At 60.0% G+C, this 115,343-nt stretch carries 99 protein-coding genes and 9 pseudogenes (1 of these 108 running past the window's edge); 37 read left to right on the top strand and 71 right to left on the bottom strand.

What is annotated here, in order from left to right; genetic code table 11:
• Together AU465_RS11065 and AU465_RS11060 are read right to left on the bottom strand one after the other, a co-directional pair.
• Nucleotides 1-2,459: the 5' portion of a Ulp1 family isopeptidase gene (locus AU465_RS11065; RefSeq protein WP_192246813.1), read on the bottom strand. Its footprint begins 55 nt before the window's first position; 2,459 of the gene's 2,514 nt are visible here — the first part of the coding sequence; its start codon is at nucleotides 2,457-2,459; its stop codon lies beyond the left edge, outside the window.
• 340 nt (nucleotides 2,460-2,799) lie between these two features.
• Nucleotides 2,800-3,547 (bottom strand): annotated as a pseudogene (locus tag AU465_RS11060) (transposase); the annotation flags it as partial.
• An 872-nt stretch (nucleotides 3,548-4,419) separates the two neighbouring features.
• Between AU465_RS11060 and AU465_RS11055 the strand changes: the two are divergent.
• Together AU465_RS11055 and AU465_RS11050 are read left to right on the top strand one after the other, a co-directional pair.
• Nucleotides 4,420-5,193, top strand: coding sequence for a helix-turn-helix transcriptional regulator (locus tag AU465_RS11055; RefSeq protein ID WP_192246811.1), 774 nt, complete (start codon nucleotides 4,420-4,422; stop codon nucleotides 5,191-5,193).
• Nucleotides 5,194-5,196: 3 nt separating this feature from the next.
• A complete protein-coding gene (locus tag AU465_RS11050; RefSeq protein WP_192246809.1) occupies nucleotides 5,197-6,549 on the top strand; it encodes a HipA domain-containing protein in 1,353 nt (450 codons plus the stop codon).
• 49 nt (nucleotides 6,550-6,598) lie between these two features.
• On the opposite strand, the gene AU465_RS11045 is transcribed toward AU465_RS11050, so the two are convergent.
• A complete protein-coding gene (locus tag AU465_RS11045; protein ID WP_192246807.1) occupies nucleotides 6,599-6,853 on the bottom strand; it encodes a hypothetical protein in 255 nt (84 codons plus the stop codon).
• Between the two features lie 315 nt (nucleotides 6,854-7,168).
• On the opposite strand from AU465_RS11045, the gene AU465_RS11040 reads away from it, so the two are divergent.
• Nucleotides 7,169-7,852 carry a transposase gene (locus tag AU465_RS11040; RefSeq protein WP_246505985.1) on the top strand — a complete coding sequence of 228 codons (684 nt, stop codon included), beginning with the start codon at nucleotides 7,169-7,171 and terminating at the stop codon, nucleotides 7,850-7,852.
• Nucleotides 7,853-8,064: 212 nt separating this feature from the next.
• On the opposite strand, the gene AU465_RS11035 is transcribed toward AU465_RS11040, so the two are convergent.
• The 4 genes from AU465_RS11035 to AU465_RS11020 all read right to left on the bottom strand — a co-directional run bounded on the left by AU465_RS11035 (nucleotide 8,065) and on the right by AU465_RS11020 (nucleotide 11,750).
• Entirely contained in the window at nucleotides 8,065-8,952 is an 888-nt protein-coding gene (locus AU465_RS11035; protein ID WP_312891237.1) for a PhzF family protein, read from the bottom strand.
• 196 nt (nucleotides 8,953-9,148) lie between these two features.
• The gene (locus tag AU465_RS11030) at nucleotides 9,149-9,772 is read right to left on the bottom strand and encodes an FMN-binding negative transcriptional regulator (RefSeq protein WP_192246805.1); all 624 of its coding nucleotides are present in this window, start codon (nucleotides 9,770-9,772) and stop codon (nucleotides 9,149-9,151) included.
• 24 nt (nucleotides 9,773-9,796) lie between these two features.
• Nucleotides 9,797-10,495 (bottom strand): B3/B4 domain-containing protein, encoded by a 699-nt coding sequence (locus AU465_RS11025; RefSeq protein ID WP_312891236.1) that lies wholly within the window; start codon nucleotides 10,493-10,495, stop codon nucleotides 9,797-9,799.
• A gap of 121 nt (nucleotides 10,496-10,616) precedes the next feature.
• On the bottom strand, nucleotides 10,617-11,750 hold the full coding sequence (locus AU465_RS11020; RefSeq protein ID WP_192246801.1) for a trans-sulfuration enzyme family protein: 1,134 nt from the start codon (nucleotides 11,748-11,750) through the stop codon (nucleotides 10,617-10,619).
• Nucleotides 11,751-11,895: 145 nt separating this feature from the next.
• On the opposite strand from AU465_RS11020, the gene AU465_RS11015 reads away from it, so the two are divergent.
• Nucleotides 11,896-12,513 (top strand): helix-turn-helix domain-containing protein, encoded by a 618-nt coding sequence (locus AU465_RS11015; protein ID WP_192246799.1) that lies wholly within the window; start codon nucleotides 11,896-11,898, stop codon nucleotides 12,511-12,513.
• A gap of 70 nt (nucleotides 12,514-12,583) precedes the next feature.
• Here AU465_RS11015 and AU465_RS11010 read toward each other — a convergent pair whose 3' ends face one another.
• From AU465_RS11010 to pdxR, 4 genes are all read right to left on the bottom strand, one after another.
• Nucleotides 12,584-14,980, bottom strand: a complete 2,397-nt coding sequence (locus AU465_RS11010) for a transketolase (RefSeq protein ID WP_192246797.1) — start codon at nucleotides 14,978-14,980, stop codon at nucleotides 12,584-12,586.
• 52 nt (nucleotides 14,981-15,032) lie between these two features.
• Complete coding sequence (locus tag AU465_RS11005) at nucleotides 15,033-15,983, bottom strand: PDR/VanB family oxidoreductase (protein ID WP_192246795.1); 951 nt, start codon at nucleotides 15,981-15,983, stop codon at nucleotides 15,033-15,035.
• A 5-nt stretch (nucleotides 15,984-15,988) separates the two neighbouring features.
• Nucleotides 15,989-16,480: an MOSC domain-containing protein gene (locus AU465_RS11000; RefSeq protein WP_192246901.1), complete on the bottom strand. Its 492-nt coding sequence runs from the start codon at nucleotides 16,478-16,480 to the stop codon at nucleotides 15,989-15,991.
• A 222-nt stretch (nucleotides 16,481-16,702) separates the two neighbouring features.
• Entirely contained in the window at nucleotides 16,703-18,241 is a 1,539-nt protein-coding gene (gene pdxR / locus AU465_RS10995; protein ID WP_246506015.1) for a MocR-like pyridoxine biosynthesis transcription factor PdxR, read from the bottom strand.
• Between the two features lie 72 nt (nucleotides 18,242-18,313).
• Between pdxR and AU465_RS10990 the strand changes: the two genes are divergently transcribed.
• Genes AU465_RS10990 through AU465_RS10980 form a run of 3 tightly spaced genes read left to right on the top strand, consistent with a single transcriptional unit; the run spans nucleotide 18,314 to nucleotide 21,190 of the window.
• Entirely contained in the window at nucleotides 18,314-19,549 is a 1,236-nt protein-coding gene (locus tag AU465_RS10990) for a trans-sulfuration enzyme family protein (RefSeq protein WP_192246793.1), read from the top strand.
• 60 nt (nucleotides 19,550-19,609) lie between these two features.
• Nucleotides 19,610-20,512 carry a dihydrodipicolinate synthase family protein gene (locus AU465_RS10985; protein WP_192246791.1) on the top strand — a complete coding sequence of 301 codons (903 nt, stop codon included), beginning with the start codon at nucleotides 19,610-19,612 and terminating at the stop codon, nucleotides 20,510-20,512.
• A gap of 33 nt (nucleotides 20,513-20,545) precedes the next feature.
• On the top strand, nucleotides 20,546-21,190 hold the full coding sequence (locus tag AU465_RS10980; protein ID WP_192246789.1) for an FMN-binding negative transcriptional regulator: 645 nt from the start codon (nucleotides 20,546-20,548) through the stop codon (nucleotides 21,188-21,190).
• Nucleotides 21,191-21,551: 361 nt separating this feature from the next.
• Here the strand turns inward: AU465_RS10980 and AU465_RS10975 are convergent, their stop codons facing one another.
• Nucleotides 21,552-22,445 (bottom strand): LysR family transcriptional regulator, encoded by an 894-nt coding sequence (locus AU465_RS10975; protein WP_192246786.1) that lies wholly within the window; start codon nucleotides 22,443-22,445, stop codon nucleotides 21,552-21,554.
• A 359-nt stretch (nucleotides 22,446-22,804) separates the two neighbouring features.
• On the opposite strand from AU465_RS10975, the gene AU465_RS10970 reads away from it, so the two are divergent.
• Nucleotides 22,805-23,236 carry a DoxX family protein gene (locus tag AU465_RS10970; RefSeq protein WP_192246784.1) on the top strand — a complete coding sequence of 144 codons (432 nt, stop codon included), beginning with the start codon at nucleotides 22,805-22,807 and terminating at the stop codon, nucleotides 23,234-23,236.
• A 910-nt stretch (nucleotides 23,237-24,146) separates the two neighbouring features.
• Entirely contained in the window at nucleotides 24,147-25,451 is a 1,305-nt protein-coding gene (locus AU465_RS10965; protein WP_192246782.1) for a lysine N(6)-hydroxylase/L-ornithine N(5)-oxygenase family protein, read from the top strand.
• 615 nt (nucleotides 25,452-26,066) lie between these two features.
• Here AU465_RS10965 and AU465_RS10960 read toward each other — a convergent pair.
• From AU465_RS10960 to AU465_RS10895, 14 genes are all read right to left on the bottom strand, one after another.
• Nucleotides 26,067-26,714, bottom strand: a complete 648-nt coding sequence (locus AU465_RS10960) for an FkbM family methyltransferase (protein ID WP_095492525.1) — start codon at nucleotides 26,712-26,714, stop codon at nucleotides 26,067-26,069.
• Nucleotides 26,632-26,928, bottom strand: a complete 297-nt coding sequence (locus tag AU465_RS37755; RefSeq protein WP_376774845.1) for a GNAT family protein — start codon at nucleotides 26,926-26,928, stop codon at nucleotides 26,632-26,634. The genes AU465_RS10960 and AU465_RS37755 overlap by 83 nt, the downstream gene beginning before the upstream one ends.
• A gap of 449 nt (nucleotides 26,929-27,377) precedes the next feature.
• Nucleotides 27,378-28,691, bottom strand: a complete 1,314-nt coding sequence (locus AU465_RS10950; RefSeq protein WP_192246778.1) for an HlyD family type I secretion periplasmic adaptor subunit — start codon at nucleotides 28,689-28,691, stop codon at nucleotides 27,378-27,380.
• Entirely contained in the window at nucleotides 28,666-30,438 is a 1,773-nt protein-coding gene (locus AU465_RS10945) for a type I secretion system permease/ATPase (protein ID WP_246505982.1), read from the bottom strand. The genes AU465_RS10950 and AU465_RS10945 overlap by 26 nt, the downstream gene beginning before the upstream one ends.
• Nucleotides 30,439-30,848: 410 nt before the next feature.
• Nucleotides 30,849-31,664: a calcium-binding protein gene (locus AU465_RS10940; protein WP_192246776.1), complete on the bottom strand. Its 816-nt coding sequence runs from the start codon at nucleotides 31,662-31,664 to the stop codon at nucleotides 30,849-30,851.
• Nucleotides 31,665-32,330: 666 nt separating this feature from the next.
• Nucleotides 32,331-33,284 carry a GDP-L-fucose synthase family protein gene (locus tag AU465_RS10935; protein ID WP_192246774.1) on the bottom strand — a complete coding sequence of 318 codons (954 nt, stop codon included), beginning with the start codon at nucleotides 33,282-33,284 and terminating at the stop codon, nucleotides 32,331-32,333.
• 1,129 nt (nucleotides 33,285-34,413) lie between these two features.
• Entirely contained in the window at nucleotides 34,414-36,654 is a 2,241-nt protein-coding gene (locus AU465_RS10930; RefSeq protein WP_192246772.1) for an AGE family epimerase/isomerase, read from the bottom strand.
• Between the two features lie 13 nt (nucleotides 36,655-36,667).
• A complete protein-coding gene (locus AU465_RS10925; protein ID WP_210325060.1) occupies nucleotides 36,668-38,185 on the bottom strand; it encodes a phosphomannomutase/phosphoglucomutase in 1,518 nt (505 codons plus the stop codon).
• A gap of 314 nt (nucleotides 38,186-38,499) precedes the next feature.
• The gene (locus AU465_RS10920) at nucleotides 38,500-39,501 is read right to left on the bottom strand and encodes a nodulation protein NodZ (RefSeq protein WP_192246769.1); all 1,002 of its coding nucleotides are present in this window, start codon (nucleotides 39,499-39,501) and stop codon (nucleotides 38,500-38,502) included.
• Between the two features lie 219 nt (nucleotides 39,502-39,720).
• Nucleotides 39,721-40,509: a nodulation factor ABC transporter permease subunit NodJ gene (locus tag AU465_RS10915; protein WP_192246767.1), complete on the bottom strand. Its 789-nt coding sequence runs from the start codon at nucleotides 40,507-40,509 to the stop codon at nucleotides 39,721-39,723.
• Between the two features lie 3 nt (nucleotides 40,510-40,512).
• Nucleotides 40,513-41,427, bottom strand: a complete 915-nt coding sequence (nodI, locus tag AU465_RS10910; RefSeq protein ID WP_192246765.1) for a nodulation factor ABC transporter ATP-binding protein NodI — start codon at nucleotides 41,425-41,427, stop codon at nucleotides 40,513-40,515.
• A 256-nt stretch (nucleotides 41,428-41,683) separates the two neighbouring features.
• Nucleotides 41,684-43,012, bottom strand: a complete 1,329-nt coding sequence (nodC, locus tag AU465_RS10905; protein WP_192246763.1) for a chitooligosaccharide synthase NodC — start codon at nucleotides 43,010-43,012, stop codon at nucleotides 41,684-41,686.
• Between the two features lie 15 nt (nucleotides 43,013-43,027).
• Nucleotides 43,028-43,684, bottom strand: coding sequence for a chitooligosaccharide deacetylase NodB (gene nodB / locus AU465_RS10900; RefSeq protein WP_192246761.1), 657 nt, complete (start codon nucleotides 43,682-43,684; stop codon nucleotides 43,028-43,030).
• A complete protein-coding gene (locus AU465_RS10895; protein WP_192246759.1) occupies nucleotides 43,681-44,271 on the bottom strand; it encodes a NodA family N-acyltransferase in 591 nt (196 codons plus the stop codon). Before AU465_RS10895 ends, nodB begins: the two co-directional genes overlap by 4 nt.
• A 306-nt stretch (nucleotides 44,272-44,577) precedes the next feature.
• On the opposite strand from AU465_RS10895, the gene AU465_RS10890 reads away from it, so the two are divergent.
• On the top strand, nucleotides 44,578-45,522 hold the full coding sequence (locus AU465_RS10890) for a LysR family transcriptional regulator (RefSeq protein WP_192246757.1): 945 nt from the start codon (nucleotides 44,578-44,580) through the stop codon (nucleotides 45,520-45,522).
• Nucleotides 45,523-46,093: 571 nt separating this feature from the next.
• On the opposite strand, the gene AU465_RS10885 is transcribed toward AU465_RS10890, so the two are convergent.
• From AU465_RS10885 to AU465_RS10875, 4 genes and pseudogenes are all read right to left on the bottom strand, one after another.
• The gene (locus AU465_RS10885; protein WP_192246755.1) at nucleotides 46,094-47,299 is read right to left on the bottom strand and encodes a beta-ketoacyl-[acyl-carrier-protein] synthase family protein; all 1,206 of its coding nucleotides are present in this window, start codon (nucleotides 47,297-47,299) and stop codon (nucleotides 46,094-46,096) included.
• Nucleotides 47,300-47,578, bottom strand: a complete 279-nt coding sequence (locus AU465_RS10880; protein ID WP_192246753.1) for an acyl carrier protein — start codon at nucleotides 47,576-47,578, stop codon at nucleotides 47,300-47,302.
• A gap of 115 nt (nucleotides 47,579-47,693) precedes the next feature.
• A pseudogene (locus tag AU465_RS36435) lies at nucleotides 47,694-47,806 on the bottom strand (polysaccharide deacetylase family protein); the annotation flags it as partial.
• A 15-nt stretch (nucleotides 47,807-47,821) separates the two neighbouring features.
• A pseudogene (locus AU465_RS10875) lies at nucleotides 47,822-48,060 on the bottom strand (GNAT family protein); the annotation flags it as partial.
• A 161-nt stretch (nucleotides 48,061-48,221) separates the two neighbouring features.
• On the opposite strand from AU465_RS10875, the gene AU465_RS10870 reads away from it, so the two are divergent.
• Nucleotides 48,222-49,166: a LysR family transcriptional regulator gene (locus AU465_RS10870; protein ID WP_192246751.1), complete on the top strand. Its 945-nt coding sequence runs from the start codon at nucleotides 48,222-48,224 to the stop codon at nucleotides 49,164-49,166.
• 14 nt (nucleotides 49,167-49,180) lie between these two features.
• Here AU465_RS10870 and AU465_RS10865 read toward each other — a convergent pair whose 3' ends face one another.
• The 3 genes from AU465_RS10865 to AU465_RS10855 form a co-directional block, all read right to left on the bottom strand.
• Entirely contained in the window at nucleotides 49,181-49,975 is a 795-nt protein-coding gene (locus AU465_RS10865; RefSeq protein WP_192246749.1) for a TIM barrel protein, read from the bottom strand.
• A gap of 158 nt (nucleotides 49,976-50,133) precedes the next feature.
• The gene (locus AU465_RS10860; protein ID WP_192246895.1) at nucleotides 50,134-51,165 is read right to left on the bottom strand and encodes a LacI family DNA-binding transcriptional regulator; all 1,032 of its coding nucleotides are present in this window, start codon (nucleotides 51,163-51,165) and stop codon (nucleotides 50,134-50,136) included.
• Nucleotides 51,166-51,509: 344 nt separating this feature from the next.
• Entirely contained in the window at nucleotides 51,510-52,808 is a 1,299-nt protein-coding gene (locus tag AU465_RS10855; protein WP_192246747.1) for a dicarboxylate/amino acid:cation symporter, read from the bottom strand.
• Between the two features lie 1,373 nt (nucleotides 52,809-54,181).
• Here AU465_RS10855 and nifA (AU465_RS10850) point away from each other — a divergent pair.
• The 3 genes from nifA (AU465_RS10850) to AU465_RS10840 all read left to right on the top strand — a co-directional run bounded on the left by nifA (AU465_RS10850) (nucleotide 54,182) and on the right by AU465_RS10840 (nucleotide 58,491).
• Nucleotides 54,182-55,993, top strand: a complete 1,812-nt coding sequence (nifA, locus tag AU465_RS10850) for a nif-specific transcriptional activator NifA (protein WP_192246893.1) — start codon at nucleotides 54,182-54,184, stop codon at nucleotides 55,991-55,993.
• Nucleotides 55,994-56,227: 234 nt separating this feature from the next.
• Entirely contained in the window at nucleotides 56,228-57,382 is a 1,155-nt protein-coding gene (gene hisC / locus AU465_RS10845; RefSeq protein WP_192246745.1) for a histidinol-phosphate transaminase, read from the top strand.
• 80 nt (nucleotides 57,383-57,462) lie between these two features.
• Nucleotides 57,463-58,491, top strand: coding sequence for an LLM class flavin-dependent oxidoreductase (locus AU465_RS10840; protein WP_192246743.1), 1,029 nt, complete (start codon nucleotides 57,463-57,465; stop codon nucleotides 58,489-58,491).
• A gap of 115 nt (nucleotides 58,492-58,606) precedes the next feature.
• Here AU465_RS10840 and AU465_RS10835 read toward each other — a convergent pair.
• The 3 genes and pseudogenes from AU465_RS10835 to AU465_RS36430 all read right to left on the bottom strand — a co-directional run.
• Nucleotides 58,607-58,823, bottom strand: a pseudogene (locus AU465_RS10835) (hypothetical protein); the annotation flags it as partial.
• Nucleotides 58,824-58,992: 169 nt separating this feature from the next.
• On the bottom strand, nucleotides 58,993-59,202 hold the full coding sequence (locus AU465_RS10830; protein WP_192178675.1) for a hypothetical protein: 210 nt from the start codon (nucleotides 59,200-59,202) through the stop codon (nucleotides 58,993-58,995).
• A 232-nt stretch (nucleotides 59,203-59,434) separates the two neighbouring features.
• A pseudogene (locus tag AU465_RS36430) lies at nucleotides 59,435-59,634 on the bottom strand (integrase); the annotation flags it as partial.
• 155 nt (nucleotides 59,635-59,789) lie between these two features.
• On the opposite strand from AU465_RS36430, the pseudogene AU465_RS36425 reads away from it, so the two are divergent.
• Together AU465_RS36425 and AU465_RS10825 are read left to right on the top strand one after the other, a co-directional pair.
• A pseudogene (locus AU465_RS36425) lies at nucleotides 59,790-60,063 on the top strand (hypothetical protein); the annotation flags it as partial.
• Nucleotides 60,064-60,367: 304 nt separating this feature from the next.
• Nucleotides 60,368-60,931, top strand: coding sequence for a sugar O-acetyltransferase (locus AU465_RS10825; RefSeq protein WP_192246741.1), 564 nt, complete (start codon nucleotides 60,368-60,370; stop codon nucleotides 60,929-60,931).
• Nucleotides 60,932-61,318: 387 nt separating this feature from the next.
• Here AU465_RS10825 and AU465_RS10820 read toward each other — a convergent pair whose 3' ends face one another.
• The 17 genes and pseudogenes from AU465_RS10820 to AU465_RS10740 form a co-directional block, all read right to left on the bottom strand.
• Nucleotides 61,319-63,232 (bottom strand): ABC transporter ATP-binding protein, encoded by a 1,914-nt coding sequence (locus AU465_RS10820; RefSeq protein ID WP_192246739.1) that lies wholly within the window; start codon nucleotides 63,230-63,232, stop codon nucleotides 61,319-61,321.
• 33 nt (nucleotides 63,233-63,265) lie between these two features.
• The gene (locus AU465_RS10815; RefSeq protein WP_312891235.1) at nucleotides 63,266-65,095 is read right to left on the bottom strand and encodes an ABC transporter ATP-binding protein; all 1,830 of its coding nucleotides are present in this window, start codon (nucleotides 65,093-65,095) and stop codon (nucleotides 63,266-63,268) included.
• A 72-nt stretch (nucleotides 65,096-65,167) separates the two neighbouring features.
• A complete protein-coding gene (locus tag AU465_RS10810) occupies nucleotides 65,168-66,070 on the bottom strand; it encodes an SIR2 family NAD-dependent protein deacylase (protein WP_192246735.1) in 903 nt (300 codons plus the stop codon).
• A 40-nt stretch (nucleotides 66,071-66,110) separates the two neighbouring features.
• A complete protein-coding gene (gene nifT / locus AU465_RS10805) occupies nucleotides 66,111-66,323 on the bottom strand; it encodes a putative nitrogen fixation protein NifT (RefSeq protein ID WP_192246733.1) in 213 nt (70 codons plus the stop codon).
• Entirely contained in the window at nucleotides 66,320-66,640 is a 321-nt protein-coding gene (locus AU465_RS10800) for a nitrogen fixation protein NifZ (RefSeq protein ID WP_192246731.1), read from the bottom strand. Before AU465_RS10800 ends, nifT begins: the two co-directional genes overlap by 4 nt.
• Before the next feature lie 91 nt (nucleotides 66,641-66,731).
• Nucleotides 66,732-66,926, bottom strand: a complete 195-nt coding sequence (locus AU465_RS10795; RefSeq protein WP_095492468.1) for a 4Fe-4S binding protein — start codon at nucleotides 66,924-66,926, stop codon at nucleotides 66,732-66,734.
• Between the two features lie 32 nt (nucleotides 66,927-66,958).
• Nucleotides 66,959-68,440: a nitrogenase cofactor biosynthesis protein NifB gene (nifB, locus tag AU465_RS10790; protein WP_192246729.1), complete on the bottom strand. Its 1,482-nt coding sequence runs from the start codon at nucleotides 68,438-68,440 to the stop codon at nucleotides 66,959-66,961.
• Between the two features lie 239 nt (nucleotides 68,441-68,679).
• A complete protein-coding gene (nifA, locus tag AU465_RS10785) occupies nucleotides 68,680-70,431 on the bottom strand; it encodes a nif-specific transcriptional activator NifA (protein ID WP_192246727.1) in 1,752 nt (583 codons plus the stop codon).
• A 183-nt stretch (nucleotides 70,432-70,614) separates the two neighbouring features.
• On the bottom strand, nucleotides 70,615-70,914 hold the full coding sequence (locus AU465_RS10780) for a ferredoxin family protein (protein ID WP_192246725.1): 300 nt from the start codon (nucleotides 70,912-70,914) through the stop codon (nucleotides 70,615-70,617).
• Between the two features lie 12 nt (nucleotides 70,915-70,926).
• Nucleotides 70,927-72,234, bottom strand: coding sequence for an FAD-dependent oxidoreductase (locus AU465_RS10775; RefSeq protein WP_192246723.1), 1,308 nt, complete (start codon nucleotides 72,232-72,234; stop codon nucleotides 70,927-70,929).
• 11 nt (nucleotides 72,235-72,245) lie between these two features.
• Entirely contained in the window at nucleotides 72,246-73,355 is a 1,110-nt protein-coding gene (locus tag AU465_RS10770) for an electron transfer flavoprotein subunit alpha/FixB family protein (RefSeq protein WP_192246721.1), read from the bottom strand.
• A 16-nt stretch (nucleotides 73,356-73,371) separates the two neighbouring features.
• Nucleotides 73,372-74,223, bottom strand: a complete 852-nt coding sequence (locus AU465_RS10765; RefSeq protein ID WP_192246719.1) for an electron transfer flavoprotein subunit beta/FixA family protein — start codon at nucleotides 74,221-74,223, stop codon at nucleotides 73,372-73,374.
• 185 nt (nucleotides 74,224-74,408) lie between these two features.
• Entirely contained in the window at nucleotides 74,409-74,789 is a 381-nt protein-coding gene (nifW, locus tag AU465_RS10760) for a nitrogenase stabilizing/protective protein NifW (RefSeq protein WP_192246717.1), read from the bottom strand.
• The gene (nifV, locus tag AU465_RS10755) at nucleotides 74,773-76,020 is read right to left on the bottom strand and encodes a homocitrate synthase (protein WP_192246715.1); all 1,248 of its coding nucleotides are present in this window, start codon (nucleotides 76,018-76,020) and stop codon (nucleotides 74,773-74,775) included. The genes nifW and nifV overlap by 17 nt, the downstream gene beginning before the upstream one ends.
• The gene (nifS, locus tag AU465_RS10750) at nucleotides 76,017-77,234 is read right to left on the bottom strand and encodes a cysteine desulfurase NifS (RefSeq protein ID WP_192246891.1); all 1,218 of its coding nucleotides are present in this window, start codon (nucleotides 77,232-77,234) and stop codon (nucleotides 76,017-76,019) included. The genes nifV and nifS overlap by 4 nt, the downstream gene beginning before the upstream one ends.
• A gap of 11 nt (nucleotides 77,235-77,245) precedes the next feature.
• Nucleotides 77,246-77,581, bottom strand: a pseudogene (locus AU465_RS10745) (iron-sulfur cluster assembly scaffold protein); the annotation flags it as partial.
• A 52-nt stretch (nucleotides 77,582-77,633) separates the two neighbouring features.
• Nucleotides 77,634-77,954 (bottom strand): HesB/IscA family protein, encoded by a 321-nt coding sequence (locus AU465_RS10740; protein ID WP_192246713.1) that lies wholly within the window; start codon nucleotides 77,952-77,954, stop codon nucleotides 77,634-77,636.
• 488 nt (nucleotides 77,955-78,442) lie between these two features.
• On the opposite strand from AU465_RS10740, the gene AU465_RS36420 reads away from it, so the two are divergent.
• The 7 genes and pseudogenes from AU465_RS36420 (at nucleotide 78,443) to AU465_RS10715 (ending at nucleotide 83,376) form a co-directional block, all read left to right on the top strand.
• Nucleotides 78,443-78,655, top strand: coding sequence for a hypothetical protein (locus AU465_RS36420; protein WP_246505980.1), 213 nt, complete (start codon nucleotides 78,443-78,445; stop codon nucleotides 78,653-78,655).
• A gap of 63 nt (nucleotides 78,656-78,718) precedes the next feature.
• Nucleotides 78,719-79,780: a hemin-degrading factor gene (locus tag AU465_RS10730; RefSeq protein ID WP_192246711.1), complete on the top strand. Its 1,062-nt coding sequence runs from the start codon at nucleotides 78,719-78,721 to the stop codon at nucleotides 79,778-79,780.
• A 10-nt stretch (nucleotides 79,781-79,790) separates the two neighbouring features.
• A complete protein-coding gene (locus AU465_RS10725; protein WP_192246710.1) occupies nucleotides 79,791-80,291 on the top strand; it encodes a TroA family protein in 501 nt (166 codons plus the stop codon).
• Between the two features lie 113 nt (nucleotides 80,292-80,404).
• A complete protein-coding gene (locus tag AU465_RS38135) occupies nucleotides 80,405-81,076 on the top strand; it encodes a glycine-rich domain-containing protein (protein ID WP_512699437.1) in 672 nt (223 codons plus the stop codon).
• A gap of 96 nt (nucleotides 81,077-81,172) precedes the next feature.
• On the top strand, nucleotides 81,173-82,462 hold the full coding sequence (locus tag AU465_RS10720) for a glycosyltransferase family protein (protein WP_192246708.1): 1,290 nt from the start codon (nucleotides 81,173-81,175) through the stop codon (nucleotides 82,460-82,462).
• A 275-nt stretch (nucleotides 82,463-82,737) separates the two neighbouring features.
• Nucleotides 82,738-82,859, top strand: a pseudogene (locus tag AU465_RS37745) (6-carboxytetrahydropterin synthase); the annotation flags it as partial.
• A gap of 214 nt (nucleotides 82,860-83,073) precedes the next feature.
• The gene (locus AU465_RS10715; RefSeq protein ID WP_192246706.1) at nucleotides 83,074-83,376 is read left to right on the top strand and encodes a DUF982 domain-containing protein; all 303 of its coding nucleotides are present in this window, start codon (nucleotides 83,074-83,076) and stop codon (nucleotides 83,374-83,376) included.
• Nucleotides 83,377-84,138: 762 nt separating this feature from the next.
• Here AU465_RS10715 and AU465_RS10710 read toward each other — a convergent pair.
• The 7 genes from AU465_RS10710 to AU465_RS10680 all read right to left on the bottom strand — a co-directional run bounded on the left by AU465_RS10710 (nucleotide 84,139) and on the right by AU465_RS10680 (nucleotide 90,490).
• Nucleotides 84,139-84,363: a hypothetical protein gene (locus AU465_RS10710; RefSeq protein ID WP_192246704.1), complete on the bottom strand. Its 225-nt coding sequence runs from the start codon at nucleotides 84,361-84,363 to the stop codon at nucleotides 84,139-84,141.
• Between the two features lie 147 nt (nucleotides 84,364-84,510).
• Nucleotides 84,511-84,690, bottom strand: a complete 180-nt coding sequence (locus AU465_RS10705) for a hypothetical protein (protein ID WP_192246702.1) — start codon at nucleotides 84,688-84,690, stop codon at nucleotides 84,511-84,513.
• A gap of 479 nt (nucleotides 84,691-85,169) precedes the next feature.
• Complete coding sequence (locus AU465_RS10700) at nucleotides 85,170-86,093, bottom strand: DMT family transporter (RefSeq protein WP_192246700.1); 924 nt, start codon at nucleotides 86,091-86,093, stop codon at nucleotides 85,170-85,172.
• Nucleotides 86,090-86,875, bottom strand: a complete 786-nt coding sequence (locus AU465_RS10695) for a gamma-glutamyl-gamma-aminobutyrate hydrolase family protein (RefSeq protein WP_192246698.1) — start codon at nucleotides 86,873-86,875, stop codon at nucleotides 86,090-86,092. The genes AU465_RS10700 and AU465_RS10695 overlap by 4 nt, the downstream gene beginning before the upstream one ends.
• 1 nt (nucleotide 86,876) lies before the next feature.
• Nucleotides 86,877-88,220, bottom strand: a complete 1,344-nt coding sequence (locus AU465_RS10690) for an O-acetylhomoserine aminocarboxypropyltransferase/cysteine synthase family protein (protein WP_246505978.1) — start codon at nucleotides 88,218-88,220, stop codon at nucleotides 86,877-86,879.
• 42 nt (nucleotides 88,221-88,262) lie between these two features.
• Nucleotides 88,263-89,348 carry a fatty acid desaturase family protein gene (locus AU465_RS10685; protein ID WP_192246696.1) on the bottom strand — a complete coding sequence of 362 codons (1,086 nt, stop codon included), beginning with the start codon at nucleotides 89,346-89,348 and terminating at the stop codon, nucleotides 88,263-88,265.
• The gene (locus tag AU465_RS10680) at nucleotides 89,345-90,490 is read right to left on the bottom strand and encodes a histidine decarboxylase (RefSeq protein WP_312891234.1); all 1,146 of its coding nucleotides are present in this window, start codon (nucleotides 90,488-90,490) and stop codon (nucleotides 89,345-89,347) included. The genes AU465_RS10685 and AU465_RS10680 overlap by 4 nt, the downstream gene beginning before the upstream one ends.
• Before the next feature lie 1,044 nt (nucleotides 90,491-91,534).
• Between AU465_RS10680 and AU465_RS10675 the strand changes: the two genes are divergently transcribed.
• A complete protein-coding gene (locus AU465_RS10675; protein ID WP_192246692.1) occupies nucleotides 91,535-92,011 on the top strand; it encodes an NAD(P)-binding domain-containing protein in 477 nt (158 codons plus the stop codon).
• A gap of 138 nt (nucleotides 92,012-92,149) precedes the next feature.
• On the opposite strand, the gene AU465_RS10670 is transcribed toward AU465_RS10675, so the two are convergent.
• Nucleotides 92,150-93,367: an MFS transporter gene (locus AU465_RS10670; RefSeq protein WP_192246690.1), complete on the bottom strand. Its 1,218-nt coding sequence runs from the start codon at nucleotides 93,365-93,367 to the stop codon at nucleotides 92,150-92,152.
• Nucleotides 93,368-93,866: 499 nt separating this feature from the next.
• Between AU465_RS10670 and AU465_RS10665 the strand changes: the two genes are divergently transcribed.
• The 5 genes from AU465_RS10665 to AU465_RS10645 all read left to right on the top strand — a co-directional run bounded on the left by AU465_RS10665 (nucleotide 93,867) and on the right by AU465_RS10645 (nucleotide 99,395).
• A complete protein-coding gene (locus tag AU465_RS10665; protein ID WP_192246688.1) occupies nucleotides 93,867-95,084 on the top strand; it encodes a cytochrome P450 in 1,218 nt (405 codons plus the stop codon).
• Between the two features lie 44 nt (nucleotides 95,085-95,128).
• Nucleotides 95,129-95,374, top strand: a complete 246-nt coding sequence (locus tag AU465_RS36415) for a ferredoxin (RefSeq protein WP_192246686.1) — start codon at nucleotides 95,129-95,131, stop codon at nucleotides 95,372-95,374.
• Nucleotides 95,375-95,467: 93 nt separating this feature from the next.
• Nucleotides 95,468-96,007, top strand: a complete 540-nt coding sequence (locus AU465_RS36410) for a nuclear transport factor 2 family protein (RefSeq protein WP_192246684.1) — start codon at nucleotides 95,468-95,470, stop codon at nucleotides 96,005-96,007.
• A 418-nt stretch (nucleotides 96,008-96,425) separates the two neighbouring features.
• The gene (locus tag AU465_RS10650) at nucleotides 96,426-98,027 is read left to right on the top strand and encodes an SDR family oxidoreductase (RefSeq protein ID WP_192246682.1); all 1,602 of its coding nucleotides are present in this window, start codon (nucleotides 96,426-96,428) and stop codon (nucleotides 98,025-98,027) included.
• Nucleotides 98,028-98,342: 315 nt separating this feature from the next.
• Nucleotides 98,343-99,395, top strand: a complete 1,053-nt coding sequence (locus AU465_RS10645; protein ID WP_192246680.1) for an LLM class flavin-dependent oxidoreductase — start codon at nucleotides 98,343-98,345, stop codon at nucleotides 99,393-99,395.
• A 131-nt stretch (nucleotides 99,396-99,526) separates the two neighbouring features.
• Here AU465_RS10645 and AU465_RS10640 read toward each other — a convergent pair whose 3' ends face one another.
• Entirely contained in the window at nucleotides 99,527-99,697 is a 171-nt protein-coding gene (locus tag AU465_RS10640; protein ID WP_192246678.1) for a hypothetical protein, read from the bottom strand.
• A 117-nt stretch (nucleotides 99,698-99,814) separates the two neighbouring features.
• On the opposite strand from AU465_RS10640, the gene AU465_RS10635 reads away from it, so the two are divergent.
• Nucleotides 99,815-100,417, top strand: a complete 603-nt coding sequence (locus tag AU465_RS10635; protein ID WP_192246676.1) for a nitrogen fixation protein NifQ — start codon at nucleotides 99,815-99,817, stop codon at nucleotides 100,415-100,417.
• 12 nt (nucleotides 100,418-100,429) lie between these two features.
• Here the strand turns inward: AU465_RS10635 and rpoN are convergent, their stop codons facing one another.
• Both rpoN and AU465_RS10625 read right to left on the bottom strand, forming a co-directional pair.
• A complete protein-coding gene (rpoN, locus tag AU465_RS10630) occupies nucleotides 100,430-101,893 on the bottom strand; it encodes an RNA polymerase factor sigma-54 (RefSeq protein WP_192246674.1) in 1,464 nt (487 codons plus the stop codon).
• 70 nt (nucleotides 101,894-101,963) lie between these two features.
• A complete protein-coding gene (locus tag AU465_RS10625) occupies nucleotides 101,964-102,497 on the bottom strand; it encodes a peroxiredoxin (RefSeq protein WP_192246672.1) in 534 nt (177 codons plus the stop codon).
• 1,113 nt (nucleotides 102,498-103,610) lie between these two features.
• On the opposite strand from AU465_RS10625, the gene AU465_RS35940 reads away from it, so the two are divergent.
• The 3 genes and pseudogenes from AU465_RS35940 to AU465_RS37740 form a co-directional block, all read left to right on the top strand.
• The gene (locus AU465_RS35940; protein WP_210325059.1) at nucleotides 103,611-104,255 is read left to right on the top strand and encodes a hypothetical protein; all 645 of its coding nucleotides are present in this window, start codon (nucleotides 103,611-103,613) and stop codon (nucleotides 104,253-104,255) included.
• Nucleotides 104,230-104,991, top strand: a complete 762-nt coding sequence (locus AU465_RS10620) for an AAA family ATPase (protein WP_210325058.1) — start codon at nucleotides 104,230-104,232, stop codon at nucleotides 104,989-104,991. The genes AU465_RS35940 and AU465_RS10620 overlap by 26 nt, the downstream gene beginning before the upstream one ends.
• Nucleotides 104,992-105,381: 390 nt before the next feature.
• A pseudogene (locus tag AU465_RS37740) lies at nucleotides 105,382-105,768 on the top strand (nucleotidyl transferase AbiEii/AbiGii toxin family protein); the annotation flags it as partial.
• Between the two features lie 5 nt (nucleotides 105,769-105,773).
• On the opposite strand, the gene AU465_RS10610 reads toward AU465_RS37740, so the two are convergent.
• From AU465_RS10610 to AU465_RS10600, 3 genes are read right to left on the bottom strand one after another with little or no spacing between them, the layout of a single operon-like run.
• Nucleotides 105,774-106,199 carry a type II toxin-antitoxin system VapC family toxin gene (locus AU465_RS10610; protein ID WP_192246669.1) on the bottom strand — a complete coding sequence of 142 codons (426 nt, stop codon included), beginning with the start codon at nucleotides 106,197-106,199 and terminating at the stop codon, nucleotides 105,774-105,776.
• Nucleotides 106,199-106,441, bottom strand: coding sequence for a type II toxin-antitoxin system Phd/YefM family antitoxin (locus AU465_RS10605; protein ID WP_192246667.1), 243 nt, complete (start codon nucleotides 106,439-106,441; stop codon nucleotides 106,199-106,201). Before AU465_RS10605 ends, AU465_RS10610 begins: the two co-directional genes overlap by 1 nt.
• Before the next feature lies 1 nt (nucleotide 106,442).
• The gene (locus AU465_RS10600; RefSeq protein WP_312891239.1) at nucleotides 106,443-106,688 is read right to left on the bottom strand and encodes an RNA-binding protein; all 246 of its coding nucleotides are present in this window, start codon (nucleotides 106,686-106,688) and stop codon (nucleotides 106,443-106,445) included.
• 234 nt (nucleotides 106,689-106,922) lie between these two features.
• Between AU465_RS10600 and AU465_RS10595 the strand changes: the two genes are divergently transcribed.
• Nucleotides 106,923-107,231 carry a reverse transcriptase domain-containing protein gene (locus AU465_RS10595; RefSeq protein ID WP_246505975.1) on the top strand — a complete coding sequence of 103 codons (309 nt, stop codon included), beginning with the start codon at nucleotides 106,923-106,925 and terminating at the stop codon, nucleotides 107,229-107,231.
• 665 nt (nucleotides 107,232-107,896) lie between these two features.
• Here AU465_RS10595 and groL read toward each other — a convergent pair.
• Together groL and groES are read right to left on the bottom strand one after the other, a co-directional pair.
• Nucleotides 107,897-109,540 carry a chaperonin GroEL gene (groL, locus tag AU465_RS10590; RefSeq protein ID WP_192246665.1) on the bottom strand — a complete coding sequence of 548 codons (1,644 nt, stop codon included), beginning with the start codon at nucleotides 109,538-109,540 and terminating at the stop codon, nucleotides 107,897-107,899.
• Nucleotides 109,541-109,610: 70 nt separating this feature from the next.
• Nucleotides 109,611-109,907, bottom strand: a complete 297-nt coding sequence (groES, locus tag AU465_RS10585; protein WP_006203049.1) for a co-chaperone GroES — start codon at nucleotides 109,905-109,907, stop codon at nucleotides 109,611-109,613.
• Between the two features lie 1,885 nt (nucleotides 109,908-111,792).
• Between groES and AU465_RS10580 the strand changes: the two genes are divergently transcribed.
• Nucleotides 111,793-112,038 carry a hypothetical protein gene (locus AU465_RS10580; protein WP_192246921.1) on the top strand — a complete coding sequence of 82 codons (246 nt, stop codon included), beginning with the start codon at nucleotides 111,793-111,795 and terminating at the stop codon, nucleotides 112,036-112,038.
• Here AU465_RS10580 and AU465_RS37735 read toward each other — a convergent pair.
• On the bottom strand, nucleotides 112,018-112,218 hold the full coding sequence (locus AU465_RS37735) for a PhzF family phenazine biosynthesis protein (RefSeq protein ID WP_376774843.1): 201 nt from the start codon (nucleotides 112,216-112,218) through the stop codon (nucleotides 112,018-112,020). The genes AU465_RS10580 and AU465_RS37735 overlap by 21 nt on opposite strands.
• A gap of 438 nt (nucleotides 112,219-112,656) precedes the next feature.
• Nucleotides 112,657-113,067: a winged helix-turn-helix transcriptional regulator gene (locus AU465_RS10570; protein ID WP_192246663.1), complete on the bottom strand. Its 411-nt coding sequence runs from the start codon at nucleotides 113,065-113,067 to the stop codon at nucleotides 112,657-112,659.
• 91 nt (nucleotides 113,068-113,158) lie between these two features.
• Between AU465_RS10570 and AU465_RS10565 the strand changes: the two genes are divergently transcribed.
• A complete protein-coding gene (locus tag AU465_RS10565) occupies nucleotides 113,159-114,001 on the top strand; it encodes an SDR family oxidoreductase (RefSeq protein WP_192246661.1) in 843 nt (280 codons plus the stop codon).
• Between the two features lie 215 nt (nucleotides 114,002-114,216).
• Nucleotides 114,217-115,149 carry an NAD(P)-dependent alcohol dehydrogenase gene (locus tag AU465_RS10560; RefSeq protein WP_192246659.1) on the top strand — a complete coding sequence of 311 codons (933 nt, stop codon included), beginning with the start codon at nucleotides 114,217-114,219 and terminating at the stop codon, nucleotides 115,147-115,149.
• The last annotated feature ends 194 nt before the right edge of the window (nucleotides 115,150-115,343 follow it).

The following is a 115,343-nucleotide window of genomic DNA, read 5'->3' as shown; positions in this document are numbered from 1 at the left end:
TGGAGGCCCGCCCGATCAGCGACGACGTCGAGATAGCCGAGGGACAGCGGCTCGTCCCCTAAAGGCTGTTCTCTTGCCAATTCTCCAACCAGCGCCCGCGTGCCGTCCACCACAAAGACGCCGCAATCATAACCGTTATCCTGCTCGGTCATTCCGACCGAGACTAGGCGAGCGTTCAGTTTTCGTGCGAGCCTTAGTGCTTTCTCGAAGTTGTGCCCCTTGCTGGAGTCGTAATGGTAGGCGACCGGCTTTTTCCGGTTGCGGCGATCAAGGAGCAGCAGCGACCAATGGCTGCCGCCGTGACCCGTAGCACTGGCATCGTTCACCGGCAGGAACAGGAAGTCGGCTGTATCGTTACCGCGCCGCCCGCCCCGGACGACCGCGTCGAGGCCTGCGTCGCTGTTTGTGCCCTCGCGCAGAGTGTGGGCGACGAGGGGATCCACGAACCGCGTTCGGGCGGCGAGATCTGGATTGCTTTCCTGCAACTCCTGCTGCAAGAGCTGGTAATCCCTGTGGATATGCTCGTCGCCCAGCCATTGCGTGTCGCCGAGCGTCAGCGAGGCACCCGATCCGGACGCCTGCGCATCCGCCTGCCCACCTCCAGAGTCATGGATGAGATAAACACTCCAGTCCGACTGCAGCTCGGCCGTGTAAAGCTCACCGTTGATCAAGAACCGTGTCGTTGGAACGTACTGCGTCGGCGCGAGCCTGGCGTTCTCCAGGAGATCGATTAGCAAATCCGTGGCGGGTCTGGACCCGTGGCGCCAGTCCTGGCCCACGACGTAGCCGATGTCGGGCAAACCCGGCTCTCGCATGGGCCGGGCAGACGACGACGCACCGTCCCACGCCGGCGCCGAGCGAGCATCATCACGCAGCTCGTGCGGTGTGGACGGCAAACCAATCAGCGACTCAAGACCGCCATAGATGTCTGACGAGCGAGCCCGTGCCGATGATGGGGGCGCGGATTCTTGCATTTGCTCCCTCAACCAATCCCAAGCTCCCTCGCTCGGGCTGGCTGGCGTTGCGGGAAGCCCCTGCCAAGAGCTGACCTGCGGGCCGCGGTGCGGTTCTTGCATTTCCTCCCGCAACCAATCCCAAGCACCCTCGCTCGGGGTGGCTGGCATTGCGGGAAGTCCCTGATCCCAAGCCGGCTGCTCAGGGGAGTCCACACTCCCCGCCGCGATCGCCTCAACGACTTCCAGGTGTTCCCGAAGCAATTGGAGCTTTATGTACTTACGTCCTGAAGTTTTGCTACATTCTTTACGATCTTTATTCAAACCGTCCCAATCGTTCTTAAGTCGGCTTGCTATGCTCACCTTTCCCGTGCTTTTGAGCCATTCGCTAAACTTGCGAAGGGCGAAAGTCCTATCGTGACAGTTTTTCCTCTGCTGACTCGACCCGGGCGGAAGATTGGCCAAGGCTTGGCTTGCCCAGCTTCCGATGAGGCGGGCGTCGTCGGGATAACAATCGATGCTACGGTGATAGGGTCCTAAGTGACGTTCAGGCGCGAGCCCGGCGCGGACCTGCTGGAGTGCTGCCAATGCAGCATCGATTGTTCGGTCAACCTCATTCGCAAACGCTGCCGCACGGGCAGTTAACCCACGAGGATCGTGAGGGTCGTCAGGGGCGTCGAGCAGGCTGGCTAGCGTCGGGCTCTCGTCCTGATCTTGAAGCCATGCGCTGAACTTGCGCAGAAGCATTGCGTACAGTTCAATGCTGCGGAAGGAAGGGCCGCCGGGGTGCCTTTGCGTGAGCTCGCGCCCCATGGACGTGAAGTCGGCAATGAGGTTCTCGTCCGCTGCGCGCGGGTGGCTGCGCTTGGCATAATCGATGCGATATGTCGTCTTGGCAGTAACGTCCGGCTGATGTGTCCAGTCCTTCGACGACGTCTTGCCGCTGGTCGGAACGATGGCCTTCTTCACTGTCTTCAGAAACGATTTCCATCCCGATCTTTTTTTCGGCTGGGGTGCGTTTACCGGCTCCTCCAGGGAGGAGGAATAGGCTTCCGACGAGACGGCCGAATGCCTGGACCGCGAGCGGCTCGAGGCTGCGTGCGACGTGTCTACGCTGTGGCGAGCGTTGCTGAACTGGTTGTCCTGCAGGTCGGACTGCCGCGGCATCCGCATCGAACCGCCGAAGTCGGTGCGCTGGATCCTTCCAGGCGTCTGCGCGGGGCGAGTATCGGGCGAACTCGCCTCACCGGAGCTTCCATCAGAAGACTCACCGGAGCTTTCATCAGCAGAATTGAGTTGCAAGTTGCTCAGCTGCTGCTCAACGGCAGGCATATCGTCCGACTGTTGCCTAGCCCGGTGCTGCTCTTGCATCGCACGGTAATGGCGCATGTAATCGTCTGTTGTCCCTCCTATCCCTGTCAAATTCGCGACCCAAGAGTATACGTCGGCGTTGGGATCATTTTGTTCGGGAGCATTGTAGGGCCATCCCCAGCCTGAATTGTCCATTGCGGTCTCCAATGAAAGAACTCAAGGGCCAGACCGCATGTTTTGCGCGGCTTTTCCTTGGGTTCGGTTGCATTTTGATCGGCATCTCCGCCGATCGGCCCAAACCTCTTCCTTTCGTAGGACCGGCTTTTCTGCCCTACGGTGCAGAACCAGTCTCCAATCCGTGACCCTGATGCCGCTCTTCTTCCGGCTTCGGTCACATAGTGGCGTTCGGCTCCCGCGTTCTCCTCTATGGGCGCAACCCGTACTTGCCGGGCTCGCTAGACCTCAGTCAGTCAACCGAGATCATCGACCATGTACCCTCCTCGCTGTCCTCGGCGCGCCGCTCGTAGCGGCGCTAGTCGCGCAGGATCCGGAAGACGATCGTCAAAGCTTGCGCGCAATCGCAACGCGCGCCTTGTTGATTCCTCTGAACTTCAGTTGCTCATACTGAGCCCGAAGTTGCGGGTCAGCGGCCACGGCCGGTGCAACTGCCTTGACAATGGCCCAGCGCAGCCACTTGTTGATGATCCTGCCGTCGTACGTCTTGCCGCCGGAGGAATAGGTCGAAGGGACAAGACCGGCATAGGCGGCCAGTTTCTTCGGACTGCAGATGCGGGAGACATCATCGACCCCGGCGTCGATCAGCCGCGCGAAGAACTCACCGAGGCCTAGGATGGTCTTCAGCAGCTTCACATTGCCGTTGGTCTTTGTCATGAGCCGGATCGTGTCTTCCGTCTGCCTGATCCGGCCGTCAATGTCGCCGATGAACTCTAGCCCACGGTCGATCTGGATGCGGTCGATGGCCGCGAGTTGCCGGCGTCCGGCCTGGCTGGCGTCGAAGATCGCCTTCACCTTCAACGGATGCTCAGCACGAGGTCGTCGCGGATGCCGTCCAGCCAGTCGTACATCACCATCCAGTTGCGCGTGGCTTGCACAACCGCGTGCCAGTTCACTTTGAATCGTTCCAGGAACGACCACCCCAGAGACTGGCGATCGTTCTTCAGCCGACCCGACCGCAGCGTTTTTCCGGCAGTGTCCTGAACCACCAGGGGGCTGTAGGTTTTGCGGTAATCGAAACCAATGTGATAATCATAAGACGCAGCCACGCTCCCTTCCTTGAGTTCTTCCAAACCCAGGAAAGGTAAGCCAAACGGCGCAAAGCGTGACTGTCCCAAGATCATCTGCATCTCAGCGATCAGTCTCCCAATGGGCGCTGCCTCTTTCATGCCACCTCCGGTAACACATCAAGCAAATATGCTAGCGCCATTGGTCGCGCCGCCGTCATGCTCAATTCATATCCAGTCATGCCGTCGGGACATGGTGGGTGGGGCTCCCAGGCACTGGTGTAACGTCGGCGCTCCCGCTATGTCTTGGCCGCCAGATCGATCCTCGGCATTTCGGCTGACTGCTGCATAGAGGCGGCGGTTGCGATCGGCCGAGTCGGTGACGAGGGTGAAGCTCTACCGAGGCGCCCCCGGACCCCGCGAGCCTTGGCAGCAAGTCTTGCACTGTCGGCTGAGCGTACGCATCCGATGAAGCCCTCGCCCGGAGGCTGAGCGTCGGCGCACCGATATGTTGCCGAAAGCCCGTCGCCGCCGTCCGCCCGGTTCTCGACGAGTTCACACCCGCCGGATGCGAGAACTATTAAAGGCCGCAGGATGTGACCCAGATTAACCCGGACGCGCTCTAGCGTCTTTCGATTTCAGACCCATGGCACTGAATATGTTATTCGGCCATCATCATGTAATGGCGCCAATAGCCAGGCAAACCGATCCTGCATTGTGGGGAATGTCGCCAATGTTGCCTCAGCCCGACATTCGGATGACGGATCTCTCTGCACCCGAACGTTATCAGATGGAGTTGGCACCTAGGAGCAGCTGAACCCGTTCGGGATCAAGGTCACCGGTGATACCGTCCGGGATCGATCCTCCTTGAAAAACCGAACAAGTAAGCTTATGTTCCCGATCGGGAGCAAAATATGGCCAAAAAAACGGTATCTACAGGCGCTGGCAGCGCGACAGACATCGCAAAGCTGCTTGCGCAGGCAGGTCCTGCCCAGGATCTGACGAAGCTTCTCACGGATATCAATGCGTCTGGCGAGGCCTTCAGAAACGCCGGTCGGACCCTGTCGCGCCAAAATGACTTGCTCAAAAACTCTTTAAACGCGGGAGAGATCGCTAAAGCGCTTTCCCAGATTCCTTCTACCCAAGACCTGACGAAACATATTGCAGACATCAATGCTTCCAGCGAAGCGCTCAAAGCCGTCAGTCAAGACTTATCGCGTCATGGTGAGTCCATCAGGAGCCCAGTGAACGCGACCGGGGCCGCCGAAGCACTTTCACGTAAGGGGGACCTGACCAAACAGCTGACCGACGCAATACCGCGGGTCAATCTGAAGCTTCCTGGTATTTCGGAACTCATCACGGCCGCCTTGCCCAGAACGCTCCCCGACGCTTATCTGCTTCGCAGCAGCGAGACCAACGATGAGGACGAGGGCGCCGGCGCGGCCTCACCGAGCACTAGCCGAACGGAGGCGCTAGGGCTGGAGATCGTCTCTGCCGCAGATATTGGGCGGCTAGTCCGGCGCGCTCGCGAGGCCCGGCATCTCTCGCAGCAGAGTTTTGCTGACCTTGCTGGAGTGGGGCGCAGGTTCTTGTCCGAATTGGAAAACGGCAAACCCACACTTGAACTGGGTAAGGTCCTGAAGGTCGCGCATGCAGCCGGCATATCGCTGCTTGCTCGGGAGCGCTGATACATGGAGGTGCTCGCCCTTGATGTGAGGCTCGACGGTTTCGCCGATCCGATCGGTGCCCTCGTGCGTGACGAAAACGGCTCGGTCGCCTTCGTCTACAAGGCAGACTACCTTGGAAGATCAGATGCGGCCGCCTTGTCGCTCTCCCTTCCGCTCGCCGAAGAACCTTACAATGACGTCATAACCCGCGCATTCTTCGACAACCTTCTGCAGGAGCGCGACGGCGTGCTGACCGACGTGATGGCGCGAGAAGGCCTCGCTCGCGATGACATAGCTGGCGTGCTATATCACCTTGGAAAGGACTGTGCCGGAGCACTTTCCGTTCTTCCGTCAGGATCGCCGCCGACAAAGGTCCCGGGCGACTACAAAAGCGACTATGTCCCGATCCCGCAGGATCGCATGATCGCGATCGTCGAAGCGCTCCATCAGCGCAGACGCCTGCCGGACGGAACCGAAGATCCCTCCCCTTTGGCAGGCATGCAAAGCAAGATAGCGCTCACTGTTCTTCCCAACGGTCGGTTTGCCGAGCCGAAGCGGGGATCTGGGGCCCCGACGACACATATCCTGAAGGTGCCCGACCGCGATCATCAGCAGGATGCCCGGTATGAAGCCGAGGCGATGAGGCTTTCCGGGGCGCTAGGGTTCGACACGGCCGAAGTCTCAGTAGTGCCGTTTGGCGGGATTGAGACCCTACTGGTGACCCGCTTCGACCGAGGCAGAGATCGAGAGAACAGGATCGTGCGTCTTCACCAAGAGGATTTCGCGCAGGCCCTCGGTTTGCCCGCTTCGCTGAAGTACGAAAGGCGTGGCAAGGTAGGCCGGCGCTTCGACGCTTCGGGCATTCGCAGGATACTCGAGGCGACGGTCGATCCAGCCCAGGCGAAGGAGACCTTCATCAGGGCCACGATATTCGATCTCCTGGTCGGCAATAACGATGGACATGCAAAAAACTTCGCCCTGCTCTATGAACCTGGAGGCAGAATCCATTTTGCGCCGCGTTACGATATCTTGCCCACCAGGCTGGATGAGACTCTGACGGACGAGCTCGCTTACAGGATCGCTGAGGCGGAAACGCTCGATGAAATTACCCCGGAAGAGCTCGATGCGTTTCTCCTGATGCTCGGAATAGAAAGTGCAGCGGCACGCAAACGCATGCATCAGCGATATCCGGCGGAGATTGCATTAGGACTCGCGGCCTGTCTCGATGATCTTGAAAAGCGTCAGGTGAAGCACTTCGCGGACTTGATCGCGACCAACATGCGCACGCTACTCGGTGCGCTGCAGTTGGAAATACCCCATGCGGCGAGCGACCGAGACGAGTTCATTGGCCGAGCCGGCGGATGGCTGATGAGTTGAAGCCGAATCCACCGATAGAGACCTGGGGGAGGCGGCACTATGCCGGGTTTTAATACGCCACCCAAAGGCTTTTGAGTTCGTGTCCGATCGCCCATTGAGCCGATGTATCGGCGTCGCACTTTGATTCGTACGGGTCGCGCATCATCTGGAATTCGTAGTCGACCACGGCGCCGAATAAGAAGCACTCGTCCTTGTACTCACCGCGCTCGGCACTCGCCACTTTTACGGTCGTTTTGACGACGATTCCGTCCAGGCTACGCCCCTTCCAATTGACGCTGCCATAGTCCTGAACCTCCGAGGTCACATCCGTCGCTTTCCAGTCGTCTCGGGCGAGACCAGCGTTCCATTGGATGAACTCGGGAAATAGACTTTCAACGTTGATGCCTTGCCCGGTGTTCGCGCCGCCCGCCGTTCCGAGAACGGTCCTCTTCAGCCCATCCGAGAAGATATTCAGAAGGGCGGTCGCGGCTGGCCCGTGCCCCGGCCTAGAGTTGTCGGGCTGGCAAGACCCCCTTGCTCACACTCGCCGTCTTCCGGTAAAGCTCCGCGCTGCAATGGAAGCACCTGAAGGGCCAATCATATTCAGCAGGGGCTTCCTTGCAGTTCGCATAAATAAGGAATGAATTATGAGGCGACAGCCGCGACCGTTCATTGTGGAAGTCAGACAGAAGCGCAGCCATCAAAAAAGCGATCATTCCATTTGGGGGGTGTCGATCTCTCAGCAGCTTTCGCCGAGACAACAAGGAAATTCGAGGAGATCAATGCGCCGAATCGGGAGCTTATTGACTCCAATTTCGTGGCCCTTAATGCTGAACAAGTTCACAAAGAAAAGGCGGAGCGTCGCATGGCAGATCCTGAGCAAACTGAAGCAGTAGAGGCCACCACGAAAGGCGCTGTGACGCCGGCCGACAAGAAGAAAACGCGGCGCCCGCGGAAAGCAAAGACAGAAGTTAGGGCAACTGCCCGTAAGAATGGCGCCGCACCGTCGATTGAAGTTAAAGCGTCAGAACCAGTTCGGCCCGGCCGGAAGGTGTACTCCGATGAGCAGCGTGCGCAAAAGCTCAGCCAGATCGAAAAGTCGGTCAGTGGCGGCGCCACTCTCAAAAGCGCCGTAAAGCAGGCCGGCACATCGGAGCAGACCTATTATCAATGGAAGAAGAAGGCTGCCGTACCTGCGCAAGCGGGCGACGATCTCAAGGATCTTCTCGCGCTCGAGGACGAAAACAAGCGGCTGAGGAATCTGCTTGCGGAACGCCTGCGCAAGGAGAACGCGGAGCTAAAGAGAAGGCTGGGGCTGCAGTAAGGCAGTCCAGCCTTATGCGGGAACAACCCGCGATCTCTTGGCCTTCGCAACCGATGGCCCAGTTGCCGCGGTCGCCGTACGAGTTCCTCGTTTCTGCCGTTTGGGTTGCTACGATGGATGGCACCTCAGTTCGAGTTCGGGTTTTCGGGTGGCGAGCGGAAGCTCGACGCGCGAAGTTCGTACGGCTGCCAGTGGACTCTGCTGCCGTCCGCCTACACAGCACCATTGGGAAGGGAAACCGTGGCTTTCATGAATGTCACGGCATTGCCGACCAGAAAGACCCGATCTTCGGTCAATTCGCAATCAAGCCAGCCGCCGCGCGCCGAGGCCTGATAGGCCATCAGCCTTTCGCGACCCAGCCGCTCGACCCAGTAAGGAACCAGGGTGGCATGAATTGAACCAGTGACTGGATCCTCGGGAATGCCCGCACGGGGGGCAAAGTAACGGGACACGAAATGCGCTCGCCCGTTGTCGGCTTCCTGCCCCGTCACGACAAGGCCCACAGACCCGAGGCGGGCAATCGAGGCAAGGTCAGGGGCAAAGCTACGCACAGCATCCGCGCTGCCGAGATCGGCGAAGATGTTCTCGAAGTTTCGGAAGATGCCGACGGGTGGATTGTCGAAAACACGTGCGATTTCTGCGGGAAGCGTCTCCAATGGCTCCGGGGGCAGACGGGGAATGTCCAGTCGGTAGCCATGCGGGCCTTGTGTAACTCGCAGCTCGCCGACGCGCGTGTGAAAGACAAGCGGAGCTTCGGCGTTGGTCTCGGTCAGTAACACATGCGCGGTCGCCAGGGTGGCATGGCCACAGAAATTGACCTCATGCGCCGGAGCAAACCACCGCAAATCCCACGCGCCATCCGACCGCGCTTTGACGAAAGCGGTTTCGGCAAGATTGTTCTCTTGGGTGATCGCAAGCATCAGGTCATCCGGCAGCCACTCGTCGAGCACCAGAACAGCAGCGGGGTTCCCCGCAAAAAGCCGGTCGGTAAAGGCGTCTACCTGATACATGTGCATGGAGACACTCTCGTTTAAAACGGCCGACCTTTTAATTTCGCGGACGCTCATCTGCCAGGCGGTCAATGGCAGCTGTGGGTCCATCGCGTCGTGCCATCGTATCGGTTGTCAATGGCCGCAAAGGGTCCGAAAGCTGATTTAGGCTTCCGGCAGGTCGCGGTCGCGGTAGCCCTTCGCCTCTTGCTGCGCTCGATGCGGATCAACGCGCTGTCCGCCTCTTCCGCCTCCTTGGATCTTACAGGTCTGGGTCCCACCGCGACGGGCACTTCGCTACCGACCGTCACCGCTCGGCAAGGGCTCGTGCCAAGAGCTCGCCGGCGTGACCGGCGGCCTCAAGCCCCCGGCGTGTGCCGTCCAAGTCGGCGGCGTTCTCTTCCTCATTCAGTTTCCATGCTCCCTCGAGGCGCTCGACGCGAAATTCCAGACCGACAATGCCCCGCATCATGCTCTCGATATATTTTTGCGGCGCATCCGACACGCTCCAGAGCGCTGTGCGTGTGGCCTCGTGCCGGTCGGTCAGGTCTTCAACCTGGCGGCGCAACCAAGTCCTATCCTCAATCGCCGTCAAGCTTCCGTGCGCATGTATGGCGATATAGAGCCATGTGGGAACGACCTTTCCCGTCTCGCGCTTGGTCGGATACCACTGCGGCGACATGTAGGTGTGAGGGCCCTGAAAAATCGCGAGACTGGCGCTCCCCTCTTGTACCCGCCAATGCGCGTTGGCACGCGCGACGTGGGTCGCGAGGATCAGGTGTCCATCCGGAGCCTGCCGCGCGATGGTCGGCACATGCGTGGCCTCGATGCCTGCAGGCGTCGGCGTCACGATCGTGGCGAAGCCGATCTCGCGGATCGCGGCCAGAAGCACATCGGGGCGGTCTTCTACAGATCGACGGGGTCGGTACATGTTAGTTCTTCTCGACTGCGCGGGTTAAGTAGGGGTGGATGTATTCAACCCAGCGATTTCGATCTGGGCATTTGGGCACAGTGCCCCAATCACTCCGGTCAGTTGCGCCCCAGCGGCCCTCAGCCGCTCCGAAGGCATGGGCTCGAGCGCCTCGAGCACAAGCCAAAGGGAACGCGAATCGGCCGTCACCATAGTCCGCCGCCCCTGCCGCCAGTTCCAGCGGCGGCAGGTGACTCCGGCGTCATCGCACCAGATGACTTCGCCCGGCTCAGGATGCTCGGTGACCGGTTCGCCCTGCTGGACGGTGTTGAACGGCTCCGCTCCCGTAGCGATCAGAAGTCTCGGAAGACCCTGATAGTGATCGAGGTCCTCACCCCCAACCGGAACGCCGTAAAGCACGCTGACGGCGTTGTAGGCGTCCACCAGCGGCGAAATCCGTGGCAATGAGCCGTCCTTGCGAATCCGCTTGAGAAGCGCCGCAGCCGAGCAGGGTGTTCGATTAGCGTTGGCACCGAAGGACCTGTAGGCTTCGGCCCAGGCTGCAAGATGCGCATCCCGTTGAGCATCGTCGCCAAACGCGGCCTGCTCCGCGGCCGCGATCGCGTCAGCGAGCGCCGGGGCCTGCGGCACGTCGACTTCCGCGCTTCGCACGACCATGCTCAGCAAATGAAAGTTCGGGTGTCGGGCGTAAATCTCGGGGGCGATCATGGGCTTCAAAGACACGGGCTGCTCCGTTCTGCGGGAAGGCTCTGCGTTACGGTTCATTCAATCCACCATCGCGGGTAAGGCGGACGCCCCGGACTTGTGGGAGTCCGATCGTGCTTGCTGCACAAAGCCGCCGGAGTCATCCGACCACCGACAAAGCCTGATCGAGATCGTCGATGATGTCCTGGGGATGCTCGAGCCCGATGGAGAGTCGCAAGAGTCCCGACGGAGCCATTGACTTCGGCCCTTCGACGGAGGCCCGGTGTTCTATCAGCGAGTGCGTACCCCCGAGGCTCGTGGCCCGCACCACGAGTTTGAGCCGGCCAGCAACCGCAATGGCGGCCTCGGCACCGCCGCCGACGATGAAGGAAAGCATGGCGCCATAGCCCGACATCTGCCGCCCGGCCAACGCATGCCCCGGGTCGCCCGGTAGGCCGGGAAAGAGGACGGCTTCGACAGCGGAATGCTTTCGCAACGCTTCGGCGACCTTTTGAGCGCCCTCGCAATGGGCTCGCATACGAACCGGCAAGGTCTGCAGCCCGCGCAGCGCCAGCCAGCAGTCGAAGGGGGCCGCAACGCTTCCCTTGTGACGTTGAATCATGCGCAAGGGGCGTTCCAGCGGCGAAGCCTCCGGCAGGACGACGACCCCTGCCATCAGGTCGGAATGGCCGCCGATGTATTTCGTTGCCGAATGCACGACAGCATCGGCCCCGAGCTCGAACGGGCGCTGCAGGACGGGCGTCGCCCAGGTATTGTCCACCACCGCGAGCGCACCGGCCTCGTGCGCGAGGTCACAAGTCGCCCGAATGTCCACGATACGGATAAGCGGGTTGGAGGGGGTCTCGATCCAGACGAGGCCGGTGGGCGCGGCACCGACAGCCGCGCGCAAGGCGTCCATGTCGCGCATGTCAACGGCGACGAAGTCGAATCTGTGCCCGATGTCGGTTTCATCGATCAGCGACCGGATGCCGAAATACATGTCGTCCGGTACGACGATGCGATTGCCCTTGCTAGCATGCCCCTCGAACACCGCGGTGATCGCGGCCATGCCGGACGAAAAGGCGACAGCGGCCTGGCCGCCTTCGAGCGCAGCCATCGCCGTCTCGAACGCGTGCCGCGTCGGGTTGTCATCCCGGATATATTCATAGCCGGACGGGAAGGAGCCGTCCGCGCTTCGCTCGAAGGTCGTGCTGGGGTGGAACGGAAGGGTGATGGCCCCGGTGGACGGATCGACCTTCCGGCCCGCGTGAATCGCCTTGGTCTCGAGGTACATGGTGCGCTTCCTCAGCTTGATTTCAAAAGGAATATGGCTGGAAGGACCAGGAACATCGATCCTGGCGTTTCGAGACGGCCCGGTTGAACTGTCCGCGCCGGTCATTATAGTGACCGTATGGGATCCGTCAGTGGAAGTCAATATAATGACCGACGATGAAATGGCAGAGGCAACGGAGAGACAACTTGGGACCGCACTATCACTGAGGGTGCAGCATCTGCGCCGAGCCCAGAACTTGAGCCTGGATGGACTTGCTGCGCTCTCCGGCCTGTCGAAGGGCACCGTCGTGGCCATCGAACAGGGAAGGGCCAATCCGAGCATCGGGGTGCTGTGCCGTCTGGCGATCGCCTTCTCTCTGTCAGTTACCGATCTGTTGGGCGCCTCCTCCGAGGAGCTCTCAGGTGGTCCGATAGAGCGCACCAATCCTGCAACACTTTGGAAAACACCGCATGGAAGCGAGGCGAAATTGGAAGCCTCGACGTCAGGCCGGACGATGTTCGAGATCTGGTCCTGGACGATTGTGCCCGGCGACATTCATCGGTCGGACCCTCACAGCCGGCGCACCCGTGAGCTTCTTTCGGTCGCGCGAGGAAGTCTCAAGATCACCGTCGGCTCTGAGACTATGACATTGCAGGCTGGCGAAGCCGCGCGGCTCGTCACCGATCAGCCGCACTCCTATGCTGCAGCGGACGATCAGCCCGTTTCGTTTTCAATGGCTGTGCTCGAACGCGGAGAGGAGACAGACATGATCCATCCGTCGTGATCGGCTTCGAATCGATCTGGCTCTTGCGCAACCGCCATCGTGGCAATCGCGCAAGACATCCGGCGGCGGCTCAAGGGAGCGACTTCAAATAGCGAATGCTGCGTCCGGCACTGACCGCCTGCGCCGCGTGCGCGATGGCATTCGCATCGAGTCCGTGGTGACGATAGAGGTCTGCGATAGTCCCCGTCTGGCCAAAATGCTCGACCCCCAGAGCCTTGACGCGATGACCGTTCACGCCACCGATCCAGGCGAGAGTCGCGGGGTGACCATCGATCACGGTGACGATCCCGCAATCGCGCGACAGTGGCGCCAGCAGACGCTCGATGTGGCTCATCGCGGCGACTGTTCCGCGCTGCCGGGCACGCTCCGCGGCCTGCCAGCCCGCATTGAGCCGATCAGCGGATGTAATCGCCAACAGCCCGACATCGCGCCGGTCTTCCGCAAGAAGACCCGTCGCGGCAATCGCTTCCGGCGCGACGACGCCCTGGTAGGCGATGATAACGCTGGCGTTCGGTCCGGGCGGGCGCAGCCAATAAGCACCGTTGACGATGTCGCGCGCCAGCTCCGCACCTATGTCCCGATGAGGCTGCTCCAAGGGCCGTGTGGACAGGCGCAGATAGACCGATCCGCCGGTCTGATCAGGCAGCCATGTCGTTTCATCGGGATCGCCTTCGCCGTTCCGTTGCATGTAGTCGAAGGCGAAACGCATGATCACCGCGAGCTCATCCACGAAGGCCGGCTCGAAGGCGCAAAGCCCGTCCTGCGCTATGCCGATCAGCGGCGTGCCGATCGACTGGTGCGCTCCTCCCTCGGGGGCGAGGGTCACGCCGGAGGGGGTGGCGACCAGCAGAAAGCGCGCATCCTGGTAGCAGGCATAGTTCAGCTGATCGGCCGCGCGATAGATGAAGGGATCATACACGGTCCCGATCGGCAGCAACCGCACGCCATTCACGGAATGCGACAGCCCCAGCGCCCCGAGCATGATCATGAGATTGGATTCGGCGATGCCGAGTTCGAGGTGCTGCCCCTTGGGCCCGAACTCCCAGGTGTAGGTTGAAGGGATACGCTCGGCCTTGAAGGTATCGGCCATGCTTTCGCGGGCGAAGAGTCCGCGTCGATTGACCCAAGGGCCGAGATTGGTCGACACCGTGACGTCCGGGGAAGTCGTGACGATGCGCTCGGCGAGCGGCGTTTCACTGCGCGCAATCTCGTTGAGGATCTGGCCGAAACCCATTTGGGTTGAGACCTGCTTGCCCCCCTGTGCCGGCGCGGGCAGAGCCTCGGGAACCGGAATCCCGGGCGCGGTAAGCCGGCGCCGGCCCTCGCTGAAGAACGGCGCTTGGGCGATGAAGGCCTCTAGTTCTGCCGGAGGCAACGTCGCCGCGGCCCATTTATCCCATTCCTTGCCGGGCCGGACTCCCATCCGCTGGCGGAAGCCTTCCATCTGGGTGGGCGTCATCTGGCCGGCATGGTTGTCCTTGTGGCCGGCCAGCGGCAAGCCATAACCCTTGATCGTGTAACAGATGAAACAGACCGGTCGGTCATGCTGCGAGGCCGCCTCGAAGGCCTGGAGAAGGCTCGGCAGGTCGTGGCCGCCCAGGTTGACCATGAGCGCCTGCAACTCGTCGTCAGAACGGCGTTCGATTAGCTCGGTGACCGGCCCCTGATCGCCAATCTCGTCGAGCAGCCGCTTCCGCCAGGCCGCACCGCCCTGAAAGGTGAGCGCCGAATAAAGCTGGTTGGAGCACCGCTCGATCCAATCGCGCAGCTTCTCCCCTCCCGGTTCGGCAAAGGCGGCCTGCTGGAGAGAGCCATGGCGCAGGATCACCACGTCCCAGCCGAAGTTCTTGAATATCTGCTCGAAGCGCAGCCAGAGACCTTCGCGGATGACCGCGTCGAGCGACTGACGGTTGTAGTCCACGATCCACCAGCAGTTCCGCAGCGCATGCTTCCAACCCTCGATCAAGGCCTCGTAGATGTTGCCCTCGTCCATCTCGGCGTCGCCGATCAGGCTCACCATGCGCCCCTCGGGCCGACCCTTCATCCAACCGTGGTCGGATACATAGTCCTGCACGAGGGAGGAAAAGAGCGTCTGTGCGACACCCAGGCCCACGGAGCCGGTCGAGAAGTCGACATCGTCCACGTCCTTGGTCCGCGAGGGGTAACTCTGGGCGCCCTTATAGCCGCGGAAGTTTTCGAGTTTCTTGCGTGTCTGATTCCCGGACAGATACTGAATCGCATGGAAGATCGGGGCGGCATGGGGCTTGACCGCCACCCGGTCCTGCGGACGCAGTGCAGCGTAATAAAGCGCGGTCATGATCGTGCCGAGAGAGGCGGAGGAGGCTTGGTGGCCACCAACCTTGATCTCGTCGGCTTCCCGCACGTGGTTGGCATTGTGTACCGTCCAGGCGGCAAGCCAGGAGACACACCGCTCGATTTGGTTCAAATAGACAATTTTCGATGTCATCCAATTCTCCGCAATTGATGCGTCGCACCGGTGTTTCCAGATAGGGCTGGCTTCACAGATCTAGCCTCAGCACGCCGGCTGCGCGCGATATGCATGGAATGAACCGATGAGTCCGAGCGTCCTTGGACAGGACAGCATCCCGATGGATCGGCTGCCCTTCCAGAATTCTGCATTCGCAGGTCCCGCAAACCCCGTTCTCGCACGATGCCATGAGCAGCACGCCAGCGGCGCGCAGCGCTGCGAGGGCCGAAGTATCGGCCGCGACAGGAACCACTGTCCCGTCGCGAAGGGTGATCGTGAAAGGTTCGGGTGGTGCACGGTCCTGTTCCGGCGGCTGAAAGGCCTCGAAATGCACGGTTCCTTCCGGCCAGTGCGCGGTCGCCCGGTCCACGGCCGCCATGAAGCCCGGTGGACCGCAATAATAGAGCTGTGCGTCGGAGGAACGCGTCGATAGCAACGTTTCAAGATCCTGCCTGGTCTCCGGTTCGTCGTCGAAATGCAGCCACACGGTGTTGCAGTCGAGCTCCCGCTCGATGACCGACAACAGAGGCGCGAGTGCCCGGCTGCGGGTGAAGTAATGCAGCTCGCACGTCTTGCCCTGCCGCTCCAAGGCGCGTGCCATTGCCAGGATCGGGGTGATCCCGATGCCTCCCGCCAACAGCACGGTTGGCCCTTCGCGTTGGGCAAGCGGAAAATGATTGCGAGGCGCAGAAACCGGGAGCATGCATCCGGCCGCCACCGCCTCGTGGATCCACGCCGAGCCGCCGCGACCAACCTCTTCGCGCTTCACCGCGATTGTGTAGCGGCTCAGATCTGTCGGATCGCCGCAGAGCGAATACTGGCGCACTTTCCCATCAGGCAGATGAACATCGACGTGAGAGCCCGGTTCGAAGGGCGGAAGCAGAGGTTTGCGCGTGTGCTTCAGGTCGATGACCAGGACGTCGCCTGACTCTTTGCGGGTGGCGGTCACGGTCAGTTTCATGATGATGCGGGGCGAGGCCATATCGATTACCCGTCAATTGGTAGAATCGGATCACCGGGGCGGATCACGCCGCCAACCTCGATCGCGCAGTTCAGGCCAGAGCGGTTCAGAAGCCCCTCGTAGAGACCGGGAATGCCGAGCAGTTGCTCGATATACTTGCAGGGAAAATTCATCCGCGCAGCCCGCAGGACGGTTTCCCCGATCCGAAAGCGCGTACCAACCAGATGACCCAACGGTACGCCGCGCGTGGTCAGGTTTCGCCGATGATCTTCGGGCGCGAGCATGGCCTTGAAACCCGGAATCCTGGGTTCGCCCTGTGCAATGGCTTCCAGGACTTCAACCTCGATCAGCGTCACTTCGCGCACGTCGGGTTTCGCAGAGTAGGTCCCCGTTCCGAGATAGTATCGGTCCCCAACAATGCCGCGCCCGGCAACGAGTTGTGCCTCCGTCAACTCTTCCATCTCGTAGGACGCCGCAGGTGCAACGTGGATGTGAAGCAGCGTTCCCTGCCACGTCATGCTTCTTTGCCCTCTATGACCGCAGTCGCGGCCTCCAGCTTCCAGCCGGATTTGAGGGTTCACCTCGATATGTTCGTTCGCCATGTTTGCTTCCGCGCTCCGGGGAGGGTCGCAGCCTGATCCGGCGAAATCTCTGCCCGGGAACTGGCCTGACTGACAGAGCCAGTTTTTGCGATTTTGCCTGATCCAGTCAGCAATCCGCAGATCGCCGAACGTCATAAGTCAGGCCCGTTTCGCCGTGCCGGCCGACACCTTGGGTGCAGCCGAAGTGTCCGGAGAGTTCCTTCTCACCCGTTCGACAGCATCCGTGAGGAGTCGAACGCCGTTCTCGATTTGCCCTGTGGTCAAGGCGGAATAGCCCATCACCAATCCGATCCGGTCGGCGCGGTCTTCATCCGTTTCCCGGCCGTAGAGCGGCGATATTGAATAGACACCCACGCCTCCTCGTCGCGCCTCTTCAACCAGCACGTCCTCCAACGACCGACGGAGGTCCTTGAACCAGACGACGACATGCAGCCCGGCATCAGCGCCTTCGATGACGATGCGGTCTGCGAACGCGCGTCGAAGGGCGGCGAGCAGGGTCTCTCGGCGCTCGCCGTTCAGACGGCGGACGCGGCGCACATGGCTTTCATAGCCGCCGCTCTCAATGAGCGAGGCCAGGGCCTCCTGCTCCGCCACCGGAGAATGCCTGTCCAGAAGCTGCTTGGCCGTCGCGAAGACGTCTTGCAATTCCGGGGGGACAACGAGATAGCCAATGCGCAGCATCGGCGACAGCGTCTTGGAGATCGTACCTAGATAGATGACGGAACTGCGGTCCTCCAGCTTGTGCAGCGGGGGTACCGGACGAATGTCGTAGCGGTACTCGCCATCGTAGTCGTCCTCGATCACATAGGCGTCGTTGCGCCGGGCCCATTCGAGGAGCTGATACCGGCGCGAGACCGGCAAGACGCCGCCGAGCGGAAACTGATGCGACGGCGTGACATAGGCCAGCCGCGCCGTGATCCCATCAAGTAGCTCCGTCTTCATCCCGTCTCCATCGACGGCGACAGAAACAGGCCTCGCGCCTGTGCTGGCAAAGACCTGGCGCGCCATCCTATAGCACGGGTCCTCGACCACGAAGCTGTCGGCAGGATCGAGCAGCAAGCGCGCACAAAGGTCGAGACCCTGCTGCGAGCCGCTTGCGATAATGATCTGCTCGACCTCGCAGCTTAGGGTTCGGGCGCGCCACAAATATCCCTGCAGCGCCTGGCGCAGGCGAGGCGATCCGCGCGGATCGTCATAAGCCAGGCGCCCGGGGCGTTGCGACATCGCCGTGTTCATGGCGCGCTTCCACATCAGCGCCGGAAAATCGGACGGCGAGAGGTCGCCATAACGGAAATCCACTTTCAACCGGTTAGGCAGGTAATCTGGCCAAGGCGAACTGGCGCGCAGTCTCTCGCCGTAGGTGGAAAGATGAATCGGGCCGGCGCGTTTTGAGACGGTGCTGCTCGCCTGGTGACCGATCAGCGAAGATGCAACGCGAGGTCGTGCGCCTTGACGGACTTCAATGAAACCTTCTGCGGTCAACTGCTCGTAGGCGACGGTGACAGTCGTTCGCGAAACGCCGAGTTCATTTGCGAGGCCCCGCGACGACGGCAACTGACTGCCGGTTTCATAAACACCGCCAAGAATCTGGTCTCGAAGCGCCATGTAAATCTGGCGCGCACCCATCGCGTGCTCACCCGCAGAGCCGGGATCTTGAGACTGGACCATTTCAATCATCGCCAACTGGACATTTCATATAAACCAGTTTGAGCGCATTCTGCCGAAAATCCAAGAGGACACCACAGACCGATGACCAGCACGACCGATCGAACTAAAATGAATGCTCCGGAGCGGTCGCGGAGCGACGCTGACCTCGGCTTCGACACCCGCGCAATCCATTTTGGCTACGATCCGGTCGGATTTTCGAACGCAGTCCAGCCTCCGGTCTTCCTGACGTCCACATATGGCTTTGAGAGCGTGGCGGCTAATGAGGCTGCAGCCGCGCTCGGCGGCAGGCTTTACGCTCGCGAATACAATCCGACGACGGAAATCCTCGAGAAACGGCTCGCCAATCTGGAGGGGGCCGAGGCGGGTCTGGTCGTGGCATCCGGGATGGCTGCCTTCGGCACGCTGATCCTGTCGCTGCTGTCACAGGGCGACGAACTCATCGTCCACAAGACCCTTTACGCGAACACGCTCGCCATGGTCGAACAGGCGGTCCCGCGTTTTGGGATCAAGGTCGTCGCGGTCGATCTGTCCGAGCCAAACAATCTCGATGGCGCGATCACTGACCGGACCCGGCTTGTTTTCTTCGAGACCCCGGTCAACCCGCTGAGCCGCATCCTCGACATCGCCGAAATCGCCGAACGCGCACACGCGCGCGGCGTGAAGGTAGCGGTGGACAGCACCTTTGCCTCGCCCGCGCTCCAGCGGCCGCTGGAACACGGGGCCGATATCGTCATCCACTCGCTGACGAAGTATATCAATGGCCACGGCGATGCTCTCGGCGGGGCGATCTTGGGTGACGCGAAAACACTTCACACGCTGCACGAAACGGGTCTGCGCTATATCACCGGTGCCGCACTATCACCACTCTCGGCGTTCCTGATCCTGCGCGGGCTCAAGACGCTCGCGCTCCGCATGGAGCGACACAGCGCGACGGCTCTTTCGACCGCGCAAGCGCTCGAGGCGCATCCTGCGGTGGCATGGGTGAGCTACCCGTTCCTCGACTCGCATCCCGATCAGGCGATTGCCCGAAAGCAGATGTCCCAGGGATCAGGCATGTTGGCTTTCGGCCTCCACGCCGGGTTCGAGGGCGCGCGCCGCATGATGGACCGGCTCACCCTGGTCACCCGAGCGGTCAGCCTCGGTGATGCTGACAGCCTCATCTACCATCCGGCGAGTCTGACACGAGCCCGTAAGAGCATCCGCAAGGATGCTCATCTTGCCGATGGCGTCGGCGAGGACCTCATGCGTCTCTCGGTCGGTCTGGAGGACGCCGGCGACTTGATCGCCGATCTGAGGCAGGCACTGGAACTGCTCTGATAAGCCGGTTCCCATCTCGCTTCCAACACTGGCGCCCATGCAGAAATTTGGAGCAACGCAATGGCATTCCTGAGCGGGCTTTCCGCATTCCCCATCACGCCGAGTGATCGTGACGGCCGCGTCGATACCAAGGCCCTGCGCAAGCTGATTACACGGCTTTGCGCCGCAAAGGTCGATTCCATCGGCCTTCTCGGCAGCACCGGGACCTACATTTACCTCACGCGCGAAGAGCGGCGACGGGCCCTTGCCGAGGCTTTGGAGGCAGCCGATGGGCAGACGCCGGTCGTGGTGGGCGTGGGCGCGCTACGCACCGACGAGGCGGTAAGGCTCGCGCAGGACGCCAAGGCCCTCGGCGCTGCCGCGGGTTTGCTCGCGGCTGTCTCGTACACCCCGCTCACCGATGACGAGGTCTTCGAACATTTCTCGACCGTGGCGCGCGAAGGTGGCCTTCCGATTGTCATCTACGACAATCCCGGAACGACGCATTTCCATTTCACTCCAGCACTTGTCAGCCGCTTGGCCAAGGTGCCGGGGATCGTCGCCATCAAGAATCCAACGGACAAGAGCGACAAAATCCGAAGCCATCTGGCCGGGCAGAGGAGCATCGTGCCGGAAGGCTTTTCGATCGGCTACAGCGGCGATTGGAATGCCACCGAAGCGATGATCGCCGGAGCCGACACCTGGTACAGCGTGCTGGCCGGCATCCTGCCCGAGGTCTGCATAGAGATTGTCAGGGCGTCGCAGGCGGGCGATGCGATCGAAGCACGCCGCCTCGACGCCGCATTGACGCCAATCTGGGATCTCTTCAAGCAGTTCTCCAGCCTTCGCGTCGTCTATGTGCTCGCCGAATTGCTCGACATTTGCCGCGCCGAACCTCCGAGCCCGATCCTGTCGCTCCCGGCTGTCGCAAAGCGTCAGATCGTCGAGGCGCTGAAACGCCTGCCGGCGGGCATTGCTCAATGAACGGCGAAACCGGCCGACAGTGAAGGAACCGTGATGTACGTACCCCCACATTTCGACGAACCTAGCCAAGAGGCTCTCCACGATCTGATAGAGACGAGCGCCCTTGGCGTATTGATCACCCATGGCAGGAGCGGGCTCGATGCCAATCACATTCCCTTCGAACTCGACCGGGCGCAGGGAAGGCACGGCGCTCTGAACTGCCACGTCGCCCGTAACAACCCGGTCTGGCAGGACGTGTCGACCGGCGATGAGGTGCTCGTCGTGTTCCGCGCGGCCGACGCCTATGTCTCGCCGCAATGGTATCCGAGCAAGCAGGAGTTCCACCGGCAGGTGCCGACCTGGAACTACCTCGTTGCCCATGCATACGGACGGATCACAGTCCGTGACGACGAGAGCTATGTCCGTCACAATGTCGCCAGACTGACCCGCAGGCACGAGGCAGCCCAGCCTGTCCCTTGGAAGATGGGCGACGCGCCTAGGGACTTTATCGACACAATGGTCAAGGCGATCGTCGGACTGGAGATCGAGATCACCCGCCTTGTCGGCAAAGCCAAGCTCAGCCAGAACAAGGAACCCCGCGATATTCGCAATGCTGGCGAAATGCTGAACGCCCAAGGCGACCGGCACATAGGCGAAGCGATGCTTGCGGCCGCCGCCTGGAAGTCCGAACAGGGCTGAGGAATTGCCCCATCGCATCGTGACGACTATCAGTGAAGCTTGCCCTGCTGGACGCGGAGACCCAACGATGAGAGCCAGCCAGCGCGGAGAGCAGGAACATCGCCACGGCGGGCGCAATGGCCCCAGAATGCAGAGGGGCGCAGGCCCATGGCGCGCGGCGGTGACACCGCCGAGCAGCGAACCGATATCGCCGCTCCGTGCCAGTCATCGAGGCTCGTGCGCTGGTGAGGACGTGACCGTCTATTCGGTGGAAAGCCTGCTCGAAATCATCGCCCCCGAGGAAGCTGTCTCGGGCCGCAGCCCTTGCGGTCGAACGAGCATAAGAAAAACCACCTTTTCGCGGACTGACCTCCAATTCGCGCTACCATCTTTGGGAAACGAATTTTTCGATCAGCCACACTGCAGCGGGACCCAGTGCCTTTTCCTTCCTGTAGGCGATAACCAATGGGAAGCTTGGCATCACATCAGAGCCCTCCCAGCTTTCTGGTCTCAGCTCGATCAACCGTGCGGCGGCAATATCTCCCTCAACCCGTGACCGTGGCATTGAACCCCAGCCGACGCCGGCGAGGATGAGGTCGTATTTCGTCTGAAGGTCGTTGACGCGCCACCGGTTGGCTGCATGCACGCCATAGTCTCGCCCACTGTCAACCTGGGGGGCCGGGCTAATAACCAATTGGGTGTAGTCCCGCAGGATCGTTGCGCTGAATGGCCCGTCAATTTTGCCAAGCGGATGCGTTGGTGCCGCGACCGGAACGAGATCGATCCGCCCGCACACCCGCCGCTCGAATTCATCAGGTTGGCGCTCGGCAAGCAAACCCAGGTCAGCTGTTCCATCGCGTAAGGCTTTGGCCGCTGCATCGAAGGTTTCGGTCAAGATGCGAATTTCGACGAAAGGGAAAGCCTGGGTGAATTCCCCAAGCACACGGCTCAGGAGGATCGCTGGCGTGTAGGAGACAACCGCCAGGGTGAGTTCTGCCTCGAGCCCCTTTGAAATTCCTTGCGCCTGGTGCCGCCAATCTGCGACGTCGTCAAGAATCCGCCGTGCGCGCGGTAACAAGGCTTTGCCCGCTTCCGTGAGTGCCGGGCGATAGGCGGAGCGATCAAAAAGAGGGAACCCGCTCTGTTCCTCCAGTTTCTGAATGGTGTAGGTGATCGCGGATTGCGCCCGGTTCATTCGCCGAGCAGCTGCGGCAAAGCTGCCTTCTTCGACGATCGTGACGAATACCAGGAATTGATCGAGGGTGAGCGCGTCCATAGTCATGCCCAAAGATCTGAACGCTTTTCAGAGACCATCCGCGATTCCCGATGCCGAGTGCGCGTGGCCATCTGCCCCACAGCCCCAGTCATCCCTGACTTCGCTTCCATCGATTGTTGGCCAGAAGCCTCTGCAAGGACCAGCGCCGCAGATCGTCGGCATAGGGCCATTTCCGTTCGGATCGCCATGTACAGCGACTATATCAGTTTATTTGAATGACTGCACCGAAATTTGATCGCTTTCTTTGGTGGTGCTGCGAACTAAAATCACTCGAACAGGAAGTAACCCAGCCGGCGTATGTGCTGGCTACTTGCTTGCGCCCCGAGAGGTGGTGCTTTTCAGCCTTATGGAGTTATCGCATGTCAAATACCTTGAGTTTTGCGCCAACACAGCCGGCAGGGAAGCCGCTGCGAGCCGGGCTGTGGGTCGCCCAATTGCTCGTTTTTACGTCCTTTACCCTGTTTGGCGGCATGAAGCTGTTCATGCCGGTCGATCAATTGGCGGCAATGTGGGTCTGGCCCGGCGCAGTGCCCCCATGGTTCCTGCACCTTATGGGCCTCATCGACATTGCGGGCGGGTTTGGCGTGCTTTTGCCTGCGCTAACTCGGATTCAGCCACGCCTCACCGTTCTGGCTGCACTTGGTTGTGTGCTGCTGCAAATTGCTGCGATAATCTTTCATTTGTCTCGTGGCGAGGCCTCGGTCGTGCCGCTCAACATCATCCTACTCGCCCTTTCAATGTTCATCCTTTGGGGCCGCGGTAAGAAGGCGCCAATTCCGCCGCGCGGGTGAGAGTCCGAGAGAGTGGAACCGCAAGCTGTTCGATTACTGCGCCATCATGCGCCCGTCACAGTCCTGAAGTCCTCGGGCAGGCTGAACTTCTTCGGCGAGATCGCCGATCTTGCGGAGCCCGCCGATCAATCGGCGGCTTGCCGAGGTCCGCCGCCGTTAGTGCAGCGGTTGCCGCCGGTTCGCCAACGGGGATCTGGCGCATGTCAGGACACCCGGCGGTCCAACAAGCCCTGCGCATACTACTTCGACAAGTTCCGTCTTCCCGTCTCTATGTCTCTCCGCCAAGCTTAATTCGGTCGACCCCCGTGGTACGTGACCCGTATGCCCGGCAGCGGGGGAGGGGCGCCGCCGTGAGGCGTCCGCCTTCTGATCAATGTCGGATTTCCGACAGTGTCGGATTTCCGATTGGACAGTAAATCCGCTAACTCATTGCTTTAATAAAATTTTCGTCTCTGGCTCGGTCTTTGCACGGGGGTCTCCGAACGCATCAGCGAGACGTTGTCCCATGATCATGCTGACCGAAAATGCCGTCGCCGCCGTGAAGACTGCGCTCTCGGGTGCCGCCAGGCCGGCGGAAGGCCGAATACAGGGCCTGTACATGGATAGGGCCGCTTCCGTCGCGGCCGGGAAACAGCCATTCCTACGGTCGGGGCAGCCGCCAGTAGCCGCGTAAGATGCGCCCGACAGTATCACATAGCGGTTCCGTGCCAGACCCGGATGACGCCGCGCCGCTGTCGATATCGCCAACCTTCGACGGCTCGGAGGCGCGCAGGCCTTTGGCTTACTCGCACATCCGGTCGGGACCGCCGCTCGAGAGTGCCCGCGAGAGGGGAGTAAGCCCAATGGCTATGGCCGATATTCGCCGCGAACATGCCGCTTGGTTTGGGAAACACCAATAGGAGCAAAGCAAGTGGAGCTTTCTTGCGTTGGGGTCGGCGCCGGGCCGTCTAATTTGAGTCTTGCGTGTCAGATACACGAAGAAATTGGGCAAGGGGCGCTGTTCCTGGATCGGCAGGTCGACTTCCGCTGGCATCCAGGCATCGCATTCGATTCCTCGGAGCTCCAGGTCAGCCACTTCAAGGATCTGGTCACGCTGGTGAATCCGCGATCAGCCTACACTTTCATAAACTACCTGTACCAGAACGGGCGTCTGTACCACTTCCTGAACGCACAATTCGAGGCCGTGCTCAGAGCTGAGTTCGAGCAATATCTGAACTGGGCCTTCCACAGGAACCCACTTGTCCGTGGCGGCGAGACGGTGCGCGAAATCCGCTTTGACGGCGAGTTTCGGGTGCGGACGGATAACGCGGTTCTCGGCGCCAGAAACGTCGTGGTCGGCATTGGCAAGCAGGCGCAAATTCCGCCTCAGTTTCAGGGCTGGATTGGACGCAACCTGTTCCACTCATCGATTTTATTGCACATCCATCCTGAGGTGCGGAAAAAGCATGTCTGCGTGGTTGGCGGAGGCCAGTCGGGAGCCGAGGTGCTGTTACACCTTGTCGGCCTGCCGAAAGAACGGCGGCCCGCCTCGATCACTTGGGTCTCGCAGCGCGAAAACTACCTGCCTCTCGACAACAGCCCGTTCACAAACGAGTTGTTCATGCCCTGCTTTTCGGATCGTTTCGCGGCGATGAGCGAGTCGCAGCGCAAGCTGCTTTTGCGTCGTTTCGTGCCTGCCTCGGACGGCATTTCGGAAACCACGTTACGCGCGATCTATCAGGCGCTATACCGCCACGCATTTCTCGAGCCAAACCAATGCGACATCACACTACGGCCGGGTTGCAACGTTTCGCGCTGCATCAACGCCGGGGCGGGTCACAGGCTGACCCTGCAGCGCGGCATGGACGATGTCGGAGAAGTTACGGCCGACATCGTCATCCTGGCTACCGGTTACCAGAACGCCCTGCCAGACTTCTTGGAACCGATCGCCGACCGCCTGGAGCAGATCGAGAATGAGTTGGCCCTTCGCGAGGATTTTTCGGTGTGCTGGGACGGACCGCGTGACAGAAGCGTCTTCATACAGAACGCGAGCCTCGGGCAGCGCGGGCTGGCTGATCCGAACCTAAACCTGCTGGCCTGGCGCGCGCGTCGCATCCTCGACAGCCTTCTGGGGCGCGCGCCATGCGCGAAACCCGAGCACCCTGGCTTCATCAGCCGTACCTCCATCGAGAGCTGGCCCGAACCCGTGTCCGAAGAAATGGGCAGTGGGATATGACTCGTCGACTACTGATCATCGGCGGTGGCATCCAAGGAATGATGTCCGCCTCCGCTGCGGCGAAGGCCGGCGCGACTGAACAAGCCCTTGGACCCATCGGCGCATCGCATTATTCTGGGGGCGTGCATTTCCCCTATGGGGCACGGCGAGCGCGCCAGAGTCGGCGCAAAGTATCGAATGTTTGCGCGGATCGCGGCGATGGTATCGAGGGCCGACTGGCTGCAGCCGAGCAGACAAAATCCCCGTGCCTGGTCGCAAACCTCGAGCGCAGCGGCGGTCGCGATCATGTGTGGCAACATCCTCTCGCGATTGCGCCTGGTCAGTGAAAAGATGCCGTGCGACTGCTCATCCATGATTCCGTTCGATTCACCGAGCTCGGCGAAGGCCGCGGTTCAGGTGGCCCCAAGCTGAAAATTCGAGTCCTTCACGGGGACCAATTCCCTTGCCTCGCCTCGCAGAACCTGTTTCCGGCGGATCTGCAAGGCAACCAGGCTTCGGTCCAATCAAGCATGCTGCGACCGCTCACGGTGCGATCCTCGCACCCAAATCCAGCCGCTTGTGGATCTCCAATGAGGATGGAGGGCTGCAGCAGGACAGAAGCAGAACGGGCCTGTTCTAGAGGCTCGTATTCCTAAGCAAAACATCGCCCTCCACTCCGCGTGGATAGCGGGTCACCAATTCGAACGAAGGCAAAAGATCAAGAATGGCTTGCAGGGACAGCTGCCCTTCATAGAGCTCGTGGTCGCTATATTCCGTGTAGATAAAGCGCGTGTTGCTCAAGGTCTGTCTGCCGCCAGCAATGACATCTGACTCGGCTCCCTGCACATCCATCCAGATGAAATCGATCTTGTTCAGGTTCGCTTCGCTGCACCAGTCGTCAAGCCTTCGAGTTTCAACTGAGATGGGGCGATCGAACCGAACCCAAGCATGTTCGACAAGATGATTCTTGGGTCGGCGTATCGAGCCAGATTGGTCCCATTCCTTTGCGCTTCCTTCTCCATTGCTTGGATGGAAATCAATCGTGCCATTTCGGTTGCTGAGCGCGATTTCAAACAGTTTCACCTTGTCCAGGTACGGATTCATGTTTTTCTTAAAGCGAGCAGCCGCGCGAGGGTCTGGCTCAAAGCAGTAGAGCTGAGCCTTCGGGCAAAGCCTGAGAAAACGTCGCGTATCGGTTCCGTCATTGCAGCCGATGTCCAAGATGACGGGATCGGGTTTTTGCAGTAGTGAAACGATATGCCGATGTACTTTTAATGAAGAGATCGGTTCCTGCATATGTATTTCCATCGAACTTTACCCTCAACGCCTCAATTGCACACGCGACATCCCTGGAAGGTATATCAACCGGAACTCCGGGGGCTAGCGCCAGCCAACTGCGATTTGTTTCGAATGATCCCGCCTCGACCGCGCCGGTCGGTCCATGAATCTTTCGGAAGAAGTTGGACAGTTTGACTGGTCGGCGAGTGGGAGCTCGCATTCTCAGTAGACCTGTTCTCCCGGCCGACGTTTTCATATCCGCTATTCTCTATAATTCGTAAAATCGATTGTATTGATGGAACGCATCCGCACGATGGATGTTTGGCAAGCCATGCACCTGTGATTGGCCGGGAGAGGACTACGCTTCGCCGGGTGGCGCTTACGCGGACCCGATCACGACGGTGTCCGTCGAATGATGACGTTTCAGATCAGACGGATCTCGACGCCCGCCGCGTCTGCACTTCAGTGGAACATGAAGAATCTCTCAATCCGTTTCTTCTCGTATAGGCAATAAACCTCCACCTTGCGCTAGATCTAAAACTTCGGCGACAGGTATAGAAAGCATTCTCGAGACGTTGAAATACCAGTGAACATTACGGAATTCTCTGCCTTAGTCTTACACTCCAGTTATCTTAAAATAAGACGTCAGCAGCAAAAAGGTCTAATATTCTATTCCTCGCGGAATGCCCGACTGATTTGGTCGGATAGCGGCTTCACAAGATAGGAAAGCGCCGTACGCTCACTCGTCTGGACCATTGCTTCGGCCGGCATGCCAGGCACGAGCGTCAGGTCCTTGAGCTTTGTCAGTTCCGCATGCGGGACCGATATGCGCACCAGATAATAGGAAATGCCGGTCTTTTCGTCCGTCGCCAGATCGGCTGCGATCCGGCTGACATATCCGTTCAATTCGGGCGTGGTTCTCAGATTGAAGGCTGACATCCGCAGCACGGCCTTGTGACCAAGCTGGATTTGATCGATGTCCTTGGGGGTGATCCGCAATTCCAGCGCGAGATCGTCGCCTTCTGGCACAATTAGCATAATCGGATCGGCGGGCGTGATCACTCCGCCGATCGTATGAACTGCGAGTTGTTGAACGATGCCCGATTGCGGCGCGACAATATCGATCCGTCGCAGTTCGTCTTCAGCCGCCACCTTGCGCTCGACATATTCCCCTACTTGCGCCTGAACCTCTCTGAGCTCCTGGCCGACTTCCGTCTTGAGATCCTGATCGATCTGCAGGATCTGCAGGCGCGTTTCGGTTATGCGGCCTGCCGACTGTGCCTGATAGGCGATCTTCTCACCGCGTTCGCCGCCGAAAGTGACAACCTGCGTCTTCAGGCTGTTCAAGCGTTGGTCCGAGACAATTCCTTGTTCGCGCAACCCACTCAGGGCAGCAATTTCCTTTTGGAGAATCTCGATGCCTTTCTCATAGGCAATCTCCTGCGCCTGGAGTCCCTCCATCTCGTGCTCATATTGGGTAATGCGCTCCGCTAACTGGGCCCGCCTTCCTTCGCGGGATTGTCTGCGGAATTCGAACAGCCGCGTCTCACTATGTATTGCCGAAGCTACGTCCGGAACATCTCTGCGGGCAAGCAGCCAGTCCGGGAAGGCGATCTCCGCCAGATCGTCACGCTCAGCTTCGAGCCGTGCCAGCCGGGCGGCCAGCTCATCGAGCCGCTTGGTGACGATGGCGAGATTGGCGCGCGTCTGGGTGGCATCGAGCCGCATGACGATGTCGCCGTCTTTTACCTTATCGCCTTCGCGCACCAGGATTTCTCCCACCACCCCGCCGGTTGGGTGCTGCACCTTCTTCACATAGGAATCGACAACAAAGTGTCCGGACGCGACAACCGCACCGGAGAGATCCGTGACGGCCGCCCAGACTCCGGCTCCTCCGACAAAGATCACGCTCGCCAGTAGGCCTGCCGACAGGTGCCGGCGAATGGAGCTGGAAACGTCATTGTTCTGATCGATGCCGGACATCGGGATCCTCCATGTCAGCGCACTCTCGCACGTTATCCTGCGTCGACCCGGTGGCCGTGACCCCGGCGCCTGGTGCCATCGCTCCAGCCTTCAGGACCTTGGGAAGCACCTCATCACGCAGACCGAAGGCTCTCTGCCGCCCACCTTCCATCATCAACACGTAATCCACGGCGCGGATGGCGCTCGGCCGATGGGCGACGACAACCGCAACGCCCCTACGCTCGCGGACGGAGGCGATCGCCTCAACGACGGCGGCCTCGCCTTCCGCATCAAGATTGGCATTGGGTTCATCAAGCACAACAAGGAACGGGTCGCGATAGAGAGCACGGGCAAGACCGATACGCTGACGCTGCCCGGCCGAAAGTGCCGATCCGGCCTCACCGATCGGAGTTTCGTAACCCTGCTCAAATCGGAGGATCAGTTCGTGCGTGCCCGCTGCCTTCGCCGCGGCGACAATAGCCTCAGGGTCAGGATTATTTTCAAAACGAGCGATGTTTTCGGCAATGGTGCCGTCGAACAGTTCAACGCCTTGCGGCAGATAACCGACATGACGGCCCAGTGCTTCCCGGTCCCATTGATCGAGGCTTGCGCTGTCGATGCGAACCTTTCCGGCGGCCGGCGCCCATGCGCCGACGATGGCCCGCGAGAGTGTCGACTTGCCGGAACCCGATGCACCGATGACCCCGAGTGCGCTTCCGGCCTGAACGGCAAACGCAAGGCCGGTCACGGTCGGCTTCTTTTCGCCGGGCGGAACGATTGTCACGCCTTCGACGCGCAGTTCGCGTTCAGGTGCAGGCATTGGCATAACAGGGCCGGGTTCAGTGACCTTTGCCATGAGGTCGTCCAGCCGGGCCCAACTCTGGCGCGCCATAAGGAAGGGTTTCCAGTTCGAAATGGCCAGATCGACCGGAGCCAGCGCACGCCCCATCATGATCGAGCTGGCAACCATGACCCCGGCCGTAGCCTCCTGCCTGATGACCAAGTACGCGCCGACGGCAAGAATGGCCGATTGCAGCATCACGCGCAGCGACTTTGAAATGCCACCGAGTCCACCTGCGACGTCCCCTGCTTTCCGATTGGCAGCCAGATACTTGGCATTGGCCTGGTGCCATCGGGCAGCGATCCGCTTTCCGAGACCGAGAGCTTGCACGACCTCGGCATTGCGGCGTGCTGCTTCCAGTAGGCCATTGCGGACCATATTGTGGGCAATGGTATCGCGTATCGGCCGCTGCGAGAGGCCGTTAAGAAATGTCAGAGATATGAGGACGATCGCCCCAATAAGCGCCGTCATGCCGATCCAGAAATGAAAGAGGAAGCAAATGCCAAGATAAAGCAGCATCCATGGCAGATCTAAGAACGCGGTCGGACCGTTTCCACCTAGGAATCCGCGAACATTGTCGAGATCGCGAAGCGGCTGCAAGCCGTCGCCCGGCATGCGCGTTGAAAGCGGAAGGCGAACGATAGCATCGTGAACGCGTCCGGAAAACTGTCCATCGAAACGCTCGCCGATCCGGAGCAGCACGCGGGCGCGCAGAATGTCGAGCATGCATTGGAACGCAAAAAGCCCCGCAGCAAGCACGACGAGCCCCACTAGCGTCGGTACGCTGCCACTTGCAAGAACGCGGTCGTAGACCTGCAGCATGAACAGCGGCGAGGTCAGCGCAAGCAGGTTGACCACACAACTGATCAATAAAACTCCCCAAATAGTGGAAGTCAGAGGGAAGGGTCTCAAAGCTGAAACGTTCAAGGAATGGTTACTCAGGGAGGGCCTCCGTTAACAAGCATTGTGAAGATCTGGCGATCCAGCACCGGATAGTCCTCGCCGAACGGGCCTACGACACCGACCGCATCCGCTCGCTGATTCAGGATCAGTGCTCCCGCCGACTATGTTAACCCGGCATCGATGGAGCGGGTCAACAACACCGTCCGGCTGAAGCTTTGGAAGGGCAATGTCATCGTCGCCGGCCGAAAGGGCCCGAACAGCCTTACCGCCTCGACCCTTCAAGGAGGATTCGGTGTACGACCAGCGCGACGCGCATGGCTTCATCAATCTTACACGCTGCGCCGGCTCTCGGGCGCCACGGCCAGCCGCAAGTAGCTGAAAAGGAAAGCGCCCGCCGGGGGTGGCGGGGCGCGGGTTCCGTACGGGTTTCCGGATCAAACGAAGCTGAAGTCCGACGCGGTCAGGCCCATGCCGGCCAGGTCGGCCAAGCTGTGTATACCGCTCAGGTGAACGAAGTCCTCCGCGTGGTTCTCGGAGGTGACATAGGCCAAATTCGCCATTCTGTTGATGCCGTCGTTGTAGTGGTAGACGATGATGTCGCCGGGGGCCTCGCCGGAGATCGCATTCGCGGCGGCAGAGGCAGAGGTGAAAGGTTCGTCAGTGATCACCACGACGTGCTCGCCGTTCGCACCCGAGGCCGCACCGCTGTAGAAGCTGCTCACCGGGGAGCCAGACTGTACGCTGGCGTTATTGATGAAGTTCGCCCCAAAGCCGTCGTTGTCGAGGCCCACCGCATCGAAGGCGAACTTATCCTCCGTCCGGTCGAAATCGACGATAGTGCTGATGTCCGGCTTCGACCAAACGACCCTCGGGTCGACCCCAGACATCGGATTGTGGAACTGGAACAGGAACGTGTCATTGTCGGCGCCCCCGATCAGAGTGTCCTCGCCGTCACCCACGTAGAGGACGTCCTCGCCGGGACCGCCGTTGAGCTTGTCATTGTCCTCGCCGACGATGCGTGGTTTGTCGCGGCCGTTGTCGCCGGAGAGATGGTCCCAGCCATCTTCGCCGAAGATGCGGTCGCTGCCCTCGCCGCCGATGGCTTGGTCACTGCCCTCGCCAGCCGAGATTTCGTCATTGCCACCACGGCCGTCAAGCCAGTCATTGCCCTCGTAACCCGCCATCCAATCCTCAAGCTCGCTGCCGAGGAGCGTTTCGGAACGCGGGCCACCCTCGATAATTTTTGCCATCGCAAATACTCCTTATGATGCGGCCCACCACGCCAGCTGGCGAGCCTTCATATTCGTTATCGGATCATCAGAGTAATCGTTTGCGTTGATAGAACACATTTACGGGATGGATGCGTTCAGGTGCACTTCGCCTCTCTGCTTAGCAGTTGCGGACCTCCCTGGCGGCGGGCGACACTGGTCGGCCGGGCAATCGGATCTGAGGATTCGACGCGTCAGCGGGGAGTGAAATTCCGAGTCGTGCTGCGCATTTTTACGCCGCAGCCTTCCTGTGAGCTGGCCCAGGCCTCCTGCAAAAGCTGCCAACCGGGATGTTCGTTCGGCGCAATATCGATGTGTCGATCTCATAGGCGCGCTCGACTCGGGTCGGCGACAGTCCTGACCACGGTGTACCGGACCTCCCATGGGGACGCGCACGGCCGCGGACAGGCAAACAACCAGAGTCCTGCCGCCTCCAACGTCGTGGCAGGTCGCGTGCGGTCCCGCGCCGGTCGCCGTCCGCAATATGCCGACGATGATGCCCTGATGTGTGCTGCTAGCGGCCTAATTTGGGGCGAACCAGGCCGTTAGCCGGTATATGAACGCTTCACGCACCTCTCACGCCGGCGGTGCCAGATTTGAATGGCGCAGGAAAGTTGGAACCAGCCAGCCAGGCTGTGAGCACCAACGTCAAGCTTTATGATGGCGGAGAAAATCCTCGTGCGTCGCTTGCAACCCGGCACCAAGAGACGTTTTGGCTTTCCAGCCAAGAGTATGCAAGCGCGATACGTCCAGCAGCTTGCGGGGCGTGCCGTCTGGCTTCGTCGAGTCGAACACCAAATCGCCCTCGTAGCCGACCGTCGCCTTAATCAATTCCGCCAGTTCGCGAATTGTGACGTCCTCTCCAACGCCAACATTGATCAGAGGCGCGGTCTCGGGTGCCGTCAAGGCGCCAAAATCCGAATCCCGCAGGCCAAGCAGGAATGCAATGGCATCCCCTATATCCAAAGAGTACATGAACTCTCGCCGGGGCCTTCCGGATCCCCAGACCACGACCGAGGAGTCACCGTTCATTCTGGCCTGATGAAAACGTCGCATCAGAGCTGGCAGAACGTGAGAGTTGTCGGGGTGATAATTATCTCCGGGACCGTACAAGTTGGTCGGCATCAACGCGAGATAGCGCGTCCGGTACTGTCGGTTGAAAGACCAGCATGATTCAACGCCTGCTATCTTTGCCAAAGCGTAGGGACGATTTGTCGCTTCAAGCGGACCGGATAGAAGGTAGTCCTCTCGTATCGGTTGCGGGCAATCTCGTGGGTAGATACACGAGCTACCAAGAAAGATCATCCGCTCGACGCCGGATGCGTGGGCGGCATCAAAAACGCTGACTTGAATCGCGAGATTGTTGTGAAGGAAATCAACCGGAAAGCTTGCGTTGGCAAGAATCCCACCAACCTTTGCGGCGCACATAATGACGTAATCCGGTCTTTTCGACATAAAGAACTCGCGGGTCGCGGTCCGATCGAAGAGATCCAGTTCATCGTGAGTCCGCGTTATTATTTCATACGATTCTAAGGCCTCGAGGGCTCTCACTGTGGCGGATCCAACGAGGCCGCGATGGCCGGCTACATAGACTTTTTTCATGTCTTCATTCTCAACTGCTTACGTTTGGATATCGGACGGAGCTGTCAGCCTGCGTGCCGCGTTCACCGCCGGCTGCCAGAGAAATCGCGTAAGCGCCCATGCACGTGGGGAAGCTCGTCGCGTCGAGCCAATGCGGCGTAGCCTGGGCAGAGCGCGAATGAACCTGGCCGCATGGACATGCGCTTCAGTGATTGTTCGGCGTACACGAGAAATTTCTCCTCGGGGCGAACGCGAATATCGATAACTATTCTTAGAGCTCGCATCCTTGAATTGTTCCAATGCAACGTTCTGCAAGATTGGTGAAATCGTTTGTTTCGATGAAATTCATCCACGATATGGATAGCCGGGGACATGCTTCAACGGTGATCTAAATCTCGCCCCGCGTGATAGACCAGAAACGCTCGCCCACCCCGTCCTCGACGGCAGACCGCGGCGCGCTCGGAGTGGCGCTTCCACCACCCGCCCAAAATGTGCTCTCCGCCGTTGAGGCCCGCCCCGGCGCACGCCGCGCCAGGTAAACGTGACGGGACGGTGATCGGGCAGAACCAGTCATCGTCTCGACCGCCTCCGGCCTGGGCAGTAGGCGTGCCGGCCGCAGCCTATAACCGGGCCAGAGGTCACCGGTATCCGGGGCCGTCACCATCCGCCTTACGGGTCGTGCCGCTCAACGGCGCCATGCGATAAAGACGATCCGTGCCGATGCAATTGGCGATCGAAATCGATGAGAGCGGAAACGTCCGCCTTCTGCTCTGCGGCGAGCGATGAAGAGCGTCTCGGGATACGAGTGGCTCGGCGATCGTCGCCCCAAGGCGTTGGATGTCGAAGCCGGGGTCGTGCAATCTTGCCGGAGAGGAGGGCCAGGCACTTCGGCTCGTGCAGAGGCTTCGCCGTGCCGACGCGGGTCGCCTCGATGCGGTTGTCGACCCTTTGGGGAGGAGATCGAGGCGCCGAGCGCCGAGGCTCTTTCGCGTCGAGCGTCTCAGAGCTGGACCGCCAGCTTGATGCTATAGCGCTTCCGTTTCGTCAGAAGGCTACTACTCCTGGTGGCTTGCAGCAGCCTTCAGCCTACCTCAGCAAGGCGGCCGTCAGCGTGGGAATACCTTGCGGGGAGATTGGCAACTCCGATCCCTCAGCTCTCCGTCTCTACCGTCCCGTCCAGATACTGAGTGAGCGCGCAGACCAAATGGTAGAAGATGCTGGCCGGCACGTCTGACGCCAGCGAGCGGCCGCGTTCGTCGATGCGGTCGATCCAGAGACCGAGCGGCGCCGGGTCGATGTGCCAGCGGAACAGGCGGCCGACGCGCGCCTCGATCTCGGGCTTCAGGTCCGGCCCGCCTGCGCCATCCAGCGCGATCGCCGCCTTGACCGCCTCGGCTTGCGGCCAGCTGCGCGACACAAGATCGAGCGGCAGGCCCTGCCTGGAGACGGCGCCGTAGGACAGGCCGGTGGCGCGGTTGAGGCCGTTGGCGATCGCCGAGGCATAGAGTTTTCGGGCAAAGCCGCTCAACTCGGTCTGGCCGCTGCGGGCGGCGAAATCGACCAGCAGCGAGGCCCATTCGAAATGATGGCCAGGTTCGGTCCACTGGCCTTTCTCGCCGGTGGACGGCTTCCATTCCCGGTCGAAATATTCGCCCAGCGTCCAGCTTTCCGGGTCGAAGAAATGGCTGCGGAAGAGGTCGATGATGCGTGCAGCGCGGCGCAGATACGCACGCTCGCCGGTCGCCTGATGCCAGGCGAGGAAGGCCTCGAGCAGATGCATATGCGGGTTGGAGCGTCGCTCGCCCTCGCCGCTCGAAGTCTCCAGGAAGCCGGTCATGCGCTCATCCTCGAGATGGGCATCGAGGAAGGCGAAGGTCTCCTCGCCGAGCAGCAAGGCATCGGGATTGCCCGACATATGGGCGTGCGCCAGTGCCAGCAGAACGCAGGAATGATCGTAGGCGTCCTCGGCGGAATCCGCGACCGAACCGTCGACATTCAGAGTGCGCACCCAGCCGCCGCTGTCGGTGCGGCCCTTGCCGGCCATGAAGTCGATGCCGTGGCTGATCAGCCGGTCGGCCGGGCCGGTCCAGCCGCGCGCCTTGGCGACGGCGAAGGCGTAGACCTGCCTGGCCTGCGTACGCATGCGCTTCGGCTTCAGCAGCGGCGCGGCGTCGAAGCCGAGCGCCTCGTGGAAGCCGCCATGGCGCTCGTCGACGCCTGATGTCGACCACAGCGGCAAGGTCTCTTCGAACAGCCAGTGACGAACCCGCCGCCGCCAGGCGCCGCTTTCAATGACCCGGTCATGCGCCGGCGTGAAGCGGGTCTCCAGCCGGCCCGACTTTTCCAACTGTTCGACGATCTTCTTGACGTGCTGGCTGTGGCTGACCGGGGCGACGAAGGTGGCGTCGGCGGTCGAGACAATGGCGACGTCCTTCATGCCGATGGCCGACAGGAGCCGACCGTCGCTGCGGATGTAGGAGTTCTCGCAGTCGATGGCGACCACATCGCCGACGATGACATTGCCCTGGCTGTCGGAAGGACCGACATCGAGCAGCGACTGCCAGGAGCCAAGGTCGTTCCAGCGAAAGCCGGCCGGCACCATGGCGATGCCCGTCGCCCGCTCCATGATGGCGTAGTCGATCGAGGTCGAGGGAATGGCCGCGTAGAGTTCCAGCGGCATGTAGAGGCCGGAGAGGTCCGATGTCGCCGCCTTGTAGGCCGTTTCTGTCGCCTGCCAGATTTTTGGCTCAAACGCCGCGAACGCATCGCGCATGGCGCCCGCGCGAAACAGGAAGATGCCGGTGTTCCAGTAAAAGTTTCCGGCCTCGAGATAACTCTGCGCGGTCGCGAGATCGGGCTTTTCGACGAAGCGCGACACGTCGAAGATGCCGGCCTTGTCGCGCGATACCTCGATATAGCCGTAGCCGGTCTCGGGCTGGTTGGGCTTGATGCCGAACACCACCAGCCGGCCATCGCTGGCCGCCGCGGCACCCGCTTCGATGCTCTCCCAGAATTGCCGCGTGGTGGAAATCTCATGGTCGGACGGCACCACCAGCACTATGCTGTCGCCGAATTCCGACAGCGTGCGCAACGTAGCCAGCGCGACAGCGGCGGCGGTGTTGCGGCCGGTCGGTTCGAACAGCGGACCGCCGCCGGCGAGATCGAGGCCGGCGAGATCGGCATGAACACGCTCGGCGTGGCGCTCGGCGGCGATCAGGAAGATCGGCGTCTCGCCATCTGGCCTTGCCGTCAGCCGGCGCAAGGTCTTGGCCAGCATCGAGCCATCGCCGGAAAGGTCGTGGAACTGCTTCGGATTGTCCTCGCGCGACAGCGGCCAGAGCCGCGACCCGACGCCGCCGCTCATGACAAAACTGACGATCCGGTCGGCCATTTCGTTCTCGCGCTCAGAAGGTCTGATTGTACGGGCCGACTTCGGGGCTGCGGCGCAGCACGGCATCGACGCCCTCGAACATCTGACGGCGCCGCTCGGACGATACTGGGCTCTCCACCACCACGACAAGCTCGGGCTTGTTTGACGACGCCCGCACCAGCCCCCAGGTGCCGTCCTCCGCGACGACGCGCACGCCGTTGACGGTGATCAGTTCGGCGATCCTCTGGCCGGCGAAGACCGTGCCATCCCGCTTCATCGCCTGAAAATCCGAGACGACACGCTCGACGACGCCATATTTCAAATCGTCCGCGCAATGCGGCGACATGGTGGGCGTGCCATAGGTAAGCGGCAGCGCGCGGTAGAGATCGGCCATCGAACTGTCCGGGCTGCGATCGAGCATCTGACAGATGGCGATGGCGGTGACCAGGCCGTCGTCATAGCCGCGGCCGATCGGTGCATTGAAGAAGAAATGGCCTGACTTTTCGAAGCCAGCGATGGCGCCGAGCTCGCCGACGCGCCGCTTGATATAGGAATGGCCGGTCTTCCAGTAGTCGGTGACGGCGCCGTTGGCCTCGAGCACGCTGTCAGTGGCGAATAGCCCCGTCGACTTGACGTCGACGACGAAGGTCGAGCCCGGATAGAGCCGCGAAATGTCACGCGCCAGCATGACACCGACCTTGTCGGCAAATATCTCGTTGCCTTCATTGTCGACCACGCCGCAGCGATCGCCGTCGCCGTCGAAGCCAAGCCCAACATCGGCTCCCGTCTCCAGCACCTTGTCGCGGATGGCATGTAGCATCTGCATGTCCTCCGGGTTGGGATTGTAGCGCGGAAATGTATGGTCGAGCTCGACATCGAGCGGGATCACCTCGCAGCCAATCCGCGCCAGCGTTTGTGTCGCAAAGGCGCCGGCGGTGCCGTTGCCACAGGCGGCAACCACCTTCAGCTTTCGCGCGATGCGCTTGTCCCTGGTCAGATCGTCGAGATAAATCTCGCGGAAACCGGAGACAAAATCATAGAAGCCGCCGCCGACAAGGTCGAAATCGCCGGCCAGCACGATCGCCTTCAGCGCGCCCATCTCTTCCGGACCGAAGGTCAGCGGACGTGCCGCGCCCATCTTGACGCCGGCCCAGCCGTTCTCGTTGTGCGAGGCGGTGACCATGGCGACGGACTGGGTATCGAGCGCGAACTGGGCGAAATAGGCCATCGGCGACAAAGCCAGGCCGATATCCTTGACCCTGGCTCCGGCGGCCATCAGCCCGGAGACCAGCGCCAGCTTGATCGACAGCGAATAAGAGCGGAAATCATGGCCGGTGACGATATCGGATGCGACGCCGAGACGCCGGATCAGCGTGCCGAGGCCCATGCCGAGTGCCTGGACGCCGATCAAATTGAGTTCCGGCGGTTCTGCCGCGCCCGGATGGCCGAACCACCAGCGCGCATCATACTCGCGAAACCCGGACGCCCTGACAAGCGCCGAGGTTTCGAACTCGAAGGTGTTGGGCCGGGCTTCGCCAATGGGCTTGATCATCACGGGTCAGGCTGCTCCAGGCAAACGCGATCGGAGTTCGACAAAAGTCAAAATGGCTCGCTCTCGCCTTCGACCTCTTTTGGCGGATCTTGGTGCCGCCGGAAACGAAAAGCGCCGAGGCCGATCGTGGAGAGCTTCATGCTTATGGCTATGGGCTTTTTCCTACCGCCAATCATCGCCCGCCAACGTCCAATCGTGCTAACTACCATTGCGGACGCTCCTTTCTTTCGGGGGCTGTCAAACCATTCAGCACGTTGATGCCGTCGAGGGGCGTCCGTCCGTCAGAACAACCTCCACGAAAGTGCCCAAGACTTTCACAAAGTCGGAAAATGTTCGGACGAGTTGTCAATGAAGATCAAACCACCCGGATCGTTTAGATCGAATTCAATAATACGTGGCACGAAGAGGCGGGCATAGCGCGAGAAGGCGCTACTCGGCGGGAAGCGAACCACGGTATCGCATCGCCCAAGGAGGTACATCTCGACGAGAGCAGAAAAACCGCCGTCAACGCCCAGCGCTGCGCTGTGTAATGGTCCGGCCCGATCCGCCTGGAATTGTTTTGGGATAGTGAAAAGATCGGGAAACACGCCCGACAAATCATGACGCACCTGCGCACTATCAGTACACAAGAACACCCTCACAGGTCTTGGATGCGGTAGCGCTTTAGCCTTGCGAATGGCTGTGCATACCTGCTGGAAGGCGAATTCCGGATCAGCCCAGTAGGGAGCGTGCTCCATAATGTCTTCGCCGTTGCCGTGCCGGACATGCACCCCGATTATGCTGTGCCCCTTGAAGTGCTCTTGATAGATGGCGTCAATCCGAGCTTCAATTTCAGGCCTCGGTTTGATACTCCGAAAAATCTGCCGTTCGGCATCCATATCGCAACGCCACATCAAGCAAGCATCACACACCACTGTGTTGGCTTCAGTATCATCTTGGGCTTCGAAAAGCTCTCTTAGCTCATCACGTTCTCGAAAAATCTGTTCATCTGGGCGGCAAACGCAGTCGATCGATGACTTATTCCACCACGGCGGAAAGAAAGGCCCAGGGAATGAGAACTGGTTGATCTGGTCATCGCAAATAACCGGTACGCCAGCGATGTCTTGAATTGGCTCGAAGAACACCGGAAACGCATTGCTGAAGGGCTGATCGAGATAACAGGAGCCACGCCAATCTATTGCCAGCGTCCGCCCCGTCCGCTTAGCGTAGGACCAAGCTGCCGCCAGAGACCACAAGCAATCACCGAAACCGGTACGTCGTCGCGAGACAACGAACCGATCCTCGCCCGATCCAATCAGTGATCGTGGTTTTAGCATCTCGTTCTCCATTTATCGTGACAAGCCCATGGTCATACATAACCTCGAAGACCTCCGGTGAGGCTGACTTTCCCGCTGGCGATGCCGTACGTCAGCTGCAACACGAGCTAGCGTCTTCGAGGTGCTTGCGGCGAATGGTCAGCTATCGACGGATGATCATGCGACTCCGCAGCGAACTTCGTGGCACTGCATCACGGAATGTCCTTCGCTCTCGGAATCTCAACGCATCAGGCGCCGGCGAAGCAGCACCATCGAGAGGAAGAACGGCAACACCGCGTACAGGCAAAGCGCACCGATATGCAGGGCAATGCCGCCAGCCGGGCGATCAAGCATTTCCGGACGAATAAGGTCGATCGAATGTGCCAGCGGCAAAAAGTGCGCTGCCTGCTGAAAGGGACCTGACAATTGGGTGACCGGGAAGACCGCGCCTGACAGGAACAGCATGGGTGTGAGGACGAGCGACTGGTAGAATACAAAATAGTGGTAACTGGGCGCAAGCGCGGTGACGACCATCGCCAGGCTCGCAAAGGCGAACCCAGTGAGCGCTACGGCTGGTAGCACATATAGCAGGGACGGCCACGCCGCATAGCCCACCACGGCGGCGACGATCGCAATTGCCGTGCCGGCCAAAAAGGCCTTGGTGGCTGCCCACGCCAATTCACCGAGAACGATATCGCCGAGAGTAAGTTGTGTGTACAGGATTGCTTCCCAGATGCGCTGATGGTGCATGCGAGGGTAAGCCGCATAAATTGTTTCGAAGGTCGACGCGGTCATCGCGCTCGTCGCGACCATACCGGCTGCCAAAAAAGCAACGTAGGACGCATCTTCCACGCGACCTACCATCATTCCGAGGCCAGTACCAAGTCCGAAAAGATAGATCATAGGATCGGCGAGGTTACCGAGCATTGACGCAAGTGCGATCTTCTTCCACGACAGATAGTTGCGGCGCCACACCGCAACCCAGTTCCACGCGTTGGCGGGTAGAGCCGCTGCATAACCTTCACTCATCGCTCACTTCTCCATCTCGCGTCCGGTCAGCCGCAAGAAAACGTCCTCCAGATTAGGTGGACGCTCTAGAAGCCGCAGCCCCGCGCGCCCGCGTAGTTGGACGCGCACCTGCTCCGGATCGGGCGTATAGCAAAAGAGCGTCTCGCCGCTCACCTCGATGCGCTGAACGTATGGCCTGATCAGCGAACTCAGCTCCTGCGGATTGCCACCAAAGATCTCGATGACGTTGCTTCCGATATGCTCCTCAATCAGGGCATGAGGGCTGCCCTCGGCGATGTTGCACCCATGCTCGAGAACGCACAGCCGATCGCACAGCCGCTCAGCCTCTTCCATAAAGTGGGTGGTCAAAATGATCGTCTTGCCGCGCGCCAGCAGGAAACGCAGACGCTCCCAGATCAGGTGGCGCGCGTGCGGGTCGAGGCCGGTCGTCGGTTCGTCCATTACGAGTAGCTGCGGGTCGTTGATCAACGCGCGTGCCAGAGTCAGGCGCCGCTTCATGCCGCCGGATAGTTCGCCGACCCGTGCATCCGCCTTGCTCTCAAGGCGGGCGAACTCGAGCAGTGATGGGATGACCGCTTTAATCGCGCGTGTGCTCATGCCGAAGTAGCGCCCGAATACCAACAGGTTTTCGCGGACCGTGAATTCCAGGTCAAGATTGTCGAACTGTGGAACCACGCCGATGCCCCTGCGTGCCAAGCGAGCCTGTGCCGGCACTGGCACTCCGAGCACCGTGATCTTACCCGCGTCAGGCCGCGTCATGCCGAGGACCATACGCGCAATCGTGCTTTTGCCCGCACCGTTCGGCCCCAGCAGGCCGAAGCACTCTCCCGACGCAACGGTGAGCGACAGCCCGTTCACAATGACCTTATTGCCAAATGACTTCGTCACGCCGTTAAGGTCGATTGCTACGTTGGACATGCGTTCATCTCTGCTGAGAGGAGCCGTTCAGCCGGCGGGAGCTCACTTGCGAGCGTTCTGGAGAGGAGGCCTTCGCTGTGGCGGCCTTGGGAAGGGCGACAGCCCGAGCATTTGTGTGAGACGCTCCCGCCCTACGGATTGCCGTCGAGCCGCCACGGATCGTCTGCGGCCACTTCCCGCTCTAACAATTGAAATATTGTCCAGGTCACGACTTGTGTCCTACGCAGTACACCATCACTCGCCACTGAAAACGCTCTCAGACTCCACCAACCTTGAAGAACCGCGCATCCGTCCTGCGAGTTGAGTGAGCAACTTCCGAGCCTTCTGTAGCGTTTGGTCTGGCGATCGGATCTTTGATGAGGATCTGCCTTTCTCCTCCATTGGGTAGGGTGGCCGCCTTGCGCGACAGCCAATCGCTGTTGCTCAATGTGCACAACGCATAGGCTTTCAGAGGGAGTAAGAGAAAGACGTTGATGAATGTGTGTAGAGAAAAACCGAGAAATCGAAGTTGGCGGGCACGAAACGCTGCCACGCTGCACCGAATGATGGTCATGGATGCAATCATCAGGACTGCCGACCAAGGCACTGTGCCTTTCAGTGCGAACTGCGCGAGGCCAGCCAGTACCGACAGGGCGAGCAACAGCGGGCCGAGATTCTGTCCGACCACATCCAGCGTTAGATAACGATCGAGGCTTGGCAATAGACGCAGCGCAAGCAACGTGTCCCGAAATGTGCTCCGCGCCCAGCGAAGTTGTTGGCGCAGATACGGCCCTAGCCGATCCGGAACGATCGTTGCGGCGATGGCGTCGGGAACGTATTCGGTTCGAAGGCCTGCTTTCAGCATGAGGATTGTGAGATGGCGATCCTCACCGAAGTCGCTTGGCTTCCCCCGAAACAGTTGCGTCTCGTACTGATCCAACAGCAAAACGAGTGCGGAGCGACGGTACATCGCACATGGGCCGCAGCAGCACATAACGGCACCAAAGCGAGCCTGTGCCGCTCGCTCCTCATTGCAGGCCAGCCAGTACTCCATATCGATCAACCGGGTCAGCCAGGTGTCGCTCCGGTTGCTGGCCGCCAACTGGCCCATTGCCGCGCCGACGGCTGGATCCTGCATCTTGAGTGCAAGCTTTGCTACGACGTCGGACGCGAGTATCGTATCCGAGTCCACGTTGAGCACCAAATCTCCAGATGAGCGGCGTATCGCGACGATCTGCGCTTTGCGTTTGCCAACATTCTTCTCGAGTAAAATGAAGCTGAATCTTGGGTCGCCGGCAAAGGCACCGTGTACCGGTACGACAACGTCGCGATTTGCAGAACCGTCATCAACCACATAGACCCGCAGTTTTCCGGCGTATTGTTGGCTTGCAATGGACGCCAGGCACGCCGAGAGCGCGCGCGGATCCTCGTTGAAGGAGGGAACGATGACATCCACGCTCGGCAGAGGGTCGAAACCGACCAATTCATCCGACATCGGAGAACGGTCCATCGGCAAAGCATAAGCCATCTGCATGCTTTTGTAGGCAGCCGAGAGCAGTGCATAGCACGAGACGGCGACAGTACTGGCTGTGGCAAGCAGGTCCATAGGATCTCGCAATTTTCAATGATGTTGTGGAAGGGCGCGAATTTCGTATCCGCGGGCGTTTAATGCCGGAATCAGCTGGGACAGCGCCTTGGCGGTCTGGTCGCGCAGACTGGCTTGAGTGCTGGGTCTCAACTCGTCGGGCGGGCAACCGTCGTGCAGGAGCACGATTGCACCCGGCCGGACAGAGGCGAGCACTGCGTCGACAATCGCGTCGGTGCCGGGGCGAGACCAGTCTCGCGGGTCTACAGACCAATGAAGTGCCGCCAGCCCGGCGATCTCTGACGCTGTGAATACTTCTTCGCTCCAGGCGCCGTAGGGCGCGCGAAGGAAGCGTACCGAGGCCTGTGGACACGCCATGCTGATGGCGCCGTTCGCTTCAAAGATTTCACGGCGCACTTCGCCGAAGCCGCATTTGCACAGATCCGGATGAGTCATCGTGTGGTTACCCACCTCGTGCCCTTCTGCGATCATTCGTTGGACTAGATCCGGGTGCTCTACGGCGTAGGTGCCGATGACGAAGAACGTCGCCGGCACCCGATTTTGCGCCAGAACATCGAGGATCTGCGGTGTGAAAAATGGATTGGGACCGTCGTCAAACGTGAGATAAACGGTGCGACGGCCGGTGCTAGCCCATTCACTCGGCACTTCGCTAATGTAGTCCAGATGTATCATAGCTCCGGACCGTTCCGATCAATCAGGGTGCCGGACGGCCACTCGCTCATCGAGCGTCCAATCGGCGTAACCAGGACGAGCACGTCCTCCAGGCGGGTGGGCGGCAGGTCGGGATACACTTCTGGATGGGTCGAACGCACGGGAATGCCCGACAAAATGGTCGCCAGACCGCCTCGGCAGAACCTCTCAACATGGTTCCGCAGTGCGTGCCGGACCGTGCCGAAAGCGAATGGAACCCCAAGCTGCTGCAGCACTGGATACACAAACTGCATTGAAAAGCTGATTCCGAGTCCTTCAAGATCCGAACGCACCCCGTACAACCCCAGTTCGGCCACTAACAGATCGACCTCGCCAACCTTGATGAAGCGGCGCAGTATGCCAATGTGAGCCGCTATGCCGTGCGCGTCGTAGCCGATTGTGCGGAGTTCTGGCCTCGCACCGGCCCAACTACGGCCGCCTTCGAACGGCGTTGCGTTGGAGGCCCCAGTCCGTCCATAGTTCTTTCGGAAGAAGTCGGAGAGTTCGACATGGTCAGCCAGTTGCAACTCGTTTTCCCAGCACAACCTCCACCGCACGTCAGAGCGCATAGAAAGACCTCGTGTTTGTTGGAATCTTTTGAGGTAAGCGCCTACGCATCGAGGAGCTTCTCGCGTCGAGCCGACGCGATGTAGCTTGCGCGGATCACCGAAGAACCTAGTCGCAATGGACATGCGATCTCGGTTGATGTTCGGCGCACGCCTGAGGGCGTGCGCCAGAAAATGCTCCTCGGAGCCAACGCAAACATTGAAAAACTTCCTTTAGGGCTTCCTTGAATTCTCCCTATGCGACGTTCTGAAATATCGGTAAAATCGTTTGTTTCAATGAAATGCATCCACGCTATGGATAGCTAAGACATGCGTTTCAAAGGGCTCGATCTGAACCTTCTCGTCGTGCTCGACGCGCTGCTGAGCGAGCGCGGCCTCACGGCGGCGGCGCGCCGCATCAACCTAAGTCAGCCGGCCATGAGTGCGGCCGTCGCCCGGCTGCGTGACTTTTTCCACGATGAACTATTTTCGATGAGCGGCCGCGAACGCATTCTGACACCGCGTGCGGAAGCACTCGCCCCCGCCGTTCGCGACGCACTCCAGCGCATCCAGAGCTCGATTATTTCTTGGGATCCGTTTAACCCGGCTCAATCCGATCGCCGCTTCAGGATCATTGTTTCCGATTTCGTCACACTCGTGTTTCTTGAAAAGGTCGTCGAGCGGGTTGCACGGGAAGCGCCCGCCGTCAGCTTCGAATTGCTGCCTCTCGACGACAGCCCCGATGAGCTTCTCCGGCGCGGTGATGTCGATTTTCTAATTCTTCCGGAATTGTTCATGTCGAGCGCGCATCCAAGAATGCCGCTGTTCGACGAAACGCTCGTGTGCGTGGGCTGCGCCGCGAACAAACAGCTGCCACGGCAGCTTACGTTCGAGAGATACATGTCGATGAAGCACGTCGTGGTCAAGTTCGGGCGTATGCTGAAGCCCTCCATCGAGGAATGGTTTTTGCTTGAGCATGGTCTTAAGAGACGTGTCGAGGTCGCCGTCCAAGGCTTCAGCATGATCCCGCCGATGGTGTCAGGCACAGATCGTATAGCGACCATGCCCTTGCGGCTGGTCAAGCATTTCGAAAAAACGTTCCCCCTGCAGATCGTCGACCTTCCGCTGCCACTTCCCGGATTTACCGAGACCCTCCAATGGCCGGCCCTTCACAACAGCGATCCGGCAAGCATCTGGATGCGGGAGATAATGTTGCAGGAGGCGTCCCGCATGGCTACTCCAAGCAAGACCCCGGGACGTCGTACGCGCTCCTAGATTTACTCAGCGCCTCACGCCGACTCTCATGTTCCCTATCAAGACTGAGGTCGAGAGATCGGCTGCTCGGCAGGTGTTGCGAGCGGTCGGATCGGCTGAAGCTGCACGCGGCGAGAAGTGGAGCTCAGAACGACGGTTGATCAGACTCTCATCCGTGGGTTGGGTACCGCCTTCCGTGTCTTCAGCTCGGGCCTTGGTCTAGGAGCGGAGTTATGCGGAACGGGCGCCGGGCGGACTGGCTCGGCACATAATCACCGACGGGAGTTCCCCACCGTGGCTCCGCCCTCGGCGCTGGGTCGCATGTTGGCCCGAGACCGCTTTGACGGCGAGGCCCTCGCCCGATGGCCCACAATGAGGGGGCCATCTCATGCACGATCTCGGGCCAGGACCATCGGTGGCTTCTTGGCGCGCCTATAGCTATCCTAGGGCCGGCCCTGGGCCGTCCCGACATAAGTCGCGTTAAGTTTGGACCCTCGAGCCAAACCCGCAGGGCTCGCTTACCTTGAGGGGTAGCAGCACGTCCGAGCACAAGCATCTGGATCCGAGATGTTGGAGGAGGCATCTCGCATGGCTACACCTGCCTGAATGCCAGAACCGCGTTCGTGCCGCCAAACGCGAAGGAGTTGCTCAGTGCCACGCGCACCTTGCGCTCGCGTGGCACATTGGGCGTGACGTCGAGATCGCAATCGGGGTCCAGCTCACGATAATTGGCCGTCGGCGGCACGACGCCCTCGCGGATCGCCATCACGCAGGCGATCATTTCGATCGCGCCGGACGCGCCGAGGCAATGCGCGTGCATGGACTTGGTAGAAGAGATGGACATTGAATAGGCGTGCTGACCGAAGACGCGCTTGATCGCCGCCGTCTCGATCTGATCGTTGGCCTTGGTGCCGGTGCCGTGGGCGTTGAGATAGTCGACATCCTCGGCATTGAGGCCGGCCTCGGCAAGGCAGGCGCGCATTGCTGCCTCCGGCCCCTCGACAGTCGGCGCGACGATGTCGGAGGCATCGGCGGAAAGGCCGATGCCGGCGATCTCGGCAAGGATCGTGGCACCACGCCCGGCGGCATGCTCATAGCTTTCCAGCACGGCCATGCCCGAACCCTCGGCGAGCACCAGTCCCTGTCTGTCGGCGGAGAAGGGCCGGCAAGTATCGGGCGAAAGCACGCGGATCGATTCCCATGCCTTCAGCACACCCCATATGAGCGGCGCTTCGCTGCCGCCGGCAAGCATCACGTCGGCCCGGCCGAGCCTGATCTGGTCCACCGCGGAGGCAATCGCATGGTTGGACGATGCACAGGCGGACGTGACGCCGAAGACCGGCCCGCGCAGGCCGAGATTCATGCTGACCTGGCTGGCGGCGGCGCCCGGCATCGTCTTGGGTACAGTCAAGAGGGCGGCACGCTTACCGCCGAGAAGCATGGCGCGGTAGGTTTGCTCGATCGTATCCCAGCCGCAGCCGCCAACGCCCACCGTCGCACCGAAGCGATAGGGATTTCCTTCATCGCAGGAAAGTCCGGCCTGTTGCATGGCTTCGTGCGCTGCAAGCACGGCGAGCAAGCTGAAGCGGTCCATGGAGACGAGCCGCCCGCGGTCGATGTCGTGCTCCGGCAACGCCTTGATCTCGGCGCCGATCCTGACCCGCAATTCATGGAGCTCGGAGTTGACGATTGGGCCGATGGCGGAGCGGCCTTCGCGCATCTCTCTCCAAATGGCGGCGGCGTCGGTCCCAAGCCCGCAAAGCCCGCCGATCCCAGTAATCACGACGCGCCTGTCCATTCACGCCCCCTTGGCGAGCAAGCCGCGCACGGCTTCCACCATGTCGCCGACATTCTGGAGATCCGACCAGGCCTCGGACGTATTCATCTCGATCTTGATGCCGTAGGCCTGCTCGAGGTCCCAGAGAACGTCCGCCAATCCCAGTGAATCGATACCGAGCGAAGTCAGTCCCGTGGCAGCCGTTATCTCGCCGCCCGAGGCAGGCGCTATGTTGCCGCCCTCCGACGCGGCGCGCTTCTTGATCATTGCGATTATTTCGTTGGTCAGTTGATCAGCCATCTTGTTCCTTTCCAGCTTGCGTTTTCGACCTGGCTCAATGCCTGAGCCGCGCCGTGTTGCGAAAATTGCCCCTCACCAGCTTGTGCGGCTCACCAAGACCAACTGCTTAGGGAGACCGGATGAGTTTGGGCTGGTCTGCGGCGTAGGCACGATGACGAAGAACGCCGCGGGCACCCGATGTTGCGCCAGCACATCGAGCATCTCCGGTGTGCAAAGTTGATTGGGACCGTGTCCGATCTAGCCAATCATGATGAAGCGGCGCAGCATGCCAATGTGGGCGCTATGCCGTGCGCGTCGTAGCCGATTGTACGGAATTCCGGCCTCGCACCGGCCCAACTGCGGCCGCCTTCGAACGGCTTCGCGTCGAAGGCGCCAGTCCGTCCATAGGTCTTTCGGAAGAAATCGGAGAGTTCGACATGGTCGGCCAGTTGCAACTCGTTTTCCCAGCACAACCTCCACCGCCACCGCGCGTCGGAGCGCATGGAAAGATTTCTCCTTTCGGGCTCTTTTTAACGCACTCGTCACGCGATAGAGGCAGTGGGTGATCGGTGCGCGTCAGATGCTGTTGTCAATGTAGGATTTAGGGAGATTGATAAAATCGTTTGTTTCGATGAAACGCATTCACGCTATGGATACCTAAGACATGCGTTTCAAAGGGCTTGATCTGAACCTTCTCGTCGTGCTCGACGCGCTGCTGAGCGAGCGCGGCCTCACGGCGGCGGCACGCCGCATCAACCTAAGTCAGCCGGCCATGAGTGCGGCCGTCGCCCGGCTGCGTGACTTTTTCCACGATGAACTATTTTCGATGAGCGGCCGTGAACGCATTCTGACACCGCGTGCGGAAGCACTCGCCCCCGCAGTTCGCGACGCACTGCTGCACATCCAGTGCTCGATTATTTCTTGGGATCTGTTTAACCCGGCTCAATCCGACCGCCGCTTCAGGGTCATTGTTTCCGATTTCGTCACACTCGTGTTTTTTGAAAAGGTCGTGGAGCGTGTTGCACGGGAAGCACCCGGCGTCAGCTTCGAATTGCTGCCTCTCGACGACAGCCCAGATGAGCTTCTCCGGCGTGGTGATGTCGATTTTCTAATTCTTCCGGAATTGTTCATGTCGAGCGCGCATCCAAGAATGGCGCTGTTCGACGAGACGCTCGTGTGCGTGGGCTGCCCTACGAACAAGCAGCTGCCACGGCAGCTTACATTCGAGAGATACATGTCGATGAGGCACGTTGCGGTTAAGTTCGGGCGTATGCAGAAGCCCTCCATCGAGGAATGGTTTTTGATTGAGCATGGTCTTAAGCGACGTGTTGAGGTCGTCGTGCAGGCATTTAGCATGATACCGCCTATGGTCTCAGGCACAGCTCGTATAGCGACCATGCCCTTCCGGCTGGTCAAGCATTTCGAAAAAACGTTCCCCCTGCGGATCGTCGACCTTCCGCTGCCACTTCCCGCATTTACCGAAGCCGTCCAATGGCCGGCCCTTCACAACAGTGATCCGGCAAGCATCTGGATGCGGGAGATACTGTTGCAGGAGGCGTCCCGCATGGCTACTCCAAGCAAGACCCCGGGACGTCGCGGCCGCTCCTAAATCTGCCCAGCGCCTCACACCGGCACTCGCGTCAATAGCTCGTGTCGGATGAGATCGATGCTGGCGGCAAGTGTGCCTGCGAGGTCGTCCAGCGCGTGGACTTCCTCGACTAGCTCGAACGAGAAGGGACCGGCATAGCCGCCATCAAGCAGCGCCCGGATTTGGCTGCCATTGTCGGAACCTCCCAGGACGCGATCCGGGTAAACCCAGAAGGTCGGATCGTTCACACCTGAAATGTGCACGAGACCGGTCAACTCGCAGGAGAAGAAAGTCTCCCCGGCGAGTGTGTGGTGAAAGGTGTCGTGCACGAGGCGGAAGGCGGACTTGCCATCAACCGCGGTAATGGCCTTAGCCGCTTCCTCCTTCGATCGCAGCGAGCAGGTCCGGAAGCCCAGCGGCTCGACAAGACCGATCAAACCGCGCGACTGGAGGATCGGCTTGAGCGCGCTTAAGGCGACGGGCAGGTTCCCGGGGCGCTCGCCGTTCGCGAAACACGAACCGTCATTGACCGGCACCAGCACGAGCGCCTTCGCCCCGCAGTCAGCTGCATAATCGGCGAGATTGCTCGCCTCGGCCTGGCGCGCGGCAGTCCACTCATTGAAGCGCTGCAAGGCGTTGACAGAGATAATCGTAACGCCCGCCTCAGCGGCGGCAGACCGGACGTCCGCAGCCGGCATGCCAGTAGCAAAAGAATTGCTGAACAGAACGTCGGTCAGACCCTGGTCGCGGGCAAGCGCGAAAAATGCCCGAACATCAAGTCGGGAGCCCGCCAAGTGGTCGAGCGCAAAGCGGGGCGATGCCTGGCGCATGGCTTGGGTTTTCCTTTCATGAAGTGCGACCGCCGTTCTCAGCTGTTCGGCTCCTGCCGCGAGGCGCTCGTTGATTCAACAGACCGGAATGATAGTCAATCGAGCTTTCTTTCATTTGTGAAAGGAAACTCGACGCCTATGATAGAATCCATCGGTCTTCATATATTTTCCGGCAGATGGATGTCGAACGGCAGAAATGTCTGCCCCGGCGTCTCCACCGTGCCGGTCTCGATGGCCCGCGCCATCAGCGTCATCAGCTCCTGGCAAAGCCGATGCAGTGGCGTGGCGACAGCCATCGTGATGATATTATCTGCGAGCGCCGCCCGTGACTCCGGCGTGATTTCATTCACGATCGCGACGAGATTCTGACCTTTACCCTCTTCCCGGAGCGCAGTGATGGCGCCCTCCATGCCCCCGCCGGCCACATAGAAGCCGACGAGCTCGGGTTCCCTCTGCATGAGATCGAGTGTCGATTCGTAGGTGATCTGCCGTTTCTCTAGGTTCACGAGCGGATCGAGCACCTCGAATGTCGGCGCGTTCTCACGGCAATAGGAACGAAAGCCGAGGTCCCGGAGCTCGTGCCCTTGGAAACGGTGGCTGCCGACAAACACCGCCACCTTTCCGGGCCGTTTTGCGATCTTGGAAAGCATCCAAGCGGCCGTTCGCCCCACCTTGCGGTTGTTAAGGCCGATATAGCCCTGACGCACGCCGGCGGCGAAGTCCGAAAGCAGCGAGAAAACCGGAATGCCTTTGGCCTTGAGCTCCTCTACCGCTGCTGTAATCTTCGGGTGGTCCGGTGCCACCATGGCAATAGCGTGGCAGCGCGCGCCCAAATCCTCAAGCAGCGCAATCAGGTCACCCGGGACATTTGACGGCGCGAATTCGATGAGCGGAATGCCGTGGAAGGACTGGGCCAAACTAACCGACGCTTCGACCTCGCGCGCGAAGTCTTGGTAGAAATGCTGGGCCGGTTTTCTCAAGATGAAGCCCAGCCGATAGCGCGGCAGGTCCCGCTGCAAGCGCTGCTTGATGAGACCGGCAGCATGATAGCCGATGGCGTGGGCGGCCTCGTGGACCCGCCGCGCAGTCTCGTCCCGCACCGGATGACGAGCGTTCAGAACGCGATCGACCGTTGCCACGCTGACTCCGGCTTCGCGGGCGATATCGGTAATTGTGGGGCGCTTGGTCATGGGTCCAATTCTGATTTGTTTCAACGCCAGGTGACCCTCTGTCATCCAGCGCGTCTCGGCGAAGGTTCCGGGCGGCAGAGTGAAGATGTCCGCATACTCCATGATCGACGGCGTATGCGACGAACAGCAATCCAGGCGTAGCCGGGCGCGTATCGATGTACAGGTCGTTTGCTTAGAGAGCCCCTAATTTTGCACTTACCGCATTTAGCGCTTCTGATTTCATCGCCCCGTGAGGTGCTGTTTCAAGCCTGCGAGCCGATCGTTCGGTGCTTGTGACCAGCCCGGCGACTTAATAGGTCGCGAAGCTGTGACTTACTCGGCGGGCGTGGCCGATTTAATGCCCATCAAACTCGATGACCGCAGAAGGTGGCTTTCATCTGCGCTTGATCCAATTCGCCTTCCCAGCGGGCGACGACGAGCGATGCCACCGCGTTGCCGACGACATTCGTCAGCGCCCGGCATTCGGACATGAAGCGGTCGACGCCAAGGATCAGCGCCATGCCAGCAACGGGAACGCTGGGTACTACGGCGAGCGTAGCGGCCAGCGTGATGAATCCCGCACCTGTTACACCTGCTGCACCCTTCGAGGAAAGCATCGCAACGAGCAGCAGGAGGACCTGATCGCCAATCGACAGATCGGTGTTCGTCGCCTGGGCGATGAAGAGGGCCGCCAGCGTCATGTAGATATTGGTGCCGTCCAGATTGAAGGAATATCCGGTCGGGATGACGAGACCCACGACCGAACGCTTGGCGCCGGCCTTCTCCATCTTCTCCATGAGCGAGGGCAGCGCGGCCTCCGAGGAGGACGTTGCGAGCACAAGCAGCAGCTCTTCCTTGATGTAGCGGATGAGAGAAAAGATCGAGAAGCCGTTGTAACGACAGACTGCGCCGAGAACGCCGAACACGAAGAGGAAGGCGGTGAAATAGAACGTCGCGACCAGCATCGCGAGGTTGACGATCGACCCGATGCCATATTTGCCGGTCGTGAAGGCCATGGCGCCGAAAGCGCCGATCGGGGCGGCCTTCATCAGCAGGCTGACGAGCTTGAAAATGGGGGCGATCAGCGCCTGAAGGAAGGAAACGACAGGCTTGCCCGTCTCTCCGACCATGGCCAGGGCGATGCCGAACAGAACCGAGAAGAACAGGACCTGCAGGATGTCGCCTTGCGCAAAGGCACCGACGATCGATGGCGGGATGATGTTCATCAGGAAGCCGGTGAGGGACTGCTCGTGGGCCTTTGCGGCATAGCTATTCACGGCCTGGACATCGAGCGAGGCCGGATCGATGTTGAGGCCGGCGCCAGGCTGAACGACATTGGCGACGACAAGGCCCACGATCAGTGCCAGCGTCGAGAAGGTGAGGAAATAGACCATCGCCTTGCCGGCAACTCGGCCAACCTTCTGGAGATCGTTCATGCCGGCGATGCCGGTCGCAATTGTCAGGAAGATGACAGGCGCGATGATCATCTTGACAAGCTTGATGAAGGCATCACCGAGCGGCTTCACGCTTTCGCCGATCCCCGGATAGAAATGGCCGAGGGCGACGCCAAGGGCGATGGCGGCAAGCACCTGCACGTAAGGCTTGGCGTAGAAGGCCTTGCGAGGCGCGGCGCCCGCGCTGCGGACATGTGGAGCTAACACCATTTCTCTCCCCAACCGGATAGGGGCCGGGCTCTTCTTCCCATCCCAGGCTTCTCCCATCGCGGCGCTCCGGTCGAACGCTGCTGCCATGCCGGCCGCAAGTGCCGTGCCAAAATGAGGACCTGCGCCAGTCACGCCCTTTCCCGGTTTCGGTCATCTCGCGCCAGTGGCCATGTGCGGATTTCCGCACCGGCTGCCTTCACTCGGGGCGGAATTCCACACTAAGGTTCGCCATAGCGGTCGGGTCTGAAGAATGCGGTGGCACATGACGGGAGTGACAACGGCGCCTTACAGCAGCTCGCCTTTTGATGTTCCCTGGCAGATCGGCCGCCGGTCGACCTCTCTGGCGTGCGGTTTTGCTCACACTTCTTGGTGGCCCCCTCGGTTTTGTCGTCTTTGGGACGGGCCGCGTTGCCGGCACCAGAGCGTAGTATTCTCTACGCGAGCGTGCTCTTGCCGTCCCCGCAATCGACAGTTTGAAAGGAGACGTCGAAAGGCACAGATGGCTTCTGGTGGGCCTGACCGCGACGGTGCGGTTCAAGAGATGCTTATAGTCCGAGGCACTGCCAAGGAAGCCGCGCTTGCGACAAGCTTTGCGACATCGCCTCGTCCACATCTTCACATTGACCCAATGACGGTTGTCGCGAGCAACGCCGGCGAGCCGACCGTGTCGTCGGCTCCGGATGCCGCTTCCGATCACTTCACGGTGATGGCGAACGGCACAGCCACGCAACACCTCTGCACGGTCATTGCGCCAAACACCGCGGAGACGCTGGGGCGACATGGGTGTTGTTCGACTTCTATCTGCTCGACGACAGATAGCACTGAGGGAATTCTATCATGGGCGTTGAGTTTCCTGTCACAAATGAAAGAAAGCTCGGTTGACTGGCAACCCTCATTCCGGTCTGCTGAATCAACGTGCGGTTGCGCCCGGCAGAAGCCTAGAACGGGGCCACACTTCAACGAAGGAGAGCCAAGCCATGCGTCAGGTATCGCCTCGCTTTGCATTCAACTACATGGCGGCGCCACGACTTGATGTTCGGACCTTTTTTGCGCTTGCCCGTGACCAAGGCCTTTTCAGCAATCCTATAGCAAGCGGCATGCCGGCTGCGGAAGTCCGGTCTGCCGCCACCGAGGTCGGCGTCTCCATTATCTCTGTCAACGCCTTGCAGCGCTTCAATGCGTGGCCTCCCGCGCGCAGGCCAGCTCGCCGATTACGCCGCGGCCTGCGGGGAGAAGACGCTGGTCCTGGTCAACGACGGCTCGGGCGACAATGCTATTTGCCGAGAGCGTTTACGCGCCCGACGACGTCGCAGGCGCAAATGCCGCGAGCATTGATTTCGCGGCGCGAGATCGAGGATGACATGGAGGATGACATGCTAGACTCAGACAATACTCGCGAATCCGAACGAAGTGCCAGGGAGACACCGTCATGCTGCACATCGCTTCAGCACGCGAAAAGGGCTAACTCAAAATCCGAGACGAACAACGCGGTCGCTATTGTGCCGTCGCACGAGCGTGCGCTTGCCGGCATCTTCGAAATATCGAAAGCACTCACCGCCCCCTCTCGGCTCGAAGTCACGTTGGCCAAGGTCGTCGATCTTCTGCGATCGTTTGTGCAGATGCGGCACGGCGTCATCTCTCTCTTCGACGGTGATGGCGAACTGGACATCACCGCCGGCTGGAGCGAGAGCTGCGATGAGCGCTGCCGGATGTACCTGCCGCGGAAGGCAATCGACCAGATTGTGACGGCGGACACGCCCCTCGTCGCCGAGAACATAGCGGTGCATTCGGCCTTCGGTGCCGCCGACATGGACGTGCTCGGGACCTCCGACGCCGTGTCGTTCATCGGCGTTCCCATTCGCGTCGATGCGAACGTGGTGGGCACGCTGACCATCGACCGCGTACTGGACAACAGGTCAAGATCTTGGCTCGATTACAACCTCCGTCTGCTACCGGTGATCGCCAACCTGGTGGGACAGACAGTGAAGTCGCATCGCTCATTCGCGTGCGACCGCGAGCAACCGATGGCGGAGAAGGAGCGGCTGCAAAAGCAGTTCGGCGAGCTCAAGCATCATGCGCGGGAGCGTAAGAAGGTTAACGTCAAGGGAGTCATTGGCGACAGTCCGGCGCTGCTCGGTCTGCTCGAGAAGGTCGCGGTGGTAGCCGGGGCGAAGATTACGGTTCTTTTGCGAGGCGAATCCGGTACCGGGAAGGAACTGATCGCCAAGGCCATTCACGAATTGTCGCCGCGCGCCAAGCGGCCCTTCATCAAGGTCAATTGCGCGGCGCTGCCTGAGACAGTCCTGGAATCCGAATTGTTCGGTCATGAGAAGGGTGCCTTCACCAGCGCGTTCAATTCGCGCAAGGGGCGCTTTGAGGTCGCCGACAAGGGGACATTGTTCCTGGACGAGATCGGCGAGATCTCGGCCTCGTTCCAGGCAAAATTACTGCGCGTGCTGCAAGAGCAGGAGTTCGAGCGCGTCGGCGGCAACCAGACCATTAAGGTCGATGTTCGCGTGATTGCTGCCACGAACAAGAACCTGGAAGAGGCGGTTGCAAGGAACGAGTTCCGCGCCGACCTCTATTACCGAATCAGCGTGGTGCCCTTGCTGGTGCCGGCGTTACGCGAAAGGCGCAGTGATATTCCGCTCCTCGCGGCTGAGTTTCTCAAGAATTTCAATGATGAGAACGGCCGTACGCTGACCTTCGATCCGAGTGCGATTGAGGTACTGAGGAACTGTGATTTTCCCGGCAACATTCGCGAGCTCGAAAATTGCGTGCACCGGACAGCGATCATGGCGGATGGACCATCAATCGGGAGAAACGACTTTTCCTGCTGCCAAGGCCAATGCTTTGCCGCGGCGCTGTGGAAGAACAGATCGGGCAAGAGCGCGCTGAAACCGGGACCGATCGTGCCGGCGCCAGTGAATCCGGCCACACCGCCGGCTGCGGCCGCTAGTTCTGCCGCCGTGGCGGTCCCGCCAGCGATCACTGGGCAGCCACCGCCAGCGCCTGCCGGCGCAGCCCAGTTAAATGGTTCGAGGATTATCGATCGCGAGGGTGTCACCGCGGCCATGGAAAGATGTGGCTGGGTGCAGGCAAAGGCGGCACGCCTGCTTGGACTGACGCCGCGCCAGATTGGCTATGTGTTGAGGAAATACGGCATCGAGATCAAGCGTCTGTGAAAGACGACTGAGGCGAATAGCTGGGACAAATCGAGCGTTGGTGGTTTGGCGGGCCTTTGCCCGATGACGAGCGGTGCAGACCCCGCGTCGTCGCCAATTCGATCCGGCCTCACGGCAATCGGCGTCCCGACAAAGCTGGCGTGAAGCAGCGCTATGACGCCGGTTTGTCGGCCACATTTTCTCTCGACCATCAGCTGATGCCGGATGCCCTTCGCGACTGAAATGGAGAAAAATATGTCCGATGCAAAACTGCAAAGTGTGCTTTCGTCACTTTCGCAGGTGGCGAGACAGTTAGAGGCTCTGCCATCCGACCCAACAGCGCCGGATGCAAGTTGCGTCAAACTAAACACGAATGAGAACCCATTTCCGTTGCCGGCACTCATAATGCAAAGTGCGATTGCGGCCCTAGAACGACAGTATCTCTATCCAGAAGACGACAACATCAGCTTGAGGGAAGCAGCCTCCAAAGCCTACGGCGTCTCCAAGGATCAGGTGATCGCCGGTAACGGATCGTCTGAACTGCTCGGGCTCATTTACAGAGCTTTCCTTGCCGCGGGCGATAGCGTGGCTATGGTGTCGCCAGGTTTTTCGTTCAACCGCAAACTTGCCATGTTGCAGGATGCTCAATTTCTCGAAATCGGATGTGACGAGGCTCATTCCTTGCCGATAGAGCAATTGCTTTTCGGCCCTGCAAAAGACGCCAAGTTCATTCTGTTGGCCAATCCGAACAATCCGACCGGAACGTTTGTTCCGGTGGTCGACATCGAACGCCTCCTAGCACAATCGGACCGTTTGATCGTCCTGGATGAGGCCTACGTCGACTTTGCACCTGACAATGGTCTGCGCCTCATCGATCGTTATTCGAACCTTCTGGTCTTAAGAACGTTTTCGAAAAGCTATGCCGCCGCCGGCGTTCGCGTCGGTTTCGGTTTCGGTCACCCCGAAATTATTGGCAGGCTGCGCAACATCCAGAACGTCTTCAACATGAATGTGATTGGGCATGCGGTTGGTATCAGCATCCTTGCTCATCGCGACGCTTATGCAGACAACCACAAACACGTCAAGCGTGAACGACAGCGGGTCACCTTGGCGCTGTTGCAACTTGGATTTTCAGTAGCACCATCCCACGCAAATTTCGTGCTAGCCCGTGTGCCAGCGGGACAGGACGGCTCATGGTGGCAGGCAGCCTTGGAAAGGCAAAAGATACTTGTGGCCTTTTTTCCTGATAAAGGTTTGGAAGATTACATCCGCGTCAGCATCGGCACAAAAGAACAGATGGATGCATTCCTTGCCGCTACGAGAGATATTTCTGCAAGCTTAAAGATGCCAAGATCCAGACGTTGGGCAGCATCAGGTTCTGCTTTCGCGCTACGCGGGCGAAAATCCTAGCGATTACACACCTCTATATCTTTGAATTGCTTGATCATCGCAAGCAAGAGAACGTCCTGCGTTGAACTTGGAGAAATCGAGTGAGAAACGCCTTTCCTTCAACCCTGACCTTCGGCATCTTCGATCACTTGGACGAGGACGGCCGCGATATCGCCCGGCAATACGCGGATCGCCTGATGTTGGCAGAGGCATGCGATCACCTCGGTTTCTATGCATATCATCTGGCAGAGCATCACTGTACCCCGCATGGCAGAGGTCCATCGCCGAATCTGTTCTTGTCGAGCGTCGCCCAGCGCACCCAGCGCCTTCGTGTCGGTCCGTTGGTAATGCTACTTGCCCTTTATCATCCGCTGCGTGCGTTCGAGGAGGTCTGTATGCTTGACCATTTGAGCGGTGGCAGGCTCGAACTCGGTATAGGACGCGGCTCTTTCCCCACCGAATTGGGTTACTTCGGGATTGGTGCGGACGCGGCGCCAAGCCAGTATGCGGAAGCCAGCGAGATCCTTATAAATGCGATGAAAGGCGGCACGCTGTCTTATCAAGGCCGCCATTTTGAATTGAATGGCGTTCCTTTGACGCTAAGACCTCATCAGCGGCCGCATCCGCCGACCTGGATCGCCACCAATCGACCCGAGCCGGCAAGCTGGGCCGCGGCTAATGGCGCAAATATCGCGTGCGTGGGACCTTCCTCTTCTGTTCGCAGAACTACTGATGCCTTCCGCGCCGGTCGAGAGCACAAAACTGAGGCGGACGAGCGAGCACCATTTCTTGGATTGCTCCGAATGGTTGTGATTGGGCCTTCTGAAGCAGATGCGTATTCGCTCGCGGCACCTGCTTACGAACGATGGCTTAAGAGCTTCAAATTCCTTTACGACCTCAATGCCATCCCGACTCCACCAAACCTGCCGCTGACCTTCGATGCAGCAATCGAGAGTGAATTGTGCGTAGTAGGATCGGCAGCTTCTGTGCGAAAAGCTCTGCTTGGTCAGTTGGAAGAGGCAGGTGCCAACTACCTTCTTTGTCAACTGGCATTTGGGGATCTGCCGCTAGATGCATCCCTGTACACCGCAACGACGATTCAATCCGAAATCATGGCTCAAGTCGGCTGACCATGAAATTTGCTGTCTGATTGGAGATCAAAATCGTTGTCGCAGCGCTCCATGACATTCCCCGTACAATCTGTGGGACGACCCTGCGTATAATGCCGGGATTGATATTCCGATATCATTTTGCCGATCGCCGATCCACCGGCACGGTCGGTGTCTGGTACTTGCGTGTCTCCGCCGAGGTGTGGCCAAGCTGCTTCTGAACATAGCGTTCATCAACCTCGGCTGAGGCGAGGCGGGCGCGCAGCGAGAGGCCAAAATTTTTGACCACGCTCGCCTTCGTTTTCACCGCGCACCCTGTCGGCCAACGCTGCAGGCTTCACCAGCCGCGCCACGAGCGACGCCAGGCCGCCGAACGGTGGCGATAGACGCAAGGGCGGCTCGAGATCTCGGAAAAGCTTCCCCGGAGCCTGCACAGTCCCAACTCATGATCGTGGATCTGTGAGCCGGCGTGCATGCCGCGGTTCCGCTGGCGCAGCCGGTCATGCGAGCCGTGCCGGTGGCTCATTCGTCGCCTGCGAGACCGTCGAACGCCTCAAGCAGTGCATCGACAATCGCCTGGCCGAGCGCCTGTGCTTTCTCACCGATTTGGGCTTCGCTTCCGTTGCGGGCGGCGGTGGCGAGTTCCGAACCCTGATCCGTCAGGATCGCATTGGCCCGATCGATCGCCCATTGCGCGAAATCGTCCCGGCTGTCGATGATCCTGGTTTCCATCAATGCGCGCTCCCGCGTTTAGGATTTGTTTAGCCTATCTGGGCTAAGATCAAGGTGCGCGATGGGTACTGCGTTCGCGCCACAACACGCCTCGATCCTTGCAGCGTCATCCCTGCTGAGCAAGTCCGCTTCGCCCGACCGGAAGTGCGATTTTGCGTTCCGTGGCCACTTGCAGCTCTCAACGATCGTTTTGGGCCGAACAGCGCGGCTTGGAGCAGTGAGCGTGGGTCAGTCAGACGATCAGCCGCGCGGCGCGGCCTAATTGGCGCTCGGCGTCGTTGTAATAGCGCGACGCCTGTTGCACGGAGCGGTGCTGCGATTTCTGCATCGCTTCAGATAGCGGAATGCCGCAGCGGGCGGCTCGGTGAGATATCCGGAGCGCAGGCCGTGTGTGGAAAAGAGTGTTGGACCAAGCCCGGCCTCGGCAATGCGGCGTATCACGCGTCACCGGCTCGGCGGCCGGGAATGGTCGGCGGCCTCGACCCGGTTCATCCGTTCGCGCCTGCGGACCTCCGCTGGCAGATGGTTGAGATCCTATGGGGGTGAATAGCGGCCGCCACTCTGCGAGGGTGAAGTCGCCAAAAACCATCCAGGAGGCTCGCAATGAAAGTCGTAGACCGTTCGGATTCGCCGAGCGCTATTCAATTCGCGTTGAGCTGGCTGCAATCTTCGTTTCTTTCGAACTCTCTCGTTCGAAATGGCTGATCACGTCGCTATCGCCAGGTGTCGGCGAGCGCATGTCGAGGTTCGCGGTGACAGGCGGGGATGCTCCATTGCCTCACCGAACAGAGCGCAAAGCGAAAGCACGTACCGGTCGTAGTTTTCGGATCATAATCGATCCAAGAAGCCGGTGTCTTTGGATTGCCGCACTGGGAGAAGAGTTGGCAATTCTCGACGCGAAAATGGAAAGCGAAGCGACCGCCAACCGGCATCGGTTGAGCGTAAGACGGCTTGACGAATGCTCATTGCCACGCAGTCAAATTGCACGCATAGGCTTGGCATAGAGGACGCGGCCGAGGAGATGCTCGAACGAAGCTGGTCGCCGACGAGACTACCGCCCGGGTCTTAAGCCGGGGCGCGGCAAGACCAAGATACAAACGTTGCCCGAGGCCAATCCGCCATGCACTCGTACACCACACCACGAGACACGATCTGACGAGGAACCATGATACGCAGTCAAAAAGAGAAGATGCTCGCAGGCGAGCCGTATAGTGCGGCGGATCCGGAGATCCAAGCTGACCTGCTGGCCACCGGGGCTTGGCTGAAGAGGTACAATGACACGTTGGGCCAAACCGCCGAGCAGTGGCATGCGCTCCTGTCCGAGCGGCTAGGAGAGGTTGGGCTCGGAGCGGTCATCCGTCCGCCCTTCTATTGCGACTACGGCTTCAACATCCGCCTCGGAGCCCACGTATTCCTCAATTTCAACTGCGTCATCCTTGACGTGGCAGAGGTGACGATTGGCCAAGGAACGGCAATTGGGCCTGCCGTGCAAATCTACACCGCAGATCATCCGCATGATCCTGAGCAGCGGCAGAGTGGGCTGCAGCTCGGGCGTCCTGTCCGCATTGGCAGCCGTGTCTGGATCGGCGGTGGAGCAATCATTCTCCCGGGCGTCACGATTGGCGATGATGCGGTCGTGGGCGCTGGCAGCGTGGTCACTCGAGATGTCCCCGCAGGGGCAACAGTCGTGGGAAGTCCGGCTCGGGTGCAAGGGGTTCAAAGTCGTTGAACTTGGCTGCCAAGCTCCGCTATGCCGAGTGGCTGCAAAGCAACCCGTCAATTACGCGCAATTGCGGCCGGTTGGGCGGATGCCGCTCCGCTTACGTCATAATCTCGGGTCTTACACCCCCTCGAGGAAGGCCAGGTCCTTAATCGCGCGCCGCCTGGAAAGTGCTGCGCATCGTTCTTTCCATCCTTTGCCGACATATCGCGCATGGCTCCGGTGTCGGCATGGACAGCATTCTTGTCGAGGCTGATAAGCTCGGAGACGCATCGCTACATCCGCGACATGTATGGCGAGGCAGACTCCGTGTCGCCGACAGACACGCCATCTATAACGATCTTGTGGGCCTCAACCGGATGGAACGGGTCACTCTAGACAATGGCCGACCAAACATCAGGTCCGGCACCCCGCTGTTGCGGTGGTATCGAGTTTCTCTTCGGGAATGTCGTCGAAGGACGCGTAGTTAAGATTGTAGAGTTTGGAATAGAGACCACCCATAGCCATCAGGTTGTCGTGGTTGCCGGTCTCAATGACCTGGCCATTCTGAAATACGATGATACGGTCGGCGCCGCGGATCGTTGCAAGGCGGTGGGCGATGACGAGGCCAGTGCGGCCTGCAAGCAGTTTTTTCAGAGCCTTCTGAATCAGCATTTCCGTGTAGCTGTCGATGTTGGCGGTGGCCTCGTCGAGGACGAGGATCTTGGCGTCGGCAACGAGAGCTCGGGCGAAACTGATAAGCTGGCGCTGGCCGAGAGAAAGGTTGCCGCCCCGTTCGCCGAGTTGGGCTTCATAGCCGTCGGCAAGGCTCATGATGAAGTCGTGGGCGCCGACCGCCTTGGCAGCCTCGATCACCTTGTCGCGCGTGGCTTCCGTCTTATGGTAGCGAATGTTCTCGAGGACCGTCCCGGTGAACAGGAACGGCTCCTGCAGCACCATGGCGACCTGGCGGCCGAGCGATTCCTGGGTGAGATCGCGCACATCCTGTCCGCCGACTAGCACTTGGCCCTGCTGAACATCATAGAAGCGGTGGACGAGGGCCATCGCGCTCGATTTACCAGAACCGGTCGGCCCGACCAGGGCGACCGTCTCGCCGGGATTGGCCCGGAAGGACACATTTTTCAGCACCGGATGGTTGGGATTGTAGCCAAAGGTGACATTCCTGAATTCGACCGAGCCGTTCATTTCGGCCGAAAGCGCCCGGGCATCCGGTTTGTCCTGGATATCGATCTTGACGTCGAGCACATCGGTCAGGCGCTTGCCGGAGGCCATGGCGCGCTGCATGATCGAATATTGCAGAGTGAGCGAGCGGATCGGATCAAAGAAGCGCTGGATGTAGAAAAGATAGGCGACCAATACGCCCACATTGATACGGCCGTTCATGATCATGGAGCCGCCGACCACGATGACGACGGCCATGGCGAGGCCGGTGAGCCCATCGACGATCGGCACCATGACCTGTGCATATTTGGCAGCAATCAAGTGAGTCCTGAGATTGGCACGGGCCTTGTCGCCGTAGAGAATGAAATTCACCTGCTGGCGGTCCATGGACTGAACTGTGCGCACGCCGTGAATGGCTTCAGCCAGCGCGCCATTGGTGACCGAATTGGTCTCGTGCGCAGCCATGAAGGCGTCGCGGGCACGCGGCAGCCAGAAGATGCGGACGATGAACAGGATCGACAAGACCGAGAGCGTCAGGAGGCCGAGGCGGAAGTCGAGCCACAGCATCACGAAGACGATGCCGAAGAGAAGCGCAACATCGCCTACGGAAAATAATGAGTTTGCGAGGAATTCCTGTATGGAGTTGACGTCGCCTTGCAGGCGGGACATCAGGCGTCCGACCTCGGTCTTGTCCATGAAGGAGAGCGAAACCCTCTGCAGATGGCCGAACATGGCGCGGCGGATGTCGAAGAGGACATTCTCGGCCGTTTTCCCAATCACGGCTTCCTGCGTGTAGCCAGCGGCGAAATTGACCAAAATCGCGAGAAGGAATGCTCCGGCGGCCGCAAGCAGGTAGGAGTGATCGATGCCTCCCGGAGCCATCCAGTGGTCGATCGCGCAGCGAATGATCAATGGGATGAGAAGCTGCGTGCCCGTGAAGATCAGCAATGCGGAAACCGAGATGAATAGCTCGGCCTTGTAGGGACGCGCGAAGGCCCAAATGCGCCGGATCACGTTCTGGTCGAAAGCCCGGCCGAACATCTCCTCTTCGATACGGTGCGAGCCGACAACCGCGCGGGGAGGGCGCTTGCCGTCGCCACGGACGTCATTGCGTTCGCCTTCGAGTTCGTCGCCGTCCTCTTGGGCCATCAGCGCCCGTTCCCATACTCGATCATCATGTCATCACTCGGAGCGCATCTGCAGATCGTAAAGGGCCTTATATCGTTCTCGCTTCGCCAAAAGCTCTTCATGGGTGCCACGCTCGACGATCTCGCCGTTGTCAATAAAAAGGATCTGGTCGGCGTGCATGAGCGAGCTCAGCCGGTGGGCGATGATGATTGTCACCCGCTCGTTAGCGAAGCGCCGTATCGCCGCGCGGATGCGCTGCTCGGTGGCGGCATCGATCGCCGCGGTCGAGTCGTCGAAAACGACGACCGATGGGCGCAGCATCATGGTGCGCGCAATCGTGAGACGCTGGCGCTGGCCGCCCGAGAGAGAGATGCCGCGTTCGCCCACGACCGTCTCGTAGCCTGCTGGTAGCCCTAGGATGTGGTTGTGCAGCTGGGCGGATTCGCTAGCGTGCTCAATCCGCTGTTCTTTCGCCCAGGGATCGCCATAAGCGACGTTGTTCTCGATCGTGGTGGTGAACAGGAATGCGTCCTGCTGTACGACCGCGACCGCTTTGCGAAGAGTTGCTAAGGTGACCTTGCGGATGTCCTGCCCGTCAAAGGTGATGGCGCCCCCGGTGACGTCGTAAAAGCGGGGGATCAGGTGAGCCATCGTCGATTTGCCCGAACCCGGCGGACCGACGATCGCGATTGTCTCACCCCTACGGGCCTCAAAGTTGATGTTCTTCACAATCGCGCGGTTTTCGGTGCTGGGATATGCAAAGGAGACATTGTCGAAGCGCAGAGTGCCTTCGCTGATCTCGAGCGGTCTGGCGTCGGGAGCATCCCTGATTGTGATATCTTGGTCGAGGAGACCGAAAAGACGCGACCCGCAAGTGGAAGCGCGAGCGAATGCATTGACTATCAGGCCAATCTGGCGCACGGGCATTTGCAGGATAGTCATGAATGTCAGGAATGTGGTGAGCTTTCCGACGGTGATCTCGTCGGTCATGACTTTGTTGCCACCGATCCAGAGGACCAAACCCATGGCGAAAAAGTAGGACAAGGTCATCGCCGACGTGTTGGGTGCGTGGATGTCAGCGAGCTCGTGGGCGAGGTCGAGCGCGTTCTTCGAGGCGCGATCGAACTTCAGCATCTCATAAGTCTGTGCCGCAAAAGCGCGGACGACGCGGATGCCTCCGAGATTTTCCTCCATCACGCGGCTTAGGACCGAAAACCGCTCCTGTAGGTCGAGCCAGGTGGCCCGCAGCCTAAGCTGCGTGACGGACGAGCGCCAGCCGACGAAAGGTACGAAGCTGAGCGCGAGAAGACCGAGCACCGGATCGGTGGAGATCAGCATGTAGGCCCCCATTCCAATCAGCATGGTGAGGTGGAGGGCGCGAACGAGGGCGGTGGAAAAATACGTCCGCACGCCTTCGAGATCGAGCATGCCTATGGTGATCAGATCGCCTGAATGCACCTGATCGTGAAAGGAAAAGCTGAGACGTTGGATCTTCTCGTAGCAGGCGAGGCGCAGTTCATACGCGACGTGATGCCCGACCGCTTCGGCAAAATAGTTCTGCACCATCGTGAAGAGGCCTCGCAGGGCGCTGACGGCGAGCAGCAGGAGAGCCGAAATCCAGAGCGCTCCTTCCGCCGCAGCCCCGGTGACACCGCCTCCGATAGCTATATGGCTCTGGTCGATCGCTCGGCCGAGAAGCTGCGGGATGAGCAACTGGAGGATTACCGCTACCAGTGTCGAGCCGATGGCGAAGGCGACCTGCCACCGGTGTCGCAAACTCATCCGGGTAATACGCAGCAACGTGCTCAAGTCCCGCCCGGCCGCTTCAAGATGCGGGACCGAATTCAGAGACTGCGTCGCGCCGCCAATAGCATCATTGCTCACGGGTGTGTTCCAGACTGAATTGAGCTTTCTGTACACGCCGGGTCGACTCACCATGAAACGCGACCGCCACGTTTAATGGCCACCATCTCCAGCAGTGCCTCCTCCGACGAGCCGAGCCGCGGCTACACCTGTCGGCATGTCAATGACCGTGATTGCGTTTTCTGCAAGGAAACGACGTTCGTTTTTGGTGAGCGTTGCCGCATCGATTACCGCAAAATGTGATCCTTCCGAGCGCTTCATGATCTGTCGGGCATAGGTGCGCAGCATCTGATCGTTGAAGCGGCAGCCGACGAAGAAGAAACCACGGTTGATGCGCCGTTCCTTCACCACGTCAGGGATCGGCGTCTGGATGTCGATTTCGGTTAGGACTTCGACATAGTCGGAATCCGCGACGAGGAAATTTGCGGCCGGCTTAACACTACCATGAGGCGTATAGAGAATCGTCTTTGCCACTGGCCCTGGATCGAGTTCGTTCCCGGACAAGTCGTAGGTTTTGGTCCAAATGTTACCGATTTCGTTCGCCCGCGTAACGCCCTGTATCTCGACGACGTCCACTCGGCCGGCCTCTGCAAGGGCGGCTCGCATGGCGCCGTCGTACCAGCTGTCGATGATGAGGGAGAGCGGCAGCTTTGCGAGCCAGGCGTGGAGGACGGTCGGTGCCGCCGGCGCTGCGAATATCTCGGCCATCCATGCTTGAAGCGTCCGGCGATGCCGGCGCTGTTCGATGAACTGTGCGACCGACCACATATTGGTGCGAATCCTGGAAGGGGCCGGCGCGCGCGCGTTGAGCGCCGCGGCGACGGCTTCCGGGCCATACGGTACAGGCCTTTTCGCGGAGCTGAGCCTGAGGAGACCCGGACCGAGATATGGGATCACCGCATCGGCCGCGAGCGCTTCATTCAGCAGGTCAAGCAGCTTTTCGGCAAAACTGTCGCGGAGGACGACGAGGTGGCGCGGGGTCAGGATCGTTTTCATGCTCGCTTCCTCTCGCAGCCCTGTTGTCAACTTGCCCACATCAATCCTGATCGGAAATCTTCCTGGCCTCGACGGTGATCGGCAGACGCGTATCCCGTGGAAGCTCGGGCAGGACGAACCGCCACCCGTTCCTGAGCGTTACGGCCCCGCCCCACAAGTCTTCGTTCTCGAGCTTGACGATCGGCTCTTCGAGGTCCTTCTTGGGCACATATGCCGACAAGCCAGCACCGGTCCTGCGGATCATTATTTTCATCTTGCTGCTCCTCGCTTTGCAGTGTTTTCGGCGCTGCAAGGAACCTCGACTTTGTCGAGGCTCATAAGTTCGCGCGCTCGCATGCCGACGATCGTGCCGCGATCGACCCATTCGACCGCATAGACGAAGAACTGCTGGAGAAAGGTGCCAATATCGCGCACATAACCCTCGTCGCCCTTCCTCACGAGGTTTTCGCCGATGTCCCTGCCAGGATAGGTGCCGTCATTCTTTATGTGGCGTGTGGCACGGACCCGCTCACCCGGCATAAATCGTGGAGGCTTGCGGATTTCGACCTCCTGTTCGCGTCCGAGCCACATGGCCGTTCCTTCTTTTCTCGATGCTGCAGGTTGTCGGCAAAGGAGGTCCAGGTGCCCTCCGGAGGCGAACCCGGCCGTGTCGGTTACGAATTCAGGCAGGAACGCAAGTCTTCGGCACCGGACATACCGAGGCGCATTGCTGGGTATCGAAGGCCTCCTTGCATTCGGTGCACTTGTCCGGATCGATCACGTACCTTTCGCCCTTGAACTTGATCGCGACGGAGGGACATTCGAACTCGCAGGCGCCGCATTGGGTGCATTGGGATGCGATGATCTTGAAAGCCATTTTAACTCCTGGTTCGATTGGAATGAGACGGCTCAGGCCGTCGCCGCCAGCGGTTGGATCCCAAACTCGGCGGCGTAAAGCGCGCTGACCGCAGTCTCGATGTAGTCATGGCCATAAGCGTCGGTTGCTCGGATTCCAGCTTCCGCGAGCTGATCCTTAGGGCAATTTCCGATCTTGGCGCACAGCACGATGTCTATGCCTTCCAGCGCGGCGATAACGCCGTCGAGGGTGGCGTTATCGCAGCGGCCGCCAAGACAATACTGCTCGACTTTGCGATGCCCGACGGAGCTGATCCCTCTCGGCGAGACTTCATAAACCTGGAATTCCTTCGCATGGCCGAAGTGTTCGTTGACGCGGCCGCCGCCCCTTGTGGCCACGGCGACGAAAAGGGACTTGCCTGAACCCGCTGCCTTGACCATTCCGATCGCCTCGCTCCTGGCCGCCACATGATCACGGCGCTCGCTCGCGACCACCTCTTGATAGGCTTCGCGCTTGCTGGGATCGTAAGTGACCTCGCCGGGAATGCTGTCGAGCGCGAATTCCTGGCCACGATCCTCGCCGAGCAGGCCGACCGCATCAGCCCGGCACTGCCGGCAATGGCGCATCAATTTGACCCCGCCTTCGAGACGATCCTGAAGGGTCTTTATCTGCATTGCATTTGGGCCGCGCTGCCCGGTCAGGCCGAAGTGGGTACCGTGCGCCGGGTCGGAAATCAGCGGCATGACGTTGTGTAGGAAAGCGCCGCGCTCCTTGACCCATTTGTTCACCTCGATCAGATGCTCGTCGTTCACGCCGGGGATCATCACCGAATTGATTTTGGTGAGGATGCCGCGCGCGGTCAGCATCTCCAGGCCCAGCATCTGCCGCTCGTGGAGGATCCGGGCGGCTTCAATGCCGACGTAGCGGCGATGGTCGTAAAAGATCCAAGGATAGATCTTTGCGCCGACTTCAGGGTCGACCATGTTGATAGTGATTGTCACGTGATCGACATTCATGTCGGCAAGCTCGGCGACATGGTCCGGTAGCGCCAGCCCATTGGTGGAGATGCACAGCTTGATGTCGGGGATTTCCCTGGCAACTCGTTCGAACGTTGCCTTTGTCTTTTTCCAGTCGTAACAGGCGTCGCCCGGTCCGGCGATGCCGAGTACGGAAAGCTGCGGCACCTCGTTGGCGACCGCGATCACCTTGCGTAGCGCCTGGTCGGGTGTCAGCTTTTCCGAAACGACCCCAGGCCGGCTTTCGTTGGCACAGTCATATTTGCGATTGCAGTAGTTGCACTGGACGTTGCAAGCCGGGGCGACCGCGACGTGCATGCGCGCGAAATAGTGATGCGCTTCTTCCGAAAAGCAGGGGTGATCCTTGATCTTCTCCCAGACAGCCGGATTCATGTCGCCCGACTTTCCCGACAAGCCGCAGGTTGAAGATGCGCAGCCACCGGATTTCGCGGTCGCCAGCAACTGGTCGAAGGATGTCGTGCTGGTCAGGCCCTCAAGCGAAATGATGGGTGCGGACATCGAACGGCTCCGTTGCTGGTAACGTCGCAGTTCAGGGCGCAAGAGCTATGCCAGCTCAAAGAGCGGTTTTAGTTCACCAATTGGCTTTCCGTGTCGGACTCTGTCGGTTTTCTCCGGCGCAATTTTGTCCGGCTTCCGACAGTGAACAAGCGAACCGGGTCGCCAAGGGTACGGCCTCTTGGGGCACGCGGAGTGTGAGGAAGACTATTTCGGCCTGACGTTTGACGTCATCAGGACGCCTAGAATTTCTTCACCTCGATACCATGCCGGCGCAGAGCGTAGCCGACCTGCCGGGGCGTGAGGCCGAGGATACGAGCCGCCTTGGCCTGAACCCAGCCGGCCTTCTCCATCGCGTCGGTCAGGCGGTCGCGTTCCGTCAGATGCGGGCCCATTGCGGCACAAGCGGGATCGTTCGGGTGGACGACCTTGACCGGCGATACCTCGCCTTCCGAGGCACCGATGCGCCGAACCTGCATCGTGTCACGCTGGGAGAGCTCGTCGATGGCATTGCCGCCATGCGAACGGTCGGGTCCTTTCCAAAGGAGCGACGAAAGGCATTGGCTGTTCTTGCAGGCGAAATCCGATGGAGTGATCGTCCTCGAACGCGCAAGGGTAGCCGTCCTTTGCACGCAGTTTTCCAGCTCGCGGACATTGCCAGGGAAATAGCATTGCGAGATCAGATCAAGCGCCGATGGCGCGAAGGCGAGCTCGCGATGGTTCTCCTTGTTGAATCGGTCGAGGAAGGCATTCGCAAGGCGTGGAATATCGCCGGCTCGCTCTCTGAGCGGGGGCAGGATAATTGGCACAACATTGATGCGGTAATATAGGTCGGCCCTGAACTCCCCTTTTACGACGGCCGTCTCGAGATCCTTGTTGGTGGCGCATATGAGCCGGACATCGACCTGAAGCGTTCTCGTGCCGCCCACTCGCTCCAGTTCGCCTTCCTGCAGGACGCGCAACAGCTTGGCTTGAAAGGCAGGCGAAATCTCGCCGATTTCATCTAGTAGCAGCGTTCCGCCATTTGCCAATTCGAATCGACCGGCACGCTGGGAGATAGCCCCGGTGAAGGCGCCCTTTTCGTGTCCAAACAGCTCCGATTCCAGAACGCTTTCAGACAGTGCGGCGCAGTTTAATTTGACGAAAGCCTTCTTGCCCCGAGGTGAAAGCTTATGGATGGCCTGGGCAAAGAATTCCTTGCCGGTGCCGCTTTCGCCCCGCAGAAGCACGGTGGAATTAGTCCTTGCCACGACCTCTACGGTTTCGAGCACCTGCTTGAGTGTGGGACTTTCCCCGATGATCCCGTCGATTTTGACATGCCGATGTCGGGCTGGGTCGGTCCTCTCCTCGTCGAGCCATTTCTCCGGTCTCCGTTGCTCCTCGATGAACCGCTGACGATCCATACTCAGGATGTGATGGAGACGAATGGTGCGGCCGACAAGGTTGGCGACCATGGTTAGGAAGCGTACATCCTCGTCGCAGGGGGGGCTGGTCTCGCCGTCAACGACACGGTCGATCGACAATGTCCCAAGGATCTCGTGCTCAGCCTTTACCGGGATACCGATGAAGGCAATTGGGATCGTGCCGCCGCTCGCCGACGGTTGAAAGTCAGCCTGAAATAGGTCGGACTTGCTAACATCCGGTATGACGAGCGGCGCCCCCGTAGCGACGATCTGGTCTATCGCGGCTTGCGGTATGACGCGGCCAACTCCTGATTGAAGTGGGTAGGAGCTGTCGGCGGTTGCGGTGATCTCCGGCTCCATTTTAGCGTCCAGGACGACGATTGTTCCATGACGCATTTGCACAAATGAGGAGAGGGTATTCACGACATTCGCAATCGTGATCTCAAGCCGGGTGGGGGCGGTCAGGATCTTCGATACCTCGTAGATTCCTCTGAGCGAGATATCCACTTCGTGAATGGAGTTGATCCGTGGTTCAGGCAGGATGTTCCGAGGTCCTACTTCATCGACCCGATTTCGCAGTACGTGAGCCATGCAAACACCTCAGGGGTTGTCGTCCAGGGTGTGCTCCTCCCAAGCGCCGTTTTGTATTCGAATTCCGAAACCCACACTTTTCACTAGCTTCGTTTTAATGTGAGAGGTCATTCTAGCAGCGGCTGACGTGCCGAAACTTCAGGTCCAGTACGATTCACGCTTTTGAAACGATGGGTGCGCCGGTCATCCGAACTTGAAGAGGACACCGAAACCGCCGCGTGGATAGTTCCACTCGATCTCGCCACTGGTCTCGCACAATATCCGGCAGGTGCCGCACTCCATGCAGCCGTCTGGGGTGATCTCCACTTGACCCTTGTCGTTCAGCTCATAGCATTTCGCCGGGCAGACGTGGGTCAGCGCGAGCAAGTTCGCGCTTGGCCTCTCGTGCGGTCGCACTTTGATATGCGGTCGGCCAGGATCGACCAGGTAGCGGTTCTGGAAAAGCTTGTCCTCGACACGTGACTTCGTCACTGGGATCGTCATCTCGTCTCCCCCTTAGCGCCACGCGAATGCCAGGCGGACCGCGTCGCTGACCAGCCCCCAGCGCGAGCGCGCCTTGATGAAGGCGGCCGTGGTCGCCTTTTCCTTCTCGATCTTCGGCGTGCCGTCGACACGCATGAAATTCTGCGCGGCTTGCGACATCAACCGGGGATAGGTCGTGAAGAAATTGCAGGAATTGGTGTGGAGCAAGGCCGGCATGTCTTTGTATTTCCTCAGGTCCTTGACCACGAAGGACTTGTCCAGCATGGCTTTGTAGAGGGCGAGGTTGCGTTTGGTCATAGGACCGTTGCGGCTCTTGACCTTGACGATTGCCTCAGCCGCGATGCGGCCGGAGGTCATGGCGAGGTTCGAACCCTCGCGGTGAACGGCGTTATTCAGTTGCGCGGCATCGCCGACCACGACCCAACCATCGCCGAAGAGCTGCGGAATCGCCTTGTAGCCGCCTTCGGGAATGAGATGCGCGGCATATTCTTTCACCTCCGAGCCAGCGATCAGCGGCCGGATCGAAGGATGGTTTTTTAAGGCATCGAGCAGGACGTAAGGGCTCTCCATCATCACGGCGAAATCGGAGACGAGGCAGCCAATGCCCAGTGAGATCGACTCCTTGTTCGTGTAGAGGAAGCCGAGCCCGGCCATGCCGCGGGAAGTCGTGCCAACCGCCTCGATCACGCAGCCTTCATCGCCCTTGAGGCCGAACCGCTGCTCAATGACCTCTTCGGGCAGGAAATGCATTTCCTTGACAGCGAGCGCCAAGGTTTGCGGCTTCGGCATCTCGCGCAGGCCGGCCCGCGTGCCAAGCAGCCCGGACACACCTTCTGCGAGAACGACCACGTCGGCGAAGATCGCTCCGCCGGCCCGGTCTGTGCGGACACCGACCACCTTGTCCTTGGCATCACGGACGAGTTCCGTCACGGTCGTCTCGCACAGAACCGTCCCGCCGGCCTCGCGCACCTTGCGCGAAAACCATTTATCGAACTGGGCACGGATGATCGTATAGCGGTTGGGCTTCGCCTCATTGAAGTCGTCTGACCGATATTGAATCCCGGTGTGGGACGTATCGTCCATCACCCAAAGCCGCTGTTCAACCAAATGCCGCTCGAGCGGTGCATCATCCCGGAAATCCGGGATGATCTTCTCCAGCATGTTCGCGTACATGATGGCACCCTGGACATTCTTGGAGCCCGGATATTCACCGCGCTCCAACTGCAGCACCTTCAGGCCTTGGCTTGCCATGGTGTAAGCAGCAGCGTTCCCGGACATGCCGGCCCCGATGACAATGGCGTCGAATTTTTCTTCGATCATGTCCATCTCCCTTAGCTCGCAAGCTTATCGCGATTGTGCGGCGACAGCCGCCGCGTGAAGGCTTCCGTCAGTGCGGGCAGGAACCGGATCGCATCAGTGACGATCCCGAGGTGGGCGAAATCGAAAATCGGCGCGTTCGGGTCGGCGTTGATGGCCACGATGAGATCGGCCCCCTCGACGCCAACCCGGTGCTGGATCGCACCGGAAATCCCCGCCGCTATGTAAAGCTTCGGCCGGATGGTCTTGCCAGTTTGGCCGATCTGCCGATCAGCCGCCACCCAGCCCTTCTGGACCATCGGGCGCGAACAGCCATATTCGGCGCCGAGCGCTCGCGCGAGATTCTTCACAAGCTGCAAGTTCTCCGCCGCGCCGAGACCCAGACCTCCCGCGACCACGACGTCGGCATAGGCGAGATTGGCCTTTGCCGACTGGCTATCCGACAGGAAACCGAGGACTTTGGTGACGATCTCGTCCTCGGTGATCGACAGCTTGTGCTGGATGACACGCCCGACCGGCTTATCCGCCCGCTGCGGCATGGGCATGACCCTCGGTCGCACCGTCGCCATCTGCGGCCGATAGTTGAGCGTATAGATCGTGCATAACAAGGAACCGCCGAAAGTCGGACGGGTCGCGGCGAGCGAACCGTCGGTATCCACGTCGAGCTCGGTGCAGTCGGCCGTGAGCCCTGTCTGCAAAGTCGTCGCCACGGAGCCGGCAAGATCCCTGCCGAGTGTGGTCGCACCGAGAAGAAGAATCTCGGGTTTGTGGGTAGCGACCAGATCCGTCATCGCCTTGGTGAAAGGCTCGTTCCGATAGTCGGCGAGCAGTGGCGCCTCGACGATGTAGACAAGGTCGGCGCCATAAGCGAAGGCTTCGGCAATGGCGTTCCCGATGGCCTCTCCGGGCGGGCCGAGCACGACGCCAGCAAGCTGGACCTCAAGCTTGTCGGCCAGCTTGCGGCCTTCGCCGAGCAGCTCGAATGATACCGGATGGACTTGGCCGCGTTCGAGCTCGATGAACACCCAGACGTGCCGGTAGTCCTTGAAATGGTCGGGCAGTTCCTTCTTTATGCCGGCACGGCCGGCGGCAGGGCGAGGGGTTTCTCGGTTCACGGTCGACATTGTCTGCTCCTGGTCCTCACGCGCCGCTGTTGAAGGCGAGCTCATGTTCCAGCGCCGGCTGGCGGGTGAAGATTGCTGCGATGAGTTCGTCAGCGGTATCGCGCAACGTCTTCTCCGCGGTGTCGATTTGCACCGCCTTTTCCGCCCGCGCAGCAGGAGCGAAAACGCGCTTGACGACCGTCGGCGAGCCGCGCAGGCCGCATCTGGTGAGGTCCTCAATGCCGGCGTCGGCCGCACTCCACTTCATGACCTTACTGCGCGCGGCGCACAGGGCGTCCTCGATCGAGCCCCGGCGGATCTCGTTTGTGCCTTCCAGCATGGTGATGAGGCAAGGGAGCCTGCTCTTCAGCATCTGCGTGCCGCCTTCGGAGCGGCGCTCGACCTTGATCTCGCGCGCAGCGAGATCGATAGAGGCGATCTTCGCGACATAGGTGAGTTGCAAGAGATCAAGGCGCGTGGCTATGCCGGGCCCGACTTGGGCGGTGTCGCCATCGATCGTCTGCTTGCCGGTGAAGACGATGTCTGGCGCGCCGAATGTCTCGCCAACCTTCGCGATTGCCTGAGAAAGAGCGAATGAAGTCGCCAGCGTGTCGGAGCCGGCAAAATAGCGGTCGGTCAAGAGCACCGCACGGTCGGCGCCGTAACCGAGCGCCTTGCGTAGCGCGTCCTCTGCCATGGGCGGACCCATAGTGAGCACAGTGACCTCGCCGCCATAGGCGTCGCGCAGTCTGAGTGCTTCTTCGAGGGCGAACAGGTCGTAAGGGTTGATGATGGTCGGCACACCCTGGCGCATGATCGTGTTCGTCACCGGATGGACCCGTATCTGTGCCGAGTCCGGCACCTGCTTGATGCAGATTACGATGTGCATTGGCCGTTTCTCTAGGCTCCCATCCGGATGCGGGCTTGGCGGTTCATCTTCTCGGCCGCATCATTTGTGCCAACTGTTTTGCGTGCCCCTTTTTCCAGAAATTCGATTGGTTGCTTCTGATGGCGCCGTCGTGATGTTCGGATTTGTCGGCTTCTCGACATTGTCGCGTCGCAACCGTGTCGCGCTCATTCCTTTCCGAACCGCTTCAGGACGGAGTCGAACGGGACGAAGGTGCGGCCCGGCGTGGCGGGTTTGTTCGGATCGTGATCTTTGAGCACCTTGAAGACCCGGTGCGTGAGCGGCGAGGAAATCGCGAAGTCCTCGTAGGCGCGTTCCAGCGTGGCGCGCACCCGCGCGGCGATTACCTGGTCAGGCAGACCGGAGAAATCTTCTTCGGCAAGGTATTGGCCCACGCGCTTCATGATATGGAGCCGTGAGACATTCAGCACTTTCGGGTCATAGGAGACGCCAAGGACTGCGAAGAATTCCTCCGCAGCCGACAGGCCCTTCAGTCGTGCGAGGATGTCAGTGGCATCGATGGGGCGGCTGTCAGCGGAACAATTCATTGCATTCTCCCTGGTCGGAAAACTGTGGTGTCGGTGCGTTCGTCGCAGGGCTGACCTGCGCGCAATCCGCGGTTGGAGCAATGAAATGGGCTGAACCAGCGAGGCATGCCTGGCTGGTCATTTTATCGTAGAGCTCGACCAATTGAGTTGCGGTGACGGTCGATTTTGTCTCGGCCGCCTTCCGGCGGACGCGGGACACCATAGCGGCTGCCAGATCCGGGTCGAGATCGCGGCCGTTTTCGCTCAGCACATGGGCAATCGCCGTGACGCCGGAATGCCTGCCGATGACGATACGCCGGCAGCGGCCCACGAGAGCCGGGTCGAGCCCCTGATAGCTACGCGAGTCCTTCAGCAGCCCTGCGACGTGGATGCCGGATTCGTGGGTGAAAACATCGGCGCCGACGACCGGCTTGATGGCTGCTGTCGGCCGGCGAGCGGCCCGCGCCACATGGGCGGCGAGGTCGGGCAATGCGCTCAGGTCGATGCCGGTATCTGTGCCGTCGAGGACGGTCAACGCGGTGGCTACTTCTTCCAGCGCGGCATTGCCGGCGCGCTCGCCGAGCCCGAGGACGGTGACGGACGCGTGGCGCGCACCGGCGCGGATGGCGGCCAGCGTGTTGGCGGTAGCGAGGCCGAGATCGTTGTGGCCATGAAATTCGAGGTCGATGGGAGACTGCGCCGCGACCCGGGCGACAATTTCGAAGGTCGAAAAGGGGTCGAGAGCGCTGACCGTGTCAGCCAGCCTGACGCGGCTTGCGCCGGCGCGCGCGGCCGTCTCGATGACGCGCGCGAGATGATCCCGATCGGCGCGCGAGGCATCCTCGCAACCCACGGCAACGAAAAGGCCGCGGGCGGCTGCGCACCCGACCATATGTTCGATGATCTGGAGCGCTGCCGTCTGATCGAGGCCGAGCTTGGCGGCGAGTTGGATGTCCGACGCAGGCAGCGACAGATTGACGGCTGTGACGCCGCTCTCGATTGCCGCCTCGAGATCCTGCGATCTCATCCGGCACCAGGCGGTGAGCCGAACCGGGAGACGCCTCGCGACCACGGCGCGAATTGTTTCGATCTCGTCGCCGCCCATGGCCGGGGTGCCGATCTCGATCTCTGGGACGCCGGCCGCGGCAAGAGACTCTGCGAGCTCCAGCTTTTCCGCCGTCGCAAAGGCGACGCCGGGTGCCTGCTCGCCATCGCGCAAGGTCGTATCGTTGAGAAAGACCTGACGGTTCATGAGCGACTACCGGTTCCTCCGGCGCCGGGGCATAGACCCGATTGAAGGTCTTCGGCACTTCGCTTGCCCGGCCCAGAATTGCGAACGCCACGCAGCCTCTCCACGATTGCGGGCATGACCTCAAGCACCCGGTCGACGTCCTCTTCGCCGTTGTCGCGCGCGAAGGAAAAGCGGACGACCCCGTGTGGCATGTTCATGGCCCTCAAGACATGGCTCGGCTCCAGGCAGCCGGAGCTACAGGCGGAGCCGGCCGAACAGGCGATGCCCACGCGGCTGAGGAGAATTGGGATTGCATCGCCTTGGATATATTCGAAGGCGATGTTTGCGGTGTTCGGCAACCGCTCCAGCGGATCGCCAGTGACGAAGGTGTTCGGGATGCGCTGGACAACCCCGTTCTCAAGGCGGTCGCGGAGCGACTTTACCCGTGTGGTCTCGTCATCCATGAATTTCGAGGCGAGTTCTGCCGCCACGCCGAGCCCGACTATGCCGGGCGTGTTCTCGGTGCCCGCGCGCCGGTCGTACTCTTGGTGACCCCCCTTGATCAGCGAGCAGAAGCGCACGCCACGCTTTAGATAGAGTGCTCCGATCCCTTTCGGGCCATGCAGCTTGTGGCCGGAGAGCGACAGCATGTCGACTGCGGTCGATTTCAAGTCCATCGGAAGCTTGCCGACCGCCTGTACGGCATCGGTATGGAAAAGGGCGCCAACTTCCTTGGCCATCTCAGCAAGCTGGGCCACGGGGAAGATCGTACCGGTCTCGTTGTTCGCCCACATGATCGAGACGATTGCCACCCGTGGGGTGAGGGTGGCCCTGTAGGCGTCGAGGTCGAGCCGGCCGTGGCGATCCACTGGAATTCTGTGCACCTTGACGCCGCGCGTCTTCTCAAGATGCGCGCAGAGCGCCAGCACGGCCGGATGCTCGACGGCGGAAGTCACGATCTCTGTTCGGTTAGGCATCTCCTCGAGCGCCGAAAGAATCGCTGCATTGTCGCTTTCCGTCCCGCCCGAGGTGAAGGTGATCTCATCGTCGAATTCCGCGCCGATCAGCGCTTGCAACTGCTGTCGCGCCTTTCTCACCGCTGCACCAACTGAGGCGCCAAAACCGTGCGTCGACGAAGGGTTGCCGAACTGATTCGTAAAGAACGGCAACATCGCTTGAACGACCTCCGGATCGACCCGTGTCGTCGCGTTGTTGTCAAGATAGACAGTCCTCATGTGTGCGATCCTCAGTTGGCCGGAACGATGCGAAGCGCCAGGCCGCTCGCATTGAGCCTCCGGCACTTGCCGTTGCTGGTGACGCAGGCGCCCTGGCAGACGCCGACGGTTTGACGTAGGCCCGGTCGCCGCCGACATTCACAGTGCCCGCGCCAGCGTCTTCGATCAGTCAAATTTGCTGCAGCGTCGCCGCGGCCGAAGGTCTGGAATTCTGCGGCTTTGAACGTTTCCGTCACCGGATCGGTGCTGATCATTTCAAGCGCATTGCCGCAGGCGATCGCGCCGACCGCACAGGCTGCATTGGCCGTTTCCAGAACGCCAGCATTCTTCGGCCTGAAGGAGTATTCCTTGACCTTGTCCCGCTATAGTCCAACATGGCCTTCTCGAAATCTGAGGCGATCAACTGAAAGACTTGCCGCAGTCGCACTTCCCCCGCGCGTTGGGGTTGTCGAAGACAAAGCCGGAGGATTCGAGTCCGGTTACGAAATCGACGGTCGTGCCGGCGACATGGGGTTGAGAGCCTGCGTCCACGAACAGTTTGACCCCGTCGGTCTCGATGATCGCGTCGCCCTCGCGCGAGACGCTCTCCAGGCCCATTGAGTATTTGAAGCCGGCGCAGCCGCCGGCCTGGACCATGATGCGAAAGCCTTCCGCCGGCTCGCTGGCGCGGGAAAGAGCGGTCTTGACGGCGGCAACAGCGTTGTCGGTGAGCGTAATCATGGTTCGATTTCTCCTCAGTCCGTGACGGTTTGCAGATCACCCCGCATGGACCGTGCCAATGGAAAAAACCGTTTCAAAACAGCGCGATCTCTCTAACACTGCGATGAATCTTTGTGCGCCATTGCTGGGAAGACGTCGGGCAGCCGACACGTACTGTCGCGTTTGTTGAGTCCGCGACATGGGACTGCTCGGCCTGAGTTCCTGCTCCACTCTGACGTAAACCATTGAATAGCATGCAGAGATTTTTTCTGAGCTTGCTTCGGCGCAATTGGCACGACTTTTGAAGCTCCCTTGGGCGAGGCGGCAACAACCGCCGGCCGATAATCGTCTCGCGGGCGTCCCCTCGCGACGGATGGAACGAAGGAAGGAAAGCAACATGTCAGGTCTGGGTCAGATCCGCTTTCTATGGGAAAGCAGCATCGCCCGCGAAATCCGAATGCCCCATCGGCCGATTGGCGTCGACACCCACAATCGCTCATCACCGCCTGGTGGCCATTGACCGGCTTGAGATCGCATTCGACCGGCATTTGCCGGTCAGTGTCATTGCGTTTCGCCATTCAGGCGGCACGCCCGGTTTCAAGGGGATGCCGACGGCGATGCGCACGCTCTCCAGCAACACTCTGTTCCTGGGCGAGCACGTGATCGGGATCGAGCATTACGGCGCGCTCTGTCGGCTGAAGATCACCCGGCAGGGCAGCTGATCCTCAACAAGCGGGCGGATCAGCGACGCAAGTGTGCAGACAGAAGGCAGACAGGTGGACGACATGGACCAGCGCGTGAAACGCTCGCCGGCCGAAATCCGGCGGGCGCGGGAAGACATGCCGAATATACGCGAGCACGATCTCGCCGCCCAGTTGGGCATTTCGGAAGCGGAACTGGTTGCGGCGCATTGCGGTTTCGGCGCGGTGCGCATCGAGCCCCGCGTCAATGATCTGCTGACCGGCCTTGAAGCGGTCGGCGAGGTGATGGCGCTGACCCGCAATGAAAGTGCCGTGCACGAGAAGATCGGCGTCTACGACAACGTGGTCACCGGCAACCAGCATGCCATGGTGCTCGGCGACGACATCGACCTGCGCATCTTCCCGGAAGCGTGGGCTTATGGCTTCGCCGTCGAGAAGCGCGATGGCGGCAACATCCGCCGCAGCCTGCAGTTCTTCGATTCCACCGGCGAGGCGGTGCACAGGGTGCATCTCAGGCCCGCCTCAAACCTCTATGCCTACCAGAAGCTGGTGGCGGAATTCGAATCCTCAAACCAGGAGCCGATCGTGTCGGCTCAGGCGAGCGGAATCGATGAGGACGCAGGGGTTCCGGACCAAGCGGCCACGGTCGAGGACCTGCGCGAGCACTGGAGCCGGCTGACGGACGTGCATCAGTTCTTCGGCATGTTGAAGACGCTGGAGCTCAGCCGCTGCCAGGCGATGCGCATGGTCGGCCAGGACTACGCCTGGCTGCTCGACAACGATGCCGTTGGCGCCATGTTCGAACACGCGGCCGATGGCGAGATGCCGATCATGTGCTTTGTCGGCAATCGTGGCTGCATCCAGATCCATTCCGGCCCGATCAAGTCGGTCAAGCCGATAGGGTTCAGGATCAATGTCCTCGACGAGACCTTCCACCTGCATCTCAGGACCAACCACATCCGCGAGGTCTGGGCCGTGCGCAAGCCGACCAGGGACGGCCACGTCACGTCACTCGAAGCCTATGGCGCCGACGGCAAGATGATCATCCAGTTCTTCGGCACGCGCCAGGAAGGCGAACGCGAGCGCGGCGACTGGCGGTTCCTGGTCGAGAACCTGCCGCGCATTCCCAACCCGTCCGCCGCGTGAGGTAAGACCAATGCGTATTGCTTTTCATTTCCACTCAGTGCTCGCGCCGATGCTCGGCGTTCTGCTGTCCGCCGCTTCGTCCGCCGAGGCCAATGAGGGCGTAGCTGTTTTTTCCGATCCGTCACGGATCGCTGGATCGGGGGCTCCATCACCGAGATCGTCTACGCTTGGCGAGGAAAGTCATCTCATCGCTCGCAATTCGACGAGCTACTATCTGAAAGCCGCGCTGAAGGTGACCGATGTCGCCTACATGCGTCAGCTGTCGGCGGAGGGTGTTCTGTCGGTCAATCCGTCCAACATGTTGGCCTTGCACGGCAGCGGCGCGAAGGAAGCGGTCGATCTGTTGGCGAAATCGAACGGGCCCTTCATCGAGCTGCCGGGGCACCACCGCCATAAAGGCATCCTTGAAAGATCCGCGTCGGAGGAAGGCAAAAGCGCCTCACACGGATCAGGAACGGGATCGACTTGGATCAAGAGTGGATTCGCCACCGATACAAGGCCGCAAGGCTAGGTCTATGCTTCGCTCAAGCAGCGCCCCCAAAGTACTGAACTCTTCGTTGGGCCATTCCTTGCTTGTGAAGGTCTGGAGGCGCCACAGAGACGTCAGAGGCCACCTATCCGGCGATGGTGCTGTCGCTAGATCAAGAGCTGTTCTCACAGACAGGTCAAGTGCGAACAGAGGATGACGAAAAGGAGACTTTTATGACTGAAGCAACACTCGTTACAGGCCGCCGTGACGTGTCAAGCATCGCGGCTGTCCAGCAATCGCCATCAATTGACGACAAACCCGCCACAGGTGCTCCGCACGGATACGCCCAAGAGGACGGGTTCATCCAAGACGCCTTGCGTCGAACCGCAGTCGCGGAACGATTCGATCTTTCTGTTGTGCTCGCGAGGTACCGGAGACAGTACGGCTTCTCACAAGCCGTTGCAGAGGACCATCGCCGCGAACTTGTCCGTTTCTTGGCACTCTGCGCGACCGCCCGACAGCATGGCCGGTCATACGGGATGATGGGCGCAGTCGATGACCTATGGCACATGTTCGTCATCTTCACTCGAGACTACGCTCGATTTTGCGAAGAGGTGGCGGGCAGGTTCCTGCACCATATTCCGGAACCCGATGGCGTAGCTAAGCAGGGTACCATCGACCGGTACCTCGCTTTCCTGGAGGACTACAGAACAGTCTACGGGGAAGAGCCGCCCCCACCGTATTGGCCCAAGCCGAAGCGCTCACCTCACAACACAGAGGCTTCCTGCGACGGCTGCAACGGCTGCAACGCAGGATGCGTTACCTGAAGCGAAACTTTTTAGAAGGAGCGCGTCGAATTGCTCGACCCCAGATCGGCCGAGCCGTTCGGCCGAGTACTCAGCTGAGAACGAGGGGCACGGGCCATGCATATTTTGATGTTCGGAAAGATGCCTCCTATCCAGGGGGGCGTTTCCAAGGCAACTTGGATAGCGGCAACCGATCTTGTGACCGCCGGCCATACGGTAACCTTCATCTCGAACGCCAACAGTATGGGCTACGGATTTCGGCAAATGGGATCGGCCTCCAGCATAGATGCGACGGTTGCTGGCTTCGCGGGAAAGCTTGAGATTCGGCAGCTTGAGGCGGTGCCAAGGCTCTCTTACATTCCATGGGCACCGCCGTACCTCAGCCAACTTTTAGGAAACGCCATCGCCGCCGCGAAGTCGCGTTCGCCAGACTTGGTGATTGGATGGTATCTTGAACCCTATGGCGTTGCGGCTTCGATCTTTGGTCGATTGGCCGACACACCGGTCATATTGCGGCATGCCGGAAGCGACCTGGGTCGATTGAGGAAGGTTGCCGATTTAGGGCCACTCTATGACCACTGCTTAGCGTCGGCAAGCCGTGTGATGGCGAGCAAAAAGCAGGATGCGGTGCAGATTGTCTTGGATGCGGGCGTCAGACGCGAAAGCCTGGTCCAAGCTCGCGGCAGGAGGCTCGATGATTCCTTCTGGGAGCCTACTCGATTTGACTTTGAGGCACTTGTCGAAGAGGCGGAGGCTTTCTTCAGCAACTACGGTTTCGAACGCGACTTCCTGAAGATGCTGACCGATTGGAATAGGGAAGGGTTGAGGTGCTCAGATCCGATTGTCGGCAGTTACGGGAAGATCGGGATAGCGAAAGGGACCTACAGCCTAATTGATGCGCTGGACCTCCTCGCGGATCGAAACCTCCCGGTCGCCTATCGTGCGCTGTGGAGTGCCGCGCCTGATCGCTTTGCTCATGCATTCAACCACCTTGCGTCAAAGAAACGACTGCGGGGTCGAACGATCATTCTGCCACCGCTTCCTCCGTGGGAAGTTTCGGCTTTCATAAGGTCCTGCTCGGTGATCACGTTCCTGGAAAACAATTTTCCAATCGCGTTTCATGGGCCTCAGATTCCGCGTGAGGTGCTGGCATGTGGCACGCCGCTGTTATTGAGCGGTGAGATTTGTTCGAAGGTGTCTTTCGCCGCCGAGCTGGCGGATCGGACAAACGTCCTGCGCGCCCAAGACCCCAACAATGTGGCCGAGTTGGCGTCGGTCTTAGAGCTGGCAATTACAGATCGCGAAATGCGAGCGAGCCTCTCACATCACGGAAAGACTCTTTCGCGCACAATAGAATCGACCGCCCTTCCGCATGATCCACTGATTGATGTGATAAGATCCATGTAAATTCTCGATTAGACACTATCCAAACATACCTGACGCAGACGTTGATGTGCCTTCGACTGCAGTTTGTGCATGGACCGCGTCAGAGATGCATCTCGATGTTCTTGCTTCCCTTCCTGGAGCGACGAAGCTGCGATTTGCCTCCAAGACTGTCGAGCGGATAGCCCGAGGACAAGGATGGAGCGCCCGAGCTTTTTGAAGGCCTCGCATTTAAGAACCTTTTATTCCGGCCGATGGACGGGCCTGAACGCGAGGCGAATACCGCGGCCGCAGTCGCCTTGCCCACCCACGCTGGAACACCGGCTTTCACATTCGAGGCAGCGTAATGTTTTCGCGGGTACCCGAAACCCATCGCTGCCGTCGGGCGCACGGCCACTCATACCGTGTGGAACTTTGTCTAGTGGTGTGGGTCGTTTTCTAAAGTGTCATGGTGGGAGCGGACATCCCTTTGCGATGAGCTTGGCTCATTCCAGGTGAAGTCGGTGACGGCGCGAAGGCTGAGGATGAGCATCGAGCGTGCTTTCCACCGTCATCGGCATGACATCACGTTCTGCGATGGTTGCTGAAGCGGCCTTCTCAGAAAATTGAGCCGTTCAAAAAATTCGAGGGATTTGATGAACGCCACCACATTCAGCAGCCCCGTTTTCGTCAAGGACGGGAATTGCATTGTGCGAGAAATTGTCAGCATCGATGGCGCCATTGATTTTCTCGAAGAATGGCCCGAAAGCCGTCGAGATTTGATCCACAAGACTGCACTCAAAGCGTGCTACGATGCGCACGACGGCTACAAGCCGGTCAGCGTGGTCCGTCAGGCGTTCATCAGCTTCGCCAAGCGGGCTTGCATACTGGAAGACCCGGCTGCTGTAATGCCTTGGATCTCACCCCCTAAATCGGGCAGTGAAACGGAAGCGGTATAGGCTCATTAAGATCAGCGGTGCCGCACCAGGTCGAAAATCCGCGAAACAGGGCAACCGCGGCGGGCAGACTGTCCCGATCTATATCCGACGCTGGCAAACTTGGCCGAGAGGCGTTTTTTGGCGCCGGGAGTTGGGTGGAGGAAAAGGGATCGCGTGAAGGAAGTGCACGGCGTTGCCGATTGGCATCAAATAGGCATCTATGCCGGATGCAGTGCCCGCTCGACGCCGTTCGCGCTTGGGCCACCCAGGGCGACCAAGGCCTAAGTCGAGGAACTCATCGGAAAGCAACCTAAGCTACTCGTCGTCTCCGCCTTTCACCGCGATGAGACCCGCGACCTTCAGCCTGTCTTTGGGCTAGCCGAGCAGCAGACCGAGGATCGAGCCAATAAGGACGGCGAAGGGCTAGCTGCTAGCTGGACATACTGGCGTCGTTGCTGGGTCGCGTGATGCCAACCCTTCCAGGCGTGTAAGGGGCCGACCACACTGTTCGTCGGTGGCTACGTGTCGGACATGCAGTGACCGGCTGACCGGTTACGCGCTAGTCATTGGCAAAAACTCTTCTCCTCCTTGGCAGCCGCCGCGAATGCCTTACGGGCGAGAGTGGCCATACAAACGCGCACCGCGTAATCCCACCTAGGCTCCTTGTTGCTCCACTTTAGAAGCTGGTCGGCGGCACCCTCGACGTGGCTGACCCCAAACCGAACTCCGGGGCGGTGGGTCCTAACGTAGACGGGAGGGTTGAACCAATGGAGAGCCATGAGGCTACTCTCGGCTGTCAAAGGCAACGAACAGGCCGCGGACGGTTGCCTCCGTCACGACAACCTCGGTTAGTTCTTCGTCGCTTTCCACCAGATATGGTGCAGCATCGCGAGCTCCTTTCATTGTAGCTTTGATCGATACAATGTCCCCATGATCCGACCGGTCGAGAAGTAAGGCAACCACCTGCTCTGCCGTAGAAATTGGGCGGACTTTACGGATGACGTTCATTCTGCCCTCGTACCCAAAGACGCCAACGAAATTCGATATTGCGCGTCCCGCGACGAGACATCAATGGATGATTGAAACCGTACGAAACCGGCCAAGCGGACAGCTCACATATAGGGGGGCGTGGTCGGAATTTTGAGCGACCGGAGCCTAAGAGTCCGACCGCTGTTCCCTGTCGCGACAATTGAGAAGGTGGACCAGATCGTCGGCTTCGTCGATGGACATGTCGATCAAAGGGACGCCTACCTCGACAACCGGCTGCCCGGTGAACACGTCGATAATGTCCCACGAGCCTTCGGGCGTCTTCTCAATGTCGTATCGTCGGGTCATGGGTGATTTCGAGAGCAGGACTTAGTGCGGTAGCCGCTTAGCGTTCGAGTTTGGGACTGGCGCTGCTGGTCTGATCTAAGTAGTGAACTGAGAGGGCTCTGCATGTCGGGGCGCCTCCCTTTTGAAGTCGACAGATGATCTTCCAACACGAACTACCCTCCTCCCAGCAACCTTGTGTGTCCAGCCCGATAGCGAGAAATCTGCACCCTTTGTATGATCCATCCGACCGAGGTGAAGTCGACCCGATCGCGGCAATCGCTGGCGCTGTCCTGGGCGTTACATGCCAGGACGCCTTGTTTACCGCCGGGCCACCGACCATCGTCACCCACCAGCTCTTCGATCGACACGCGTCGACGCCGGTGCCAACGCGCTGTCCAGTGCCTCCGGCGTGTCGACCTCGATCTTGACCAATCTGTCCATGCAATAGCCGCCTGCGGTCCATAGGCATATTGGTCCTTGGAAATAATGGAAACGGTGCCCTACTCCCCTTCGCCAATTGGGCGTATTTGAATGGAGATGGCGCCGCGTTCAGGCACGGATGTGATCAACGCACCGACAATGATGGCCAATGCCGCGAGCATTCCTGGACCCGTCAGCCATTCGCCGAAGAACACGGCTGCGAAGAGGGCGGAAAAGAATGGCTCACTCGATTCGATGACCTGCGTCTTGTAAGCCTCGACATGCTGAAGGGCGAGGATCGTGCAGTAGAAACCGCAGAACGAGGGGATAATCCCCAGCGCTAACAAAGCTGGAACGGTGTTCACTGACGGGATTGGCGCGCCGCTCCAAGCGTAGGGAACGGCGAGCATGGCAAAGCCATAAGCCAGGAACCACCAGAAAGTTTCTAGGGTCGAGCGAAGCTTGAAGAATTTCCAAGCGAAAATAAAGCTGGCGTAGCCTAGCCCTGCGATAAGGGCGAGGCAAATGCCGATAATGCTTCCAGCCATCATGCCGTCGCCGGCAATCAGGAAGTAGCCTCCAAGGAAAACCATCGTCATGGCGAACGCCTTTCGCGTGGTCACCCTTTCCTTAAGTATGAGGATGTCGAGCGCGATTGCACCAAGGCCGCCAGTGAAAACAAGGATGGCAACAAGTGGAATCGGCGTGTAGGCGAAAGCTTGGGTTTCGAAATGATAAAGCGTGAAGATGCCAAGCGTAGAGCAGACGGCGATCTTCCACGATCCCGTGAAAGCGGCGCGGAGTCGAGCCAAGCCTCCAGACCTCAAAAGGATGACGATCGAAAGTAGCGAAAGCGCAATGCCGCAACGCCAGAATGCGACCGCGGTGGGGTCGAGCCCTTCATTAAAGGCGGACCGGGAAAGCACCCCGACGCTTCCATTGGACAGAGCTGCAAGAAGGGCGAAACCGGCCCCAAGGATCGACGACCAATAAGCATTCTTCATGGCTGTGACTTCATTGCTATCATGTGGGAGCGGCAGGCTTCGCCGAATGCACGGAAGATTTCGACGCTAAGTGGATCCTCTGCGTGAAACCATTCAGGATGCCATTGCACGGCGGCGGCAAACGTTGCCGCGCCCTTTACGGAGACAGCTTCGATGACGCCGTCCATGCATCGCGCATCGACCTCAAGGCCATCAGCCAAACGCGCGATCCCCTGCCGATGCAGGGTGTTGACCAGGACCGGTTTCTTTTGCGAGCGACGGATGCACTGGGCAATGTAACCTCGGCCTTCGGCTCGAATTGCATGCGAGCAGGCGTATTGAAGGTCGCGCGGGAGTGTGAGGTCTTCCACATGAGTGATCCGACCTTGACCTTCCGAAAGGTCACTTGAGAGGGTACCACCAAGCGCGACGTTGAGTTCCTGCAACCCACGGCAGATTCCGAACAGCGGAATGCCGGACGACAGAGCAATCTTGATCGCAGCAATACTTGTCCGATCCCGGTCGAGATCGAGCGTCTCTGGACAAGCTTCTGGCCCCCCATAAAACGAGGGCGAGACATTCGACTCCGCCCCGGTCAGCAGCACCCCGTTGAGGACCGAAAAGCAGGTCTGCAAACTCTCTTCCTCAAGTCCGGCCGGGATGACGAGCGGCAAAACACGCGCAGTTGAACGCAGGGCTTCGAGATAACGGATGCGCACCGTCTCATAGCCGACGCTGTCCACTGTCTGGCGGTTAGAAAGGACACCGACGATCACCGGACTTCTGTCTGCAATCGCGGTCAAATCAGGCGCCCCCAAGGGCTTGCCCGATATCGGCGATGATATCATCGATATGCTCAAGTCCGACGGAGATGCGGACTGTTCCATCGCAAACCCCGGCAGCAAGGCGCGCCTCGCGGGGAACCGAAGCATGAGTCGTCGAGGCTGGATGCGTGGCGAGCGTTCTCGCGTCGCCAATATTTGAGACGTGGTAGGCGAGTCGCAGGCTCTCGATAAAACGCCCCCCGGCCTCGATGCCTCCAGCGATATCGAAAACGATCATGGGGCCGCCATGATCGCCCATGTTCTGCACGGCGCGATGCCGTTCGACGGTTCCGCCAAAAGCCGGATACTTCACGTCGACAACACCAGGATGCGCCTTAAGATAGTCGGCCAGCTGCCGGGCATTGGAGCAATGTCGCGGCATTCGCAAAGGCAGCGTTTCCAACCCTTGGATGCAGAGAAAAGATGAGAACGGGGACGGGCAGGGTCCAAAGTCGCGCATGAGCGTGTTGCGCATCTTGAGCAGGAACGGGCTGGCCCCATATGGGCCGGGCAGACCGCGCGCAGCATCAAGCCAGAGTATGTTGCCATGGGAGATATCAGGACGTGTCATCAACGGAAAGCGCTCGGGATAAGCAGCCCAGTCGAAGGTGCCGCCGTCGACGATAATGCCGCCAATCGTGGTGCCGTGGCCGCAAATATATTTGGAAGTGGACTGCACGGTTAGATGGGCGCCAAGCTTGAGAGGGCGTGAAATGAGGGGGGTCATCGTGTTGTCGATGATCAGCGGAATTCCGACTTCATGCGCGATCGCCCCCACTTCGACGATTGGGAAGGGGCTGAGCTTCGGGTTGGGAAGCCCTTCCGCAAACCAACAGCGAGTGCGGTGGTCCGAGGCTTCGCGGAAGCGCTCGGGATCACTCGGATCGACGAAGCGCGTTTCGATCCCGAGCCGCTGAAACGTGCTGGCGAGCAGATTGATTGTCCCGCCATACAGGTGCGCGGAGCTCACGATATTGTCCCCGGTAACAGCAATGTTCAGGATCGCAAGCATTATCGCGGCCTGTCCCGAGGAGGTTGCCAAGGCGTCGACGCCACCCTCGAGAGCCGCGACACGTTGTTCGAATATATCCGTCGTCGGGTTCATCAACCGCGAATAGGTACGCCCCTGCCGGCGGAGATCGAAGACGTCCGATGCATGGTCAATGGATTCGAACGCATAGGCGTTCGAGAGATAGATCGGTACAGTCGTCGCCAGGGTCGCCGGATCACAGCGATAGCCCCCATGCAGAACCGTCGTTTCCGCATGAAGAGCCGGCGTCGGCTCCAATCGTGTTGCAGGGCCATCTTTTTGGAGTTTGGTCAACTTCGAGTGCTCCGGAGACACATTGTTCTCGATGGATAGTGTTCAGGCCCGCGATCCCGCTCTTGCGGCAAAGCGCTTCCGGTTCTGGTCGCGGATCAGCTTCAGGATCGAAGGCTCGCCATTTGGGCCAGATTGGAAGATCCCGCCCGCTTCGGAACAGTGCGCCGCATAGGCGGGGTCCCTCATGCGGATGGCGTGAGCTTCGGGCAAGCGCCAGAGCGGGGTCGCTGGATCGAGATGATGATCGAGATGATAGTTGTCGCCGTTGATCGCGGTCAGCCACTTCTCGATATGACGGCTGCGGCGATTCCGGGTCATTTCCAGATCTACGGTTCGGCGGTCGATGGAGCTGCAATGCTCGGACATCTCGATGAACCAGCCGATGATGTGAAACGAGGTCAGGTAGGGAACTACCCAGAGAAGGACAAGCTCCTGGAAGGAGCCGTAGGCTAGAGCGAGCGTTACGACACAAGCCCAGAACGCGTAGAAGCCCCAGCGATCGAACACGTAAAGCCATGTCTCTTCGCGCTTCACTCGCGTTGAGCTCTCCTTGCGAGAGAAGGTGTCCAGGATCATCCGGTATCTGTTGCGGAGCAGATACTTCAGATATCCGTAGGTTTTCGATCCAAGCAGCGGCAAGATGATGATCTTCCAAACGAAGGAGCGATCCGTTTGGGGTGTGAAGACACCTTCCGCGATGAAAAACCTCAGGTCAGGATCGGCATCGGCTCTCCCGAGGTAGGGGTGATGGCTGTGGACGTGGGACTCCTTGTAGGCGAAGTGGCGTTGAAACAGGGGCCAAGCCGTCAGCAACGTGCCGAGCAGGAAGTTCAGCACACGATTTTTTGTCAGCACACCGTGCGCACAATCGTGCAAGATGGTGGAGATGCCTCGCTGACGGGCTCCGATGACAATCACACTCAGGGGATAGAACCACCAGCTTACTCCAATGACCAGCCACGCGAAGGCGGCGATCACCGCATAGTCCTTTGTGATGTAAAGAGGCCCATGCCAATTGTCGGTCTCAAGGGCCTTGATCTCGCGAGTGATGGATCGATCGAAGCGGTAGTGGTTGTAGCGCCGTGGTGCTTCGATGCCGTGATACTGGGGCTGTACATGAGCGTTCATGAAAACACCCTCTGCCGAGAATTGCAGGGCCACTCGGCGGTATAGTCGCCGACGAAGCGGTCAATGAGATCAGCTTTGACGTTTGGCATGACAATGGCATGGGCGTAGTTGCCATGACATGCGAGTTGGTATTCGTTAACGAGCCTCTCGGATGGTTTCGGAAACACAACCGTCAAGGAGCACGGATTGAGCAGTACCGGGACACTGGCTGAGCGTAGTGCTCCGGCAAAGCCATCCGCGCGCTCGATGCAGGTTCGGGCAAAATGACGGAAACCGCCGATACCGAGGCGCGTCAGCCGGTTCCATATCGCCAGAACGGCGTGGCCGTTTCGCGATCCCATTAAGGTAGTATCATCAGAGCGCAAGTAGCTCACGGCGGAGGCCACTCGACGGACATGTTCGCGTTGGACTACGAGGATGCCGCAGGGCATCGGCGTGCCGATCATCTTGTGGCCCGAGGTTGACATACTGTCGATCCCGTGCCGGAACGAGGGACGGATACCACTCGGTAAGCCATCGACGAAGGGAAGGACCATTGCATTTAGGGCGCCATCGACGTGGACGAAGCGCCGACTCGGATCGATCCCGACTTGGTCCAGAACGCTGATGCAGGACGCAATATCATCGTGCGCCCCTTTCATGGTCGTTCCACAGGTCAATGCGAGAATGACGCAGCGATGGCGATTTGCCTGAACGACTTCCCGCAGAGCATCCGGACAGATGGCGCCGGTATGGTCGGCCTCGCACGTCAAGGCCTCGATCCGGAGGATTTTCGCCGCCTTTGGGACCGAATAATGCGCCTCTGTGGAGTGTATCAGAACCGGATTACCAAGAGTCTCTCGCGCAAGGTATAGGGCCCACAAATTGCCCTCAGTTCCGCTCGCGCCCACCACTCCCCAGTATTCTTCTGGATCGGCACATTCCCAGATCCGAGTGAACCAGTCGACCACCTCGCGCTCTACGCCACAAACCTCAGTCGCATAGTGTGAACCGACATAGGGGTCGCCCAAGTTATTGATAAAAAATTTGCAGAACTGAGAGATTGGCCAGGCATCAAAGTCGAGATTGTATGGGTATCCCAAGTGTTTTGCGCGCCTATCGGCGAATTTATCGTTGAGTTTATCCAGTGTCGCATTGATCACGGCCGGTGTACTGACACGAGTGTTAAATATATCGCACGTAAGCTTCACTCATATGCTCCGCTATGGCCGCCCAGGGAAACGGCAGGCAGTCGAGACCCGCTCTAGCCCGCCGCCACCCTGCCTCCGGCTCAGCGTCACTGATCCGGTAGGCCGGGTGGCGACTTCGGCGAGATAGCCGTCCACGGCCCTTGGGGCATCGGTGCGCCGGGAACGACGGAATTGTCACACGACGAGAATATCGGTTCGGCAACTCCTGACCCCTCGCGCCGAGGAAGCCTCAAAAATCATGCCGACATCGTACTAAGGGGCTCAAAAAGAGCCTTCCATATAATATTCAATGACTTAACCAGGTACAGGAGGTCGATCAGTCCTGCGTCGCGGACCCGACAAAGCGACCGTCAATGTCGGTTGTCAGACATTGTCCGGGAGTGCTGAACAGGCAGTCTTCCAGTCGGTCAAGGGGCGACCCAGACCCCCACCTTGATCGCGACAGCACCCTTCCATTTCCACAATTGCGGCGGCACCAACCGCGATGGTTATTGGTTCTGCGCGAAGAACGCGATCTCGCCTCCCGCCTCCGTGGGGTGTCTACCGCACCTACTTGTGTCCGAAGCTGAACAAGAATGTCGCAAGCCCGGCCAAAAGGTCGCCAGGGCCGGGCCACCGCTTTACCGAGCAAGCTGTGTAACGCAGATCGAGCGCCGAGTCGGCACGCAACTTGCTTCGATGATTTCGACGCGCGAGAACCGCCTCGCCGTCGTTACGCTCGGCGGCGGCGCATGGCCGGAAGACAGCGTCGACCATTGGTCGGCATCAACCCGGGTGCTCCCCTGTCGGCGCGGAGGCGGCGCACTGACGGCCAGCGCCGCGAAGCCGCCTATGGTAAGCATCCCTGCATTCCCTTGCGCGTGATCGTAGAGGTCTTCCGAGTATTGCTGGCTTCGAAGCCAAGATGCAACGGCGCAGGGCACTCCGACGCGCCCTGTCCAAACGACAAGCTTAGAAGGTGGCTTCGCTGCGACTAGCCGCCGAGGAGGATGCAGCATGACAAAGATCGCCTTCATCGGACTCGGTTCGATGGGCGGGCCCATGGCCCGAAATCTTCTCAAGCGCAGCTTTGAAGTTCAGGGCTTCCATATCGCCGCAAAGAGCCTCGCGGATCTACAAGCTCCGGGAGGCACGCCGGCCGTCTCGGCTGCCGGAGCCTGCGCGGGCGCGAATTTTGTCTTGCTTATGGTGGTCGATGCGGCGCAGGCGCAAGCGGTGCTCTTCACCGATGGAGCGCTTGCGGCAGCGCCTTCTGACGCGACCGTCTGTCTGATGGCGACCGGTCCGCCGAAATCGGTCGAATCTATCGCCGCGCGCGTTACCGCGACCGGGCGAGGATTCATCGACGCGCCGGTCTCGGGCGGCACTGCTGGGGCAACAGCCGGGACGCTGACGATCTTGGCGGCTGCGCCGCGGAGCAGCGCCGGTGCTGGGTCATGCCCGATCGGAAAGCCGCCGCGCAAGAGACAGTAGCCGCGATCCAGGCGGCTATGCGATTGGCGAGACGAAGCCTGCAACCGCCAGAGTAATCGTGCGCAGGATCGCGCCGCGCGGCCTGATGCGATACCATCTCTCGCCGCACCGGGCTGAGGGCTTCGTCTGTCAGGCGGTCTAGGTTTCGCGTTTTGGGCCGAGCACGAACACTGTCGGGACGGCGAGGAACGTGGCAACCGCGCTGTAGGCAACGACGCTAGCAACGCCGGCATTATCCACCAGTAGTCCGCCGAAAATCGCGCCGGCTGCGATGGCCAACTGGAACGTTGCGGTCATTAGCGCACCGGCGCTTTCGGCCTGCTCGGGAGCAGCGCGCAGCACCATCCACGTCTGTAGCCCCACCGGCACCGCGCCGAAGGCAAAACCCCATACGGCAACCGCAATCGCCGAGACCAAGGCCGATGCTCCCACCGTCAGCAGCGAGACCGCGGCTATCGCTATGAGCAGGGGCGGAAGAGCCGCGACTGCCTTGAGGCTGTGCTTGCCCACGAATGCGCCGGCCAAATTACCGAAGAAACCGCCGATGCCAGAAGCGAGCAAGACCAGCGAGATCGTCTCGATATCGAGCGCAGGAATCTTCTCGAGAAAGGGACGGATGTAGATGAAGCTGGCGAAGTGCCCAGAAGCGACCAGCAGGACAACCAAATACGCGACCCTGGTCGTTGGATTCTTGGCCGCATCCAGCAGACTGCGGAATGTAGCCACTTCAATCGGAGGCAGCGTCGGAATGGTTATGAGTTGGACCAGCAATGTTATGGCATTAACGAATACGGCGATCATGAAGGCGGCTCGCCATCCCCAGATCTCTCCGACATAAGCGCCGGCAGGAGGCGCGCAAACGGTAGCGACGGAAACGCCGGTGATGATGATCGACATGGCGCGCGGCAGGAAGTGACTTGGAACGAGCCGCATCGCCAGCGCTGCCGAAATCGACCAGAAGCCTCCGAGCGCTATGCCGAGCACGACACGTGCCGTCAGGAAAACTGGCAGTGACCAGGCGACCTCCGCCAGAACGTTGGACAGGATCTGCAGCAGCGTCATCGCCCACATAACGATTTTGCGGTCCAGGCGCCTTGTAATAATGGCCATCGTCGGCGCCGAGATCGTCCCGGCGATTGCGGTCGCTGTCAGCGCCTGACCAGCCGCACCCTTGGTGATACCGAGATCATGCGCGAGTGGCGTCAACACGCTTGCAGGTAGAAACTCTGCCGTCACCAGTCCGAAGGTGCCCAAGGCAAGCGAAATGACCGCACCCCATGCGGGACAAGACCGTTGATCGGGCTTTTCTGGCTCGTGCAGAGCAGCGTCCGTGAAGCCTGTCGCCGATTCGGCCATGAATAAGCTCTTCAGTTTGAATGCGCTGCAACATGGGGTGGATGGGTCGACCCATTAAAGCCAGAAGCGCCGCCTTTTCCGGCGGCACTCAGCGACATGTTGTGACCGTGCGGCGTGCAATATCGATGCCGTTTCCTTGAGTCGGAGACGCTGTCGTCGAGGACGGGACAATGCCCCGAGGTTCGGCGGGAACGCTCGGTCACCAGAACGAGAGATGTCCGAAGCTGAACAAGAATGTCGCAAGCCCGACCAAAAGGCCGCCAAGGCTCGGCCGCCGTTACCGGGCAAGTGGTGCAACACAAACGGTGCGCTAACCGGCACGCAACTTGCTCTCTGACAGTTTTGTAGGGTGGCGTCAGCAGTGCGTGATGGAGTTCAGCGTCATTGGCCAATCTGTACGGCGCCTGATCCGGGGCGTGTCCCGTGCTGGCAATCGACCTTGTGACCAGCCGTGCGATCCAATCTAGCGCAAGAACGCCTGACGTTCAGGAGAGACCAAATGACGATTAATGCGGTTCCAGATCATGTCCCGCCCGAAATGGTGAGGGACTTCAGTCTGTTTACGTCGCCTGGCATGGCGTCGACGCCCAACGGAGATCCGCACGCAGCTGTCGCTTGCGTCCATGCCGGGCCGCCGATCTTTTATTCGCCCTACAACACGCGCGATGGCCGGGGTACCTGGGTCATCACTCGCGCCGCAGACCAACGCCGTGTGCTGCAGGACGCCGAAACCTTTTCCAGCCATCGCAGCATCTTCTCATCCGCGCTGGGCGAAAACTGGCCGATGATCCCGCTTGAACTCGATCCACCGGCCCATGGCGTCTTTCGCTCACTGCTCAATCCGCTGCTTTCGCCAAAGCGGGTGGTGGTATTGGAGCCGAAGGTCCGCGAGCGAGCAATCACGCTGATCCTTAGGATCGCCGCATCGGGCACAAGCTGCGACGTCATGAAGGATTTTGCCTTTCCTTTCACGGTCAGCATCTTCCTTCGCCTTCTGGGGCTTCCGGATCACCGACTCGATACATTTGTCGGCTGGGCGAAAGATCTGCTCCACGGCGACGATGTGAAGCGACCGGCGGCGGCCCGGACGATTGTGGCCTTCATCGACGAACTTGCAACCAAGCGCCGCAAGGAACCGGTCGACGATTTCATGACTTTCATCGTCCAGGCACAGGTCGAGGGCCGCCGGCTGACCGAGGAGGAAGTCCGTGGGATCGGCGTGCTCGTGTTCATTGCGGGCCTCGACACGGTCGCGGCAGCTATAGGCTTTGGCTTGGCTTATCTCGCGCGCAACATCAAAGATCAAGATTTGCTCCGGCGCGAACCGGACCGAATCGTGCTCGCAGCCGAAGAATTGCTGCGCGCCTATCCAAGCGTTCAGATAATCCGAGTGGCAACCAAAGATATAGACTTCGAAGGCGCGCCGATCCGCAAGGGGGACTATGTTTCCTGCGCCGCGATGATTGCCAATCGTGACCCAGCGGAATTCGAATGCCCCAACACGGTCGATCTGGCGCGAGAGGACAACCGCCACGCCGCCTTTGGCTATGGTCCCCATCGTTGCCTTGGCTCACACCTTGCCCGGCGGGAGCTTGTCATTGGCCTGGAGGAGTGGCTGGCGCGTATCCCGGCTTTCCGGATCCAGAACGCTACGGCACCCATTACCTCCGGCGGCCATCTATTCGGGATCGAAAATCTGATCCTGGACTGGTCCTGACCAAGCCCGTCTCGAGCCGGGGCACAGACATTGGAGGTGGCGCTATGCGCATTATTGTTCACAAAGCCAAATGCCAGGGTCACGCGCGATGCTCGGCGCAAGCGCCGGACGTCTTCAAGCTTGATGACGAGGGCTACATCCTGCCCGGTGACATTGAGGTTGCGGAGGGGCAGCAACTGCTTGCGTCACGCGGTGCGCGATCCTGTCCCGAACGTGCGCTGGAACTCGACCCTACCCCCGCTGCGCGAGTTGTTCCGGACGCCATTGAACCGAGAGTCTGGCGGGCTTGAATGGGGATCGACCCTGTGGCCGCATACTGAAAGACGGCAGGCGGCCGCTGTCCCACCCTCCTCCTCCCTATCACCGAACTTGCGGCAGAGACGATGGACCAGGCAAAAATTAACGAATTACACGACCGTGAGGCAATCCGCGACTGCCTCTATCGATACTGCCGGGGGATAGATCGCGCGGATGAGGCGGCGTTGCGCAGCGCCTACTGGCCCGATGCGCATGACAATCACGGGGCCTATTGCGGCTCGGCAGAGGGCTTCATCCGGTTTGCGCTCGGTGTCTTCAAGACCGAGCCTCGCAACATCCATCAGATCACGAACGTCCTGATCGAATTCATCAGCCGGGCAGAGGCCGCGGTCGAGAGCTATTTCACCGCGCTGCAACACGGACCTGACAAATACGGAGAAGTACGCCAGACGCTCCTCTGCGGCCGCTACTGCGATCTGTTTCAGAAGAGGGAAGGGGAGTGGCGGATTGCCGAACGGACGGTGGTCTACGATTGGCTCGAGGAGCAGATCCCACCAGCGGTCCTTGAGGCAGAACGGTTCGGCCCGCGACAGCCGATTGGAGCACCTCATCCGCACGATCCGGTCTACGCGCTCGGGAAGCGTCGCATTCCTTTTTCGCCATGATGCCTTCAGAGATTTCGAACGGGAGGTCCGCGTTGGCCGAGGGGACAAGAGACTATGCAACTTTGCAATGTTACAGCGCGCCCGGCGAAAGCCTGCCCGGTGAAGATGCGGCCGGTAGGATTGCCTTTCCGCCCGCGAAGGCTTGACCTGACAGCGATCAGCTCTGTCGCCACGAGCCTGCTGACGATGCTTGTGCAGCGATTTTGCGGGATTCCGGCAGAGCCTTTCATCAAGGTAAGCGCCTGTCCTCGGTGGCCCTCACCAGCTTCGACTGCCAAATCGAGAGTTGGACCGCTGGCGAAACGCACGACGTCTATCTGGGGTCGCAACTGTCTGTCACCCGGGCGGGCTGCTTAACGTCATTCCGCTGCCCAACGGGTGATGGGCTGAGATCGCTGAGGTCGTCCCGGAGAAGCTCATGAAGCAGGCAGGACGCATCGTCATCATTACAGGCGCCGCAGGCGGGATCGGCCGAGCCCTGGTCGATATTCTTGCCGGGGACGGAGACACTGTTGTTGCGGTGGACCTTCCGGGCAGCGGCGTCGTTGATTTGGCTCGTGGTCTCGGCTACCCGCATCTCGGCCTCGAGTGCGATGTCTCGAAAGAGGAGGATATTCTCGCGCTTTACGGCCGGGTCGAAGCACAGTTCGCTGAGATCGGCGTCCTCATCAACAACGCAGCGGTGGGACCCACCATGGCTGCGACTGTCGACACCGGCGTCGACGCCTTCCGACGCGGCCTGGCAGTAAACCTAATTGGGCCGTTCGTCATGGCTCGCGAAGCGGCGAGACGCATGAGGCGAGGCGGTGCCATCGTCAACGTCGCTTCCATGGCAGGCATGGTCGGCAATCCCAAACGCAATGCCTACGCAGCCTCGAAAGCAGGCCTGATCTCGTTGACGAGGTCGCTTGCATGCGAGTGGGCGTCTTGTGGCATCCGCGTGACGGCGGTAGCGCCGGGCTACGTGCGCACGCCGATGGTCGCAGAACTGGAACGCGCGGGCAAAGTGGACCTCGCCGCCGTGCGCCGCCGTGTGCCGATGGGGCGCTTGGCGCGGTCCGACGAGATCGCCCGCGCCGTGCGTTTTCTGGCCAGCACGCAGGCGCGCTACATCACCGGATCGGTGCTCGCGGTTGACGGCGGCTGGATGTCGTTCAACCAGCCGGGGGATGCGCACCCACCGGTGGATGGGACGCCCCGAGCCGAACTCTCCCGTCCGGACGAACGCACCGACGCACGAATCGTGCTCGTCACGGGCGGCGCGAACGGCATAGGCGCGGCCATCGTTCGCCGCTTTGCCGCCAGCGGCGATACCGTCGTGATTGCTGATAGAGATGGCGCTGCAGCGGCAGAGCTCGCTGGATTGCTCGGCGGCAAGACCCCGGCCAAATCCGTGGACGTGGCCGTTGAGAGCGAGGTGGTGGCCCTATTCGAGGAGCTGCGGGGACGGTTCGGGCGCATTGATGTCCTCGTCAACGGTGCCTCCGTCGCCGAGACCTTGTTGTCGGGGATCGAACAAGCACCGGAACAGATCGAACACGTCCTGGAGGTCAATCTCACCGGAGCCTTCACCTGCGCGCGCGAGGCGCTCAAGGCGATGGGCCCTGGCGGCGTGATCCTCAACCTCGGATCGATCAACAACTATCTGCCGTTCGCGCCGCGCCATGCCTACGGCGCCTCCAAGGCGGGGATGGACATTCTGACCCGATGCATGGCGGCCGAACTCGGACCGGTGGGGATACGAACAGCCACCGTCGCTCCCGGCTACATCCGCACGCCTGCACTTGCTCAGTTGGCGAAAGCCGGCCGCATCGACTTGACAGCAATCGGACGACGAATCCCCACAGGCACGACGGGACGGCCAGAAGACGTCGCAGATGCGGCGTTCTTCCTTGCGTCGTCTGACGCCTCATACATCAACGGCTCGATCCTCTACGTGGACGGCGGCTGGACCTCGTTCGGTGATGCGGGAAACGCCTGTGAACTCTATGACGAATGTTTTGCGGAGACCGTGGGTTGATTATCGACCAATCGCCAGCCGACGGGTTGCTGCTCATCGAAGCCGAAGACGTCCAGGGCTTCTGGCTTCGGCTGCGCGCGCCTCCGCAGCGTTTCCTGCAATCGAGCATGTCATCTTCGGCCATGACGAAAACGTCCTCATCGCGGTCGCGGTTCCAACCGCTCGGGGCGCGCCCGCAACCGCCGAATGGCGAGCGGTTTGCCGCAAGAATACGCCGGCGCCAAGGGCTGGAGCGACGCTACGGCCAATGCCTTCCGTGCGCATGCCGGGCGCTGCCCCTGACCGGCAAACTCCCTCTGTAAACAAGGAAGCACCATGGAATTCGCGACCTTCATCCTTGCCGCCCAGCGCGGCTATCATCAATCGTCCGATAGCGTCATCCGCAACTCCATTGAACAGGCTGTCGTATCCGAGCAGGCTGGCTTCGATACTGCGTGGTTCGCGGAGCACCACTTCAACAATTACAGCCTGATTCCCTCGCCCTTGATGATGGTGGCGCACTGCGCCGGCGTGACGAGCACCATTCGCCTTGGCACCGCCGTCTGCGTGCTGCCGCTTTATCAACCTCAGCGCCTGCTTTCCGAGATCGGCTTCGCCGACATCGTTGCGAACGGCCGTCTCGAGCTCGGCGTCGGCTTGGGGTACCAGCAATTCGAGTTCGAGCGCTTCGGTGTAAATGTCGATGAGGCGCCGGCCGTCTTCTCGGAATACTTGGACATCCTTCTGAAGGGCCTCAATCAAAACATCTTCGAGCACGACGGCCAGTATGAGAGCATACCCCCGACAGCGATTTCGGTACGCACCGTGCAGAAGCCGACACCGCCGATCTGGATCGCCGGCGGGTCCGCGCGCATGCGGAGGGCCTATCGTGAGGGACACAATTTCTTTGTCACAGCATTCCACAATGGCTTAGCGACTTTGAGCACGCTGCGCGAATCCATCAAGAGGGCGGCGGCTTCCGCAGGTAAGAATGTCACGGACGCCAAGATATCGCTGCTGCGCTGCTGCTATGCCAGCGACGATGAGGCAGAGATCAACAGCTATCTCGACAATGCCCGCTTCCAGCGCCGGCTGTCTGAAGCACTACATCAACGACGCCAGCAGAGCCTGGACGGCTATCTGCTGCAGGAAACGCCGACGCAGCAGGACCTGTCATTCGAGACGATGCGCGAGAACCTGCCGATCGGCAGCGTGAATCGCGTGATTGATCGCCTATTGGAAGAGGTGGATATCTTGAAACCAGACCAGATCGCAATTCAGACCCAGTTGGGGGATTTCGACCAAAAGACTATGCTGCGCCAGATCGAGCTCTGGGGAGACAAGATCATCCCGGCGGTCAACAAGTCGCTCGCTCATGCCAGGGTTTGAAATCCGCAACGGCTTGAACTCTCACCTCGGCTGGTTAGTCGTTTCGAACGGCAGAAGCGCGCGGTCAACAGCAGGCAGGCAGCCGAGGTCGCTCGCAGCGACAGGTTCAGGGGACCTATATCGAAGGTCTGTCAACGAATGCCTTGCCCCGGCTTCCATCGCGTTGCTACGGCCTCCGGCCGGAACGCAGCGTTCACCGTGCGCACGGCATCGATGACGCGGGTGAAATCCTCGGCGCCTGCGACGGCGAGGACGATGACTTCGACGGCGAGCTCGATCGCATGATCATGGTCGTCGACCATGCCGGTCGCTGCGCTGGCTGCAGAGCCTGCGCCTCCGTCTGCTCGAAGACCTGCCAGCCCCATGTTGCGGCCGACAAGGTCGCCGCATGCTGGAGGATAAACCAGGAGAACGCCACCATGTTCGCCCATCACAATTGCCGGCTCAGCGCCCGCCAAAAGAGCAGATTCGACCAGCATGTGCTTGCGTGTGTGCTTTCGCGTGCGCTCGAGGAGGTCGAGGCCGGCGAGGCGACGGCGACGGGGGCGACCGGTCTTTCGCGCGCCGAGCTGCGCGACGTCCTGCCCCGCGGTTTCCCCGCTGTTGCTGTTAACGCCTTCGCCTTGAAAGAGGTGAGCGACCCCGAGCCCGACATGGAGGAAGAACTTCTGCGCGGCCTGCTGCTGGCCCATGCCCGGCCGGACGACCCGGCGAGCACCCGCTTCGCCAAGATCATCGCGCGACGTGCCATGCGCGATGATCATCTGTGGCAGGACCTTGGCCTTTCCAATCGGGCCGATCTCAGCCGCCTGCTTGCCACGCATTTTCCGACGCTGGCAGCCGGCAACACCCAGAACATGAAATGGAAGAGGTACTTTTACCGCAAGCTTTGCGAGGCGGAAGGTTTTTCGCTATGCACCGCGCCCAGTTGCGGGGAATGCAACGATTTCGAAAACTGCTTCGGCCTGGAGGAAGGCGAAAGCCGCCTCGCACGCATAAAGAACGGGATCGCTCTGGATTAAGCGCCGCTTTCGTCAGCGGTGCGAGGCCGACGGGCCTTGTTCGCCATTTAGCCATAAGCGCTTTTCCCGCCGCCGTTGTACAGAGGAGGGGATGTTCATCGCTTCGCGATATTTCGTGACGGTGCGGCGTGCTACTTCGATGCCGGTTTCCTTGAGCCGGCCGACGATGTCATCGTCGGAAAGCACGTCGTGGGGCGATTCTGAGGCGACTATCTCCTTGATCCGATGGCGGACAGCTTCGGCGGAATGCGCGTCGCCGCCTTGGCAGGAGGCGATCGAGACAGTGAAAAAATACTTCAGTTCGAACACCCCGCGTGGGGTAAGCATGTACTTGTTCGATGTCACTCGGCTTACAGTCGACTCATGCACGTTGATCGCGTCAGCGACAGTCCTGAGATTGAGAGGCCTCAGGTGGGCGACGCCATGTTCCAAAAATGCCTCCTGTTGGCGCACGATTTCAGTCGCAACCTTAAGGATCGTCTTGGCGCGCTGATCGAGGCTGCGGATTAGCCAGTTCGCGTTTTGCAAGCATTCGTTGAGAAACGCCTGATCTTTCGAATTCTGGACCGCGTGGCGCGAGACTTCGGCGAAATAGGTTTGGTTGATCAGCAGCTTGGGTAGCGTGTCTGGCTCAAGTTCGATTTGCCATCCACCGCCCGGCGAGGGCATGACCAAGACGTCGGGTATGATGGATTCCGACGCTCCGGATTGGAATCGGTTTCCAGGCTTGGGATCGAGGGCACGGATTTCCTGCAACATGTCGAGAAGGTCTTCTTCATCGACACCACAACGCTGCTTCAATGCCTGAAAATCGCGTCGCGCAAGCATTTCAAGATTTGCAACCAAAGTTGCCATCGCCGGGTCGAACCGGTCTCGCTGGCGCAACTGGATCTCAAGGCATTCGCTGAGCGTCCGCGCGAAGATTCCAGGTGGATCAAAGTCCTGCAAGGTTCCCAGAACCCGTTCCACATCAGCCGCCCGGATGTTTAGGCTCTCCGCAAGCTCCAAAAGATTTGCCCGAAGATAGCCAGTGTCTTCCAGTTGCGCGGCAAGCTGGCCAGCAATCCGCCGCTCCTGTGGTGTGAGCGCAGTGAGAGCGATCTGGCGAGCGACATGGTCGTGCAATGTTTCGGTGAGGGCGACAAACTCGTCGAAGGCAGGGCGATTGCCCGGTGAGTTGTTGGCCATGCGAAGTGTTTTCCTTTCCCTGAGCCGTTCGCGGGATTCGGCCTTGGGCGGCCTGGCAACGTCGTTTTCGCCTGCGCCGATGTACTGATCCTCCCCCGGCAAAACGTCGCCAAGAGCCTCGGCATCGTTTGAAGCAGGCTCCAAAAGCGGATTCTTCTCGAGTTCCTGCTCCACGAACTGATGCAGTTCGGCATGCGCCAGTTGCAGCAATCGTATCGACTCAATGAGTTGAGGCGAGGCAACTATAGATTGCTTCTGGCGCTGAAGCAGGCTTGCTGATGATTGCATGGTGAGCGCGATAATCCTATCGAGGAGGCTTTTGGCCGTGAGTAATGTGATCGGTGAGACGACCTCTAGGTCATGCGGCGGCCTTCAGCGCTTCAAGAACGTTCTGCGGGGACGATACGCCATAGGGGTCGGTCTCGCAGTTGTCGGAGAAACCTTCCTCCTCGAACCACTGCTCCACCACGCCGTTGTCGATCAGGGCGGCGTAGCGCCAGGAGCGCATGCCGAAGCCGAGATTATCCTTTGCGACCAGCATGCCCATTTTGCGCGTGAACTCGCCTGAGCCGTCGGGGATGAGCCCGACCTTCTGCAGGCCCAGGGACTTCCCCCATGCATTCATGACGAAGGCATCGTTGACGGAGACGCAGTAGATCGCGTCAATTCCCTCCTTCTCAAACTCGTCATAGAGATCTTCGAAATTGGGCAATTGGTAGGTCGAGCAGGTCGGGGTGAAGGCGCCAGGCAGCGAGAACAGGATGACGCGCTTGCCGGCAAAGTAGTCGTCAGATGTTCTTTCTTCCCAGCGATATGGATTTGGCCCCTGGACTGACTCGTCGCGAACACGCGTGAGAAAGGTAACGAAGGGAACCTTCTTTTGAACGGTCATCAACTTGCTCCTCTGGAAAAAACTGGTGTACTGGATTTCAGCTGGGACTGGCGCAATAGCCAGCTAGGGCCCGCGTGCCGGGGATAAGATGAGGCCCTCGCGGCTCTCGACCTCCTTTTTCCGTCTGGATGTATGGGAATGTCCTGCTCCTGGTGTTCGTTACCCGAGCGCCATCGATATGACTGAGCTGGAGGCCTCCGAGTCGCTTGGGCAATTTTTCCACGGCTATGGCGCCGGACGCGGCATCGATCACCCGCTGCTCGTACCCGGGAAAAAGTGATGGCAACCGAAAGTAGTCAGTATCGAAATAAGCGTGGGCGACCCTTTGATGGGACTCTTGGGCACTCACATGCTGATCAGAACCGGCAAACAGCAATTGCGCGAGCGCCACGTGTTGGCGTGCCGGTATCGGATCTGCCATGCGCAAACCAGCTACCAGGCAAGGCCCTCCGAAGCGGATGATTTCCCGATCTCCAGCGGGAGTGGGCACCGTCGCCTCGGACGATCGTATAGAGGTTCGCGTCTCAGCCATGGTTCGGTAGTCGCTTTCTTCGTGCTTTGATGGGCTCTAACCACGAGGAGCAAGCGGCATGCCATTTCAATTGAAGATGCCTTTGCAGCGATCCTTTTGGCTTGAAAGCCCAATACCCACACGGGCGGCACTGCAGCCATTGCACAGTGTCTGCCGCTAGCGTGTTCTTGCATGCGCAGAGGCACGGCTACCCCGAGCACCCGCCTTTAGCAGCAACCGTGAACGCGCGCTCTTCAGCAAGCGCCCTGGGCCGGACTCGGCGAGGATCGAATTCGGCTCGGGTGCGACATTGCATGCTTGAGGTTCCATTTGGTCTCCCCGAGCGTGTCTATCGGCAACCTTCTTGTGTCCGAAACTGGACAAGAATGTCGCAAGCCCGACCGAAAGGCCCACAAGGCCGGCCACCGTTAGCGGGCAAACGATGTAGCGCAAACGGAGTGCCAATCCGGCACGCAAATTGCTCCGATGATCTTGTCGGGAGACGCCAGCAATGCGTCGCAGAGCTCAGCGGCGCCGTGACGACACATGATGCAGGATCGCATTGATCTTCCGCTCAAATCAACTCGCAATGGGATGTTGCTATGACCGATATCGATCCCTTTGCCTGGCTGGCACCGTGTCGGCATTTCAAAAACGATGATTTGACGCGTCTCGCTAGCTCGCGCCGAAAGTTTGCTCCATATCTCCTGCCTGACCTTCAAACGGTGATTGAAGAGCAGATTGCAGCTCTGTCTCCCAAGCTCGTCGGCGTCCACCAGCGGCACGAGTTCAATGCCCTGAAGCTGTCGGACATGGTCATTCGCGAGGGAGAAGCCGTCGTTGCGCTGACACCCTTGGAATATCAGGACATCGATATCGGCGAAGATCTGCCTTATCCGTCTCTGCACAATGGCCTATGGTTATTCCATATCGGCGAAGAGCCTATCGCGATCTTGCAATCGCAGTTTTTTGACTACTTTGGCGGGCGAACGGTTCAAGTGGAAATTGCCTATCTGCCTGGCGAGCAGGCATCCGCCTTCTCGCGCGAATTTCTTCGCAAGATCCAGGCGGCAGGCGAAAGCTCGCGATACTACCGCAACAAGGTTCTCTCTTTCGAACCCGATGCACGAAACTCCGGGATGCCGGGAACGATGCGGGTTCATCGCCTTCCTGCCGTACCCAGGAATGACGTGGTGCTTTCCGAGGCAACTATGGCCCGTCTTGATACCCACATCTTCGACCTTTGATCGACACCGAGAGGGGCTGAAGCGCCTCGGCCAATCGACGCAAAAGGGCATTCTGCTTTACGGACCACCTGGCACAGGCAAGACGCACGTCATCCGTTATGTTTCTGCCAACCTGGTCGGGCGCACCACCGTTCTGGTCACGGCTGAGCAGATGAAGCAGATTGCCTCCTACATCGCACTGGCTCGTACCCTGCAGCCGAGCATCGTCGTGCTGGAGGACGTCGATCTGGTGGGCCAGTTGCGAGAAGACATTTATGGTCAGAAGGCCGAAAGCCTACTCAGCCGTCTGTTGAACGAGATGGATGGTCTCGCACCAGATGCAGATATCCTCTTCATCCTGACGACAAACCGACCGGAGGACATCGAGGACGCGCTCGCCTCGCGCCCAGGCCGAGTGGACGAAGCAATTGAGATCCCGCTTCCCGACGCCGGTTGCCGCGAGCGGCTGATCGGGCTGTATGGTCGGACGCTCGTCTTCGAGGACGGAGCGGTGGCCGATGCCGCCGCACGATCAGAGGGCAGCAGCGCGGCCTATGTCAAGGAAATGGTCCGCCGTCTCGCTCAACGGAGCCTTGCGCGGGATGGCGGTAATTTCGTCTCGTTCGAGGATGTGGAGGTGGTCTTCGGCGACTGCGCAGTATTGTCCAGCCGTCTCAACAGGCGCATTGTCGGCCTCAACGAGAAAACCTCAAGAAGGCGAAACGCCGAAGAAGATGAATGTAACTGCTGCGACTAAGGTTCTGCGGCACGAGTTCGCGTTGCGCTGACTTTTGCTTTGCTCTAATCAGCGCGCATGTAACACCAAGGGCGTCCCTCTGCCATGCCTGGTTCGCTTTATGCGGGCCGGAACGCATGATCTGTGGACGAAAAGTGCGCCTGGCCGTTTGGATGGTGCGAGCACTTCGATCCGCCGCACCCATTCTTCCGATCAACGGGCTTGAGCCGACATGTCGCTGTTGTATGTCATCTTTCGTCTCGCGCCCTTGCCGGCGACAGCCCCTTTGCGCTGCTTGCGCATTTCGAACCCATGTTCCGCCGCGTGCTGGCGGCCACCGCCGTCTTCATAATGGCGGTCGAAGGAATCAACTCGCGGTAATCTGGGGTATCTCGGGTCATCGTGGACGGGATGAGCGCGGAGGGTGCGGGGGCTTCGGTGCACGCTCGCCTGCTACTGCTTGCCAAGGCAAGCGGCCAGAGTTTCGAACTGGTGCTGACCCGCTTCGCCCTTGAGCGGCCATTGTTCCGTTCAGCCGGTCACGCCATGCCGACCGACCGCATCGCGGCACGCGCGACCTTGACCTGTTGGGCTTCGGTGACCAGAGCCCGAAACCGATGCTCGCGACGTTTCGAGAAATCCCTGGCACAGGCCGCAGACGATGGCGTGGAATTCGATGTCGACGCACTTCGCGTCGATCGTATTCGCGAAGAGCTGGAATATGGCGGGCTGCGGCTGCGGACCATAGCCTGTCTCAGCGGTGCCCGGATCAGCCTGACGATCGACATTGGTGAGGGCCATGATTATGCCAGAAGTTGCGTCGGCACGCCGAGCGCCGGACCGGCCTCAGCAAGACGCTGGTCCAGAGTGTGGACCGTGGCGCCGTGTTCCGACGCGGTCGCGAGATGCAGTGCGTCGCCGGCGCGCAGCCTGAGCATGTGCTGATCGAGGAATCTCGCTGCCGCCCGGAAATGCCCGCCCGTGACCAGCAGCACGGTGAAGCTCTCGGCGACCAGATTGTTGAACATCGCGAGCGCCGCGGCACGCTGCTCCAGGTTAATCTGCCCAGTCCGTAGCTTGATCGCCATGGCAGAGGACATCTCGGTGATCGTCCAGTCGCTGATATGAAGCTGCGCGGGATCCTGGTCCGCGAGCCACACCTGCGCGCGCGGGGTCATCGCTTCATTGGAGAGTGCCGCGACGATCAGCGACGTGTCGAGATAGAGCATCAGTAGCGATCGCCATCTCGCATCGACCGTACCAGATTGGCGGCATCCTCCGCCTGCGGTGGCATGGTTGCCGTTAGGGATCGGAGCAGGGCCGCATCGATCCGTTTGCGTGGCCTAGTCACCGCTGTGAGGCGCGCGACCGGCTTGCCACGCCGGGTGATCTCGATCGAATCCCCAGCCTCAACTCGGTCGACGAGTTCGCTCAGATGTGCCTTGGCGTCCGCCAGATTGATCGCGTCCATGTCACGGCTCCTGACCATGTAGATGGTCATATAGCATAGGGGGTTTCAAAACCCAACGGGAGGCTCGATAAGGTTGGATTTTTTCCGAGACGACTTGGAAGGGAACATTCTTCTCTCGGATCAAATACAGCAGCGCTGCCAGCTCAGCATCTTCAACGGAAGACAAGAATACAATTTGGGGCATACGGCGCAGAATTGCCCTCGTGGCTTCCGCGTTTCCTGGGTTGATCCGATTAAATTCAGCAATTCGATCGATTGCCTCCCGCGATCGTCTCTGATGGCTTGAGCGGTCGTTATCCGTCCACTGCGCGATATCGTTATTTTGGTCTAACGCGGTGACGGTGGCCGGCGCTGGAAGACAAGATCGTCCAAAGCGCGGTGGCCGAGGTGCTGAGTGCTATCTCCGAGGCCGACTTCCGGGGGGTTCTCCTACGGCTTCCGGCCGGGACGGAGAGCCCCCACATGGCGTTGGATACCCTGCATGATCGCTGATCCTCGTATCCTACGGCTCATTGGGCTGTGGTTGCGGGCTGGCGTCCTTGAGAGCGGCGAGAAGCAAGAGACGGACAGGGGCACCCCGCAAGGGGCGGGCATCAGTCCGCTCCTCGCCAATATCGTCCTGCATTACATCCTCGATCTCTGGGCCCACCAACGGCGTCGTCGCCATGCACACGGTTGCGTTGTGATCGTGCGTCACGCTGACGACTTCGCCATGGGCTTTGAGAAGAAGGCCGATGATCCCGGCTCGCCGGCGACGCACTGGTCGGAGAATACGAGAACTCATCACTGAAAGCCGTCGATATCCCCTCTCCGCATTGTGAGAGAGGAGATTCCGGCCACTGCGTATTGCGGTCAAGGTGCTGAACAAATTTGACCGCAGTATAATCTCTCGACATGAGCGAGACCGCGGTCATTTGCCTCAATGACTCCGTCCGGCGCGAGCTTGCCGTTGCAGGGCGAAGCACGGCAGCAACTAGGAAGTCCAGTCGATCGCCAACAGCTGGGGCGACATCATGGATGATCGTGAGACATTGGAGGGCATTCGACTTGTTCAACCGCACAGGCTCGATGTTTGCCGGTGTTATCTGCTCTATACACTTATGCCGCCTCCCAAGAAATCCGAACGGCCAGGACAGCTTCCAGTCAATGTTTGCGCAACTTGGTGCGCCGTGCCGGAACGTCCGTGGTGAACACGCGCGTGCACCGCCGGCGAAGCCTGCGGCGGGACGCCGAAGGAGCAGAACCATGAAGGAGATGGCGCCATAGGCCATCCGGAGTGCGCCCTCGCGGGCGAGAAAGCCGTTATGGCGAACAGAATGAATTCAGTTCATTGGTGTCCGCCATGAAAGTGCCGCCGCATGTAGGCTTATGGGCCGGCAACTGGCTTGGATCGGCGCCAGAGAAAAGGACGGCATCGCGGCCGTCCTTCCGTAGTCTGTAAGCTTTCTTGCCGGATCAGAAATCCATCCCGCCCATGCCGCCGCCGGGCATACTGCCCGGCACGCCGCCAGCGGCTTCCTTCTTAGGAGCCTCGGCGACCATGGCTTCGGTGGTGACGAGCAGGCCGGCGACCGAGGCCGCGTCCTGCAGAGCCCTGCGAACGACCTTGACCGGGTCGACGATACCCATGGCGATCATGTCGCCATACTCGCCGGTCTGGGCGTTGAAGCCAAAATTCGCATCCCCGTTGTCGAGGATCTTGCCGGCGACGATCGCAGCTTCGGCACCGGCGTTGGCCGCGATCTGGCGGGCCGGAGCCTGCAGTGCACGACGCACGAGGTTGATGCCGGCGGTCTGGTCGGAGTTGGCGCCGGTTGCCTTGATGGTCAGCGAAGCGCGCAGCAGGGCAACGCCGCCGCCGGGGACGATGCCTTCTTCCACGGCCGCGCGGGTCGCGTTGAGGGCGTCATCGACGCGGTCCTTCTTTTCCTTGACTTCGACTTCCGTCGCACCGCCGACGCGGATCACCGCAACGCCGCCCGCCAGCTTGGCGAGACGTTCCTGCAGCTTCTCCTTGTCGTAGTCCGACGTGGTCTCTTCGATCTGCTGCTTGATCTGGGCAACGCGGCCCTGGATCTCGGCCTTCTTGCCGGCGCCGTCGACGATGGTGGTGTTCTCCTTGGAGATCGACACCTTCTTGGCGCGGCCGAGCATGTTGAGGCCGACATTCTCGAGCTTGATGCCGAGATCTTCGGAGATGACCTGGCCACCGGTGAGGATGGCGATGTCTTCCAGCATGGCCTTGCGGCGGTCACCGAAGCCCGGCGCCTTGACGGCGGCGATCTTCAGGCCGCCACGCAGCTTGTTGACGACCAGCGTGGCCAGAGCCTCGCCTTCGACGTCTTCCGAGATGATGAGCAGCGGCTTGGAAGTCTGCACGACGGCTTCGAGAACCGGCAGCATGGCCTGCAGGTTGGAGAGCTTCTTCTCGTGCAGGAGGATGTAGACGTCCTCGAGCTCGGCAACCATCTTGTCGGCGTTGGTGACGAAGTAGGGCGAGAGATAGCCGCGGTCGAACTGCATGCCTTCGACGACTTCCAGTTCGGTCTCGGCGGTCTTGGCTTCCTCGACCGTGATGACGCCTTCGTTGCCGACCTTCTGCATCGCTTCCGCGATCATCGAGCCGACCGACTCGTCGCCATTGCCGGCGATCGTGCCAACCTGGGCAACCTCTTCCGAGGTCTTGATCTTCTTGGCGTTCTTGATCAGCGTCCCAACGACGTCGGCAACCGCGAGGTCGATGCCGCGCTTCAGGTCCATCGGGTTCATGCCGGCGGCAACCGCCTTGTGGCCTTCCTGGACGATCGACTGGGCCAGGACTGTCGCGGTCGTGGTGCCGTCGCCGGCGATGTCGTTGGTCTTCGAAGCGACTTCGCGGACCATCTGCGCGCCCATGTTCTCGAACTTGTCCTCAAGCTCGATTTCCTTGGCGACGGTGACGCCGTCCTTGGTGATGCGCGGGGCGCCGAACGACTTGTCGATGACGACGTTGCGGCCCTTGGGGCCGAGGGTGACCTTCACCGCGTCGGCGAGGATGTTGACGCCGCGCAGCATGCGCTCGCGGGCATCACGGGAGAATTTTACGTCTTTTGCAGGCATTGTAAGCTCCTGTCAGGGGTTCGGGATCGAACCCGCAGATTCAAGATTCAGTTGACGGTGAGGCCGATATTCAGCCGATGATGCCCATGATGTCGGATTCCTTCATGATCAGAAGGTCTTCGCCATTGAGCTTGACTTCGGTGCCGGACCACTTGCCGAACAGGATGCGGTCGCCGGCCTTGACGTCGAGCGGCACGAGCTTGCCGGCTTCGTCGCGGGCGCCGGAGCCGACGGCGATGATCTCGCCTTCCTGCGGCTTCTCCTTCGCCGTATCCGGGATGATGATCCCGCCGGCGGTTTTGGATTCGGATTCGACCCGGCGAACGACCACGCGGTCATGAAGCGGGCGGAATTTGGACTTTGCCATTTTTTGATGTTCCTAGTGCGTATGTTGAACTGTTCTCCGTTGCCGGAGCGTGCGAGTGCTAGCATGGCGCTGAGGGCGGTCGGCAGCGTTCGCATCTTCCCCGCCTGTGAAAGCAAGTGGATCGGGGGCAGCGCCGAGCTGGCTGAGCAACTTTCTTTACGTTGCCAAAGCCTTACTCCAGAGCCATCTGTGATGGGTACGGCCCGCCGCGGCGGTATGTTTTGGTGAGATGATCAGGGCACGTCTTCTCCTTGGTCGGTCACTTGTTTTCGGATGTGACGAGGCTGGGCTGGACGCTTGGGCCGGCTTTTGCACAACCACGTCAAGGTATGGTTTCGCCTCGGAAATGTGCCCCGGCTCGGCCGGTTTCACTTAAGCGCTGCTGCGCCAGCTGCCGCTAAGCACTTTCGGCAAAACCCGATTGAGATTCATCGGATGACCGATAAGCGATGTGGACCGTTTCGGTCGCCAACGAACGCGAAAGATAGCGCGACTTCATGAACGAGCTTGTTTCCTCTCAGAGAAGGGCACACGGGTTTTACAGAAGTGATCATCGCTCGTATTGCTCCTTTGCGCACAGTCACCCCTACCTCAGTGCAAAGGCCATGCCAGAGCGCTCAGCGCGCAGTAAGAGCCTGAAATGCTTCGACAACCTCCGCAGTGCCCCAAATGGCCGGTGCGATGAAACCGACATGTTTTCTGCAGCGTCAGGTTTCGGACACAGGTCACGCGATTCGCGCCGCCAGAAAAGTGTGGCCCCATCCGCGCGGTCCCGAGCGCCAAGACCGTGAGAGCACGCGCGACATGCAGCCTCTGCCCGTCTTTCCGACCATTCGCCCCAGTGCCATTAGCGGGTTGGTCCGCCACTAACGCTCACCGAATGCCTCATTTCTATCCCACCGCGGCTCCTCACCGGCGAACAGACGATCCAGAAGACGTCGGTGGATTTCCGATTGGGCGAAGGGCGGGAGGCAGACCGTGCCATTCTGCCGGCAATAACGGGCATGGCGCTCAGCGAGTTTCTTGTGCTCGCGCAGATCGTCCATGTGATGTATCGGTCGGCCTCCATCCACTTTCGTTGGACCCGACGGCGAGTGTGCTGACGAGGCAGGCAGCTCAGTGAGTTTGGGAAGATGCGCAAGATCAGCGCCCGCCGACGGGTCTTCGTATGATCCGGCTCGATTCGTCTGTAGAGTAGGGCTGTCTGGAAGTGGGAGGGGGCACGAGGTGCTCCGGTTCAAGCGTCGAGTCGATGCCGAGGATAAGATCGCTCATTTCCTGTTGGCCATTCAGGAATGTTCGGCGTTGTCGGATAGCCGACAATGTCGGGTCCACGACATAGCAGAGTATCCGAAAAACGGTAGGACTGATGAGAAGTCGTTCCCACGGTCCTAAAAACCGCTGACTTACGCCACCTCCAAGGCGTGACCGCCCGGCAGCGAGCTCAGTCTCCTGTCGGGCATTCGGTTTCAGGCATTTCCTGGAAGCCTAGGTGTCTGGTCCCGGAGTGTAGGGGAATCATCGCTGAACGTGTCCGCGAAAACAGGGATGCAAAGACGGTCGTGGTTGGATTGTGCTGGGTGACAGGAGGGAAATTCCTCAAGCACCTCATCGATCTTTTCGGCAAACTGTGTCCGGATGTAAGTCTGACAATTGAGGATATTCCAGCTGGGCAGTGCTTGCCAGCCATACGCCGCAGGCGCCTCGACATTGCGTTCACGCACGACCTTGATGCCGCCACAGCCTGTTGCAGCGAGGTGTTTTGGTAGGAACGCCTCTTCGTTCTACTGCCGTCTTGTCATTACTTATCGAGAAGCCGGTGCTCACCTGGTCCGACCTTGCGGATATGTCCCTGCTCGTTCGGTTCGGGTTGGAAGGACCCCCGTTGGATCTGCGCTTGCTGGAACGAATTGCGGAAGCTGGCGGGCCAGCTGTTCAGACGTGTCGGGCGAACCAGGCGACGGTAATCTTCAAGGTGCAGCTTGGGCAAGGCGTCACCTTGGCCGAGGAAAGCTATGCCAGAACAGTCACCATCGATTCCGCGACGTGGAAGCCTCTGATGGCCATTACAGTGTCAGCTCAATCAGAGCTGTCTGGCTCGAAATATCGCTCACCCGCATGGGCGCTTTAAGGCGGACAATGGCGTCGCCCTCGTCGCTGCTGCAGTTGCAGGCAGTCCTCCGACGCGAGTGGTAAAGACGAGTGATGCGTACGCCTCAGCCTTTGTGAACAAGATATGCGGCGTTGCTAGTGTCGCATGGCCGCAAAAATCAACCTCACGCCGCGGGGGCAAACCAACGCAAGGCCCCACGCACCATCGGGTCGCGCTTTGACAAAGGCCGTCTCGGCCGAGTTGTTCTCCTGCGCAATCGCAAGCATCAGCTGATCCGGCAGCCAGTCGTCAAGCACAAGAACGGCGGAGGGCGCCTGCCGAAAAGACGATCGGCGAAAGCATCGACGCGATGCGCATAGAGAGCGCTCCTCGCTGTGGTTGGTTTCGTTCGCGCTTTGCCGCTGGCTTGAAGTCAGTACCCATTATCGACCCTGGCCGTGGAGTATTTGAGGACCGCGATTGTTGAGGGCGCAACATATTGGATGCGCAACTTCGTGCACACATTTCTTTGGGGTATGGACTCCCTAGCTGGCACCTGACAGTCGGGCAATATTTTTATACTACAAGTATCCCACACGTCGCTACGATAAAAGAGATATGGCCTCGATTGCCGGCAGCTAACAGCGTCTGTGATCGTTACGATGCTTGTTGCTTGGCGTCATAGCGCGCCTGCGCCGCCAATACCTGCCCGATGTTTTCCTCAGCCCAGTGCGTAATCTCAATGATCTTCTTTGCAAGCGTCAGACCAAGCGGCGTTATTGAATATTCCACCGTAACGGGAACGGTAGCAAAAGCCCTGCGCTCAATAAGGCCGTCGCGCTCCATCTTTTTCAACGTCTGGGACAACATCTTCTGCGCGACTCCTTCAATATCCCTGCGCAACTGATTGAAACGCATAGGATTCTCTGAGAGTCGAGCAAGAACAAGCACTACCCACTTGTCCGAAAGACGGTCCAGTACGAGCCTGGTCGGGCAATGTTCGCAAAATACACTTGGGCTCACGTGCTGCAACGGCGCGGTTCCTTCGATGGTACCTGGTGTGCTCATGGTTCCCTCTTAACACATGGTAGCCGATTGACTAGATAGTATCGTGTTAACAGCAGGTATCATTTAGGTACCATTTCCGGAGAAATACAGCATGTCAGGAAAGATTCTCGTGATCGGTGCGACCGGCAACGTGGGGCGACCGCTCGTCCGCGAACTTGTCGCTGCCGGTGAACAGGTGAAAGCGGCCTCCCGCGCCGCGACGGTCATTTCCGGCGCGGAAGCCATCCGGTTCGATCAAGCCGATCCGTCAACCTACCAGGACGCTTTCAACGGGGTGGACCGCGTCTATGTTCTCGTGCCGAGTGATCGCCTCGACGTTGCCGACTACCTCACGCCGATCTTGCAGGCGGCGATCGAAAGAAATGTAAAGGTTGCGCTGCAGACCGCTCTGGGCGTCGATGCCGACGAGAGGACGCCCTACCGCCAGGCCGAGCTCTTCCTCGAACGTAGCGGTACGCCGTTCGTGATCGTACGGCCGACATGGTTTTCGGACAACTTCCACCTGTCCTGGCTTCCTGGGATCAAGGCTCAGGGTGTGATCGCCGTGCCGGCCGCGGACGGTAAGTCGAGCTTCATCGACGTCCGCGACATCGCGGCGAGCGCTGCGTCCGCCCTCAGGAGCAATCAGTTTGACGGCAAAGCGTACAATCTGACGGGGCCGGCCTCGCTCAGCTACCACGAAGCAGCAAAAATTCTCTCCACGGTCGCAGGCAAGGAGGTCCGGTATCACCCTGTTGACGATCAGACTTTCATCGGGATTTTGACCGGCGTCGGCATGCCAGCCGACTTTGCAAGCCATCTCGCCTCGCTTTTCTACCCTGTTCGCGAAGGGTGGACAGCTGTTGTTGCCGACGGCGTCGAAACCTTGACCGGCAAACCCCCGCGGTCGCTTGAGACCTACGCGACGGATCATGCGGCGAAGTTCAAGAACTAAGGAAACCTGCACGACGCAAAACGCGGTGCGCGCTGAGGTGAATTGAGGACGACGGTGCGCCGCAGTCCTCGATTCATTCAGCGCTTCTGCAGCCACTTTACTACATAGGGAACCAAAATGACGATCAGCAAAACTGTGGTGCTCGCTCCGAGGCGCGTGGAGGCGTCCGCCAACAAACAAGGCCGTCGAGGCTCAGCCTCACGGAGCGCCAAGCCATGAAACGCATTCAATATCATCGATATGGCGGGCCGGAGACGATGCGGCTTGAAGACTTTGAGTTGGAAGAGCCAGGCGCCGGCGAGGTCGCGGTGAAAGTCAAATTTGCCGCCATCAATCCCGTCGACTGGCAGGTGCGCAGCGGTCGGATGAAGATCATGACGGGGAAAGCATTTCCCCGTGCTATGGGCATCGATTGTTCTGGTACAGTTATCTCGGTGGGGCCCGGCGTGACGCGTGTCAAGCCGGGGGATGCCGTGTTCGGCATGGCCCGCTTCAAGCAAAGCGGCGCCTTCGGCAGTGCCATGATCACGAACGAGTCCTTCCTGGTTCGGAAGCCCGATGCACTGTCCTTCGAGAATGCGGCTTGCCTGCCTACCCCCAGCGTCACGGCGTGGAACGGACTCGTGGACAAAGCGAGCCTGAAGGCCGGTCAACAAGTGTTCGTCAATGGTTGCACTGGAGCCGTTGGCGCGGCGACGGTGCAGATCGCCCGGATGCTGGGGGCGACGGTCTCGGGCAGTTGCAGTGCAGGTGCGATGCCAAGAGCTCGCGCGCTGGGCCTGCAGGGCGTGTACGACTATCGGACCACCGACTTCTCGCAGCTCGGCGAGCGGTTCGATGTCGTCTACGACGCAGCCGCCACAATGCCCACAGTGGCGGGCCTCTCGCTCCTGCGCGGGAAAGGCGTATTTATCGACCTGGCGCCGACGCCTGGCAAGTTCCTGCGATCGTTCGTGAACCGCAAGCTCAAGCCGATCATCTGCAGCCCGAGGGCCGAGATCCTCGACCGTTTGGCGCGGGCAGCAGGCGAGGGAAGCCTGCTGCTTCCTGTCGCCGATACCGTGCCCCTGAGTGACGCCATTGGACTGATTGGCGATATTGAAGCCGGGAAGAAGGTCGGCGGAAAGGGCCTCATTGCAATGGATTGAATGCACGGCTCAAACAATTCCAAGCAGGAACTCCTCTTGAACACGACGGCGGCTGAAGGCTTTTCGGTTCGAAACGTAGACGCTCGCACCGCAAGCTGGGCTTTCAGGACCGCTGTCCTCCTCCTAGAGGGCAGGACAAAGCAGATGGGGTTGTCTAATCGCCGCTGGGACGTCAAGCATGTAATTGCGTCGAG

This window comes from Mesorhizobium silamurunense, assembly GCF_014843905.1.
Taxonomy (GTDB): Bacteria; Pseudomonadota; Alphaproteobacteria; order Rhizobiales; family Rhizobiaceae; genus Mesorhizobium; species Mesorhizobium silamurunense.
The sequence above is the reverse complement of the archived record's forward strand: the minus strand, read 5'-3'. Positions and strand labels throughout refer to the sequence as shown.

Coding starts and splice junctions, on each gene's coding strand:
- AU465_RS11055 (WP_192246811.1), top strand. CDS start 4,420: ATGGCCAAAAAAACGGTATCTACAGGCGCTGGCAGCGCGACAGACATC.
- AU465_RS11050 (WP_192246809.1), top strand. CDS start 5,197: ATGGAGGTGCTCGCCCTTGATGTGAGGCTCGACGGTTTCGCCGATCCG.
- AU465_RS11040 (WP_246505985.1), top strand. CDS start 7,169: ATGAATTATGAGGCGACAGCCGCGACCGTTCATTGTGGAAGTCAGACA.
- AU465_RS11035 (WP_312891237.1), bottom strand. CDS start 8,952: ATGGACCCACAGCTGCCATTGACCGCCTGGCAGATGAGCGTCCGCGAA.
- AU465_RS11030 (WP_192246805.1), bottom strand. CDS start 9,772: ATGTACCGACCCCGTCGATCTGTAGAAGACCGCCCCGATGTGCTTCTG.
- AU465_RS11020 (WP_192246801.1), bottom strand. CDS start 11,750: ATGTACCTCGAGACCAAGGCGATTCACGCGGGCCGGAAGGTCGATCCG.
- AU465_RS11015 (WP_192246799.1), top strand. CDS start 11,896: ATGACCGACGATGAAATGGCAGAGGCAACGGAGAGACAACTTGGGACC.
- AU465_RS11010 (WP_192246797.1), bottom strand. CDS start 14,980: ATGACATCGAAAATTGTCTATTTGAACCAAATCGAGCGGTGTGTCTCC.
- AU465_RS11005 (WP_192246795.1), bottom strand. CDS start 15,983: ATGGCCTCGCCCCGCATCATCATGAAACTGACCGTGACCGCCACCCGC.
- AU465_RS11000 (WP_192246901.1), bottom strand. CDS start 16,480: ATGACGTGGCAGGGAACGCTGCTTCACATCCACGTTGCACCTGCGGCG.
- pdxR (WP_246506015.1), bottom strand. CDS start 18,241: ATGATTGAAATGGTCCAGTCTCAAGATCCCGGCTCTGCGGGTGAGCAC.
- AU465_RS10990 (WP_192246793.1), top strand. CDS start 18,314: ATGACCAGCACGACCGATCGAACTAAAATGAATGCTCCGGAGCGGTCG.
- AU465_RS10985 (WP_192246791.1), top strand. CDS start 19,610: ATGGCATTCCTGAGCGGGCTTTCCGCATTCCCCATCACGCCGAGTGAT.
- AU465_RS10980 (WP_192246789.1), top strand. CDS start 20,546: ATGTACGTACCCCCACATTTCGACGAACCTAGCCAAGAGGCTCTCCAC.
- AU465_RS10975 (WP_192246786.1), bottom strand. CDS start 22,445: ATGGACGCGCTCACCCTCGATCAATTCCTGGTATTCGTCACGATCGTC.
- AU465_RS10970 (WP_192246784.1), top strand. CDS start 22,805: ATGTCAAATACCTTGAGTTTTGCGCCAACACAGCCGGCAGGGAAGCCG.
- AU465_RS37755 (WP_376774845.1), bottom strand. CDS start 26,928: ATGCGAGCTCCCACTCGCCGACCAGTCAAACTGTCCAACTTCTTCCGA.
- AU465_RS10950 (WP_192246778.1), bottom strand. CDS start 28,691: ATGTCCGGCATCGATCAGAACAATGACGTTTCCAGCTCCATTCGCCGG.
- AU465_RS10940 (WP_192246776.1), bottom strand. CDS start 31,664: ATGGCAAAAATTATCGAGGGTGGCCCGCGTTCCGAAACGCTCCTCGGC.
- AU465_RS10935 (WP_192246774.1), bottom strand. CDS start 33,284: ATGAAAAAAGTCTATGTAGCCGGCCATCGCGGCCTCGTTGGATCCGCC.
- AU465_RS10930 (WP_192246772.1), bottom strand. CDS start 36,654: ATGGCCGACCGGATCGTCAGTTTTGTCATGAGCGGCGGCGTCGGGTCG.
- AU465_RS10925 (WP_210325060.1), bottom strand. CDS start 38,185: ATGATCAAGCCCATTGGCGAAGCCCGGCCCAACACCTTCGAGTTCGAA.
- AU465_RS10920 (WP_192246769.1), bottom strand. CDS start 39,501: ATGCTAAAACCACGATCACTGATTGGATCGGGCGAGGATCGGTTCGTT.
- AU465_RS10915 (WP_192246767.1), bottom strand. CDS start 40,509: ATGAGTGAAGGTTATGCAGCGGCTCTACCCGCCAACGCGTGGAACTGG.
- nodI (WP_192246765.1), bottom strand. CDS start 41,427: ATGTCCAACGTAGCAATCGACCTTAACGGCGTGACGAAGTCATTTGGC.
- nodC (WP_192246763.1), bottom strand. CDS start 43,012: ATGGACCTGCTTGCCACAGCCAGTACTGTCGCCGTCTCGTGCTATGCA.
- nodB (WP_192246761.1), bottom strand. CDS start 43,684: ATGATACATCTGGACTACATTAGCGAAGTGCCGAGTGAATGGGCTAGC.
- AU465_RS10895 (WP_192246759.1), bottom strand. CDS start 44,271: ATGCGCTCTGACGTGCGGTGGAGGTTGTGCTGGGAAAACGAGTTGCAA.
- AU465_RS10890 (WP_192246757.1), top strand. CDS start 44,578: ATGCGTTTCAAAGGGCTCGATCTGAACCTTCTCGTCGTGCTCGACGCG.
- AU465_RS10885 (WP_192246755.1), bottom strand. CDS start 47,299: ATGGACAGGCGCGTCGTGATTACTGGGATCGGCGGGCTTTGCGGGCTT.
- AU465_RS10880 (WP_192246753.1), bottom strand. CDS start 47,578: ATGGCTGATCAACTGACCAACGAAATAATCGCAATGATCAAGAAGCGC.
- AU465_RS10870 (WP_192246751.1), top strand. CDS start 48,222: ATGCGTTTCAAAGGGCTTGATCTGAACCTTCTCGTCGTGCTCGACGCG.
- AU465_RS10865 (WP_192246749.1), bottom strand. CDS start 49,975: ATGCGCCAGGCATCGCCCCGCTTTGCGCTCGACCACTTGGCGGGCTCC.
- AU465_RS10860 (WP_192246895.1), bottom strand. CDS start 51,165: ATGACCAAGCGCCCCACAATTACCGATATCGCCCGCGAAGCCGGAGTC.
- AU465_RS10855 (WP_192246747.1), bottom strand. CDS start 52,808: ATGGTGTTAGCTCCACATGTCCGCAGCGCGGGCGCCGCGCCTCGCAAG.
- nifA (WP_192246893.1), top strand. CDS start 54,182: ATGCTAGACTCAGACAATACTCGCGAATCCGAACGAAGTGCCAGGGAG.
- hisC (WP_192246745.1), top strand. CDS start 56,228: ATGTCCGATGCAAAACTGCAAAGTGTGCTTTCGTCACTTTCGCAGGTG.
- AU465_RS10830 (WP_192178675.1), bottom strand. CDS start 59,202: ATGGAAACCAGGATCATCGACAGCCGGGACGATTTCGCGCAATGGGCG.
- AU465_RS10825 (WP_192246741.1), top strand. CDS start 60,368: ATGATACGCAGTCAAAAAGAGAAGATGCTCGCAGGCGAGCCGTATAGT.
- AU465_RS10820 (WP_192246739.1), bottom strand. CDS start 63,232: ATGGCCCAAGAGGACGGCGACGAACTCGAAGGCGAACGCAATGACGTC.
- AU465_RS10810 (WP_192246735.1), bottom strand. CDS start 66,070: ATGAAAACGATCCTGACCCCGCGCCACCTCGTCGTCCTCCGCGACAGT.
- nifT (WP_192246733.1), bottom strand. CDS start 66,323: ATGAAAATAATGATCCGCAGGACCGGTGCTGGCTTGTCGGCATATGTG.
- AU465_RS10800 (WP_192246731.1), bottom strand. CDS start 66,640: ATGTGGCTCGGACGCGAACAGGAGGTCGAAATCCGCAAGCCTCCACGA.
- AU465_RS10795 (WP_095492468.1), bottom strand. CDS start 66,926: ATGGCTTTCAAGATCATCGCATCCCAATGCACCCAATGCGGCGCCTGC.
- nifB (WP_192246729.1), bottom strand. CDS start 68,440: ATGTCCGCACCCATCATTTCGCTTGAGGGCCTGACCAGCACGACATCC.
- nifA (WP_192246727.1), bottom strand. CDS start 70,431: ATGGCTCACGTACTGCGAAATCGGGTCGATGAAGTAGGACCTCGGAAC.
- AU465_RS10780 (WP_192246725.1), bottom strand. CDS start 70,914: ATGACGATCCCAGTGACGAAGTCACGTGTCGAGGACAAGCTTTTCCAG.
- AU465_RS10775 (WP_192246723.1), bottom strand. CDS start 72,234: ATGATCGAAGAAAAATTCGACGCCATTGTCATCGGGGCCGGCATGTCC.
- AU465_RS10770 (WP_192246721.1), bottom strand. CDS start 73,355: ATGTCGACCGTGAACCGAGAAACCCCTCGCCCTGCCGCCGGCCGTGCC.
- AU465_RS10765 (WP_192246719.1), bottom strand. CDS start 74,223: ATGCACATCGTAATCTGCATCAAGCAGGTGCCGGACTCGGCACAGATA.
- nifW (WP_192246717.1), bottom strand. CDS start 74,789: ATGAATTGTTCCGCTGACAGCCGCCCCATCGATGCCACTGACATCCTC.
- nifV (WP_192246715.1), bottom strand. CDS start 76,020: ATGAACCGTCAGGTCTTTCTCAACGATACGACCTTGCGCGATGGCGAG.
- nifS (WP_192246891.1), bottom strand. CDS start 77,234: ATGAGGACTGTCTATCTTGACAACAACGCGACGACACGGGTCGATCCG.
- AU465_RS10740 (WP_192246713.1), bottom strand. CDS start 77,954: ATGATTACGCTCACCGACAACGCTGTTGCCGCCGTCAAGACCGCTCTT.
- AU465_RS10730 (WP_192246711.1), top strand. CDS start 78,719: ATGGACCAGCGCGTGAAACGCTCGCCGGCCGAAATCCGGCGGGCGCGG.
- AU465_RS10725 (WP_192246710.1), top strand. CDS start 79,791: ATGCGTATTGCTTTTCATTTCCACTCAGTGCTCGCGCCGATGCTCGGC.
- AU465_RS38135 (WP_512699437.1), top strand. CDS start 80,405: ATGGTGCTGTCGCTAGATCAAGAGCTGTTCTCACAGACAGGTCAAGTG.
- AU465_RS10720 (WP_192246708.1), top strand. CDS start 81,173: ATGCATATTTTGATGTTCGGAAAGATGCCTCCTATCCAGGGGGGCGTT.
- AU465_RS10715 (WP_192246706.1), top strand. CDS start 83,074: ATGAACGCCACCACATTCAGCAGCCCCGTTTTCGTCAAGGACGGGAAT.
- AU465_RS10710 (WP_192246704.1), bottom strand. CDS start 84,363: ATGAACGTCATCCGTAAAGTCCGCCCAATTTCTACGGCAGAGCAGGTG.
- AU465_RS10705 (WP_192246702.1), bottom strand. CDS start 84,690: ATGACCCGACGATACGACATTGAGAAGACGCCCGAAGGCTCGTGGGAC.
- AU465_RS10700 (WP_192246700.1), bottom strand. CDS start 86,093: ATGAAGAATGCTTATTGGTCGTCGATCCTTGGGGCCGGTTTCGCCCTT.
- AU465_RS10685 (WP_192246696.1), bottom strand. CDS start 89,348: ATGAACGCTCATGTACAGCCCCAGTATCACGGCATCGAAGCACCACGG.
- AU465_RS10675 (WP_192246692.1), top strand. CDS start 91,535: ATGACAAAGATCGCCTTCATCGGACTCGGTTCGATGGGCGGGCCCATG.
- AU465_RS10670 (WP_192246690.1), bottom strand. CDS start 93,367: ATGGCCGAATCGGCGACAGGCTTCACGGACGCTGCTCTGCACGAGCCA.
- AU465_RS10665 (WP_192246688.1), top strand. CDS start 93,867: ATGACGATTAATGCGGTTCCAGATCATGTCCCGCCCGAAATGGTGAGG.
- AU465_RS36415 (WP_192246686.1), top strand. CDS start 95,129: ATGCGCATTATTGTTCACAAAGCCAAATGCCAGGGTCACGCGCGATGC.
- AU465_RS36410 (WP_192246684.1), top strand. CDS start 95,468: ATGGACCAGGCAAAAATTAACGAATTACACGACCGTGAGGCAATCCGC.
- AU465_RS10650 (WP_192246682.1), top strand. CDS start 96,426: ATGAAGCAGGCAGGACGCATCGTCATCATTACAGGCGCCGCAGGCGGG.
- AU465_RS10645 (WP_192246680.1), top strand. CDS start 98,343: ATGGAATTCGCGACCTTCATCCTTGCCGCCCAGCGCGGCTATCATCAA.
- AU465_RS10640 (WP_192246678.1), bottom strand. CDS start 99,697: ATGGTCGACGACCATGATCATGCGATCGAGCTCGCCGTCGAAGTCATC.
- AU465_RS10635 (WP_192246676.1), top strand. CDS start 99,815: ATGTTCGCCCATCACAATTGCCGGCTCAGCGCCCGCCAAAAGAGCAGA.
- rpoN (WP_192246674.1), bottom strand. CDS start 101,893: ATGCAATCATCAGCAAGCCTGCTTCAGCGCCAGAAGCAATCTATAGTT.
- AU465_RS10625 (WP_192246672.1), bottom strand. CDS start 102,497: ATGACCGTTCAAAAGAAGGTTCCCTTCGTTACCTTTCTCACGCGTGTT.
- AU465_RS35940 (WP_210325059.1), top strand. CDS start 103,611: ATGACCGATATCGATCCCTTTGCCTGGCTGGCACCGTGTCGGCATTTC.
- AU465_RS10610 (WP_192246669.1), bottom strand. CDS start 106,199: ATGCTCTATCTCGACACGTCGCTGATCGTCGCGGCACTCTCCAATGAA.
- AU465_RS10605 (WP_192246667.1), bottom strand. CDS start 106,441: ATGGACGCGATCAATCTGGCGGACGCCAAGGCACATCTGAGCGAACTC.
- AU465_RS10595 (WP_246505975.1), top strand. CDS start 106,923: ATGATCGCTGATCCTCGTATCCTACGGCTCATTGGGCTGTGGTTGCGG.
- groL (WP_192246665.1), bottom strand. CDS start 109,540: ATGCCTGCAAAAGACGTAAAATTCTCCCGTGATGCCCGCGAGCGCATG.
- groES (WP_006203049.1), bottom strand. CDS start 109,907: ATGGCAAAGTCCAAATTCCGCCCGCTTCATGACCGCGTGGTCGTTCGC.
- AU465_RS10570 (WP_192246663.1), bottom strand. CDS start 113,067: ATGAGCACACCAGGTACCATCGAAGGAACCGCGCCGTTGCAGCACGTG.
- AU465_RS10565 (WP_192246661.1), top strand. CDS start 113,159: ATGTCAGGAAAGATTCTCGTGATCGGTGCGACCGGCAACGTGGGGCGA.
- AU465_RS10560 (WP_192246659.1), top strand. CDS start 114,217: ATGAAACGCATTCAATATCATCGATATGGCGGGCCGGAGACGATGCGG.